Genomic DNA, 113,978 nt, shown 5'->3' with positions numbered 1-113,978 from the left:
TGGGCAGGAACACCAATGCGGCCAGCATGGTCGAGAAGCGGTTGCGCACATACCAGAGCCCGAGCCCGAACATCACCGCGAGGATGGTGGAGATGGCGGCGCTCGCCACCGCGATGCCAAGGCTGAGCTTGATGCTGTCGAGCCAGATCGGATTGGTCAGCAGCGCCTCATAGTGGCGCAGCGACCAGTTGCCCCTGGGCATGGACAGGTAGCGCGTGCCTGTGAAGGATACCGGGATGATCGCCAGAAGCGGCATCAGCAGGAAGACGATCGTGAGATAGACGATCGCGGCGCTGACGCGGCCCGGCTTGTCCGTGCTGTTGGGGTTGGCGCTCATTGTTGTCACCCTACGAGCTTGTCGAGGCGCGCGACCTTGTGGAGCAGCGTTCCGAGTGCGGCCACGATGACCAGAAGGACCACGCTGATTGCGGCGGCCAACCCCCAGTTCACGGTCTGGAAGAGTTGCAGATAAATGAACTCCGCCACCATCACGCTGCGGCCGCCCGACAGGATCGCCGGAGTGATGAAGAAGCCGAGCGCGAAGACGAAGACGATGATGCCGGCGCCCAGCACGCCGGGCATGGTCATTGGCAGCGTAACCGTCCAGAAGATGCGCATGCGTCCCGCGCCCAGCCCGCTGGCGGCCTGCAGCACGCGCGGATCGACCTGGCGCAACGCCGAGGCGAGCGGGAAGACCGCGAACGGAATGAGGAAATGCGTCATGCCGATGATGCTGCCGAGCTCGTTGCGCACCAGCGCCAGCGGCTCCTTAATGATGCCGATGCCCATCAGGCTCTCATTGATAATGCCGTTGTTGCGCAACAGGATCAGCCAGCCGAAGGCGCGGATCAGCACCGAGATCCAGAACGGGATCAGCACGCAATATTCGATCAGTCGCTGGCGCCTTGGCGGGCCGAACACCCAGTTATAGGCGATGGCGTAGGCGAGCGTCACCGACACCAGAGTGACGATGACGCAGATGCGCAGCGTGCGGATCAGCACCGCCTGCACGGTGGGATCGGTAAAGATGCGGATATATTGCCCGAAGCCGGGCTCGGGATCGGTCACGCTCCACTTGGCCACCATCAGGAAGGGCAGCACATAGGAGACGACCAGGAACAGCGGCAGGGGAGCCAGCAGGATCGCGTATCGCATCCAGGATCGTGTCATGATCAAGGCCCTCCCGCCGTGTCGATTTCTGGAGGGGCGGTCCGAGCCGCCCGCAGCTTACTTGGAAACCAGCGCCAGGAATTTTTCCAGCGCCGCCGAATAATTGTCGGCGTACCACTCGGCGTTGAGCGTGACCTGCTTGGCTTCCGCCTCCGGCGACACGCAGTTCAGGGCCTTCCTGTCGTCCGGGATCAGCGCGTCGGCCTCCGGGTTGGCCGGGCCGTTGCCGAGCAGGTCGAACAGCATCACCTGGCTCTGAGCGTCCTGGGAGGTTGCGATGAAGCGCATGGCATTGTCGCGGCCTGCGGGGTTGCCCTTCGGCGTGATCCAGGTGGAGGAGTTGAGGAAACCGCCGTCATAGCCCCACTTGATCTGGTCGTCCGTGTCGCGGCCGAGCAGGATGGCGCGGGTGTTCCAGATATAGCCCATCGCGGCTTCGCCTTCGGTGAGAAGCTGCTGGCTTTCCGCGCCAGAACCCCAGAAGGAGATGATGTGCGGCTTCAGCGCCTCGATCTTGGCCAGCGCGCGGTCGATATCGAGCGGATAGAGCTCTTCCGGCTTCACGCCGTCGGCCAGCAGCGCTGCCTCCAGCATGCCGTTCATCCACTTGTACATGGTGCGCTTGCCGGGGAACTTCTCGACATTCCAGAAGTCGGCCGGCGACGTCGGCGCTTCGTCGGAGAACCTGGCGGAATCGTAGGCGAGCACATAGGAAAAGAAATAGCCCGGTGTGCCGAACTCGTAGTCATAGCCCTTGCGGATTTTGGCGCGGTCGATCGTATTGTAGTCGAGCGCTTCCAGCACGCCTTCCTTGCCGAAGGCGATGCCGAGATTGGCGTCGGCATCGACCACGTCCCAGATGATCTTGCCGGAGGTGATCTGCGCCTTGATGGCGCCCTCGGTCGGGCCGCTGCCGTCGATGCGCACGGCAATGCCGGTTGCCTTGGTGAAGGGTTCGCCAAACGCCTTCTGGAAGGCGTCGATGGCGTCGCCGCCCCAGTTCGCCACCACGAGCTGGTCGGCCGCGAACGCCATCTTGGCGCGCATGGCCATCGGCACGCTGAGCAGCAGGGCGGCAGCCTTGACGAAGCTGCGACGGTCGATTTCGCCGGCGGCGGCGCGGCGGGTGAGGATTTCGAAACAGTCGCGCTTGAAGTGCTCGGACATGTTCGTGCTTGCTCCCATTCGTTCTGGTTCAGATGTTCTTGTCGTCGTGCAGAATGAAGCCGGCTTCGACCGGCCAGCATATCGTGGTCCGCTCGCCGACGGCCATACGGGCCGCCGCCGAGTGGTCGGGCACCGAAAGCTGCAGCCGCTGGCCCGTGGGCAAGCTCACCTGAAGGCTCGTTTCGGCTCCGTTATAGATCTTGTCGGCTACCACGCCGGCGAGGGTATTGTCGTTCGCGCCGGCCGTGCCGATGCGCAGATGTTCCGGGCGCACGGCCAGAAGGGCCTGCTTTCCGGCAGGTGTTGCGGCGGCAGTCGGCGCCGACAGCGCATGTTCGCCGAGACGGCCGGTGGCGCGCCCGTTGCTGGCGCTGCAGCCTTCGAGCGGCAGAAGATTGATGCGGCCGAGGAATTCGGCGACGAAACGACTTGACGGCCGCGTGTAGATCGCGCGCGGCTCGGCCGCCTGCATCAGCTGGCCATGATTGAAGATGGCGATGCGGTCGGAAAGCGCCAGCGCTTCGCTCTGGTCGTGGGTGACGAAGACGAAGGTGGTGCCGGTCTCGCGATGAACGCGCTTCATTTCGGCCTGCAGGCCCTCGCGCAGGTTCTTGTCGAGGGCCGAGAACGGCTCGTCGAGCAGCAGTACGCCCGGCTCGAACACCAGCGCGCGGGCCAATGCCACACGCTGCTGCTGGCCGCCGGAGAGCTGTGCCGGCTTCTTGTGGGCATGCGCGGAAAGACCGACGCGCTCGATCATCTCGCCCACGCGCCTCCTGATTTCGACGGCCGGCACCTTGCGTACCTTGAGCGGGAAGGCGACGTTTTCGGCTACCGAAAGATGCGGGAACAGCGCATATCCCTGGAACACCATGCCGAAATTACGCTTGTCGGCAGGACGGTCGGTGATGTCCACGCCGTCTTCTTCCAGATGCCCGGTCGTCGGTTTCAGGAAGCCGGCGAGCGCCATCAAAAAGGTGGTCTTGCCCGAGCCGGAGGGGCCGAGCAGGGTCAGAAATTCGCCGGCGGCAATGGTCAGGTCAAGGCTGCGCAAGGCCTCGAAATTGCCGAAGGACTTGCCGAGACCGATAGCACTGAGCTGAGAGGCGCGATGTCGTTGAGGGGTCAAACCCACTCCCCCTTATCTCTTTTTCGGAACGATAGGGTGAAAAGCGAATTCACCACAATGGAATAATTTGCGTTGTTCAGGTGAAGATTATTCATGTTGCCGCGAGCGGAGCAATTGCCGGCTCTCGGCAAGGCTTGCTTTCAGCCAGTTGCAGAAGGCACTGACGATCGGCTGATCGAGCTTGTGCCGCTCGCAGACCAGAAAGTAGGACTCCGGCGATTTGATGGTGCTGTCGAAGGGGCGCACGAGGTCGCCGTCTGTCAGCGCCCTGCCGCAGACGATGTCGTCGCCCATGGCAACGCCCTGCCCGGCAATCGCAGCCGCCTGCGCGAGATAGACATCGGAAAAGACAATGCTGTTCTCCGGACCCGGCATCGGCAGGCCGTAGGTACCGAACCACAGCGACCAGTCCTGGAAATCATTGAGATGCAGCAGCGGCAGCCGGGTCAGGTCCTCCGGCGTATGGATATTGTTGGAATTGAGCAGCACAGGGCTGCAGATCGGCGTGAATTCCACCTGCGCCAGCAGTTCCGACCAGTGGTTCGGCCAGCTTCCGGCCCCAAAGGCGATGAAGACGTCCGATTCGGGATCGCTGACATCGTCCAGCCGCCGTGGCGTCACCAGCTTGATGCGCACCAGCGGATAGAGGCTGCGGAATTCGTTGAAATGGTTGCATAGCCAGAAAGTGGCGAAGCCGGGCGTGCAGGAGATCGTCAGCCGGCCGTGAAGCTGCACGTCGTCGGCGATCTCGGCCGCCTGCGCGATCAGTCCCAGCGCGGTGCGCACTTCCTGCGCATAGCGGCGGCCGAACGGCGTGAGTTCGATGCCCTTGCCGTCGCGCTCGGTGAGTTCCAGTCCCAGTTCGCGTTCCAGAAAGCGAAGCTGGTGGCTGATGGCGCTCGGCGTGCGGTGCAATTCCTGCGCCGCCTGCCACAGGCTGCCGTGGCGGGCGACGGCATCGAAGGCCCGCAAGGCGCTCATGGAAGGCAGGTTTCTTGCCGGCCAGGTCATGTTTCCTCCCAAAGATGAAAAACTCTCAAGTCATTCGGCAATATATATCACTTTCTGAAAATCCCATTCATCCCATACGATGAATTTGCGGTGAGCCGGGTTCTGTCGGCTCCGGAGGATCAATCGTGCCGGTGCAACAGCCGGCATTGCGTGCGCACCATGCGGGGAAAATGACGAGCAGCCGATGACCAGCAAAATTGCCGAGGAAACCGCCACACATTGGGTGGATGAAAACGCCGCCGAATTGTCGAAATGGACCAGCGAGATCTGGCACAAGGGCGAGACTGCCTGGCGCGAGTATGAATCCGCCGCCTGGTATGTGCAACGCCTGCGCGCTGAAGGCTTCGAGGTCGAGGAAGGCTCGGGTGGCATGCCGACCGCTTTTGCGGCATCGTGGACGAATGGCGAGGGCGGCCCGGTCATCGCCTCCTATGCCGAATACGACGCCGTGCCGGGCAACTGCCAGGCGGCCAGCACCGTCAAGGCGCCGCGCGCCGGCCTCAACGAACACGCCGGCGGTCACACCGATCCGCATTCGGCGCTTGGCATGAGCGCCTTCGGCGGCCTGCTCGCCGCCAAGGCGGCCATGCAGGCGCACAACATTCCAGGTACGCTGAAATTCTTCGGCGAGCCGGCCGAGAAGGTGCGCGGCTCCAAGCCGATCCATGCGGCCAGGGGCTATTATGACGGCCTCGACGCCATGATCAGCTTCCACCCCTGCTACATGCTGCCGCTGTGCAACACGGTGAACTGGGACACGCATTGCGGCGCGGCCTTTGCGATGGTCTATCGCTTCGTCTGCGACGAGCCGGAAACCTGGCTGAAGCGCGCCGATGGCCTGCCCATCCCACAGGCGCACAGCGCCGTGCGCGCGCCCGGCGCCAACGATGCGCTGTTCTATATGTACAACGCCTCCAAGGCGCTGCGCGATTCCATGCTGCCGCATATGGGCGGCTGGTCGATCAGCGAGGCGATCCTGACGGCGGGGCAGGCCACCGCCGACAACCTGCCGGCGCGGCTGGCCGAAATCCAGTACATCATCCGCGTCCCGACCGTGGAGATGGCCGAGCAGGCGACGTTGATCCTCGACCGCAACGCGGAAGCGGCTGCCAGGCTCGCGCACTGCCGCGTGGAAAAGATCTGGGTGTCGAAGTCGAGGCCCGGCCTTGCCAACCATGCCATGGCGCAGCTCGTCTATGACAAGCTCGCCGCCGTCGGCGCGCCGAAGTGGAGCGACCGCGCCAAGGAGATCGCCCGCGAAATCCAGACCAATGTCGGCCTTGAGCCGATGGCGGAGCCCTTCCTGCCCGATTGCGAAAAGCTGATCGCGCCGCAGGAGGCCGAGCGCATCCTGCGCCAGGACCTGCCGCCGTCGCAGATCAACTACACCTCGGACGACTACACCGACATGTGCTGGCACGCGCCGACCGCGCGCCTCTACATTGCCCGTCCGATGCTCACCGGTCCGGCCGGTTTTGCCTATCCGGACTGGGTGATGAACGCTCTGGGCGGCATTCCCGAAACCATCGACCCGATGGTCATCTGCGCCTCCAAGACCATCGCTCACTCGATGCTCGAACTGATGCAGAATGCCGAGTTGCGTGCGGCTGCCCGCAAGGAGTTCGAGCAGCGCACCGGCGGCGGCGTCGGCGGCACGAACTGGATTCCGCCGCTCGCCGACTACGAAGCGCCGATCGGCTTGCGCTGGCCCGAATATGTCGCCACCGTGCGTGGCCGCGAATGGTGGATTCCGAGCGCCGGCTACTGAGGCCGGAAATCGAGGCTCTTTCCAAAAGGTAGACTGCCGATATGCGCGTTCTCTATGACCACCGCCCGAGCCACGCAGCCCGCAGTGCCCATGCGGACCTCGTGCTTGTCAATGGCCGCATCTACACCGGCGATCCGGGTCTGCCATGGTGCTCGGCGCTGGCGGTGGCGCGCGGTCGCATCGTCGCGCGCGGCGAGCGTGCCGATGTCGAGCACCTGATCGGTGCGCAGACGAAGGTGACCGACCTCGGCGGGCGCTTCGCCATGCCGGGCCTTTACGACATGCATACCCATCCCGATCTTGCGCTGGCGCCACGCTATGCCGAGGATCTGGATATCGGCATCGTCGATCCGACGCCGGATCAGGTGCGTGATGCCATCCTGGCCTATGCCGCCAGGCACCCGGATCGGGAGTGGATCTACGGCCAGTATTTCGTCCGCTACACCTTCCGTCAGGCCGGGCTCGTTCCGGGCAAGGACTGGCTGGACACGGTGATGCCTGACCGCCCGGTGGCGCTGCTCGACCGCATGTGGGGCACCATGATGGTCAACAGCGAGGCGCTGCGCCGCGCCGGCATCGAGACGAACACGCCCGATCCGGCCAACGGCTATCTGGAGCGCGATCCTGTGAGCGGCGAGCCCACGGGTCTGCTGATCGACGGCGCCTATGCGTTGATCCACGCGGCGATGCCGCCCACGCCTGTGCCGGTGCTGCGCGCCGCCTATCGCGACGGTGTGCGCTATCAGTCCGCGCGCGGCGTGGTGTCGACGAAATATGTTCATGTCTGCGAAAGTCGCCTGAACGCGCTGCAGTCGCTCGATCAGGCCGGTGAACTGACCCTGCGTGTCGAGGCCGCGATAAGCTGGCAGGACGACATCTTCCCGGTGCGCCGTCGCTGGGAACTGTTGGCCGGCGAGCGTCACTATTACCGTTCAGCCCGGCTCAACGCCAATGCGGTGAAGTTCCATTTCGACGGCACGGTCGAGCCGCGCTCGTCCTATCTCATCACGCCATGGGACGGCGGCAATTCCGGCTGGAGCGGCAAGCTCAACCTGACGCCAGAGCACCTTGCCGACATGATCTGGGACATGGACAGGCAGGGTATTCGCGTGATTGCCCACTGCACGGGCGACGCGGCCTCCGACACATTCCTCGACGCGGTCGAGGAAGCGCGCCGGCGTCCCGGCGGGCTCGGCGTGCGCCATCAGTGCGCGCACTCGACCATCCTGCATGGCGGCAACCTCAAGCGCTTCCGCGATCTCAACGTCACGGCCGAGTTCTCGCCGGTGTCGTGGTATCCGTCGAAATTCGTCTCAGGCGCACGCTCGGGCTATGGCCCGGAGCGCCTGTCGCGCGCCTACAATATCAAGGGCGTGCTGGAGGCCGGCGGCGTTGCCGTCATCGGCACCGACTGGCCGGTCAGCCCGCTCGATCCGTGGATCGCACTCGAAACCATGGTCACCCGCGCCAATCCGTGGGGCGAGGGTGAAGGCCGCTTCGGCGAGCCGATTTCGCTCTCGCAGGCCATCGACGTGATGACGAAGAACGGCGCCTGGTCGATGGGCATCGAGCATGAGGCGGGGTCGCTCGAGGTCGGCAAGTCGGCCGACATCATCGTGCTCGACCGCAACCTGTTCGAGGTCGAGCCGCAGGGTAACATCCACTCCACGAAAGTGGACCTGACCTTCATGCAGGGCCAGCTCGTGCACGACCGGCTGAACGAGAACTCCGATGCCGTGTGGCACGGCGAGGCGCCGCGGCTATGGTGACGAAGGGCGCCGCGCCCACACCTGTTACCGTCATCGGCGGCTTCCTCGGCGCGGGCAAGACGACGCTCGTCAATCACATTCTGAGCGGCGACCATGGGCTGAAGGTCGCCGTGCTGGTCAATGATTTCGGCGCGATCAACATCGACGCCGCGCTGATCACGTCTACCGAAGGCGGCCTCTACAGCCTGTCCAACGGCTGCGTGTGCTGCGGCCTCAACCAGGGGTTTGTCGAGCAGCTCGAGGAGCTTCTGGCCGCTCGCGCCGACATCGACCATATCGTGATCGAGGCGAGCGGCGTGGCCGATCCCGCCCGCATCATGGACACGGTGCGCTATTCGCGCTTCGCCGCGCGCCTGCGGGCCGATGCGATCGTCGTCGTGGTCGATGCCGCCGGCTTTGACGATGCGATTGCAGCGGCACCCGGCCTCGCGGAAGCTCAGATCGGCTCTGCCGACCTTCTGCTCCTCAACAAGACCGACCTTGTCGGACGCGAAAAACTCGATGAATGGCGCGCGCGCTGGACGTTTCCGGACACCCGCGCCGTCGAAACAACGAATGCAAGCGTGCCCTTCGACATCCTCTTCGCCGGCGAGATTTCGCCACGCGGGCTCGCTTCGCCTTTCACGGCACAACCCGTTCACGAACAGGCGGTCAGCGCGATCTGGCGGCATGACGGCGCGGTCGATCTGAAACGCCTGCAGAAGGTTCTCGTCGGCCTGCCTACGGCGGTCTATCGCGCCAAGGGCTTTTTGCGCGCCAATGACGGCCGATGCTTTGCGGTGCATCTCGTCGGCGCGCGGCTTTCCCTCGAACCGTTGGCGAAAGCGCCCGAAAGCCTCGATGCAGACAATATTCTTGTGCTCATCGGCTTCGGTGAACGCCCACCCTTCGAATCCATCCTGGCGCAGCTCGATGGCTGCGCCGAACCTGCTGCGCCTGCCGCGAAAGGAACTGCCTGAATGAAGACGGTCGGAACCTATCTGGTCGAACTGTTAGCCGCCTATGGCGTCGACACGGTGTTCGGCATTCCCGGCGTACATACGGTGGAAATGTATCGCGGCCTGCCCGGCAGCGGCATCCGCCACATCACGCCCCGCCACGAGCAGGGCGCCGGCTTCATGGCCGACGGCTATGCCCGCGCCACCGGCAAGCCGGGCGTGTGCTTCATCATTTCCGGCCCCGGCCTCACCAACATCGCCACTGCCATGGCGCAGGCCTATGGCGACTCGGTGCCCATGCTGGTCATCACCAGCGTCAATGCGCCGGGCCGCATGGGTTCGGGCGAGGGGCACCTGCACGAACTGCCCGACCAGCGTCAGGTGGGCCGCCAGTTCACCGCCTTCAGCCACACGGTGCTGCGCGCCGAAGAGCTGCCGCAGGTGATGGCGCGGGCCTTTGCCGTCTTCGCGTCGGCGCGCCCGCGCCCGGTACATATCGAGCTACCCATCGACCTCCTGACGCTCGACGCCTCGGCGCTGCCGCCGGCCGTGAAGCGGCCTGCCCCGACCCGCCCGGCGCCCGAACAGAACGCCATAGCCGAGGTTGCCTCCCTGTGCGCGGCGGCCAAGCGCCCGGTCTTCATCGCCGGCGGTGGCGCGGCCGATGCCGGTACGCCATTGCGTGCGCTGGCTGAGGCGCTCGACGCTCCCGTGATCATGACGGTCAACGGTCGCGGCGCCCTGCCTGCCGGCCATCCGCTTGGCGTGCCGTGCAGTCCGTCCGCCGAAGCGACGACCGCACTCATCGAGGCGGCAGATCTGGTGATTGCAGCGGGCACCGAATTCGGCCCGACCGATTTCGATTTCTATGACACCGGCGGCGCGCGCATCAACGGCAAGCTGGTTCGCATCGACATCGATCCGGAGCAGGTCATGCGCGGCCGTACGGCCGATCTGGCGCTGATTTCGGACACCGGGCTCGCGCTGAAGGCTTTGGCAGCTTCCGTGTCGCCCCGCCCGGCCGGCGATGGCGCTGAGCGCGCCAAGGCCGCGCGCGACGGCACGCGCGCCGAGCTCAGTCCCGTCCTGCGCGCCGGTGCGGTATTGATGGAGGTCGTGCGCGACACGCTGCCGGACGTGGTGATCGCGGGCGACTCGGCCCAGCCGGTCTATGCCGGCTGCACCGACTATGCGGCCAACCACCCACGCTCCTGGTTCTGCTCCGCGACCGGTTACGGCACGCTCGGCTATGCGCTGCCGGCGGCGGCCGGCGCGCTGATCGGCACTGGCCGTCCCACGGTCTGCCTTGCCGGCGATGGCGGCATCCAGTTCACATTGCCCGAGTTGGGCGCGGCCCGCGAGGCCGGATTGCCGCTGATCGTTCTGCTCTGGAACAACAACGGCTATGGCGAGATCAAGGCCTATATGGAGGCGCGGGACATCGAGCCGATCGGCGTCGACATCTACACGCCGGATTTCTTGATCATCGCGCGCGGCTTCGGCTGCGAGGCGGAAAAACTGGAAGACCCGCGCGATTTGCCGGCGAAACTGAAGGCTGCCACCCAGCGCAACCGGCCGACCGTGATCGAAATCGACGAAAGGATTTACGTCGACTTCGTCGCCAATGAGGCCTGAATTCCCGTTTGAACAGAAAGCACCGGACCGAGTGACCGGTGCTTTGGTTTCTTGTCGAGCGCAATGCCGCTCAGTCTGGACCCTGACCTAAGCCAACTGCTGAAGCGGCAATGACCGATCGCCGACGTCGTGCCGGTTCATCCACCCCGCCGCGGGAGAAGCTTGGAGCGTTCATGCCAAAGCGCGCCTAAGCAAGCAGCTCTTCGACCGCTGCGTAGGGGTCGACTTCGCGATCTGCGACGCGCGCGGCTGCACGATCGAGATGGTCGTCTGTCACTCTCTCGGCCAGTTCGCGCAATATGCGCTCGCGCAGCAGCGTTTCGACCTCTTTCCGCATCGCATCAAGGCTGCGGCGGCGTGCATCGCCGCTTGCGCGGGCCCATTTGCCGTGGCTTTCGATGGCCGCGACGAGATCGTCGATGCCGGTACCTTCCGTCGCGGACGTCTTAACGATGGGAATCTTCCAGTCGAGCCGAGGCGTTCCGAGCGTCATCATCTGGGCGAAGTCTTTCACCGCCCGGTCGGCACCCGGCCGGTCGGCCTTGTTGACCACCAGCACGTCGGCGATTTCCATGATGCCCGATTTGATGGCTTGTATGTCATCGCCCATGCCGGGGATGGTCAGCAGGCAGACGGTTTCGACCACCCGCACGACCTCGATTTCCTCCTGTCCCACACCCACCGTCTCGACCAGGATGATGTCGAAGCCGAGCGCATCGAGCAGGTTCACCACGCGTTTCGTCGTGCGGGCGAGGCCGCCGGAATTGCCGCGATTGGCCATGCTGCGGATGAATACGCCTTCGTCCAGAAAGCGCTCGCGCATGCGGATGCGGTCGCCCAGTATGGCGCCGCCGGTAAAGGGGCTTGACGGATCGACCGCCACAACGGCGACGCGCGGATAGCGAGCGCGGAAGGCTGCGGTCAGCGTCGAGACAAGGGAGCTTTTGCCTGCTCCCGGAGGGCCGGTGATGCCCACGACCGTGGCGTGGCCCGTGTCGGGATGGGTGGCGCGCACGATCTCGGCCGCTTCGGGTTCCTCGTTCTCGACGATGGACAGGAGGCGTGCGACGGCCGCGATCTGCCCTTCGCGGGCGCGCGCCAGAAGGTCGATATTGCCGGTCATCGCGCCGCCGCCCTCTGCTTTTCGAGGGGCACGACGGCAATTGCCTGTGCCCTGGCCACGAGTTGTGGCGCGGCAAGCAGGCGCGCGGCAGATTCCTCCGACTGTTCCAGCTCGATGATCTTGTGGGCCGTGCATTCCAGGGTCCGCGAGGTGTTGCCCGTCCGGGAAAGCGTGGCGCGGATTTCGAGATAATCGCCGGCCCAGACCGGGGCGAGGAATTCGGCGTTCATCGCCCGCATCAATCCCTCGTCGCCGTCATGGCGGACGAGGATTTCGGTCACTGCGTCGCCGAAAAGCTGCAACACGCGGGCGCCGTCCACAAGCCCCCCGCCATAGTGGCCGTCCGCGCTCGCCATGCGCAGGCGGATAAGACTTTCGCTCATGGGATCACCTCTTCGGTTCGGGCTCTCAGGAAATCCTCGCGCACAGCGCGGCGCGCGATCTTGCCGATGCCGGTGCGCGGAAGCTCTTCCACGACATGCACCGCCTTGGGGCTCTTGTAGCCGGCCAACTGGCCGCGGCAGAACGTCTTCAAATCGTCCTCGAGCGCGCCGGCACCGGCATGCAGGGTCACGAAAGCGTGCACGGCCTCGCCCCAGTTTTCGTCGGGAATGCCCACCACTGCCGCCTCCCGCACATGCGGATGGCGAAGCAGCGTGGCCTCGACCTCGCCCGGGATGACGGAAACGCCGCCGGTCTTGATGACTTCCTTGAGGCGTCCCGACAGCACCAGAAATCCGTCCTCGTCGAACGCGCCAAGATCGCCCGTACGCATCCAGCCGTCATGCATGACCTTTGCCGTGGCTTCCGGGTCCTGCCAATAGCCGACAAACATGCTCGGGCTGCGCGCGAGAATCTCCCCCACGGGGGCAGCCGGGCCGTCGTCGGTTTCCAGCAGCCGAAGCTCGGCGCCGACCATCGGCAGGCCGACGCTCCCCTTCTTTTCTATCTGCTCGGGCGGGCGTTGCACGGTCAGGCAAAGATGTTCGATCATGCCGTAGAACTGGACGAAATCGACCTGCGGCATCTTCTCGGCCAGAGCTGAGATCAACGGACCGGGCATCGGCTCGGATGCATAGGAAACGAGCCTGAGTGAAAGCGGAATGGTGGAAGGCGCGGCCTCCAGCATGCGGCGTAGCGTGGTCGGAACGGCATCGATGTGGGTGATACCGTGCGTTGCGATTGCCTGCCAGACCTGGGCTGCATCGAATTGCGGCATGATCACATGGGTGGCGCGCATCAGCGTGAGCGGGATGAGATGTTCGAGACAGGACGAAAACAGCGGCAGGAAATGCAGCGTGCGCTCGCCGTCGCGCAGGCCGAGTTCGAGGCTCATCACCATTGCGGTGGCGATCAGGCTGCGATGCGTGTGCACGGCCCCCTTGGAACGCCCGGTCGAGCCGGACGTAAAGAGGATCAGCGCGGGATCGTCCGAAGCCACGGGCACCGAATGGTGGAGCGGCTGCGCATCGGCCAGCAGCCGTTCATAGGGCAGGGGTGCCGTTGCGGCTGGCGCGTCGAGCGACACCACATGCGCCACGCCGGCAGCATCCAGATCGAATCCGCATCCTTCGAGCAGGCCTGCCTGCGCTGTGCCGACGATAAGCACCTTCGGGCGAACCTGGCTGATTGCGGCCATGGCATCCTTATTCGTCCACCACTGATCGAGCGGAACCGCAATGGCGCCCAGCAGCGGGATTCCGAAGAGGATTTCGACGAACTCCGCTCTGTTGGATGCCCAGAGTGCGACGCGATCACCGCGTTCCACGCCCAGTGCGGCAAGACTTGCCGCAAGCCGCCTTGCGCGGTCGCCAACCCGCGCATAGGTCCATGAAACGTCGCCGAAGATAACCGCTTCGCGTTGCGGGTCTGTCGCCGCCGCACGAGACAGGAGCTCATCCAGCCTCAATGCACCGCCATGGACGGGGGAACTCATCAGGCTGCCCCTTGCCATTCACGCACATATTCCACGATCCTGGCAGTGGGTGTGCCCGGTCCGAACACTTCGGCCACCCCTGCTTCCTTTACCTTGGGGATATCCCTCGGCGGCAGGATGCCTCCCATGATCACCAGCACCTCCCTGGCCGCCTGCTCGCGCAGCGCACCGCAGATTTCTTCGGCAAAGTGCATATGCGAGCCAGACAGGATGCTCAGACCCAATATGTCGGCATCTTCCTCCAGCACGGTGCGCACGATCATCTCGCTGGTCTGGAAGATCCCGGTGTAGATCACTTCGAAACCGGCGTCGCGGAATGCGCGCGCGATGATCTTGGCCCCACGGTCGTGCCCGTCGAGGCCGGGCTTGGCAACGACAACGCGCAGCGGTCGCTTCATGTTCTTGCTCCTTGGCGATTGTTCAGTAGACGAGCGGGGGGCTGTATTCGCCGTAGACTTCCCGCATCACATCGCAGATTTCCCCTACGGTCGCGTCCGCGCGTATGGCGCGCGAAACGGCGGGCATGGTGTTCTCCTTGTTGACGGCGGCCGCGCGAACCTCCTTGAGCGCGGCGGCTGTCTCGGCCTGATTGCGCATGCGCCGGATAGACCGGGTCCGCTTGATCTGGCGCTCGGCCATGCCGGGGTCGAGTTCGAAATGCTCGAAGGGCAGTTCCTCATCCTCGTCCACATGGACATTGACCCCCACCATGAATTCGCGCTTTTCGTCGAGCGCCTGCTGGTAAGCGGCCGAAGAGTCCGCGATCTGGCGCTGGATGAACCCGTCTTCGATGGATTCCACCATGCCGCCGCGGTCGAGCACCTGACGCAGCAGCGCCTCGGCCTCCTCTTCCAGACGGGTGGTGAGGTTCTCCACGTAGTACGAACCGGCCAGCGGATCGATGATGTCGGCAACCCTGTTTTCGAGCGCCAGAATCTGCTGAGTGCGCACCGCGATCTTGATCGCGCCCTCGGACGGAATCTGGTAGGCTTCGTCCTTGGAATTGGTGTGCAGCGACTGCGTGCCGCCAAGGATTGCCGCAAGCGCCTGGATTGCCGTGCGGGCGATGTTGTTGTCGGGTTGCTGGGCGGTCAGGCTAACACCGGCCGTTTGGGAGTGCGCGCGCATCAGCCATGAGCGCGGGTCCCTGGCGCCCACCCAGTCGCGCATCATGCGCGCCCACAGGCGGCGCGCCGCGCGCAGTTTGCAGATCTCCTCGAAAAAGTCGTTGTGGATGTCCCAGAAGAACGATACACGCGGCGCCACCTGGTCGGCCGGGATGCCGCGCTTCATCGCTTCGGTGACGTAGCAGTGTCCGGCTCCCAGCGTGAACGCCAGTTCCTGAACGGCCGTCGCACCGGCTTCGCGGATGTGGTAGCCGGAGACGCTGACCGGGTTGTAGCGCGGCATGGTCTTTGCCGCATATTCCATCGTGTCCACGACCAGGCGCACGGCATCCCGCGGCGGATAGATGTATTCGTTCTGCGCGGTATATTCTTTCAGGATGTCGTTCTGGCAGGTGCCGGTGATCAGGTTGTCGGCAACGCCCTGATCCTTCGCGACCGCCTCATACATGCCGATCAGCACGAATGCGGAGGCGTTGATCGTATAGGAGGTCGAGACCTGATCGAGCGGGATGTCGGCCATCAGCCGGCGCACGTCCTCCAGCGTGTCCACGGCCACGCCGATGCGGCCGATCTCGGGCAATCCCATGGGATGGTCGGAATCGCGGCCCAGCAGCGTCGGCAGGTCGAAATCCGTCGACAGGCCGGTCTCGCCATGATCGAGCAGGTATTTGTAGCGCCCGTTGGTGTCCTCAGCCGTGCCGAAGCCCGCAACCTGGCGGATCGTCCACGGCCGTGCCCGGTGCATGGTGGCATGAACGCCGCGTGTGTAGGGGTATTCGCCAGGGAAGCCGATATCCTTCAGCGGGTCGATCCCCTTGACGTCGTCGGGGGTGTAGAGATCGGCAATCGGCAGCCCCGAAAGCGTGGTGAAGCTCTCCTGCCGCCTGGGCAATCTGTCGAGGCTGGAAGCCAGCGTCGTGCGCTCCCATGCGGCACGATCGGTCGATTGCGGGCTCACCGGATCCGACTGATCCTGATCTGCCTGCAAGACCGCATTGGGCATGCGTGTCGCTGCCATGATTAGATCTCCTCCCTGTTCACACAGAGAACTGTATGCACGGGTTGTTGGAATCGGATTGCGAATTGCTTGCTCAGATCGAAAGAAACATCTTATATATTGCGCCATAGTTCTGAAATGAGATCAGAAATGGCGCAGAACGATGCTGGATCGCATTGATCGGAAAATCCTGGCCATCCTCCAGCAGGACGCCCGCATCACCAATCTGGAACTGGCCGAACGGGTCGGGCTGTCGCCTGCCCCCTGCCTGCGCCGGGTTCGCGCTCTCGAAGAAAGCGGCATCATTCGCCAATACGCCGCATTGCTCGACCCGGCACGGATCGGAATGGGGCTGTACGTCATCGTCGAGTTGCGATTGAAGGAGCAGACGCGGGAATTTTTCGAGCGCTTTGAAAAACGCGTGCTCAAATTCCCGGAAGTCACCGAATGCTTTCTGATCGCAGGCGAGTGGGACTATTCCTTGCGCGTGATCGCCGCCGATCTTGCCAGCTATCAGTCATTTCTGCTGGACAGGCTGATGTTCGGGGATAGCGACGTCGCCAGCTTCCGCACCACTGTCATCATGAAGAAGGTGAAGTCGACGACAAGCCTGGACGTACAGGCCATTCAGGTTAAAGCATCCTGACAGCCCCGGCGGCCGCGGCGTGAGCCGGAACACACCGACCGGCAGCGCGTTGCAAGCTCAGTTCTGGCTGAAGAACTTCAATGTCTTCTGGGTGTATTCCGCCGCGTAGTCGACGATCCGATCGGAGCCTGCGCGGGCGCCTTCCTCGTCATTGGCGGCGATGCAGCGCGCGACAGCCGCGTGAAGCTGGCAGACATGCTGCAGGTCGCCGAACTGCCTGAAGTAGAGATACCAGAAGCGGCGCGTTTCCGCTTCGATCGGTGCAATGGCGTGTGCCGCATATTTGTTGCGGGCCGTCGCTACCACCAGCGAGTTGAACTCGCGGTCCACTTCGACAAAGGCGTGGCCGTCATTTGTCGCGGCGACATTCTCGAACTTTATGGCGAGTTCGCGGAAATGCTGCCGTTCCGGATCATGCGCAAAGCGTGCCGCGCGGCCCATCAATACATTCTCTATGCCCTTGCGCACCTCGATCATCGCCAACTGATCGACAAGGTCGATCTGCGAGACATAAGCGCCCGAGCGGGGAACGATTTTTACCGTTCCCTCGAAAGACAGGCGTTGCAGTGCTTCGCGGATGGGAGTGCGGCCAATACCCAGCTTGTTGCTCAGCGACACTTCCGAGATGCGGGTGCCGGGCGGCAACTCATGCGTGACGATCATCGCCTCGATCATTCGATAGGCGATGCGCGATTGAGGTTCATCCGGGTCGGAAACGGGAATTTGAGTGACCACCTTTGTGTGCAGCATAACGATACGTGAAATGCCCCCTTTATACCCAGCGTGATGCCTGGCGTGCAATTCGTAACTCAGGTCCGGCCGCTTCTTATTCTCCCCGATGCTCAAATCAAAAGAGTTGCGGGTGAGTAATCGCGAAGCCGGATTGCTGCACTGCAATAACGCTCTGTGCCGGACTTGTCACTGACCTGAATCAACGTCCACGATATGAACAAGCGGGCGCAAAAATCAGAAAGAGACCTCGCAAACGGAACGAAAGTCTGTCGTTCCACACCCGATCACCGCAAAAATCGTGATGGCTTGAACGGCCGTAGCAGGAGCGTCACGGGCCTTGGGAGCGTGTCGCGCCGCTTCCGTGCGGAAATCTGGAAAAGATTGAAAAGTAAAGGGAATTTCCCTTGGGTAAGCTTTTTGTTTCAAGCAAATATCTCGCGTGATCATCGTAGCAGACGGCAAGTCCAAACGGCCTCAAGCATGCTTTCTTATTGACCGATGACGATTTCGGGTTGCGCAGTTGTCGGTTTTCGGCAATCCTAATCTGACATGTCAGAGACATGGCAGATAATCGAAGACCAACTTCGTCGCTTATTGTCTATGCATTGGGAGGACTACTCATGGCTGTTGCGCATTCAGCGCGGCCCAAGGCCGCCTCTTCTACCTCTACGCGTTGGATTCAGTTGGGATTGGGCATGATCGCCATGATGGCGATCTCCAGTCCGCAATATGTCTGGGCCTTGTTTACCGGCCCGCTTACTGAAAAACTCGATGTTCCGCTTGCCGAAATCCAGGTCACCTTTTCGCTCCTGATCATCCTGCAGACGTTCCTGGCGCCGGCGCAGGGCTACCTCGTGGACCGCTTCGGACCGCGTCTTCTCCTGTCCTGCGGCGCTGCCCTCACCGGTCTGAGCTGGATTCTGGCCTCGCAAGCGACGGGTCTGATGGGCCTCTACGTCACCTACGGCATACTCGGCGGCATCGGCACCGGCATCATCTATGTCGGCGTCGTCGGCATGATGGTGCAGTGGTTTCCCGACAAGCGTGGTCTTGCGACGGGCCTCGTTGCGGCGGGCTACGGCTTTGGCGCCATCCTCACCACCTTCCCGATCTCGCGCTCGCTGCATTCGGAAGCAGGTCTGTCCGGCACGCTGATGACCTATGGCATCATCATCGGCGTCGTCGGCATAATCGCCGCCATCGGTATGCGTCGGCCTGATGAAGACCAATTGCCCCAGTCGACGCTGGACACGCCAAGCAACGATGCAGTGCTCGAGGAGGGCGGCTACGAGCCGCGGCAGATGCTGCGCAGCCCGATCTTTTGGCTGATGTTCGTGATGATGACGATGATGTCGACCTCCGGCTTGATGGTCATCTCGCAGATGGGGGCCTTTGCCCATGATTTCGGCGTCGCTGATGCGATGGTCTTCGGCCTTGCGGCGCTACCGCTGGCGCTGTCGATCGACCGTTTCACCAACGGCCTCACCCGCCCGTTCTTCGGCTGGGTGTCGGATCGTATCGGTCGCGAATACACCATGACAATCGCCTTCGGCGTTGAAGGGATAGCCATGACCATCTGGCTGTTGTGGGCCCATAATCCGGTCGCCTTCGTACTGTTGTCAGGCGTCGTTTTCTTCGGCTGGGGCGAGATCTTCTCGCTGTTCCCCTCTACCTTGACCGACACCTTCGGCACCAAGCACGCAACCACCAACTATGGCTTCCTCTATATCGCGCAGGGCGTCGGTTCGGTGCTCGGCGGCCCGCTGGCAGCCGTGCTTCACGACATGACCGACTCTTGGAATGTGGTTTTCGGCGTGGTTATCGCCATGAACTTCCTGACCGCGTTCCTTGCGCTCGTCGTGCTCAAGCCGATGCGCGACCGGCATCGCGAACAGAGCTACGCGGATGGCGACCTGTATCTCGCCGCCCGGCAGGACGCCTAGCAGCGTCTCACCGAACTGCCGCGGCGGTTCCGTGCCGCCGCGGACCTTCTCCGAAACTGTCGAGACGAGTTCAGGAAAATGCTTCAGACAATCCGTTCAACGCGCGGCATGGCCGTCGCTCCTCATTCCCTCGCTGCGCAGTCTGCGGTGGATGTTCTTCGTGACGGCGGCAACGCCATCGAGGCCATGATCGCCGCAGCCTCCACCATCGCGATCGTCTATCCGCACATGAACAGCATAGGCGGCGACGGCTTCTGGACCATATCATGCCCCGACCGTCCCGTGGTGAGCATCGAGGCGTGTGGCGGGGCAGCCGCTTCCGTCTCCAGCGCCTACTACACCGACAAGGGGTACAACCGCATTCCCAGTCGTGGGGCGGATGCCGCAAATACCGTCGCCGGCACCATCGGCGGCTGGCAGGAGGCGCTGGCGATCAGCGAGAGCTGGGGCGGACGCTTGCCGCTCGGGCGCCTGCTTGAAAGCGCGATATCCTATGCGGCAGACGGCATTGCCGTCACCGCATCGCAGGCCAGGACGACGGACAAGAAGCTGGAAGAACTCAAGGGCATTCCCGGTTTTGCCGATACGTTCCTGATGGACGGTCTCGCGCCGCAAACGGGTAGCCGCATGCGGCTCGATCGTCTCGGCCGCACCTTGAAAATGCTTGCCGACGATGGGCTGGACAGTTTTTACCGTGGCCGCGTCGGCGCGATCATGGCCAGGGAGCTGAAGGCGCTCGGCAGTCCCGTCAGCGCGGACGATCTTGCCTCCTATCGCGCCCGCGTGCGCACGCCGCTGGAACTCGAGCACAGCCTTGGCAAGATCTACAACACGGCGCCGCCCACCCAGGGCGTGGTCTCGCTGATCATACTGGGCCTTCTCGACCGGCTCGACATTGGCGGCTTCGACCCCGAAAGCCCGGAATATATCCATCTCGTCGTGGAGGCGACCAAGCAGGCATTCGCGGTGCGCGACAGCCATATTACCGACTCCGATCACATGGGTCTCGACCCGCAGCGTTTTCTCGACAAGGATCATCTCGACGCGCTTGCCGGCAGGATCAGCCTCGACAGGGCGGGTTCCTGGGGGCAGGGCCTCGGCCCCGGCGATACCGTGTGGATGGGGGTGATCGACGGCGAGGGGCGCGCGGTGTCGTTTATCCAGAGCACCTATCACGAATATGGAAGCGGCATGGTGCTGCCAGAAACAGGTGTGAACTGGCAAAATCGCGGCTGCTCGTTCTCACTTGATCCGCAGCACATCAATGCGCTGCATCCGAAGAAAAAGCCTTTCCATACGTTGAACCCGGCTCTGGCCCGTCTGAACGACGGCCGCGCCATCGTCTATGGTACGATGGGAGGCGATGGGCAGCCGCAGACCCAGGCAGCGGTGTTCACGCGCTATGCGCATCATGGCTATCCGATGCAGAAGGCCATCACCGCGCCGCGCTGGCTGCTCGGCCGCACCTGGGGCGAGGATTCCGACAGCCTGAAGCTCGAGGCGAGGTTCCCGCAGGCCACCCGCCAGAAGCTTGAAGCGCTTGGCCATCAGGTCGAGATGCTGGACGATTTCGATGAGCTCGTGGGCCATGCCGCCGGGGTCGTGCATCACCCCAACGGCGTCTTCGAGGGAGGTTGCGATCCGCGCAGTGATGGCGGCGTGGCAGCCTTCTGACTTGCTGGACTCCTTTCCCACCAACTTCTGGTGCCGCCCCGGCACCAGTTTTTTTGTGCGGTGGTCAAAGCACAGGTGACGGCGGGCAGTGGACTATTGTCCGGCGGCTTCCCTGGCAACCTCATCCAGCAATTCGTTGACGGTGTCGCGCGCTTCGCCCTGCGGCAAGCGGCGAAAGCCGACGACGACCTTGCCGGGCGAAGCTTCCGCTTCATAGGCAAACAGGACATAAGGACAGAATGCGATGTTGCCGATGTCTGCCTCCATCGCCGCGCGCGACACGACTGCGGAGCAGAATTGAAGGAACTCAGCTTCACGGTAAAGCGGCTTTGCCGCTCCGACATCCTGGGCGGTCCGCTTCAGCATTTCCGCGATATAGCCGTGATGGTCCACCACGAAGCCGCGATTGACGATTGCATCTTCAAGATCGGACATGACGTCGGAAAAGGCGGCATCGGTCTCGTAGGTGGTGACGGCTTCGTTCGTCTCTGCGCGCGCTATGCTGCCGGCCCACACAAGGCCTGCCACCGCAAGACCGGTCGTGATCGACGACGTTCGTTTCATATCCAACCTCCGATTGGTGTGCGGCTTCTCGAGGGATAACCTTCCGGGCCTCCGGCGGGCTCACCTTCCCACTGGCCACTCACGCATAAACATGCAAAAATTACAATGTTTATCTGATTTGGGAAGGTTCAGGACCATGCAACACAATGGGCGACATTTCGGACGCCGGGCATTTCTACAGGCCGGCCTGGGCGTGGCTGCTGCGCTCGCCTTGCCGGAGTTTGTAAGGCCAGGTCATTCGTCCGGCCGGCTGGAGATCGGGGATGGCGAAATCCTGACCTTCACCGATGGCACGCTTACGCTGCCCGTGGCTTCCACCTTCCCGGATGTCGCAAAGCAGGAGCTTGACGAGTTGCTGGCGGCAAACGGAATGGCAGCCGACATGCTGACGCCGGATTGCAACGTGACGATACTGCGCCGGGGCGACAAGCTGGTGATCTTCGACGTCGGCGCCGGGTCCAATTTCCTGTCCACCACAGGCAAGCTTCTCGAAAATCTGGCGGCGGCGGATATCGATCCGGCCGATGTCACCGATGTCGTCCTTACGCACGCGCATCCGGATCATCTCTGGGGAGTGACGGATGATTTCGACGAGCTGGTGTTTTCCAATGCCAGCTATCACATCGGGCAGGTCGAATGGGATTTCTGGTCGTCATCGGACGCCTTGTCTGCCATGCCCGAGGATCGCCAGACCTTTGTTGTCGGCGCGCAGAACCGCTTTGAGGCAATCGGGGACCGTATTGCCTTCATGAAGCCCGGTGACGAGGTTCTGCCCGGCGTGGAAGCCGTGGACACGGCGGGCCACACGCCCGGTCATCTGTCGTTCCTCATTCATGGCGCTGGCGAAAAGGTGCTCGTTGCCGGTGATGCGATCAGCAATGCGGTGGTTTCGTTTGCCCGGCCGGACTGGCCGACCGCGAGCGACCAGGATCCGCAGCTTGGCGCCAAGACCCGTTCCATACTGCTTGACCGTCTGGTGGGCGAAGAGGCACGTCTGATCGGCTATCACCTGCCGCATCCGGGTGCGGGCAGGGTGGAACGCAAGGACAGCGCCTATCGCTTCGTGCCCGTCTGAGCGGTCTTACGCGCGAAGGGCGAGTGAACGGAACGCGGCCAGGGGCGAGCCTTCGATGAGATAGGCAAGCCCCATGCGGGCGCCGATCGCGATCGAGATCATCACGATCGGGGCGGAAGCGGCGAGTGCTGAAACCGCCGTCACTCCTTGCCCGATCGTGCAGCCCATGGCGAAGACGCCGCCCACGCCCATGAGGAAGCCGCCGAAAAGATGCCTGCTGAGCTCGCGAGCATCGTCGCAGGCCTCCCAGCGTACGTCGCGTCGGTGCATTGCGCAGACGGCCGCGCCGATGACGACGCCGACCACGAGGCCCACGCCATAATCAGGCAGGATGCCCGTGAAGGTGATGATCTGCATCAGCGTGTCCGCCACGGGCACGACAAAGGAGCCAGCCTCGATCTGAACCGGATCGAAGGAGTGCTGCGCGGCCAGCGTGGTGGCGATCCAGCCGAACGCGATCACACATCCGATTGTCGCAGCCGTTGCAATGGCCGGCGCGTTGCGGCGGTAGGCGGGATCGCGAAACACCCACCACGACAAGCCCGCAGCGATGATGAGAGCGACCGCGGCCCTGACATCGACGCCCACCGCGGCCGAGGCTATCGACCCGAGCGACTGGTCGCTTGCAAAAGAGAGGTCGAGCGCCAGCTTGTCGACGATTTCCACCCGAAGCTGGGCAATCAGGCCCTTCTGGGCAGTCAGCGCCGAAAGGGCGAGAATCACGAGCACCACCAGAGAGCGCAGGCTGCCGCCGCCGAGCCGGACCAGGGCGCCAAGGCCGCAGGTCCCCACCAGCGCCATGCCGAAGCCGAAGGAAAGCCCGCCGATAATCGAGCCCGTCCAGGCAAGATTGGAAGAAAGATAAAAGCTGGAGCGGGTGTCGGCATAGCCGGCAAACTGCGCCAGTTGCGTCAGGACAAGCGCGACGGTGGCCGCCAGAACCCAGGTTCGCAGCCCCCTGCTGTCGCCGGCATACCAATGCCGTTCGAGCGCGGACATGGTGCAGAAATGCTGCCGTCTGGCCGCAAAGCCCAGCACGCACCCGGCAAGGAGGCCGGCGAGCGCGGGAAACCAGGATGATGATGCCAGTTCCATTGTGTCCTCCCCCTTGGCGGATTGTTATTCTTTTTTCCGCACGGGCGCGCAGAAGAGTCCGTAAAGCGTGGAAATGACCGAGGAGACTTCCGAGCTGGCGATCGAATAGTAGATCACCCGGCCCTCACGCCTCGTATTGACCAGCCTGTCGAAGCGGAGGCGTGCAAGCTGCTGCGAAACCGCCGCCTGCGGCATATGCATGATCGATTCCAGTTCGGAAACCGACTTTTCGCCCTCGGCCAGAAGACACAATATCAGAAGGCGCCCCTCATGCGACAGCGCCTTGAGAAGATCACTTGCCTTGCGCGCCTGCTCAAGGAGCTTTTCAAACTCCTCCGGCGATTGGTCTGCGCTCAGTTTCGGCAAGTTCATTTGCGGGTTCCCATGCATCGCGTCGACGTCCGCCGGCCGAATGATGGTCGGTCAGCTGTCGTCAGCAGGCAATTTAGACAGCAACTCCCCAATACGGAACCAGAAAAACTCGTCACCGACATAACCTATCAACCTGCCGACCTCCTTCCCGTCCTCCATCAGCACGAAGGTCGGGGTGAAGCGTTCCTTGCGGACGTCCACCAGATCTTCAGGCCAGGGCATCGTAATGTCCACCCTGCGCAACGGCGCGCGCCGGCCCTCGTCGGTCTTGGGCCATGCAGGCGCAATCTCGGCGTTGAAACGCGCGCACCAGGCGCAGCCTGGTTGCTCCAGCATCAACAACTCTGCGGCCGTTGCCAGAGCCGGAGAGAAAGCGGTCGCCGCCATTACCAGTGCGGGAAGTAGTTTCCTGTGCATTGCCTTGCTCGATTGTCGTTTGCAACACATAGCATTTTCTGCATACATAGCCAGTAGCAAGTCGAATGGAATCGGGGAGGCAAGGGGACGATGCTTGATATAGGTTTGGGGGGCGCTTTGCTTGCGGGGCTTCTTTCATTCGTCTCGCCCTGCGTGCTGCCCATCGTGCCGCCCTATCTGGCCTGGCTTGCAGGCGTCAGCTTCGAGGATCTGAGTGCGGACGCACCGGGCGCGGCACAGCGCAGGCGCGTCGTTTCGTCGGCGGTCGTCTTCGTTCTGGGGTTCACCACCGTTTTTGTCGCGCTGGGTGCGACGGCCAGCATGATCGGCCAGACGATCGCGCAGTATTTCGGTGTCCTGTCGGTGATTGCCGGCATCGTCATCATCATCATGGGGCTTCATTTCCTTGGGGTCTTCCGCATCGGTCTGTTCTACCGCGAAGCGCGGGTGACGGTGGAGCGCAAGCCGGCCGGGCTTGTCGGCGCTTATGTCATGGGGCTGGCCTTCGCGTTTGGCTGGACGCCGTGCGTGGGGCCGGTGCTGGCGGCAATCCTCTTCATCGCCGGCAGTGAGGATACGGTCGTCCGCGGCGTGTCGCTGCTTGCCGCCTATTCGGTGGGGATCGGGCTTCCGTTCATCCTGGCGGCGGCGTTTGCCGCCCGGTTTCTCGGCTGGGCCGCCCGCTTCCGCCGTCATATGCACAAGGTCGAAAAAGCGATGGGCGCTCTGCTGGTGATCACAGGTTGCCTGTTCGTCACCGGCCAGATGTCGGTAATCTCATATTGGCTGCTGGAAACATTCCCAGTCTTTCAACGCATCGGATAGGAGACGAGATGTCCAAGCTTTTTTTTGCCGTCCTCGCGGTTCTCGGTGTCCTGCTTCTGCCCGCCAGCGCGAGCGTCGGGGAAGATGGCCTGCACAAGGAACCGTGGTTCAACATGACCTTCCGCGACATCGGCGAGGACATCGCCACCGCAAAAGCGGAAGGCAAGCGCCTTGCGATCATTTTCGAGCAGCGCGGCTGCATTTATTGCAGGGAGATGCATGAGAAACTGCTCTCCGATCCTGAAGTGCGCGACTACATCCAGGCCAACTTCATGGTCGTGCAATACAATATGTTCGGCGACGAGGAGGTCACCGATCTCGATGGTGAGAAGCTGACCGAGAAGACCGCCGCGCGCAAATGGGGCTATGTCTTCACGCCGACCATCGTGTTTCTGCCGGAGGAGGCCACGGACGCCCCGGTGAACAGGGCGGCGGTTGCGACGATGCCAGGCGCGTTCGGCAAATGGACCTTCCTCAACATGTTCCGCTGGGTGCATGAAAAAGGCTATGAGGGCGACGAGCATTTCCAGGTCTATCATGCGCGCATCATCAAGGAGCTTCGTGACGCGGGTCGCCTCGACGCCGAGGAGTAGTTCACAGGGTTTCCGCGGTGTTCGGATGACATATGCAGAAATTCATATTTTTTAATTGATTGAATCTGCAAGTACGGCTACCGTCCGGAATCGAAGGTGGACTGTTACGCTGTTGCCGATTGGAGGGGCAGAGATATGAAGCCGGGCGTATGGGGTTCGGCAGCGGTTGCGCTGCTGGTTGCGAATATGGCTTATGCCGCGGAAGTGGCGCCCAATGACGTAAAGGTCGAGGACGGCACGGTCGCGCAGTCTCTCACCGGAAATCCGGGCGATCCTGAAATGGGCGCGAAGGCGCTGGCCAATCGTGGCCTTGGCAATTGCCTTGCCTGCCATGCGGTTTCTGCCCTTGAGAGCGAGCAGTTCCATGGCGACGTCGCGCCCCCGCTGGACGGAGTGGCCGATCGCTGGCAGCCCGAACAGCTGCGGGCGATCGTCGTGGACGCCAAGAAAGTGTTTGGTCCGGAATCGGTGATGCCGGGCTTCTACAGCCTCGAAGTGGGCATCAATGTCCGCAAGGACCTCGTTGGAAAACCCATCCTGACAGCGCAGCAGGTTGAAGATGTCGTCGCTTATCTGTCGACCCTCAAGGAAGGCGACTAGGACGGCCAAGGAAGGAGTAGCAAATGAATTTCAACAGACGGCAGGCTTTGGCGCTATCGGCGGCGGCCGTGGCGTTCGCGGCGACCGGATTGCGTGCGCGTACCGCGCTGGCCGGTACGGAAGAAACCGAAAAGCGGATCCTCGACTTTGCCGGCAAGGCGCCTGAGTCGGGCAAGATCACGCTGACGGCTCCGGAGATCGCCGAAAACGGCAATACCGTGCCGGTTTCGGTCAAGGTCGACAGCGCGATGAGCGATGACGACCGGGTGGTATCGGTGATGATCGTCGCCGATGGCAATCCGAATCCGGAAGTCGCCACGTTCCATTTCACGGCGCTCAGCGGCGCGGCCGCGGCGACCACGCGTATCCGGCTTGCCCAGACCCAGAACGTGATTGCCGTGGCCAAGATGGCCGACGGGTCCGTGTTCATGGACAAGAAGGAAGTCAAGGTCACGATCGGCGGCTGCGGCGGCTGATCGGAGCAGGGAGTATAGAAAAATGGCAGCAGCACCGAAGCCGCGCGTAAAGGTTCCGAAGACGGCAAAGGCAGGAGAGGTCGTTCTTCTCAAGACCCTCATCAGCCACGAGATGGAGTCCGGTCAGCGCAAGGACAAGGATGGCAACACCATTCCGCGCAAGATCATCAACAAGTTCTCGTGCGAGTTCAACGGCGAGCAGGTCTTCTCCTGCGACATCGACCCGGCGATCTCGGCCAATCCTTATTTTGAATTCAGCGCCAAGGTGAACGAGAGCGGCGCGTTCAAGTTCTCGTGGGTCGATGATGACGGCTCCGTCTACACCGACGAGCAGAAAATCGAAGTCAAATGACGATGGGCCTCGGCGGTCGCAATGCGCCGCCGAGGACGCCGCTTGGGGAGGGATGACGGTGAGCAAAAGGTTTTTGGCGCCTGTTTTCGCCATGGTCGGGGGACTCGTTCTGGCTTTCTCGGCAAATGCCGATCCGGTCGACGAGGAACTCGTGATCGACGACATTCCCATGGTCACGCGCGCCGCGGCGCCAGAGGGACATCCGTTCGACGAGGTTCTTTCAGGTTGGCTGTTCCGCGAAGCGGAAACGCGTGAGACAGAGGCGGACTCATTCGCCAATCCCGGCATGCTGGCTGTCGAACGCGGAGCCGATATCTGGAATACGGTTGAAGGTTCCGCCGGCAAATCCTGCGCGTCCTGCCATGACGATGCCGCGACCAGCATGAAGAGTGTCGGTGCGCAGTATCCGAAATGGGATGCCGAGGCGAAGCGACCGATTAATATCGAGTTGCAGATCGACAAGTGCCGCGTCGAAAACATGGGCGCGGAACCGTACAAATTCGATGCCGAAGGGCAGGTTGCGCTGACGAGCTATATCAAGCACCAGTCGCTCGGCACTCCGGTGAAGATGGACCTCTCGGATGGCGAGTTGCAGGACTGGTGGGAGAAGGGCAAGGAGCTCTACTACACCCGTACCGGCCAGCTGAATTTTGCGTGCGCATCCTGTCACGAGGACAGCATGGGCAAATATATCCGCGCCGACCATCTCAGTCAGGGGCAGGCCAACGGCTTCCCGACCTATCGGTTCAACACCGGCGGCATGGTTTCGCTGCATAACCGCTTCCGTGGCTGCATTCGCGACACGCGGGCGGAAATGCCGAAAGCATTTTCGGACGAACTTATGGCGCTCGAGGTCTATGTGACCTGGCGTGGCACCGGCCTGTCGGTCGAAACGCCGGCTGTCCGCCAGTAGGGTAGCCCGCCTAATAATGTGAGAAACGGGAGGGTGGCCGGCTTTTGCCGGATCACCATCCCATTGCCTGCATATGGAGAGGCAGAACAATGATTTCACGGCGTGAATTCCTTATGGCGACGGCGGCTCTTTCGGCCATTGCCGGCCCCAGCCTGGTCGGCAACTGGGCGCGCGCGGCCGCACAGCAGTCGCTCACCGAAAGCGACCTGCTCGATTTCCAGTCCTTCGGAAATGTCACGCTGGTGCACGTCACGGACATCCATGCGCAACTCGTGCCGATCTATTTCCGCGAGCCGTCGGTCAATCTCGGCATCGGCGCGGTCGCCGGCCTGCCGCCGCATGTCACGGGCGCTGACTTGCTCAAGCTCTACAATATCGAGCCGGGCTCCGCACATGCCTATGCGCTGACCTCCGTCGATTTCGACGCACTCGCCAAGACCTATGGCAGGATGGGCGGCTTCGACCGCATCGCCACGATCGTGAAGCGTATTCGCGCGGAGCGTGGCGACAACATGCTGCTGCTGGACGGCGGCGATACCTGGCAGGGCAGCTATACCTCGCTGCAGACCAAGGGCCAGGACATGGTTGACGCGATGAACGTCCTGCAGCCCGACGCAATGACCGGCCATTGGGAGTTCACCTATGGAACGGACCGCGTCAAGGAGCTGGTCGAATCGCTGCCGTTCTCGTTCCTTGGCGGCAATATTTTCGACACGGAATGGGACGAGCCGGCCTTCGACGCCTACAAGATGTTCGACAGGGGCGGGGTGAAGGTCGCCGTCATCGGCCAGGCGTTCCCCTATACGCCGATTGCAAATCCGCGCTGGATGTTCCCCGAATGGTCCTTCGGGATCAGGGAAGAGGAGGTCGCGAAGAACGTAGAGGCCGCGCGCGCGGAAGGGGCCGATCTGGTGGTCCTGCTCTCGCACAACGGTTTCGACGTCGATCGCGCGCTTGCAAGCCGGGTGAAGGGCATCGACGTGATCCTGAGCGGTCACACGCACGATGCGCTGCCGGAACCGCTGCTGGTCGACAAGACCCTTCTGGTCGCCTCCGGCTCGCACGGAAAGTTCGTGGCCCGTCTGGACCTCGACGTGCAGGGCGGCGAGCTGAAGGGTTTCCGCCATCGGCTGATCCCGGTGTTCTCGGATGTCATCACGCCCGATGCCGACATGGCGAAGCTGGTTTCCGACCTGCGTGCCCCCTATGAGGCCGAATTGAAGCGCGAACTGGCCACGACGGAGAGCCTCCTTTACCGCCGCGGCAATTTCAATGGCACGTTTGATGACATGATCTGCCAAGCGCTTCTGGAAGTGCGCGAAGCCGACATTGCCCTTTCGCCCGGCTTCCGCTGGGGGACATCTGTGCTTCCGGGCCAGAAGATCACCGTCGAAGACGTGCATTCGGCATGCGCCATGACCTATCCGGCCGTCTACCGCTCCAGCATGAGCGGCCAGACCATCAAGGATATTCTCGAGGACGTCGCCGACAATCTCTTCAACAAGGATCCCTACTATCAGCAGGGTGGTGACATGGTGCGCGTCGGCGGCATGGGCTACACGATCAATCCGGATGGCGCCATGGGCAGCCGAATCTCGGACATGACACTGCTCAAGACCGGCGAATCGATAGACGCGTCCAGGGACTATGTCGTTGCCGGTTGGGCCTCGGTCAACGAGGGCACGGAAGGCCCGGCCATCTGGGACGTCGTGGAAGAATACCTGACGCAAAATCCCGTTGTGCGGCTTGAGGAAAACCGGTCCGTCAAGGTTGTCTCCTGAGGACTGGTGGCCCGATCGCTCTCCAATCGGCCTTTGCCGATTGGCAGATCGGCAACGATCTGATATATAGAAAAAATCATATGTATTAATGGATCGAAGTTCGGGAGGTTCCGATGGATGATCTGAAAGCGGCCGCGACCGCTGCAACAAGACGCGGTTTTCTCAAGACGGGCTTGCTCGGTGGCGCGGCCCTGGCGGGCAGCCTGGCCAGCGGCCGGGCCATGGCCGAGGGCGACCCGGTCATCACCGAGATTCAGGACTGGAACCGCTATCCCGGTGACGGTGTCGATGCGCGGCCTTATGGTCAGCCGTCCCAGTTCGAAAGCCATGTGGTGCGCAAGAATGTGCCATGGCTGACCTCCGACACGATTTCGTCGATCAATTTCACGCCGCTGCATGAGCTGGAAGGCATCATCACGCCGAACGGGCTGTGCTTCGAGCGTCATCATGCCGGCATTGCCGAGATCGACCCGGCCAATCACCGGCTGATGATCAACGGACTGGTGGACAAGCCGCTGGTCTTCACCATGGCCGACCTCAAGCGCTTCCCGCGCGAGAATCGCGTCTACTTCCTGGAATGTGCGGCGAATACCGGCATGGAATGGCGCGGTTCGCAACTTAACGGCTGCCAGTACACGCACGGCATGATCCATTGCGTGATGTATACCGGCGTCCGGCTGAAGCACATACTGGAAGAGGCGGGTGTGAAGGCCGCCGGTTCGTGGGTGCTGGCGGAGGGTGCGGATGCATCCGCCATGACCCGCTCGATTCCGATGGAAAAGGCGCTGGACGACTGCATGGTCGCCTTTGCCATGAACGGTGAAGCTCTGCGTCCGGAGCAGGGGTACCCGATTCGCCTGGTTGTGCCCGGCTGGGAAGGCAATATGTGGGTGAAGTGGCTGCGCCGGCTGGAAGTCGGAGACCAGCCCTGGCAGCAGCGTGAAGAGACGTCGAAATACACCGATCTTCTGGCGAACGGCAAGGCACGTCGCTTCACCTGGAAGATGGACGTGAAGTCGGTCATCACCAGCCCCAGCCCGCAAGTGCCGATCGTCCATGGCAAGGGCCGCACGTTGGTGTCGGGGCTTGCGTGGTCGGGCAGCGGTACCATCAAGCGCGTCGACGTGTCGATCGATGGCGGCCGTAACTGGCACGCCGCGCGTATCGACGGGCCCAGCCTGCCGATGGCGCTGCATCGCTTCTATTACGAATTCGACTGGGACGGCTCCGAAATCTTCCTGCAATCGCGCGCGATAGATGAAAGCGGTTTCGTGCAGCCGACCAAGGATCAACTGCGCGCCGTGCGCGGCGAGAATTCCATCTACCACAACAACGGTATCCAGACCTGGCATGTAAACAAGGACGGAGGCGTCGAGAATGTCGAGATTTCCTGAGTTGCTGCTCGGCGGCATCGCCGCGCTCCTGCTCGCCTCGTCTTCCGTGTCGGCTGCCGATGTCGCCGCCGGCGAGAAGGCATTCGGCAGGTGCAAGGCCTGCCATGCGGTGGGGGAAGGGGCGTCCAACAGGGTTGGTCCGCATCTCAACGAACTGATCGGCCGCGAGGCCGGCACTGTTGATGGCTACAGCTATTCCGCCGCCATGACGCAGGCAGGCGAAGGCGGGCTCGTGTGGGACGAGGCCAGCCTCAAGGATTTCCTTGCGAATCCCAAGGGCCTGGTGAAGGGCACCAAAATGGCTTTCGCCGGTCTGAAGAAGGATAAGGACGTCGAAAACGTCATCGCCTATCTGGCGACCTTCTCCGCCGAGGCGGAAAAGAAAGCCGATGGCGAGCCGAAACAGGAAGAGCCGGAGAAGAAGGCGGAGGCTGCGCCTGCTGGCCAGGCTCCCGAGCCAACCGCGACGGCGTCGGCTGCAAGCCCGGCCCAGGAGCCGGGTGCCGGTGCGCATTTCAAGCTTGGACGTGAGGCGACGGAAGCCGAAGTCGCTGCCTGGGACATCGACGTTCGTCCCGATGGATTGGGTCTGCCCGAGGGGCGCGGAACCGTGGCGCAGGGACAGGAGCTGTATGACGAGAACTGCGCCTCCTGCCATGGCGATTTCGGCGAGGCGATCGGCCGCTGGCCGGTGCTGGCCGGAGGGCAGGGCACCCTGACAGATGAGCGGCCGGAAAAGACGGTCGGCTCCTACTGGCCTTATCTGTCCACCGTCTACGATTATGTCCGTCGCGCCATGCCGTTCGGCAATGCGCGTTCGCTCAGCGATGACGATGTCTACGCGTTGACGGCCTATATTCTCTATCTCAACGATGTCGTCGACGACGAGGATTTCGAGCTTTCGAAAGACAATTTCGCGTCGATCAAGTTGTCCAACGAGGATAATTTCATCGACGATGACCGGGACTCCGAGCCGCATTACGCGCGCGATATCGAGCCTTGCATGACCGACTGCATTCCCGGCAAGGCCGAGATCAAGATGCATGCGGCCGTGCTCGACGTTACGCCGGAAAATGCCGGCGATGACGATGCTCCCGCGGGAGGAATTGACTAGAGGATGATCCTCAAAGAGGCGCTTTCCCGTTCGGGTCAGCGCCTCTTTGCTTTATGCCTGTTTGCTGACGCCCGAGGGAGGAACCTATGCGATTTGTCAAACTCCTGCTGCTTGTAGCGGCCTTTTTCGTGGGAGGCTTTGTGTCGTCCACCACCACAGCCAGCGCGGAGGAGCGCTATGGCGAGCAGAAAGTGGTCTACCACATCAACTATGGCGGTGGTGAAGAGGACAAGGCCTATCGCGCGGCCCTGACCAATGTCCAGAACCACATCAATGCGGTGGGCAAGGACCACATCACGGTTAAGGTCCTGCTGCATGGCGATGGCGTAAACCTGCTGCGCGACGCGATGAAGAACCAGACGCTGCAGTCGGATGTCACCAGCCTCAAGACGCAGAATGTACAGTTCCTCGTTTGCAACAACACGCTGACGGGCCGGCATATCGACTATGAGAACGATCTGTTCGAAGTATTCGAGGACGACATCGTGCCTTCCGGTGTCGCCGAACTCAGCCGTCTGCAGCAGCAGGGCTATACCTACATTAAGCCCTGATTGTTGAGCCGCCTTGCACAACCGAGGCAGGTGATACGACAGCACTATTGCTGAGATAATGATGACGGCGAGGCATGTTCCTCACCGCTTTCATGAGGGGCGGCCATTGCCGGTCCTCACAAGATTGCCGACTGGCGCGCCTCGGTCTTTCAAAGCAGTATGGTCACCCAGCTGAACGTGTCTTCGGCGTGACGGATCATCGCTTCACGCGCACCCGCGCCATTGCTTGCGGCAAGCGCACGCAAAATCGGATCGTGGGTGTAAGAGGTCAGATGCCGGGTTCCGAACGGCTTTGCGATCGACAGGATAACATCGGTCAGCGCAATCTGGATTTCCGTCTCGGCCCGGACGAGATGAGCTGACCCCGACGCTTCTGCGATCAGGGTGTGAAACCGTGCATCGGCAAACCGCAAATCCGGGAACTGGTGCAGAAGTTTATCGAAATTTGCCCCGGCTTCCCTGATCTGGGTCATCTGCTCGGGGCTGGCCCGTTCCGCCGCCAGAAAACAGGCTTCGCCGGAGATGGCTCGGCGCCAGTCGGTCAGATCGCGCAGCTCTGCCCGGTTGAATGGCGTGCGCCGGGCCGCCTCAGCCAGGCGTTTGCCGACGTCCTCGGCGACGAAATTGCCGCCATTGCGCCCTCGCATCGTGATCAACAGTCCCATGTCGCGTAGCGCCGACAAGGCCACGCGCACCGTCATCAGCGCGATGCCGAAGCGCTGGGCCAGCTCGCTCTCCGGCGGCAGCCTGTCGCCTGGCCGCAATTCACCGGTGGCGATTGCCTCATGCAGGCGTTGCGCGACCAGGTCGGGGGTCGACTTCGACGCTGTACTGAGGGAGGAAAGGAATTTCATTTGACCTCTAGAATATAGATGATATGTGTTTTAGCAGATACCCATCTGGAAGACCATGCCCAATTCATCTTTCCCTGCCAATTCGTCCCTGTCGAACAGCGTCAAAGTGCTTATTGCCGGTTCCCTCTCGGCCCCCAATGTCAGCGATTATCTGACGGGCGTCCTGCGGCAACTCGCCGACAGTGCGATGACCTCGGTCCGCAGCGGCGGCGCTGATTTCCGTTTCGTCGAGGCCTCCGCCCCCGACCGCGATGCCGGTGCGGCGCTCGAGGGCATGGATGCGCTTCTGGTTCTTGGCGGGGCGGATGCCGACCCCACCTGCTATGGCCAGCAGCCCGAGACCGACACGATGTATGGCATCGACCCCGAAGCGGACCGTTTCGAGCTGGCACTCATGCGCGAAGCCAGCGCGCGCGGGATGCCCGTTCTGGGCATCTGCCGCGGCATGCAGCTTATGAACATTTTGCATGGCGGTGATCTGGTTCAGGAGATCGGTCCCGGCACGATGCACAACAGCAGCGTCGACAATTCCATCATGACGACGCATCCCGTCACGCTCGCGCCGGCCTCGCGATTGGGCGCTATCTATGACGGCCGCACGCTTTCGGTCCGCTCCGGTCACCATCAGGCCGTTGACCGGGTGGGCGAGGGGCTGGTGGTCACTGCCCGCTCCGCCGACGGTATCGTCGAGGCGCTGGAGGCCGAAGGGCCGCAATGGATGGTCGGGGTGCAATGGCACCCGGAGGATCCGGAAGCGCCGCGTGAGGATCTCGATCTTCTGATCGCGGATTTCGTCGCAGCAGCGCGCGTCCGTCAAAGCGCCTGAGGCCATACGCCTTGCCGACATCTTCAGACACAGGGAGAAACCAAATGAAGCACACAATCCTTGGCGCTGTCGCCGTTGCCGCACTTCTGGCAAGTCCGGCTATGGCCGATGGCGTCGCGCCCAACTACGGCAATTGCGCGCCGACCGGCACGGCAGGCTCGATCAGCCTGACCACGGTCGAGCCCGACACGCTGACCGTGGCGACCGTTCTGCCCAATCCGGGCTGGTACAACGGCGTTTCGCCAACGGCCGTGCAGGACGGATACGAATATTGCATGGCGGCCGAGATCGCGCATCGGGCCGGCCTGAAGAATCTGAAGCTGATGAACCTCGCCTGGGACCAGTATATCTCGGGCACCGCGAAGGATTACGACGTCGCCATCGCTTCGACCACCATCACCGAGGCCCGCAAGCAGGTCTTCGATTTCAGCCAGCCCTATTTCGGCTCGAATCTCGGAGTGGCGGTGAAGGCTGGTGCCGATGTGACGGCCGAGACCCTGCGCAGCAAGCGCATCGGGGTGCTGCAGGGCAATATGGGTTCGGACTGGGTGGTGAACACCCTCAAACCCGAAATTCAGCCCGCGCTCTACCAGTCGCAGCCTGACATGGTGACGGCGCTGATGGCCGGCCAGGTGGACGCGATTGTCTCCGACACCACGCTGGTTTTGTCGGCCACGTCCGGCACCAAGGGCGCGATCGCCGTCATCGGCCAGTTCGCCCTCGATCAGGGTTATGGCGTGATCACACCGAAGGGATCGGCCAATACGGTGACCGTCGATGCGGTCGTGGGCGATATGATCAAGGACGGCACGCTGACGACCCTGTCGGCCAACTATCTGACGCCGCTCTTCGGGGCCGACCCCAACAGCGTCCCGCTCTGGCAGAAGCCGTAATCAGGACACCGAAGGAAAGCGCATGACCACGCTGAGCCCTGCTCCGCGCAGTATGGAACCTGCCGTCGCCGCACTGGCCACGGCGGTTCTGCTGCTGTTTTTCATCGGCACACTGGGCGGAACGGTGCGTAGCGGCATCACCTCCGCAGAGCTGAACACGTTCAGCCTGTGGGTCATCGTGCTTGCCCTCGCCGCCGGGGCGCTGGCGCTGCTTTCGGCGCTCTCGGCATTCCTGCTTGCCTTGCGCGCCCGCAAGGAAACGGCCGGAGGCAACGTGCTTGCCGCTCGCGCCTCTGCCGCGCAGTCGCGTCAGAACACTTTTGTCACCTGGGGCTTCTCGGTGGCCGTCGTTCTCGCTTTCGCGTTCACACAGCTTCTGCTCATGAACGATGGCAATATCCAGCGCACCTTCCTGCAATGGGACCTCATGCGCGCCAGCGCCTTTGACGTCGCCAGGGCCTTCCTTGTGAATATCAAGCTCGCCGTCATCTCGCAGGTGATCGTTCTGGCATTCGGGCTCGTTCTGGCAGTGGCACGGATGGCGCCGGGCAGGGCCGGCGCGCCGCTGCGCTTCATGGCGGTGGCCTATATCGACCTGATGCGGGCCGTTCCTGCGGTGATTGTGCTTTACCTGATCGGTTTCGGCCTGCCGCTGACCAACCTGCCGGTGATTTCGCGGCTGTCGCCCGACTGGTTCGCCATTCTGGCCCTGTCGCTGACCTATAGCGCCTATGTGGCGGAGATCTACCGGTCGGGCATCGCTTCGATCCACCCTTCGCAATGGTCGGCCGCCCGGTCGCTTGGCTTCAGCTACGTGCAGACGCTGCGCTATTTCATCCTGCCGCAGGCAATCCGTATTGTGATCCCGCCGCTGCTGAGCACCTTCATCGCGCTGCAGAAGGACACGTCGCTGGTGAACGTGATCGGCACGCTCGACGCCTTCAATCAGGCCAAGTTCTACGCCTCGTCCAGCTTCAACCTGTCATCGGTCACCGTGGTCGCGATCCTGTTCGTGGTGATTACCATCCCGCAGACCAGATATGTCGACTGGATGCTGGCGCGGGCCGCCAAGCGTACGAGGGGCTGACATGGCATTCATCGAAGTTGAGGGCCTGCAAAAGAACTATGGCCCACATGAGGTGCTGAAAGGCGTCGACCTGCAGGTCGACCGCCATCAGGTGGTGACATTGATCGGGGCTTCGGGATCGGGCAAGTCAACGCTCCTGCGTTGCCTGAACGCGCTGGAAACCATCGACGGCGGCACGATCCGCGTGAACGATGACGTGGTCTCCGGTCCCGGCGTGAACCTCAACCGGCTGCGGCGCAAGGTGGGAATGGTGTTTCAGTCCTTCAACCTTTTCCCGCATATGACGGTCGAGGAAAACATCGCGGTCGGTCCGGTGAAGCTTCTGGGCGAGCCGCGCGACGCGGCGCTGCAACGCGCACGCGAATTGCTGAAGCGGGTGAACCTGGATCATCGCGCCAGCTACTATCCCGATCAGCTTTCAGGCGGCCAGCAGCAGCGTGTCGCCATTGTCCGTGCCATCGCCATGCGGCCCGAGGCGCTGCTTCTGGACGAGATCACGTCGGCGCTGGACCCGGAACTGGTGGCCGAGGTGCTGAACATCGTGCGCGATCTGGCCCGCGACGGCATGACCATGATCCTTGCCACGCATGAGATGCAGTTTGCGCGTGAGGTTTCGGATCTCGTGGTCTTCCTGGAACGCGGCCGCTTGCTCGAAGCGGGGCCACCCGAACAGATCTTCGGCAATCCGAAGGAGGAGCGGACGAGGGAATTCCTGCGCCAGATCATCGAGGCCGGGCGTTTGTAGGCCGCAGCGACCGGCCGTTCGCGACTATCGCGCCGGCCGACTGCTTCACCTCATTGCAGGAAGGGCCGGGCTTTCATCGAGCCGGGTACCTCCACGCCGAGCCGGTCAAGCACTGTCGGCGCGAGCTGGAGCTGGTCAAGCAGAACCTCGTTTTCCGGACCCTCAGCCCCGCCGAAATAATAGAGCGCGAAATCCTGCTGATCGTCCTCGCGTCCGCCATGGTGGCCGCGGTCGGTCTGGCCATGGTCGGCTGTGACCATCACCTCATAGCCGGCCTCGATCCATTTCGGCAGGAAGGCGGCGAGCATGCCGTCCATCGCGTAGCAGGCGTGGTCCATCTCGATGCAGTCATGGCCGTAGCGATGACCCATGGAGTCCAGCGTGCAGGTATGCAGGATGCCATAGTCGATGCCGTGACGCTTCGTCAGCATGGTAAGCGTGGCGAACAGGTCCACGTCGCTCGGCGTCATCTGGTTCTTGTGGTTGTAGCCGGTCATGGTGTGGAAGCGGCCATGGCTGATCGGTCCGCCCGGCTCGTCATATTCCATGTCGTCGACGAGATCGAAGGGGTAACGGTTGAAGAATTCCGACCAGTAGGAATGCGTCACCGCGCCGGTCTTGCCGCCGGCCCTGGAAATCTCGGAAAACAGGTCGGGCTGCTCGATGCGGAACCGGTTCTCGTTGGAGAGAATACCGTGCACCTGCGGTGGCGTGCCGGTATGGATCGAGGCGTAGCAGCAGGCCGAGGTGGACGGCAGCACCGAGCGCATCTTCCACACGCGCGCTTCGCCCGAATGTACCCAACCTTCAAGATTGCCGAACAGGCGGCGCCAGTTGCGATAGGGCACGCCGTCGAGAATGATGAGCAACAGTTTGTTCTTCAGCGCCATGGGCCGCTCTCCGCCTGAAATCCCGGGAACCGTAGCCGATTTCCGGGGAGGATTTTACGCAGAATGAAGTCGCCACAAACTGCGCGCCGCACATGGGCAGGTGTTAGAGTCTGGTGACGTTTTCTCGAATTATCATCAGACTCTCTCTGTTTGTTTGAGCATGATCTTTTCCGAAACCGGTTTCACTTTTCGGGATCATGCTCTGGTCCGGCGCGATCAGTTCCCCGCGCTTTCCATGCGGCGGCCGGCGATGGCCTTTTCCAGCCAGCCCACTTCCATTTCCGGAACGGAAGACAGGAGCAGATCGGTATAGGCGTCGAAGGGCGGCTTGAGCACCTGGCTCTTGGGGCCATAGCGCACGATCTCGCCGCGATACATGACCGCGATCGAATCCGCGATCGACTTCACCGTGGCGAGGTCGTGGGTGATGAACAGGTAGGCAACCTGTTCCTCCTTCTGCAGCCCCAGCAGCAACTCCAGAATGCCATGCGCGACCAGAGGGTCGAGGGCGCTGGTGACTTCGTCGCAGATGATGAGGCTGGGCTTTGCCGCCAGCGCCCGCGCAATGCAGACGCGTTGCTTCTGGCCGCCGGAAAGTTCGGCCGGGTAGCGATCGACGAAACCTTTTCCCATTTCGATCTTGTCGAGCAATTCGGCCACGCGCTTGTCGCGCTCACGCCCGCGCAGGCCGAAATAGAACTCCAGCGGCCGGCCGATGATGGTGCCCACGGTCTGGCGCGGGTTCATCGCCACGTCGGCCATCTGGTAGATCATCTGCAGTTGGCGCAGGTCTTCCTTGCTGCGGTCGGACAATCGACCGGGCAAGGCGCGCCCACCGAAGGTGATGCTGCCTTCGAGCGGTGGCAAAAGACCGGTTATGGCACGTCCCAGCGTGGACTTGCCCGAGCCGGATTCGCCCACCACGGCAAGTGTCTGGCCCGCGCAGATATCGACCGAGACGTTCTTCAGCACCTTGATCATGCCACCGCCATAGGCTGCGGTGACGTTCTTCACCGACAGCACCGGCGTTTCGTGGGGAGCGTTCTCCTCATGTTCGATCTGGTGAACCGAAACGAGTTCGCTGGTGTATTCCTGCTTTGGCTGGGTGATGATCTGCCGGGTATCGCCCCATTCCACCAGCTTGCCATGCCGCAGCACGGCGATGTCGTCGGCAACCTGCGCCACCACGGCGAGGTCGTGGGTGATGTAGAGCGCCGCCACGCCGGTATCGCGGATCGCCTCCTTGATCGCGGCCAGAACGTCGATCTGGGTGGTGACGTCGAGAGCCGTCGTCGGCTCGTCGAAAACGATCAGGTCGGGCTCGGAACACAGCGCCATCGCGGTCATGACGCGCTGCAACTGGCCGCCGGAAACCTGGTGGGGGAAGCGGTTGCCGATGTTTTCGGGGTCCGGCAGGCTGAGTTTGCGGAACAGGTTCACCGCCCGCCTCTCCGCCTCTGCGCGGCTGGCGACGCCGTGCTTGAGCGAGGCTTCCACCACCTGCTTCATCAGGCGGTGCGCGGGGTTGAACGCGGCGGCGGCCGACTGCGCGACATAGCAGACCTCGCGGCCGCGCAATGCGCGAAGTCCGCCCTTGCGGAGTTTCAGGATATCGCGACCGTTGAGCACGACCTCGCCGCCGGTGATGCGTACGCCGCCGCGGCCATAGGCCATGGAGGAGAGGCCGATGGTGGACTTGCCAGCACCGGATTCGCCGATGAGGCCGAGCACCTTGCCGCGTTCGAGCGCGAGCGAGACGCCATCGACGATGACGATGTTGCGCGGTGTCTCGCCCGGCGGGTAGACGGCGGCTTCGATCTTGAGGTTGCGGATGTCGAGCAGCTTGCCGGATGCGCCATCGCGCCGGGGTGCGAGCTTATCCATTGCCGCGGCCTCCCTTCAGGTCGGTGGTGCGGTTGAGAATCCAGTCGGCCACAAGGTTGACCGAGATGGCCAGCACCGCGATGCCGGCGGCGGGAATGAGGGCTGCCGGAATGCCGAACACGATGCCCTCCTTGTTTTCCTTGACCATGCCGCCCCAGTCGGCTTCCGGCGGCTGAACGCCGAGGCCGAGGAAGGACAGCGCTGACAGGAACAGCACCGCAAAGATGAAGCGCAGGCCAAGCTCCGCCACCAGCGGCGACAGCGCATTGGGCAGGATCTCACGGAAAATGATCCAGATGCGGCCTTCGCCGCGCAGCTTGGCGGCCTCGACGAAATCCATGACGTTGATGTCGACGGCCACGGCACGGGCGAGACGATAGACGCGGGTGGAGTCGAGAACGCCCATGACCACGATCAGCGTCACGATATTGCCGGGCAGTACCGACAGCACGACCAGCGCGAAAATGAGCGTCGGGATCGACATCAGAAGATCAATGCCGCGCGACATGGTCTGGTCGATCCAGCCGCCGATAACCGCCGCGGTGAAGCCGAGTACCGACCCCATGGTGAAGGACAGCGCGGTGGCGAGCGCGGCGATCAGGATCGTGGTGCGCGCACCGTAGATCATGCGCGAGAGCAGGTCGCGACCGAGATTGTCGGTGCCGAGCAAGTGGGCGGAAGACATCGGCTCCCACACATCGCCGACGATCGCGGCATTGGGGAAGGGCGCCACCCAGGGCGCGAAGACAGCCGCAAAGACGAACAGGCCGGTGACGATGAGGCCAAGCCAGGCGCTCAGCGGAATGTTTTTCAGCATGAACCCGTCCCCCTTACTTCGGATGCCTGAGGCGCGGATTGGACACGATGGCTGTGATGTCGGCGATGATGTTGAGCGCGATATAGACGGCGGCGAAGATCAGGCCGCAGGCCTGCACCACCGGCACGTCGCGCTTGGCAACATGGTCCACCAGATATTGCCCCATGCCGGGATAGACGAAGATGACCTCCACCACGACCACGCCGACCACGAGATAGGCCAGGTTCAGCATGACCACGTTGACGATGGGTGCGATGGCGTTGGGGAATGCGTGGCGACGGATGATCTCCGAGGGCGTCAGTCCCTTGAGTTCGGCTGTTTCGATATAGGCCGACTGCATGACGTTGAGGATGGCGGCCCGCGTCATGCGCATCATATGCGCCAGCACCACCAGTGTCAGCGTGGCGGCGGGCAGCGCAATCGCCTTCATGCGGTCGAGGAAGGGCATGCTGTCATACACGGTCGAGACGCTCGGCAGCCATTGAAGCTCGACGGCGACGAAATAGATCAGCAGGTAGCCGATGAAGAACTCCGGAAGCGAAATCGACGCCAGCGTGAAGCCGGAAATGAACTTGTCGACGAGGCCGTTCCGGTGTCGTACGGCGATGAGGCCGAGAATGATGGCCAGCGGCACCGAAATCACGGCAGCCCAGAAGGCCAGAAACAGCGTGTTCTTCAGCCGGCCGCCGAGCGAGGCGGCGATGTCCTGCCCGTTCGACAGGGCGGTGCCCATGTCGCCGTGCAGCATGCCCCAGAACCAGCGGAAGTAACGCACATAGGCGGGGTCGTTGAGCCCGAGCTGCTCGCGCAGATTCGCCAGCGCCTGTGGGGTCGCGGACTGGCCAAGGATGGACTGCGCCACGTCGCCGGGCAGGATCTGCGTTCCCACGAAGATCAGGACCGAGACGGCGAAGAGGAGAAGCAGGCCCAGCGCAATGCGCTGGGCGATCAGTTTCACAATGGGTAAGCTCATGAAGCTGGCCTGTATCAGCCTGCCAGCCAGCAGATTGCCAATGCGTAGCCGCCGCACATTTCCTGTGCGGGGTTCGACATCCAGCCTTCGACGCCTTGACCGGTGGCATCGATATACTGGTTGAAGAATGGCACGATCAGCCCACCCTCGTCGCGCATCACCATGGCGATGTCGCGATACATCTTCTTGCGCTTGTCCTGGTCGAGTTCGCCGCGCGCGGCAAGCACCATCTTGTCGAAGTCGGGCCGCTTGAAGCGCGTATCGTTCCAGTCCGCGCTTGAAATATAGGCGGTGGAATACATCTGATCCTGCGTTGCGCGGCCGCCCCAGTAGGAAAGCGAGAAGGGCTGCTTGTTCCAGACTTCAGACCAGTAGCCGTCGCCCGGCTCGCGCTTGACCTCGATCTTGATACCGGCCTGGGCGCAGGTCTGCTGATAGAGCTGTGCCGCATCCACCGCGCCGGGGAATGCCACGTCGGAAGTGCGCAGCAGGATCGAGCCGGAATGACCGGACTTCTTGTAGAGTTCAGCGGCTTTTTCAGGGTCGAACTTGCGCGGCTCGAGATCGTCGGAGAACAGCGGATAGGCCTCGTTGACGGGAATGTCGTTACCGACTGTGCCGTAGCCGCGCAGGATCTTCTCCAGCATCTCCTCGCGGTTCATGGCGAGCTTGAGCGCCATGCGCAGATCGTTGTTGTCGAAGGGCGCCGTGTCGCAGAACATGTTGAACGGGTAGAAGCCACGGCCCGAAACGGTCTGGATGGTCACGCCCGGCACGCGCTTGACCAGATCGACGATCTTGGGCTCGACGCGGTTGATCATATGGACCTGGCCGCCCTGAAGCGCCGAGGTGCGCGCTGTCGCGTCGTTGATGACGACGATTTCCACCTGGGCGGCATGGCCGATCTTGTCGCCCTGCCAGTAGTTGGCGAATTTTTCGCCGCCATAGCGAACGCCCGGCTCGTTGACGCTGACCTTGTACGGACCGGCGCTGATGCCGGCATTGGGATCATCCTTGCCGCCGTTCGGCTGGATGACGAGATGGTAGTCCGCCATCAGATAGGGGAAGTCGGCATTCGGGTCCTTGAGGGTGATGACGACCTCGTCGCCGCTGGCCTTCATCGAAGCGATGCCTTCAAGGATGCCCAGGGCGGCCGATTTCGACGCCTCGTCGCCGTGACGCTCAAGCGTGGCCACGACGTCTTCCGGCGTCACCGTCTTGCCGTTGTGGAACTCGATCCCCTTGCGGATCTTCATGGTCCAGGTCTTGGCATCGGCCGACGATCCGATGGATTCAGCGATGCGGTTATCGAGGCTGCCGTCGGGGTTCAGCTCCACCAGCAATTCGCCCCAGCACTTGCCGAAGCTGAAGTTCACCTGGCTGAGATTGAGCGCCGGGTCGAGGACGTTGGAGGACTCGCCACCCTGCAGGCCGGCCTTGAGCAGGCCGCCCTTGACCGGGCCTGCCGCGCGTGCGGCGTCCGACAGCAACGAGTTGGCGAAGGTCGCGGTGACGCCCAGGGCAGCGGCGCGGCCAAGAAAGTCGCGGCGGTTGAGCTTGCCGGCGGCAACACTGCGGCTAAGAAATTCAAGTTCATTCGACATATTATGGGTTCCTCACTCCGGTTAGGTGACTGTGGTCAGTCTTGTCATCTTTTTGTCAGGAGATATTGCGCGGAAGACTTCGACTTCGGCAAGCGGAATTGCGACATTACGTAGCGTAAATAAATCAAATGCCGCGGCATGGCGCCGGGATTTCCGGCACCTTGCCGCGGCATTCGCAAGCGTCAGGCGGTAAGCCAGCAGCGGGCGAGCGCCAGGCCGCCCATCAACTCTCCCGACGGATACGGGACGTAGCCACCGACCTTGTCGGACACCGCATCCACCCAGTCGTTGTACATGGGGATGATGGCGCCGCCTTCGTCGCGCACCAGAAGCGCGATGTCGCGATACATGGACCGGCGCTTGTCCTCGTTGAGTTCGGCGCGGGCAGCGGCGACCATCTTGTCGAAATCGTCGCGCATGAAGCGGGTTTCGTTCCAGTCCGCGCCGGACAGATAGGCCGTGGAATATTGCTGGTCCTGCGTCGGGCGGCCCACCCAGTAGGAGGCGGAGAAAGGCTTCTTGTTCCACACCTCCGCCCAGTAACCGTCTCCCGGCGAACGCTGCACGTCGATGGCGATGCCGGCCTTGGCCGCGCTCTGCTGGAAGAGCTGGGCGGCATCGACGGCGCCGGGGAAGGCAACATCGGAGGTGATGAAATGGATCGGGCCGGAATGGCCGGATTTCTTGTAGTGGAAGGCGGCTTTCTCCGGGTCGAAAACACGCTGCTCGATGTCGTCGGAGAACAGCGGATAGGATTTGTTGACCGGAATATCATTGCCGACAGAGCCATAGCCGCCGACGATCTTGTCCACCAGTTCCTGCCGATCGACGGCATATTTCAGTGCAAGCCGCAGATCGTTGTTGTCGAAGGGCGCGGTGTTGCACTGCATGGCGAACACATAATGCGCGCCGCCGGCGATGTTCTTGATGGTGATGCCGGGAATGCGTTTGACCAGGCTGACGATCTTGGGCTCGACCCGGTTCATCATATGAACCTGGCCGCCGCGCAGCGCCGCCATGCGCGCCGTCGAATCGTTGATGACGACGATCTCGACCTGATCGGCGAAGCCGCCATTGCCGGCGTCCCAGTAATCTTCATGACGCGTGCCGAGTTCGCGCACGCCGGGCTCGTGCGAAGCGATCTTAAAGGGACCGGCGCCGATGCCTGCCTGCGGATTGTCCTTGCCGCCATTGGGCTGGATGATGAGGTGGTAGTCCGACATCAGGAAGGGCAGGTCGGCATTGGCCTCCTTCAGCGTGATGACGAAGTCATTGCCGTCCACCTTCATCTGGTCGATGCCGCGCAGCACGCCGAGCGCGCCCGACTTGGTCTCGGGGCCGGCGTGGCGCTCGATGGTCGCCAGCACGTCGTTGGCGTCCAGTTCCTTGCCGTTGTGGAAGGTCACGCCCTTGCGGATCTTGAAGGTCCAGGTCTTGGCGTCGGCCGAGGAGCCGTATTCCTCTGCGACCCGGTGGACGATCTTTCCGTTCTCGTCGATGTCGATCAGCTTTTCGCCCCAGCAGCGGGCAAAGGCGCCGGTCACCTGGTTGTTGATGGCCGCGGGATCGAGTCCGTCGGTCGATTCGCCGCCCTGCAGGCCGGCTTTGAGGGTGCCACCCTTGACGGGGCCGGCGGCGCGTACGGTGCCGCTCAAGAGCGAATTGGCGAGTGTGGCGGTCACGCCGAGTGCGGCAGCGCGGCCAAGAAAGTCACGACGGTTGAGCTTGCCGGCGGCGACGCGGCGGCCCAGAAATTCGAGTTCAGCCGACAATCAATTCTCCTCCTGATGGCTGGCTTGACGGTCGATGCTCCTCCACCGTCCCGGTCGGGGATAGTGGAGGTCCGGCACTCCTTGCGTAAGGCAGATTGCGACATACAGAGACGCAATAAGGACGTGTCGCTTTTAGGATACTGATCCGCTCGCGTCAAACGCGATTGCGAGAAATTTTCTCCTTAAAACCCCGTTCGAACACCAGATTATTTCCTTCGTAAGCCTCAATTCTGGCTTCCAGGTAGAAATTTTTGGCGTCAGAATATATGGGTGAGCGGATTTCCGCTCGCAGCGAAAGCGCGTTTCGCGACATGAAGTCGGACCAGTGCGTCTCCCCGCGTGCCGACAATGGATCGTCCGGATGGATGGTCCGGATTTCGTGCCCGATACTGGCGCTGGCGAGCCCGTGATCGAGGTCGCGCACCTCACCGGAATCGTCCAGAACGGCCAGCGTGACCGTGCCGGTTTTCTCGTCGCGGTCGAAGCGGCGTTCCGAACTGCCTTCGTGCAGGGTTTCCACCGCCCATGGGATCGCCGCTTCGGGTTCCGGAAACGTCGTTTCGTCGCCTGCGATGAGCGGCCGCACCGGCGCCGAGACTAGGCTGGCGGGTGCCGCAATGCTTACCGGAGTTCGATTTCGTGGGATTCGATTCGCGGCAGAGGTCCTTCGGCCTCCGCGCTCCAGCGACCGGGCTGCCATCGTGCCAGCAGGCGGGCGCATGCTATCCATGACCCAGGCGCGACAGGCCGGCGATTCCCGACGCCGGCGTCGCTCAGGGGCCAGTCAACGGAATCGACTGGTCAATCCTTGTCAGTTCAAAGGAATGTCGTTTTCGGCCTTGCCGGACTGGTAAGATGCGGACAGGTCGTCATAGCGCTTCGCGATGTTCCCGATGCGTGTCTCCAGCGTTTTGCGCTCTGCTTCCGGCAATTCACGCACGAGGCGGCGCAGCCCATAGCTCTTCCAGTAGGCGTTTTCGGCATTGTAGCCGCCGGGATCGAGCGTGAAGACTTCCTTCAGGATCTTCAGGTCGTGCGGGATCGCAAAGCTGTCGCGCGAATCTTCGTGACTGAACAGATAGTAGAAATTGTCGAACCCGGCCCACGTGATAGCTGACAGGCACAGCGAGCAAGGCTCGTGTGTGGAGAGGAAGATGCAGTCCTTCGTATCCGGCCGGTCGGCCTTCGGCATCTCGTAGAAGCGTTTCAGGCAATGGGTCTCGCCATGCCAGAGCGGATTTTCCATCTCGTTGTTGGTTTCGGCCAGCACCAGCGACAGGTCGGATTTGCGCAGGATCGCCGCGCCGAACAGCTTGTTGCCATGGGCCACGCCCTCGGCTGTCTTCGGCGCGATGTCGTCTTCGATAACGTCGAAAAGGCGATTGATGAGTGCGGATGTGCTCATGGCTGGAATCCTTCCGGCAGGGCTATCTCATAGGGCTCGGGGAAATAGAATTCCTCGAGATTGTTGCCATCGCCGGCGCGGTCGACCACCACGAAATCCTGCGGCTCGCCGATTGGGGTCAGCACGCCGTGCCAAAGGTTGCGCGGATAGTTCACGCCCTGGCCGGGCTGCGTGACGAAGGCGTGCGGCGTACCGGGGCCATCTTTCGTGTCATGGCAGACCACCACCACGAACGGGCGCGGTGAGAGTGGCACGAAAGCCTGGCTACCGAAGGGATGGCGTTCCACCATTGTCAGCTTCAGCGGGAAGGCATAGGGCGTTGCCTTGAAGAGGTTGAGGATCACGCGGCCGTTCGGGCCAGCCGCTTCGGCGGTGGCGAGCGCGTGATAGCGTTCGCACTTGCCGGCATTGATTGGATAATGATGCGCACCTTCGGTCTCGATGACTTCACCGAATTCGGCGAAGTTTTCGCGGGTGAGCGGCTGGGCGATGATGGTGCGACTGGTCATATCCGCTTAGAATCCGCCCAGCTTGGCATGACGATTGACGTCCTTGTAGAGCAGGTAGCGGAAGTCTCCGGGGCCGCCTGAATAGCAGGCCTGCGGGCAGAAGGCGCGCAGCCACATATAGTCGCCGGCCTGCACCTCCACCCAGTCCTGGTTGAGGCGGTAGACGGCTTGGCCTTCCAGCACGTAGAGCCCGTGCTCCATCACATGCGTCTCGGGGAAGGGGATGATGCCGCCCGGCTTGAAGGTGACGATGGTCACATGCATGTCGTGGCGCAGGTCGGACGGATCGACGAAGCGGGTCGTTGCCCATTTGCCGTCCGTGTCGGGCATGGGTGTCGGGGCGATGTCGTTCTCGTTGGCGAATATCGGATCCGGAACGTCGATGCCCTCGACATATTCATAGGCCTTGCGGACCCAGTGGAAGCGCGCGGCCGCAGTGCTGTCGTTGCGCAGGGTCCAGCCGCTGGCCGGCGGCAGGAAGGCGTAGCCGCCCGGTGTCAGGCGGTGCGCGGCGCCATCCACGGTCACGGTGATCTCGCCTTCGACTACGAACAGCACGCCCTCGGCGTCCGCATCGGGCTCCGGCTGGTCGCTGCCGCCGCCCGGTTGAACTTCCATGACATATTGCGAGAAGGTCTCGGCAAAGCCCGATAGCGGGCGTGCGATGACCCAGCACCGGGTCTTGTCCCAGAACGGCAGGTAGCTGGCGACGATGTCGCTGAACTCGCGCCGTGGGATCACCGCATAGGCTTCGGTGAAGACGGCGCGGTCAGTGATCAGGTCGGTCTGCGGCGGCAGACCACCGGTTGGGGCATAGTAGGTGCGGCCGGCCATTTCTGTTTTCCTTTAGAGCGGCAGGATATCTCTGAGCCTCAGGAGAGCGATGCGCTCGACCTGGGCGCAGGCGGTGTCGAACTCGGTTTCGCGGTCGTTGTTTATACGGGTCTGGAAGGCGGCAAGGATCTCGTCCTTGCTGCGGCCCTTGACGGCGATGATGAAGGGAAAGCTGAACTTTTCTACATAGGCGCTGTTCAACTGCGTGAACTTTTCACGCTCGGCGTCGGTCAGGGCATCCAGCCCGGCGGAGGCCTGTTCCCTGGTCGATTCCGCCGTCAGGCGCCTGGCCTGCGCCAGCTTGCCGGCAAGGTCCGGGTGCGCTGTCAGCACGCCGAGGCGTTCGGCCTCGGTGGCCGAGCGGAAGGCGCGGCAGAGCGCATTGTGCAGGCCGCCGGCGCTGTCATGCGCGGCGCCAAGCTCCAGCCGGAAGGCGCGCTCGGCGATCCAGGGCGAGTGTTCGAAGATACCGCCGAATTTCTCGACGAACTCCTGCTCGCCCATGCGCGAGGGGCGAAGTACGGCGGGCTTGTAGGGGTGATGCTCGCGCCAGTGATTGGCGATGTCGATGCGTCGCGGCAGCCACACCTTGTCGTGGCTCTTCACATAATCGATGAAGCGCTGGAGCGCCGCGGCGCGGCCCGGCCGGCCGATCAGGCGGCAATGCAGGCCGATGCTCATCATGCCGCCGCGCCCGGCCTCGCCCTCGGCATAGAGCGTGTCGAAGGCGTCCTTCAGATAGGCAAAGAACTGGTCGCCCGAGTTGAAGCCTTGCGCGGTGGCGAAGCGCATGTCGTTGGCGTCGAGCGTGTAGGGGATGACGAGCTGCGGTGCAATCGCGTTGCCGTGGCCGTCATGGTCCAGCCAGTAGGGCAGGTCGTCGTCATAGGTATCGGAAATCCAGGCGAAGCCGCCTTCGGCGGCGGCGATGCGCACCGAATAGACCGAGGTTCGGCCGAGATAGAGGCCGGTGGGGCGTTCGCCGACGACCTCCTTGTGCAGCCGGACAGCCTCGATAAGGTCGGCGCGCTCGGTTTCTTCCTTGTGGTCGCGATAGTCGATCCAGCGCAGGCCATGCGATGCGATTTCCCAGTCCGCTTCTTGCATTGCCGCGACCTGATCGGGCGAGCGGGCGAGCGCACTGGCGACGCCATAGACCGTGACGGGCACATCGGCCTTGGTGAACATGCGGTGCAGCCGCCAGAAGCCGGCGCGCGCGCCATATTCGTAGATCGACTCCATGTTCCAATGGCGCTTGCCAGGCCAGGGCGCTGCGCCGACCACCTCCGACAGAAAGGCCTCGGAGGCCGCATCGCCGTGCAGGATGCAGTTTTCGCCGCCTTCTTCGTAATTGACCACGAACTGCACCGCGACACGGGCGCCGCCCGGCCATTTCGGGTCCGGTGGATTGGCGCCATAGCCACGCATATCTCTGACGTAACGCATGAATGTCCTGCCCTGGTCGCTGTGACCTGTCTTTACACAATATCAAAGGGGTTGAATGATATTCCCCTCAAAAAAATTGAAAGTCTTTTTGTGGCGTTCCACTTCACGCCGTCTTATGCATGCCGTTTAATCGAGGCACAACAGAACAATCGCGTTCGAATGTACCGGAGGAAGGGAGGCCGAATGTCGACAGCTCAGGGCGGGCGCCTCACAACCCATGTTCTCGACACGGCTACGGGCCGCCCGGCGGATGGCCTGGCGCTGTCGCTCTATCGCCTTGAAGGCGATACGCGCACATTGCTCAAGACCGTGAACACCAATCTGGATGGCCGCTGCGATGCGCCGTTGCTGGAAGGCGACGATTTCCGCATCGGCCACTATGAGATCGTCTTCAGGGCCGGCGACTATCTGCGTTCGCGCGGGACCAGTCTGGCGGAGCCGCCCTTCCTCGACGAGGTGCCGATCCGCTTTGGCATTGCCGAGCACAGGCATTATCATGTGCCGCTGCTTCTCTCGCCTTACGGCTATTCGACCTATCGTGGGAGCTGAGGACAATGGCTGTCCGTAACGAAATCCGCTTCCTGCTCAACGGCCAGGATGTGTCCGTTCGCGACGTGGCGCCCGATGCCACGCTCCTCGACTGGCTGCGGCTGAACCGTTCGCTGCGCGGCACCAAGGAAGGCTGCGCCGAGGGCGACTGTGGCGCCTGCACGGTGCTGGTGGGCAAGCTGGCGGCCGGTGGGCTCGTTTATGAGAGCGTCAATGCCTGCATCCGCTTCCTCGGCTCGCTCGACGGCTGCCACGTGGTGACGATCGAGCATGTGCAACCGGCCGGCGGCACGCTGCACCCGGTGCAGCAGGCGATGGTCGATTTCCATGGTTCGCAATGCGGCTTCTGCACGCCGGGCTTCGTGATGTCACTCTACGGCCTGTGGATGAAGGACGCCAACCCGTCCGACGCGGTGATCGAAAAGGCGCTGCAGGGCAATCTGTGCCGCTGCACCGGCTATGAGGCGATCATGCGCGCCGCGCGCGCCATTTCCGACTATGGCAAGGCGGCCAGTGATCCGCTGGCGGTGGAGCGAGCGGCGGTGATTGAAAAGCTGTCCGCGCTGCGCGACGGCGCGCGCGTCGAGGTCGGCTCGGACAAGACGCGGCTGATCGTGCCCGCCGATGTCGATGACCTCGCCGCCGTGCTCGAAGCCGAGCCCAGGGCGACCATCGTCGCCGGTTCGACCGATGTGGGCCTTTGGATCACGAAGCATATGCGCGACATTTCGCCGGCCGTCTTCATCGGCCATCTCGAAGGCTTGCGCGGCATTTCCGAAAACGATGGGGTCATCACCATTGGCGCTGGTGTCACCTATACCGAGGCTTTCGGCCTGCTTGCAGAGCGCATCCCGGCACTGGGTGGGCTCATCGACCGTATCGGCGGCGAGCAGGTGCGTAACATGGGCACCATCGGCGGCAACATCGCCAACGGTTCGCCCATCGGCGACACGCCGCCGCCCTTCATCGCGCTGGGCGCGAAACTCACGCTGCGCAAGGGTGCTGAGCGTCGCACCATTCCGCTGGAAGAGTTCTTCATCGCCTATGGCAAGCAGGATCGCCAGCCGGGCGAATTCGTCGAGGCGGTGCATGTGCCGGTGCCGTCGGCGGGCAGCCATTTTGCCGTCTACAAGATTTCCAAGCGCCGCGACGAGGACATTACCGCCGCCCTTGGCGCCTTCCATCTGACGCTGGCGGCTGACGGTACGGCGGCTGAAATCCGTATCGCCTATGGCGGTATGGCGGCGACGCCCAGGCGGGCCACGACTGTCGAAGCTGCGCTGGTCGGTAAGCCGTGGACCGAAACGACGGTGGAAACGGCACTCGGGGCCTATGCGCAGGACTTCACGCCGTTGACGGACATGCGCGCCAGCGCGGAATATCGTATGCTGGCGGCACGCAACCTGCTGCGGCGCTTCTTTGCCGAAACCCGGGGCGGCGGCGAGCCGATCCAGGTTTCCCGGCATCAGGCTGCGTGAGGAGACGGCAATGAACAAGCATTCCGCATCCGACATCAGGGCCGCGAAGATCGTCGGCGGTGTCCATAGCGAGCAGCGTCACGATTCCGCGCACAAGCATGTGGCGGGTTCGGCGGTCTATATCGATGACATGCCCGAACCCGCGGGCACGCTCCATGCCGGCCTCGGTCTGGCGACGGTGGCGCATGGCCTGCTGAAGAGCGTCGACCTGTCGGCGGTGCGGGCCGCGCCCGGCGTGGTCGATGTGCTGACCTGTGAAGACGTGCCCGGCGAGAACGACATTTCGCCGAGCGGCATGCATGACGACCCGGTTCTGGCCGAAGGCAAGGTGCAGTTCCACGGCCAGCCGATCTTCTGCGTGATCGCCGAGACGCGCGAACAGGCCCGCCGCGCGGCACGCCTGGCGAAGATCGAATATGACGAGCTTGAACCAATCGTCCACATCTGGGACCTCGATCCCGAAAAGGACAGGCAGGTGACGACTCCGCTGACGCTCAAGCGTGGCGATGCCGTCGCCGCGATCGCGGCTTCCCCGCGCCGCGCCAAGGGCAGCATGAAGCTTGGCGGGCAGGACCATTTCTATCTCGAGGGTCAGGTCGCGCTGGCGGTACCGGGTGAGGACGACGAAGTGGTCGTCTACAGTTCCACCCAGGGGCCGAGCGAAACGCAGCATCTGGTTGCGCATGTGCTGGGCGTGCCGAGCAATGCCGTAACAGTCGAGGTTCGTCGTATGGGCGGCGGGTTCGGCGGTAAGGAAACGCAGGCCAACCAGTGCGCGGCCATTGCTGCCATCGCTGCCAAGAAGCACAAGCGGGCGGTGAAGATCCGGCTCGACCGCGACGAGGACATGACCGCCACCGGCAAGCGGCACGACTTCGTCATCGACTACGAGGTGGGCTTCGATGATGAAGGCCGCATCCTCGGCGTCGATTATATGTTCGCGCTCAATGCCGGGTTCTCGGCCGATCTGTCCGGCCCGGTGGGCGACCGCGCTTTGTTCCACTGCGACAACGCCTATTTCTATCCGGCCGTGCACGCCAGGTCGGCGCCGCTCTACACCAACACCGTGTCGAACACCGCCTTCCGCGGTTTCGGCGGCCCGCAGGGCATGGTCGGCTGCGAGCGCGTTATCGAGGAAGTGGCCTTTGCCGTGGGCAAGGACCCGCTCGAAATCCGCAAGCTGAATTTCTATGACCCGATGGGTGTTGCCGGCGAGCGCAACCTCACGCCCTATCACCAGAAGGTCGAGGACTGTATCATCCAGCGCATCGTGGCCGAGCTGGAGGAGAGCGCCGATTACGCGTCTCGCCGTCGTGCCATCGCCGAGTTCAATGCCAAAAGCCGGTTCATCAGGCGCGGCATCGCGCTGACGCCGGTGAAGTTCGGCATTTCCTTCACCAAGACCGAGTCCAACCAGGCCGGCGCGCTGGTGCATGTCTATGCCGACGGCTCGGTGCACATGAACCATGGCGGCACGGAGATGGGGCAGGGCCTGCACCTGAAGGTGGCGCAGGTGGTGGCGGAAGAATTCCAGATCGATCTCGATCGGGTCAAGATTACCGCCACGACGACGGCCAAGGTGCCCAACACCGCGCCCACCGCCGCCTCTTCCGGCGCCGACCTCAACGGCATGGCGGCGCAGAATGCGGCGCGGCAGATCCGCAAGCGGCTCACCGATTTCGCGGCCGACCACTACCAGGTGCCCGCCGACCAGGTCGTGTTCCTGCCCAACCGTGTGCGCGTCGGCAATCAGGAGATCAGCTTCAACGATCTGGTCAGGCAGGCTTACATTGCTCGCGTCCAGCTTTCGGCTGCCGGCTTCTACAAGACGCCGAAGATCCACTGGGATCGCAGTAAGGGCCGGGGCCACGCTTTCTACTACTACGCCTACGGCGCGGCCTGCTCGGAAGTGTCGGTCGATACGCTGACCGGCGAATATGTGGTCGAGCGCACCGACATTCTGCACGATGTCGGCCGCTCGCTGAACCGGGCTATCGATATGGGCCAGGTCGAGGGCGGCTTCATTCAGGGCATGGGCTGGTTGACCACGGAAGAGCTGGTGTGGGACGACAAGGGCCGGCTGCGCACACATGCGCCCTCGACCTACAAGATTCCGCTCGCCTCCGACCGGCCGAAGGTCTTCAATGTGGCGCTGACCGATTGGTCCGAGGCTTATGAGCCGACGATCCATCGCTCCAAGGCGGTCGGCGAGCCGCCGCTGCCGCTCGGCATATCGGTGCTGCATGCATTGTCGGATGCGGTGGCAAGCGTCGCCGGCCACAAGATTTGCCCGCGTCTTGACGCGCCCGCGACGCCCGAGCGCGTGCTGATGGCAATCGAACGATTAAGGGCTGAAACGGCAGACAAGTGACACGCAACAGTGAGCGTCTCCGCTCTTTCCTCGACAGCGCGCCGCAAGCGGCACTTGTCGAGGTGACGGAGGCAAGAGGCTCGACGCCCCGCGAGACCGGGGCACATATGCTGGTTTCGCCGCAGGCCATCTTCGGTACGATCGGCGGTGGTCATCTTGAATTCATGGCGATCGACCGGGCGCGGAAGATGGTCGCGGGGGCTCGTGACGCCGGAGCCGGGCATGTCGAGCTTGACATTGCGCTCGGGCCTGAGATCGGGCAGTGCTGCGGCGGTCGCGTGGGCCTGACCATCCGGTTGGTGGACGAGGCCCTGCGCGCTGAATTGATCGCGCAGGCCGAAGCCGAGGATGCAGCCAGTCCACATATCTATGTCTTCGGCGGTGGTCATGTCGGCCATGCGCTCGCGGCTGCCTTCGCGCTGCTGCCGGTACAGGCCGTGGTGGTGGAAACCCGTGCCGACATGCTGGAGGGCATTTCGGACGGCGTCGAAACGCGATTGACGCCGGTGCCCGAGGAGATGGTGCGCGATGCGCCCGCCGGCTCCGCATTCGTGGTGCTGACGCATGACCACGCGCTGGATTTCCTGATCGTCGCCGAGGCGCTGAAGCGCGACGACGCGGCCTATGTCGGCATGATCGGTTCCAGGACCAAGAAGGCCACCTTCAAAAGCTGGTTCCTGAAGACGGCCGACGGCACGGAAGAAGCTTTTTCCCGCCTCATATCGCCGATCGGCGGCGACGGTGCGAAGGACAAGCGCCCGTCCGTGATTGCAGCACTTGCGGCCGCTGAGATCATGATCGCACTGGCGAAAGCGTCCGGCTGATAGCAAAACCGTCCCGGACCGTCGGCTTTCACTTCACTACAAGTCTCTCACGGATCAGGCGCTGGCAGCGCTCGGCCATAAAATCGAGCAGCAGCCTCACTTTGGGGTCCTGCAGGTTCTTGTGCGGGTAGACCGCAGCAAGCTGGACCGGCATGGGCGGGGTGTCGGGCAGGACGACCTTCAGCCGTCCGTCGCGGATGAAGGGTTCGACCTCGAAGCGCGGTTTGTTGAGGATGCCGCGCCCGGCCAATGCCCAGTCAGTCAGCACGTCGCCATCATCCGAATCGAAAGGTCCCCGCACTTCGAATTTGACCGGCCCGGTGGGCATGCTCAGCATCCAGAAGAATTCGCGCATGCCGGGAAATCGCAACAGCAGGCAATCGTGACGCTTTTCGATCAACTCCTGAGCCGTCTTGGGTTCGCCGCGTCGCTCCAGATAATCGGGGGCCGCGACCAGCACGCGCTCGCATTCCATGATGCCGCGCATGCGCAGGCTCGAATCCTCAAGCAGACCGAGCCGGAAGGCGACGTCGATGCCTTCCTTCATGATGTCCACATTGTGGTCCGAGAGCCGAAGTCGCACTTCGATGTCGGGATATTTGTCATGGAATTCCGGGATGCCGGAAGCGATCAGCCGGCGGCCGAGGCCGAGCGGTGCAGTGATCCTGATGGTGCCGCGCGGCTGGCCTGACAACGCGCTGACAGCCGCTTCCGCTTCGGTGATGGCCTCCAGCACCCGCCTGGCGCCGTCATAGAACACACTTCCGTGCTCGGTCGGCATGAGATGTCGGGTCGTGCGGTTGAACAGCCTGACCCCCAGATGCTTCTCCAGTTCCTTGATGCGATTGGAAGCGACCGCAGGCGAAATGCGCATGTCGCGCCCTGCGGCCGAGAGGTTGCCGAGCTCCACGACCCGGACGAAGACGGCAATGTTATCGAGATAGGCCATGGATGGCGGAGAATCCGTATGCTGAAAAATACAGAATGAGCCTAGTATTTTTTATTTTTTTTTGAAAGTCATCGTATGGCACGGCTCTTTCGATTTGCGGGCGAGGTCGTAAAGTCGATTGCCTGCTCTGGGGAACATCGATGAACGACTATGCGCTTTTGTGGGACTGGTTGAGCTTTGGCGTGCGCTGGCTGCACGTCATCACAGCGATCGCGTGGATCGGCTCATCCTTCTATTTCGTGGCGTTGGATCTTGGCCTGCGCCAGCGGCCGGGCTTGCCCAAGGGCGCCTTCGGCGAAGAATGGCAGGTGCATGGCGGCGGCTTCTACCATATCCAGAAATATCTGGTGGCACCCGAACAGATGCCCGAGCATCTGACCTGGTTCAAATGGGAGTCCTACGCCACCTGGATGAGCGGCTTCGCGCTTCTGGCAATCGTCTACTATGCGGGCGCGGACCTGTTCCTGATCGACCGCAACGTGCTGGACGTTTCCGTGCCGGTGGGCATCCTGATTTCGCTTGCCTGCCTGGCAGCGGGGTGGATCGTCTACGATCTGCTGTGCCGCTGGCTGATCGGCAAGGCCGATACCGGGCTGATGATCCTGCTCTACGTCATCGTTGTGTTCATGGCGTGGGGGCTGACGCATCTGTTTACCGGCCGCGCGGCCTTCCTGCATCTGGGCGCCATCACCGCCACGATCATGTCGGCCAATGTCTTCATGGTCATCATACCCAACCAGAAGATCGTGGTGGCCGACCTGATCGCCGGCCGCAAGCCCGACCCGAAATACGGCAAGATTGCCAAGCAGCGCTCCCTGCACAACAACTATCTGACGCTGCCGGTGTTGTTCCTTATGCTGTCGAACCACTACCCGCTGGCTTTCGGCACCGAGTTCAACTGGATCATCGCCTCGCTGGTGTTCATGATCGGCGTGGTCGTCCGGCACTATTTCAACACGGTGCATGCCGGCAAGGGCAAGCCCACCTGGACATGGCTGGTGGCGACAGTCCTGTTCATCATCATTATGTGGCTGTCGACCGTGCCGAAAGTGCTGACGGGCGAGCCGAAGATGTCCTCGGCCGGGCAGGCGCTGGTTGCCTCGGCGCATTTCCCGGCGGTGCGTGATACGGTGCTTGGCCGCTGCTCCATGTGCCATATGCCCGAACCGGTCTACGAGGGCGTCTATCAAATGCCCAAGGGGGTGGCGCTCGACACCGACGAGGCGATTGCCGCCCATGCGCGCGAAATCTATCTACAGGCGGGGCGCAGCCATGCGATGCCGCCCGGAAACGTCACCGAGATCACGCCGCAGGAGCGGCAGTTGCTGGTGACATGGTTCGAGGAAGCGGGAAAGAAGACGCAGCAATGACAGATACACTCCTTCGCGGACGCACATTGAGCTTCCTGCGCTGGCCGGATTCGGTCGACGACCAAGGCGCCTATGCTTATGAGGAAGACGGCGGCGTGCTGATCCGTGACGGCAAGATCGTGGCGACCGGTGCCTATGCGGATATGGCTGTACGGGCCGGTGCCGATGCGAAGACGATCGACCATCGGCCGCACCTCATCCTGCCCGGCTTCGTCGATACCCATGTGCATTATCCGCAGCTTCAGGTGATTGCTTCTTATGGGGCGGAACTGCTGGGCTGGCTCAACACCTATACATTCCCGGAGGAAAGCAAGTTTCGCGACGCGCAATATGGCCGCCGGGTCGCGCGGCTGTTCCTTGACGAGATGGTGCGTCACGGCACCACCACGGTCGCCGCCTATTGCTCGGTGCACAAACAGTCTGCCGAAGCCTTTTTCGAGGAGAGCCACTCGCGCGACATGCTAAACATCGCCGGTAAGGTAATGATGGATCGCAATGCGCCCGAAAGCGTTCTCGACACACCGCAATCCAGCTATGACGATACCAGGGCGCTGATCGGCGACTGGCACGGCAAGGGCCGCCAGCACTATGCGATCACGCCGCGCTTCGCCATCACCTCCTCGCCCGAGCAGATGGAGATGGCCAAGACGCTGGCGACCGAATTCCCGCATCTGCATATCCAGACGCACCTGTCGGAAAACCACGACGAAATCGCCTTCACGCAGGAGCTTTATCCTCAGGCGAAGGACTACACCGATATTTACGAGCACTACGGTCTGATGGGGCCGAAGACGCTGCTGGGCCATTGCATTCATCTGTCGGAGCGCGAGGCAGACGCTTTGTCGGACACAGGCGCGGTGGCCGTATTCTGCCCGACCTCCAATCTGTTCCTCGGCTCCGGCCTGTTCGACTATCAGCGCTATCGCACGCGAGCCAAGCCGTTGCGCATCGCAACCGCCACGGATGTGGGCGGCGGCACCAACTATTCCATGTTGCGCACCATGGATGAGGGCTACAAGGTGATCGCGCTCAATGGCGAAAAGCTGAACCCCTTCGCTTCCTTCTGGCAAATGACGCTGGGCAATGCGCAGGCGCTGTCGCTGGAAGACAGGATAGGCACGCTGGACGCCGGCACGGATGCCGACATCGTGGTGCTCGATTCGCGCGCCACGCCCATCATGAACCTGCGCATGGATACGATCGCAACACTGGCGGAAGAACTGTTCCTGCTGCAGACCGTGGGCGACGACCGCGCCGTGCGCGAGGTCTATGTCGCCGGCAAGCCGGCAAAGAGCCCGATACTGACTGACGCAGCGTGAAGTCCGGTTGCCTTGCGGGGCAGGCTGGCTAAAGTTGCGCCTGCCGCGCGGGCATCTGGAACCGGATGGCGCGCATTCATCTTGCCTGTGATCCGCCGGAGCTGCGCATTCATGAATTTTGACGCCCAACCCTTCCTTACCTCCATCTTCGAGGCGGCCGTTGCGGCGGCCGACCCCGAACTGACCATCCGCGCACATCTTCCGGAAAAACCGAAAGGACGGACGGTCGTCATCGGCGCCGGCAAGGGTGCGGCCCAGATGGCGGCGGCGCTGGAAAAAGTGTGGGACGGGCCACTGGAAGGGGTGGTGGTGACGCGCTACGGCTATGGCGCGCCTTGCGAGCGTCTGCGCGTGCTGGAAGCATCGCACCCGGTGCCGGACGCTGCAGGGCTCGAGGCGACAAGCGCGCTGGTCAAACAGGTGTCCGGTCTTACGGCTGACGATCTCGTCATTGCACTGGTCTGTGGCGGCGGGTCGGCACTGTTGCCCGCACCGCCTGCCGGCCTGACGCTTGCCGACGAAATAGCTGTGAATGAGGCCCTGCTTGCTTCCGGCGCGCCGATCTCGGCCATGAATGCCGTGCGTAAGCATGTTTCGAATATCAAGGGCGGACGGCTCGCGGCCGCCGCCTATCCGGCCAGGGTGGTGTCGTTGATCGTGTCGGACATTCCCGGCGACAATCCCGCACTGGTCGCCTCGGGGCCGACCGTGCCGGATGCCGCGACGCGCGCGCAGGCGCTGGAGGTCGTCTCTACTTACGGCATGAAGCTGCCGGATGCGGTGATGGCGCATCTCAACTCGCCGGAAGCCGATGCGCCAACCCCCGGTGACGAATGTTTCGCGCGCAACGAGGTGCGGCTGATCGCGTCGGCCGCCGTTTCATTGGAAGCGGCCGCCGCCGAAGCCGGGCGGCAGGGTATCGAGGCGGTCATCCTGTCCGATTCCATCGAGGGCGAGGCGCGCGATGTCGGCTCGGTTCATGCAGCGATCGCGCGCGAGGTGGCAACCCGCGATCGCCCGTTCCGCAAACCGGTGCTGATCCTGTCGGGTGGCGAAACGACGGTGACGTTGCGGGCAAAAGGCAAGGGCGGCCGCAACAGCGAATTCCTGCTTGCCTTCGCGTTGGGCATCGAGGGACTTGCCGGCATCCACGCCCTTGCCGCCGACACTGATGGCATCGACGGCTCGGAGGACAATGCAGGCGCCTTCGCTGACGGCACGTCCGTTGCCCGCATGCGCGCCGCGGGCGTCGATGCCAAGGCATTGCTTGCGGGAAATAATGCCTGGACGGCATTCAATTCCATCGGCGACCTTTTCGTGCCCGGCCCGACCGGCACGAATGTGAATGATCTCAGGGCGATACTGGTCCGATAGAATATCGGACCAGTGCGTCTCCGGTTATCGCCCCCAGGTCGGGCGATAGAGCGAGGTGGCCCCGAAGCGGTATTGCGGCACGACGTCAATATTGACGCCGAGCGTCTCGGCTGCCTGCCAGGGCCAGTGCGGATTGTTGAGGAAGCCACGCCCGATGGAAACCATGTCGGCCTGACCGCCGGCTACGATGGCTTCGGCATGTTGGGGAGTTCTGATGAGGCCCACCGCCATGGTGGCTACTCCCACTTCCTGCCTGATGCGGGCAGCGAACGGCACCTGATAACCGGGACCGACCGGGATTTTGGCAAATGCGTTTCCGCCGCTCGAAACATCCACGAAATCGCAGCCGCGATCCGCAAGTGCGCGGGCGAAAGCGACCGCTTCGTCGCCGTTGATCGCGTCGTCCACCCAGTCCGTACCGTTGAAGCGCACACCGACCGGCATGGCGGCAGGGGCTGCGGCACGGACGGCCTCGAACACCTGAAGGGGAAGCCGCATGCGGTTTTCCAGCGAGCCGCCATAGGCGTCCGTGCGGTGATTGGCGATGGGCGACAGGAAGCTCGACAGCAGATAGCCATGCGCGGCATGGATTTCGATGCAGTCCAGTCCGAGGCGGGCGGCGCGGCGCGTGGCGTCGGCGAAATTCTGCAGCAGGTCGTCGATGTCGCTTTCGGTCATCGCCTGCGGCACAGGCCAGTCTGGCGCGAAGGGGACGGCGGAGGGGCCAAGCACCTGCCAGCCGCCATCATCTTGGGCATAGTGCCCATTGCCTTCCCAGGGACGCAGCGCCGATGCCTTGCGGCCGGCATGGCCAAGCTGCAGGCCAACCGGCATGTCGGAATAGCTGCGCGCGATCTTGAGGGCGTGCGCGAAGGCCGCCTCGTTCTCGTCGCTCCACAGGCCCAGACAGCCCGGCGTGATGCGCCCGCGTGGTTCCACGCCGGTGGCCTCGATCATGAACAGGCCCGCGCCGGAAAGCAGGAACTGCCCCCAATGCATGACGTGCCAGTCACTCGCATTGCCATCATTGGCGCTGTACTGGCACATGGGGGCCACCACGATGCGGTTGGGCAGGGTCAGGGCGCGCAGGGGGAATGGCTCGAAGAGCTGGACAGTCATCGACGGCTCCGTTGATGAGGACGATCAGGGGGTCACTTTGATGCGCGTGGCGCTCCAGCCGCCATCGACGCTGAATATCTGTCCGCTGACGAAGGATGCCTGCGGCGAGGCGAGGAAGGCTGCAACGGCCGCCACCTCTTCCGGCTCCCCCATGCGGCCGAGAGGCGTGCCGTTCAGCATCAGGTCGCGATAGGTGGCGTCCTGCAACAACTTCTCGGTCATGGCGGTGCGGATCAGGCCGGGCGCCACGGCGTTGACGCGAATGCCCTTTGGGCCGTAGTCGGCCGCCATCTGTCGGGTCAGGCCGACGAGCGCTGCCTTGGAGGCTGCATAGGCGGCCGTGCCGCGATAGCCGACGATCCCGAATATGGAGGTGGTGTGGACGATTGAGCCTCCCCCGCGCTGCATCATCTGCGGCAGCACCGCACGCGAAAGCCGAAAGACGGAGGAGAGATTGACGTCAAGGATCGTGTTCCAATTGTCGTCGTCGCTGTCATGCACCGGGCGCGAGCCGCCGATGCCGGCATTGTTGATCAGCACGTCGATGGGGCCGAAGCGGCTGTTGGCTTCCGCAATGATGGCTTCGGCTGCCTTCGGTGCGGCAAGGTCGGCGACCATGTCATGGCGAACATCCGACGACCTTCTGCCGGTGTCGGCGCGATCGACGCCAAGTACCTTGTAGTCTTCCTCGACCAGACGCGCGGCAATCGCAGCACCTATGCCGGCGGCTGAACCGGTGACGATGGCGACGCGGCCGCTCATGCCAGTCTCCCGCCATCCACGGGCAGCAGCGCGCCGGTGATGTAGGCGGCGGCAGGCGAGGCGAGGAATACGGCGGCCTCGGCGACCTCCACCGGCTTGCCGAGACGGCGCAGCGGATGCAGATCGATCATGAAACGGCGCTCCGCGTCCGGGTCGCCCGAGGCGAGCGTGCGGTCGAACATCTCGCTGTCGATGGATCCGGGACACACGGCGTTGACCCGGATGTCCTCACCGGCAACGCTGACGGCCAGCGAGCGCGTCATGGAAATGACGGCGGCCTTCGACAATGCATAGATACCGAGGCGGCGTGAGCCGATCATTCCGGCCGTCGAGGCAATGTTGACGATCGAGCCGCCATTGCCGCCAGCTTTCATCAGGCGGATGGCGGCCTGCGCGCAGGCAAGCGTGCCGCGCACATTGATCGCCATCACCTGATCGAGCTCGTCCAGATCGCAGTCTTCCAGCGGGCCGGCTGGCCCTTCCACGCCCGCGCTGTTGACCAGTACGTCGCAGCGGCCGATGCGTTCAAAACCGCTTGTCACCGCCGCCAGGTCGGTGACGTCGAGCGCATGTGCCTGAACATCCGTGCCGCCGGCCGCGATTTCGTCCGCCGCCTGGGCAAGCCTGTCCTGGGAACGGTCGACCAATCTCAGCCGGGCGCCGCGCTCCGCAAGAAGCCGGGCCGTGGACAATCCAAGACCCGAGGCTGCACCCGTCACGACGGCCGTCAAACCCGCAAAATCCTGTGTGCTCATTTGGCTTGCTCGGCCTCCGACCAGGCCGTTGCCACATCATGCCCAGTGGCGATCCAGACATCTGGCTTGCTCAGAACATGCTCGATCATGCGGCGCAGCAGCAGCGTGCGCGAGGGCCTGCCGGTGAACTGCGGGTGCATGACCAGGTTGAACAGCCCGCCCCATTCGTAGATCGCGTCGAACTCGTCGCGCCAGACCTGGAAGATGTGATCATTGGTGAACATCGGGCGCGGCGTCTGCACGGCAAACAGCATGTAGGGCGCGTCGTCGGTTGACCAGTGCCAGGGCAGCTCGACCGGCCCGGCGCTGCCATCCGCCAGCGTGTGCCGGTAGGGCATGACGTCGGTCATCAGCGAGGAATCGTAGAGCAGGCCATGCTCCCTGAGCAGACCCATCAAGGTCGGGCTGGTCTCGCCCGCCGGTGAGCGGTAGCCGCTAGGGCGGATGCCCGCGACGCGGTCGAGCGCTTCCAGTCCGCGCTCGAAAGTGGCGCGCTCTTCGTCCGGCTTGTCGGGGTCGATCCACTCGTGAAGATAGCCGTGATGGCCGATCTCATGCCCCCCGGCAAGAATCTCCTCGATGCGCGAGACATATTTTTCGGCTGTCCAGCCGGGCACGAAGAAGGTGGCAGGCAGGTCGTAGCTCTTCAGCACCTTGAGGATTTCCGGCACGCCGCGCACCGCGCCATAGATGCCTTGCGAAAGCGTACCTGGCTTTTTTGCGTTGGACGGGTCGCGCGAGAGCCACAGCGTCTCGGCGTCGAAGTCGAAAGTCAGCATCACCGCGCAGCGGGCGTTGTTCGGCCATTTCATCATCGTCACCCTGAAATCGGTTGCGCCCCGGCTTCATTGCCGGGGCGCTGAGTTCGCGGCTCAGGCCTTGCGGGCCTTGCGATAGGTCTCGTTGACGCCGATTGCTGACACGACGACGTCCTCATAGCCCTTGTCGAGCAGGGTCGGGAAATCGACCTCGACGAGCCATGCCATCGGCACGTCTTCGACCAGGATCTTCTGTGCCGCGCTATAGGCCGCCTGCCGGTCGGCATCGCTGGTGGCGGTTGCGCCCTTTTCGAACAGCGCGTCCACTTCCGGGTTCTCGTAGCCGGTACAGTTGGAATAGGCGACGCCCTTGCGGATGTTGCTGGAAACGAAGAAGCGCGACACGCCGAGCGCCGGATCGCCGAACTGATAGGGGTAGTTCGAGGTCATCTCGAATTCCCAGTTGGCGTATTTGGAGGTCCAGGATGCCGGGTCGGCCGGCTCGATCTCGACCTTGATGCCGATGAGCGCGAGCTGCTGCTGCACCAGTTCGGCAAAGCGCGCCCAGGTCTCCCCCCACGGCAGACGCAGGAACTTCACGGTGCGGCGCACGCCGTTGGCATCTGGCTTCAGGCCCATTTCGTCGAGCAGGGCTGCCGCCTTTTCGAGGTCGTAGTCGTAAGGTTTCACATCCGCATCGTAGAAGCGGGTGCGGTTGCTGATCGGGCCGGTCGCCGGCTTGCCGAGGCCGAAGAAGATGGCGTCGGCGAAGAGCTGCTTGTCCAGCGCATGGCAGATCGCCTGACGGAAGCGTTTGTCGTTGAAAGGCTCGACGCGGGTGTTGAACTCGATGCGCGCAACCGGCGCGTAGAACTCGTAGCCCTTGGTGATGAGCTGGATGTTCCCAAGCTCGGACAGCCGCTGGATGTCGAACATCTCGATGTCGAAGAACTGCGCCTGCTGCACCTGTCCCTGCTCGATGGCGACGGCGCGAGCGCCTGCGTCCGGCAGTATCTGGAAGATGATCTCGTCCAGATGCGGCTCGCCTTCGCCGTGATAGTCGGGGTTCTTCTCAAGACGGATGTAGGAGCCGCGATTCCACTCGGCCAGCTTGAACGGGCCGGTGCCGATCGGCTTGTTGTTGTTCGGGTTGGTGCGGAAATCCGTGCCGCGATAGAGATGCGCGGGGATCATCGGCGCGGTGGACATTTCGAAGCCCATCAGGAAGGGCGCGAAAGGCTGCTTGAGCGTGAAGCGGACGGTGTGTTCGTCCACGGCTTCGATGGTTTCGCAGTTCTGGAAGATGCCGCGGGCGCGCGGATGCACTTCCATCAGGAATTCCTTGGTGGTGAACACCACGTCGTCGGCCGTGAACGGTTCACCGTCGTGCCACTTGGCGGTCTTCACCAGATGGAAGGTGTAGGTCAGTCCGTCCTCGGACACATCCCAGGATTCGGCGAGGCCGGGCTTGGGCGTGAAGTCGAAGTCGTAGCTCAGCAGGCTTTCATAGATCTTGCCGGACACGGTCTGCGTGGAGCCGTTCTGGTCAAGGCCGATGAACAGCGTCGGCGGCTCCGGGAACGCGATGACGTTCATGCGCGCGGCGTTGTTAGACTGCGCAAGCGTCATCTGCGGCATGAGGCCGGCAAGCAGGCTGGCCGAGCCGGCAAGCAGCACCGTGCGGCGGTTCATTGTCAGGTCGTTCATCTGGTCACTCCTCCGGTGAAGCGTCTTTGTAAATTCAGGCGGGCAAGGCTTGCTGTTCGCCCCGATGCCATTTCTGTCCCGGCACGGCGGCCAGGAGATTGCGGGTGTAGGAATCCTGCGGGTCGCCGAAGACGTTCGTGACTTCGCCTTCCTCGACGATGCGTCCTCGATGCAGCACGATCACGCGGTCGCAGATCTGTGAGGCCACGCGCAGATCGTGCGTGATGAAGAGCATGGCGAGGTGGAACTCGTCGCGAATTTCCCGCAGGAGATCGAGCACCTGCGCCTGCACCGACACGTCGAGCGCGGATACGGCCTCGTCGGCCACCAGCAGGTCCGGCTCCACGGCGAGCGCGCGGGCAATGCCGATGCGCTGTCGCTGGCCGCCAGAGAATTCATGCGGGTAGCGGTCCGCCGCCGAGGCATCGAGGCCGACGCGCTTCAGGAGCTGTTCCATGCGGCTGCGCGCCGTGGCGGTGTCTACGCCATGCGCCAGCGGCCCGGCCATGATGGACCGGCCAACCTTGTGTCGTGGGTTGAGCGAGGCAAACGGATCCTGAAATACCATCTGTGCCTGGGCCCGATAGGCCTTCAGGGCGGCGCCGGAAGCATTGACGATATCGCTGCCATTGAACTCGACCTTGCCGCCGTCGATGCCGTTTATGCGCATGACGCATTGGCCGATGGTGGACTTGCCCGAGCCGCTCTCTCCTACCAGCCCCAGCGTTTCGCCGCGCGCGATGGAGAAGGAGACGTCGTTGACGGCGACGAATTCCTTCGGCACGGCAAACAGCCCGCCGCCGGTGCGATAGACCTTTCGCAATCCCGAAACCTTCAGCACCGGGGCCTCGGTGCTGCCTGCCGATGCCTGCTCGCGAAAGCCCGGAACGGCGTCGATCAGCGATTTCGTATAGGGATGGCCGGGCGATACCAGCACTTCCGAGGCCGGACCGACCTCGACCACGACGCCCTTCTGCATCACCGCTACGCGGTCGGCGATGTCGGCCACGACGCCGAAATCATGCGTGATGAACAGCACGCCCATGCCGCGCTCGCGCTGCAGGTCGCGGATGAGCTTGAGAATTTGCGCCTGTGTGGTGACGTCGAGCGCGGTGGTCGGCTCGTCGGCGATCAGCATGTCCGGTTCGAGCGCAAGCGCCATGGCGATCATGACACGCTGGCGCTGGCCTCCGGAGAGGCGGAAGGGGTAGCGCTCGGCAATGGCCTCGGGTTCGGGCAGGCCGACCGCCTGCAAAAGCTCGATGGCACGGGCCTGGCGTTTTTCGCGCGCAATGCCATGCGCTTCCATGACTTCCTCGATCTGCCGCCCGATCTTCATGACCGGGTTGAGCGACGTCATCGGCTCCTGGAAGATCATGCCGATACGCGCGCCGCGCACCTTGCGCATGCCGTTTTCGTCCAGCGCCAGAAGGTCGATGCCGTCGAAGGTCACGCTCCCGCCGGTGATCTTGAGCTGGTCGCTCGGCAACAGGCCCATGACGGTGGAGGCGGTGATCGATTTGCCGGAGCCGGACTCGCCGACAATGCAGAGGATCTCGCCCTTGTCGAGCGTCAGGCTGACATCGCTGACGGCATTCACCCGGTCGCCGGCCGAGGGCAGGGCGACCGTCAGCTTTTCTATCTTCAGAAGCGGGTCGCTCATTGCCGGCCCTTTCGTGCAAGACGCGGATTGAGCACGTCGTTCAGCGCCTCGCCCACGAGGTTGAGCGCCAGCACGACAAGCAGGATGACGATGCCGGGGAAGAAGCTCATCCACCAGGCTTGCCGGATAACAGTGCGGGCAGCGCCCACCATGTAGCCCCAGCTCATCATGTTGGGGTCGCCAAGGCCGAGAAAGCTGATGGCCGCTTCGGTGAGGATCGCGGAGGCGACCATCAGCGATGCCATGGCGATCACCGGCGACATGGTGTTGGGCAGGATCTGGGAAAAGATGATTTGCCGATTGGACTGGCCGAGCACGACCGCCGCCTTGACGAAATCGCGGCTGCGCAGGCTGGCGAACTCGGAACGCACCAGCCGCGCCACGGGCGGCCAGCTCACCACGCCGATGGCGATGATGATCGACATCACCGACGGCGACAGGATCGCCACGAGCAACAGAGCAAAGACGAAGGTCGGGATCGTCTGGAAGAATTCGGTCACGCGCATGAGGGCGTCGTCGACGAAGCCGCCATAGTAGCCGGCCATTGCACCGAAGAGCACGCCCACGACCACCGCGACAACCGTCGAGGCGACGCCGACGATGAGCGAAATCTGCGCGCCGTAAGCAAGGCCAGCGAGAATGTCGCGGCCCAGCATGTCGGTGCCCAGCCAGAATTTCGCGTCCTGAAATGGCGGCAGGAAGGGCCGCGAGGCCATCTGCCAGGGATTGCGCGGGAAGATCACCGGCGCGAAGATCGCGGCGAGCACGACCAGCATCAGGATGACGAGCCCGACCACGGCTTTGGGATTGGTCAGGAAACGGCGCAGGCTCGCATTCATGCCGACGCTCCCATTCTCGGATCGACGACCCGGTAGATGAGGTCGGTGATGATGTTGAAGATCACGACCATGACCGAGGTGATGAGGAACACGCCCAGCAGCACCTGATAGTCGCGCTGTAGCAGCGCGTCGAAGGCAAGTCGTCCGATGCCCGGCCAGCCGAACACGGTTTCGGTGAGGATCGCGCCGCCGACGAGCTGGCCCGCCTGAATGCCCGCCAGCGTGATGATGGGCAGGATGGCGTTGCGCAGGATGTGGCGGCGCACGATCGGGCCGCTCTTCAGGCCCTTGGCGCGGGCGGTGCGGACGAAATCCATGTCGCGCACTTCCAGCATCGAAGCCCGCGTCATGCGTGCATAGACGGCCATATAGAACAGGCCGAGGGTGGTGGCCGGCAGCACGAGATGACGCGCAACGTCGAGCACATGATCCCAACCTGTGTAACCCGCGCCAACGGTCATCATGCCGAAAGCCGGCAGCCAGCCGAGATAGACCGAAAACAGCAGGATCGACATCAGGCCGATCCAGAACAGCGGCGTGGCATAAAACACCAGCGACACGACGGAGATGATGAAATCCAGGCTGCGGCCCGCATTCATCGCCGCGATAGCGCCCATCACAACGCCGGCGATGAGGGCAAAGATGAAGGCCGAAACGGTGAGCAGCAGCGTGGCCGGCAGTCTTTCGGCGATCAGCTGCCACACTGCCGTGTTCTGGCGGTAGGAGAAGCCGAGATCGCCCTGCGCGATGCCCTTCAGGTAAATCCAGGCCTGTTCATAGATCGACTTGTCGAGGCCGAACTGTTCACGCAACTGGTCCATGAACTGCTGGTCGGCCGCACCGGCCTGGCCAGCCATGACCGACGCCGGATCGCCGGGCGCGAGGCGGATCAGCAGGAAATTGAGGAGAACGATTGCCAGCACTACGGCAACCGACTTCACCAGACGCGAAAGCACTGCACGCAAGGGAGAACTCATGGCTGCGCTTCCCCGCAGTCGGGACGGTTATGGCCGCAGCCCGGCTGTTGCAACGCAACCTTGTCGTGTGCAAGACGATGCAGAAAGATCATATCTTCGCGGGGGAGGCCATGATTGACATGACATCGTCGGAAATTTTGATCGCTGGCAGCCATTTCCTCACTCTTCGTATTGACTAACGATACGATCGTTTCGATAAGTAACATAAGACGCGGCGAAACCCGCGTCAATCGCCGGATATTCAGTTGAAGCCATCGGAGGGATGGGCATGAAGGAACAAGACGAACGGGACACGGTCGACGAACGGCTGTTCCTGCGTTCGGTAGCGCGGGCTTTTCAGGTTCTGGAGGTCTTCGGCAGCCAGCCGTATCCGCTTTCGCTGCGGGAGATTGCGCAGGCCGCCGGCATCGACAAGAGCGCCGCACAGCGAATCTCCCAGACCTTGCTCAGCCTCGGCTATCTGGAAAAGGCGCCCAACGACGCCGGCCTTTTGCCGGGCAAGCGGCTGCTCGACCGTTCCTTCGATTATCTGCGCACCAACCCGGTCATCGAGCGCGCCACGCCGATCCTGCTGTCGCTGCGTGAAACGGCCAAGGAACGGGTCGACTTCAGCCTCTTCGACCGCGCGACGATCATCTATGCGCTGCGTCTGCAGAGCAAGCGCGAGACGTTCTTTGCCACGCTGGCGGGCCGGCGCATCCCCACCTTCAGCTCTTCGGGCGGACGCGCCTGCCTGTCCTATCTCGACGAGACGATAGCAAGGCACATCATCGACAGTTCGGAGCGTCGGCCGCAGACCCCCAAGACCATCACCGATCCCGAGATCATCATGGGCAAGGTACGGGAAGCGGCGCGGGACGGCTACGCCTGCGCGCTCGAGGAAAGCCTGATCGGCGAGATTGTCATCGCGGCCGCTGTCACACGCGGCGGAATCCCGCTCGGCGCGGTTCACATCGCCGGATCGCTCAGCGAATGGGAGGAACAGGAGTTCCGCCGCCGCTTCGCGCCGCTGGCCATCGAGGCGGCGCGCGCCCTGTCTGACTGACGTCTGCATCTTCACCGCGCAGGGGTCAGCAGGATGCGATGCTCTGTCACCGCATCCACCGCCTCGCGCGAATAGGCGAGCTGGTGATAACGGCCGGCGAGCCAGTCCTGCGCCAGATCCTGATAATGCGGCGAACGCGCGTCGCCAGACTGGCCGGGCAGGTTGATGAAAAGACTGTTGTCCCATGCCCCGACATCGATGACCATGCGGACGGAGGGGCCGGTGATGGCGGCGAAGTCGCCGGGCCGATAGGCGGCATACATGGGCGTCGAACCCGATCCGCCAAGCTCAATGGGCGCGATGGAGAAGGACGACGCAACCTGCGGGAAGGCGCCTGCGACCGCATGGTCGAGGATCAGGCGATGCACCTTGCCCCACTGCCAGCCAGCGGGATCAACACCCAGCCGCATCTCGCAATCCTGCCAGGCTGCGTCGAGCGTTTCTTGCAGAATGCGCTGGCGCTGCGAAATGCCGTCTTCCTCGAACCATGCAGCCGGTTGCTCCATGACTTCGAGCACGGACTGGATGTCGCCGGGCTGGAGCAGGGCGTGGAGTTTTTCGTCCGCGCCGAACGCGGTGTAGAGCGCCGGCTTGAGGTGCCGCGTCACCCAGATTTCAAACAGTGCAGCGGGCGACGAGGTCGATGCTGCGACGCAATCCCAGTCAAGCAAATGCCTGGCCGCATGAGTGGCCGTTTCGCCGGCCAGTGCAACGTCCCGCAAAACCTTCTGCATGCGCGAGGCGGCTTCCGAATGAAGATCGTTTTGCAGCGCGCAGGAATCCGACAGCCGATGCCGCGGCTGTTCGCCGAGAACGCGATGGATACGCTGCGACCTGCTCTTGTCCACCCATTCGAAGCCGATGGCGGCCCTGGACGAATCCCAGCCCTGCGGCAGGTTCATCTCATTGGCGGTGGCCAGAAAGCCCTTTTCCGGATTGACCGACGAAGGCAGCTGGTCGAGCGAAAGATGCCCCTGCCATTCGTAGCGGCCGTCGCCCGGCACGGGGGCAAGCCCGTTCCAGTTGGGGCGGATGGGCGTCTTGCCGACCGTCTGCCAGGCGATGGTGCCTGTCACATCGGCGTAGAGATGGTTGATGGAGGGCGTGCCCCAGGTGCGCAGCGCATCGCGGTAAGTGTCGAGCGATCTGGCGCGCATCACCGACAGGCTGGCCATATAGGGGGCCGAGCCCGGTTCGGTCCATACGGTGCGCAAGGCATAGGCGCGGCCCGCGGCGCGGTCCTCATGCATGACCGGCCCGTGACGCGTGAAACGCAGCGCAAGCTTCTGGTCGGGGTGATGCCTGACCTCGAATACTTCCTCGACCTCGACCATCTCTTCCCAGCCATCGCCATAGCGATAATTTCCTGGGTTGGCGGGATCGGTCTCGTAGACATAGACGTCTTCCTGATCCGCACCGAAGATGGTGAGCGAAAAAGCGCTATGGCCATTGTGGCCGAGCGAGATGCCTGGAACTGCCGGCTCTCCGGCGCCGATGGCATCGAAACCCGGCATGGTCAAATGCACCATGTAGCGCAGCGAGGGCACGGCATGGGTGCGGTGCGGGTCGGTTGCCATGAGCGGCCGCCCCGTCTCGGTGCGGGCGCCGGAAATCACCCAGTTGTTGGAGCCCTGCGTTTCGCTTTCGCGCACGATTTCGCCAAGCGTGTTGATGCGTTTCCAGCGCGATGCATCGTCCAGTTTCGCGTCCAGCCGCTCCGGGCTGAAGGTGACGCTTGCCGTCGCCAGCTTGAAAACGTCGATTGCGGCAACCGGCACGATGCCAAGTGCATCATCGATATGCGGTTCCACCGCCGGCTCGATCTGCTTGCGCAGCGCATCGGCCTTGGCGCCGGCCTGGGCCGTGACGTTGGCACGCAGGATTTCCGAGATCGCGTTGCGCGTCAGGCAGTGGCTGCGGATCCGCACCACGTCCTGCGCCTGCCAGCGCGCCGGCTTCGTGCCGAACAACTGGAATTCCTGCGGAAGTTCCAGCTCACCAGCATTGACCGCGTCCACATAAGTGTTGATGCCGCAGACGAAGGCTTCGCAGATTTCCTGCGCGTCGGAAGCGTAGGCGGCCCACTCGGCCTCCATGTCACCGCGATAAAGGAACAGCCGCGAGGCGTGGTCCTGTGCCAGATAGCCCGGACCGAAATCCGCGGCCAGCAGGCCGAGCCCGCGCTTGCGCCACAGGTCGATCTGCCATAGCCGGTCACGCGCGGCGTTGTAGCCCTGCGCGAAGAAGAGGTCGTCGCGATCCTCGGCCCGGATATGCGCGATGCCCCAACGGTCTACCGCGATCTCGACCGGATGTGCGAGACCGCGCACGGAACGCACATCGCCTGCCGATGGTGCCTTGTCGGGAGAATCCATGATCAACCTGCCATTGGGAAATGAACCGGGAAACACTGCGTGCGAACGCAGAGGCTGGTGCGGACTGCCGTCACCTCGTCCTCCAAGCTTTGGTAGCCAAGCAGTGTGGAGGTGATTTTATAAACTGATCGAATTGATATGCAATACGATAGGATCGAATTTATACAGATTTCCCCGCTGCATATCCGTCTGCAAGAGCAAGCCGAAGCCAACTCTGTCTCGCCCGGCGGCTTGCAAGCACTTGAACCGAGCATGATCTGCGCTCATATTGAGCGTCAGGTGATCATTTCATGATCGGAGAATGACCCATGACCGCGCGTAGCCTTGGAATCGAAGCCGCCAATTTCAGCGCGCCGCATTCAGCCTTCCTGTCGGCGCGGCGCGTGTCGGAACAGCTCGGCGTCACGCTGAGCGAATTGGCGCGGCTGGTCGGCGTTGCCCGCAACACGCTCACCGCCAAGGCGGCCACGCGCAAGGTCGATCTGGCGCTGAGCCCTGTGGTGCGCATTCTCGCCATGGCAACCGAAATGGCGGGCGATGAAAGCCGCGCCGTGATCTGGTTCAAGCACCAGCCGATACCGGGCTGGGCAGGCAAGACCGCCTACGATCTGGTCGCGGAAGGCAAGGCCGACAAGGTTCTGGCCTATCTGGAGGCAGTGCGCTCGGGCGTGTATGCCTGAGCCCTCGACACCGCCGGCGCTTTTGCTGTGGCGGGCCTATGTGCCGAGATGGGCGCACGCCCCGCTGTCGGGAGAGGGGGCCGCGCGCTTCGGCGGCCGCTGGAACCCGCTCGGCACGCCGACCATCTATGCCGCTCGCGAGCTTTCCACCGCGTGGGCCGAGTATAATCAGGGTTTTGTTCAGCATCCCGCCCTGATCGCGCAGCTTGAACTGAGCAACGCCAATCTTGCCGACCTGACCGATGGGCAGGTCCTGCGCGACCTTGGGTTCGGCCTCGAAATCCACCGCTGCGAATGGCGCGCGGATCTCGACCGGGGCAAACTGCCTGCAACCCACGAACTCCATGTGAAATTGCTGGAGCGGGGCGTCGATGGCGTGATCTTTCCCTCCTTCATGTCGCCCGGCGGTACTTGCGTTGCGCTGTGGCGCTGGAATGGCGCCGATGACGGGCCGTCGCTCAGGGTAATCGATCCCGAGGGGCGCTTGCCGCGCAGCGCGGCATCCTGGCTCTGACCATCATTGCCGCATTTATCTATTTGTTGAGTATGATCTTTTCCGAAAACGGGGCCCTGCTTTGCGGGGTCAGGCTTGAATACCCCTGACAAATGGCCGGGTTGCAAATGCAGAAAAAGTCTGAAACAGCCCCGGAGACGAAATTTTCCGGAAGGATGACGCTATGCTGAAATTCCCGTTGAACCGCAGGCAGGCTCTCATCGGTCTCGGTGCTGCCGGCACCATGCTGTCGTTCGGCCTGCCCGCGCGCGCGGCTGCCAAGGTCAATCTCGGCGTGATCCGGCTTGCCAGCCATGCCCCCAGCTTCATCGCTTTCGAGCGCGGTTACTACAAGGATGAGGGCCTGGACGTCGATCTGAAGTTCTTCGAGGCTGCCCAGCCGATGGCGGTGGCAATCGCTTCCGGCGATGCGGACTATGGCGTGACCGCGATGAGCGGCGGTCTTATCAGCCTGGCGGGGAAGGGAGCCGTCAAGGTCATCGGCGGTGCGCTGACGGAAGAAAAGGGTATTGTCGGCGCCATCATCCTTGCCTCCAACAAGGCGTATGAAGCCGGCCTCACCAGCCCGAAGGAACTTGCGGGCAGGAGCTTCGGCATCACCACCACCGGTTCTTCGTTCCACTTCATGGTGTACAAAATTGCCCAAGCCAATGGCATACCGCTGGATCAGATCACGTTGCGCCCGCTGCAGAAGGTCGGTGCCGTGGTCGGTGCGCTGTCGTCGGGTCAGATCGACGCCTGGGCCATTCAACCTTCGATCGGCAAGATGATGATCGCGGAAGGTCACGCCAGGCAGATCGGCCTGTTCTCCGATTACGCGCCGGACTATCAGGTCACCACGGTATTCACCTCGACAAGGAATGCCGCTGACGAGCGCGAAAAGACGCAAGCCTTTATCCGCGCCTATTCCAAGGCCGTGGACGACTACAATGCCGCGTTCGTCGACAAGACGGCTGATGCCGCCGAGGTCGATGATGTTGCCAAGATCGTCCATAAATATGTCGAGGCCGACCTGCCGTTCGAAACCGCGCGGAACAATCTCCTCGAGGGGTCGCAGCGCATCAACAAGGGACTGGCCCTGTCGCTCAATTCGGTAACCGAGCAACTCGAATGGTTCAAGTCCGAGGGCATGGTGAAGGAGGACATCACGCCGGAGATGCTTTTCGACACATCCTACGTCAAAACCATCTAGAGCGCCGGTCATCCTGGTGGATGGCCTTGTCCCGCTCCATCTCGTTGTTTTAACCGCATTTACGTGACGCCAGGCGATTCCGCCTGGCTGCAAAATGCTCTAGCCTTTTCAGGCAATTGTTCTGGTACCGGAGGCCACCAGGCCTCCGCTGGAGTGTTCCATGGATTTGCTGATCGACAATGTCAGCCACACCTATGGCTCCGTCGAGGTGTTGCGCGACATCTCGCTCGAAATCCCGCAAGGGCAGATCGTCTGCCTGATCGGGCCATCGGGCTGCGGCAAGTCCACCCTGCTGCGCTTCCTGGGCGGGCTGGAGGTTCCCTCCAGGGGGGCGGTCCTGCAGGTCGGCACGCCGGCCGGCGACTCGCTCAATCCGCTCACCTATGTGTTCCAGCATTTCGCCCTGCTGCCATGGCGCACCGTGGAAGGCAATATCCGGCTGGTGCTTGAAGACCACCGGCTCGGCAATGCCGAGATGGACCAGATCGTCACCGACGTGCTGGCGCGCACGCGCCTTTCTGATTTCCGCACCGCGCTGCCCAAGCAGCTTTCCGGAGGCATGAAGCAGCGCGTGGCGATCGCCCGCGCGCTCGCCGTGCGCCCGGCGGTGATGCTGATGGACGAGCCGCTGTCGGCGCTCGACAGTCAGACCCGTGAATTGCTGATGGACGATCTGGTCTCGTTGTGGACCCGCCAGCCGTTCACTGCCGTTTATGTGACCCACAATCTGGCTGAGGCCGTGCGGCTCGGCCATCGCATCGTGGTGCTATCGCGCCGGCCGGGACGCATCCGCGAGATCGTCGAGATCGATGTGCCGCTCGACCAGCGCGCGCTGGCCAATCCTGAACTGGAAGCCAGGCAGAAGCAGCTATGGGAGCTGATGCGCGAGGAGGCGGCTGCCGCCGACCAGGAGTTGCTCGATGTCTGATCTTCCGGCTCGCCGCCCGGTCGAATTTCGCGGTCGCGGTTTTGCGCCGCGCCATGTGCACGGCGTCGGGCTCATCGTCTTCGTCGTCCTGATCGCGCTTGCCGAGATCGGCACGCGCACCGGCTTCATCACCAGCCTTACGCTGCCGCGTCCGTCGGCCGTGCTGCAGACTTTCGTGCAGCTCTACGACACGGGACTTTTGTGGAAGCATTTGTTGCCTTCGCTAAAGCGCCTGTTTGTCGGCGCTTCCCTCGGCATATTGGTGGGCGTGTCGCTCGGCGTGCTGATCGGCCTGTTCAGCCTTGTCAGGGCAGGTCTGGTGCCGTTGATCGCGGCGTTGTTCCCGATCCCGAAGATCGCGCTGCTGCCGCTCTTCGTCATCTGGTTCGGTATCGACGAGATGTCGAAATATGCGCTGATTGCCTTCGGCACTTTCACCCCGACCGTGGTCGCCACCTATGGCGCGGTGGACAATGTCGACCGTAGCCTGATCCGCATGGGGCAGAGTTTCGGGCTTTCCTGGTGGTCGATCGTGCGCAAGATCGTACTGCCCGGCGCGTTTCCCGGCATCCTGTCGGGCCTGCGCGTCTCGATCTCGATCGCGATTATCCTTCTCGTCGCAGCCGAAATGCTCGGCGCGGAATATGGCGTCGGATCCTACATTCTGGAAGCCGGCGCGCTTTACGATCTGGAGCGGCTGTTTGCCGGTGTCACGATCCTGTCCGTCATGGGCCTGATCGTGAGCTGGATCATCGGCCTGATCGAAAAGCGCTTCCTGAGCTGGCGCGGATAAAGGACGGGCAGGCGCGTCTGGCGGGGCACGCCTGCGTCAATGTCGTGATCGTCAGGGATGGTCGCTGGTGCAAGCTGCTAGAACTTCCGTCAGCTTTGCCGAAGCGGCTGCCTGCAACGGCCAAACCTTTGATTATACGCTCAGGATGCGCGCCGAACGTTTCCGGTGAAGCCAAAAGGGCAACGGAACTGTCGCGGCAGGTGCGTTAGCCGTGAATCGGCTTGCCCTTGCGAGCGAGTACGTTATAAGCGAACAAAGTTCGCATTATGGCGGGAAAGACCTTGGCGCGCGATCATCAGTTTCAGAATATTCCGAACACACCCTATTGGTGGCAGTCTCGCGAGACGGTAAGGCCCGAAGACGCGGCAAGCGTCGATGGGAGCTATGACGTCGCCGTCATCGGCTCCGGCTATACCGGGCTGTCCGCGGCGTACCGGCTGGCTTCGGGCGGTCTCTCCGTTCTGGTGATCGACGCCGAGGATCTCGGCTTCGGCGCCAGCACACGCAACGGTGGCATGGTGTCTGGCACATTGAAGCTGTCGCACAAGGAGCTTTGCGCTGCCTATGATCGCGATACCGCCAATGCGCTTTTCCAGGAGGCGCAGGATTCGGTCCTGTTTCTTGAACGGTCGATCGCGGAAAAGGGCATCGCCTGCGATTACCAGCGCATGGGCATGTATTTTGCCGCCTATGCGCCCAAGCATTACGATGCGCTGGCGCATGAGGCCGAAGAACTGGCCGCGCTTGGAGTTGAAACGCAGATGGTGCCGCAGGGCGCGCAGCGCGGCGAGCTTGCCTCCGACATCTATTATGGCGGCCGCACCACGGTAATGGCCGGCGGCCTGCATCCGGCCAAATATCACGCCGGGCTCGTGGCCGCCTGCCGTGCCGCTGGCGTGGAATTCCGCAGCCGTTGCCGCGTGCAGCGCACCGCGCGGCAGGGGGGGGGCTATGTGCTCTCGACCGATCGCGGCAGCGTGCGTGCCGATCAGGTGATCGTCGCGACCAACGCCTACACCGATCCCGGCATGCCCTGGTTCCGGCGCCGGGTCATTCCGATCGGCAGCTATATCATTGCCACCGAGCAAATGGATCCGATGGACCTGCGCGCGCTGATCCCGGCTGCGCGCATGATCCAGGATACGAAGCGCAATCTCTTCTACTACCGCTTGTCGCCGGACGGCACCCGCATGATCTTCGGCGGGCGCACCAGCTTTCGGCCGATCAGTTCCGATGAAAGTGCTGCGCGGCTGCATGCGGCGATGTCCACGGTTTTCCCATCGCTCGGCAAGGCGCGTGTGGAGCATAGCTGGACCGGCAACGTCGCCTTCACCTTCCAGAAGCTGCCGCATGTCGGCCAGCATGAGGGTATCCATTTCGCGCTCGGTTGCTGCGGTCAGGGCGTCGCCCTGATGAGCTATTTCGGTGATTGCATTGGCGGCCGCATTCTTGGCCGCGGCGCCGAGACCGCCTTTGCCCGCACCCGCTTTACCACCATGCCGGGTTATGCCGGGCATCCGTGGTTCCTGCCGGTGGTGGGTGAATTCTACCGCCTGCTCGACTGGTTGGAGCGTCCCAAATCCTGATCAATGCGGAGGGGGCACGGGCCGCAGGGGCGGCCTCATGCCTGCCTGGCCGCTAGCGCGGTTTTGGCGTCATCACGAAAATCGCCGTTGTGGGCTCACTGTCGGAGGGATTGTAGAAGGTGTGCAGGCGGCGCGGATCGAAGGTCAAGGCGTCACCCTTGCTGAGGATGAAGGTTTCGTCTTCGAGCTGCAGGGCCAGTTCTCCCGACAGCACGATGATGAACTCTTCCTCCGAGCGCAGTGCGTAGAGTTGCTCGCCGCCCGTGCCTCTGGGCGCAATCTCCGTCCAGATGGCCTGGAGGCGCAGGCTGCCGCTGGGGGTAAGCAGATGGTCGGAAACGCCGGTTCCGCCGAATTTGATCGGTGCACGCTCATTGGCTTTCACCACCGCCGATTCGGAGGAGGAGAAAAGATCGCCGACCGGCATGCCGAGCACGTCGCACAGCTTCACCAGCGAAGCGACCGATGGGGAGGTCTTGTCGCGCTCGATGTCGCTCAGGAAGCCCTTGGTCAGCGATGTGGCGCTCGCAACGGCGTCGAGCGTGAGGTCAAGCTGCCGGCGCCTCTCGCGCAGAAGGTGGCCAATGCGGGGCGACGCCTTGCCGCCGTTTCGTTGGGTGGGTGTATCTGCCATGCGCCTACCTTACGTGAGTCTTTCCCGGCATCGAAGATGCCAGCGACCGGTAGCTTAGCTTAACAGATGTTCGCTTTAACAGAACTTTGTTGACTTATAACGAAAATAATGGGAACGGTTAGGTCAGCCCGAAACGGTCGGGCCGAAGGTTTTGCCAGGGAGGAAACCAGTGGCTTTCCGAAACAGAGTTTCACTTATTGCGCTTGCTGCATTCGCCGCGGCTGCATCCGCTGTCGTTCCGGCGGCTGCCGAAGATGTCAGGCCGAGCTTTGCCGGCAAGGGCGAGTTCGTCGTCTGCACCGACGCAACGTTCCCGCCGATGGAGTTCTTCGAGGCCGCCGGCGACCAGAAGCCGGTCGGTTATGACATTGATCTCGCCGAGGCGCTGGCAGCGCATTGGGGCTTGAAGTCGCGTTTGGTGGTGTCGGACTTCTCCGGCCTTCTGCCGGGTCTCGAATCGCAGCGCTGCGATGCCGTCATCAGCGGCATCCTCATCACGCCGGAGCGGACCAAGACCTATGATGCCACGCCCTATCTGGGCACTGCGCTGGTCGTTTTCACTTCGGCCAAGAGCGATCTGGCGATCAGCGATCCGGCCGGTCTCAGCGGCAAGGTGGTCGCCGTCCAGGCCGGCACACATTATGTCGAGGAACTGGAGAAGGTCAGCGCCGCGCTGAAGGCGGACGGCAAGGACGGAATCAGCATCCAGACCTATCCTAAGCAGACCGACGTGATCCAGCAGGTGCTTGTGGGGCGTGCCGCTGCCGCGGTCTCGCAGGATACCGAACTGGCCTATCGCGATCTCCAGCATCCGGGTCAGCTCAAGACCATCTATGCCTTCCCCGGACAGGACACGTTCGGCGTCTATCTGCGTCGCGTCGGCGATGACAAGCAGGCTGTTGCCGATGCGCTGTCCGCGCTCGCGCAGGATGGCACTTTGAAGTCCATTACCGAAAAATGGCGTCTGTCGCCCGAGGCGATCACCGCCGGCAAGTGAACCGCTGCTGCGGCGGCGCGTAACGCGCGTCGCCGCAGATAACGGTGTCGGTCCATAAAACAATCCAGGCTGTTGTCATGAGTTTCGACTTTTCCGCCTTCTGGGGCGCTCTCACGTCCGAGGCGTTCTTCAGGGGCGCCTGCATCACCATCATCCTGTCGCTGCTGTCGCATGGCGTCGGCATTCTGGTGTCGATCCCTGTGGCGGTCATCATCAACCGCGGTGGTGGCTTCCTGCCGGGCGCATTAAAAGGGATTGTTGGAATTCTGCGCGGCGCGCCGACATTGCTGCAACTGCTCTTCGTCTGGAACGCGCTGCCGCAATTCTTCCCGATCTTCCGCGAGCCATGGTTCACGCCCTTCCTGGCCGCATGGATCGCGCTCAGCCTCAACGAGGCCGCCTATCAGGTGGAGATCAATCGCGCGGCGCTGAAGGCTGTCGATCCGGGGCAGGAGGCTGCCGGCGAGGCGCTTGGCCTCAGTCGCTTCCAGATCTTCCGCTACATCACGCTTCCGCAGGCGATGCGCGTCGCCATACCGCCCACGGTCAATGAATTCATCACATTGTTGAAGATCACGTCGCTGGCGTCGGTGATCTCGCTGCAGGAGCTGATGAGCACGGCCTCGCGCGCGGTTTCGACCACCTTCCAGTTCTCGGAATATTATGCCGCCGCGCTAATCTACTACCTGATCATGGTTTATGCGCTGGTGTATGTGCAGGGCAAGCTCGAGCGCAAGTACAGCTGGGATCGCTCCAGGGCCGAGACCTCAAACGATCCGGGCGTCGTCCAGAGAGCCATGGCGCTGATGCGCCGCGCCTGATGCCGTTCCAGAAATAGGGATACCGCCATGAGCGAGATCATTCGGCTTGCCAATGTCGGCAAGAACTATGGGGATTTCCAGGTTCTCCAGAACATCAACCTGTCGATTGCCAAGGGCGAGAAGATTGTCATCTGCGGCCCGTCCGGTTCGGGGAAGTCGACGCTGATCCGGTGCATCAACCATCTGTCGCCGCATGATGTCGGCACCATTCACGTCAACAATGTCGAGCTCGACGGCAAGAACAGGAATGTCGGCGCCATACGCTGCGAGGTCGGCATGGTGTTCCAGAACTTCAACCTGTTCCCGCATCTTTCCGTTCTGGAAAACTGCCTGCTGGCGCCGATGAAGGTTCGGGGCAAGTCGCGTGCGGAGGCCGAGGAAACGGCGATCCGCCTGCTCGGACGTGTTCACATTGCAGAGCAGGCGCACAAGATGCCGAGCCAGCTTTCGGGCGGCCAGCAACAGCGCGTTGCAATCGCGCGGGCGCTGTGTATGGAGCCCGAGGTGATGCTGTTCGATGAACCGACTTCCGCGCTGGATCCGGAAATGGTGGGCGAGGTGCTGGACGTCATGGTGGAACTCGCGCGCGGCGGCATGACCATGCTGTGCGTGACGCATGAGATGGGTTTTGCCCGCAAGGTGGCAGATCGTGTCATCTTCATGGATGCCGGGCAGGTGGTCGAAATCGCGTCGCCTGACGAGTTCTTTGACGCGCCCAAGACCGAGCGGGCGCGCAACTTCCTCTCGCAGATCATGCACTGAGGCGCGAGCCGCCGAACAGTCCGGGACCAAGCCATGTCGACTTGCGCAGAAATCATCATCAGGCTGTTGGAGGCCTATGGCGTCGAGGTGATCTTCGGCATTCCCGGAGTGCACAATGTCGAACTCTATCGGGGGCTCGATGTTTCGCCCATCCGCCACGTCACGCCGCGCCACGAGCAGGGCGCGGGGTTCATGGCCGACGGCTATGCGCGCGCAACGGGCAAGGTCGGCGTCTGCTTCACCGTCACCGGGCCGGGCCTCACCAATATCCTCACCGCCATGGGGCAGGCCTATGCCGATTCCGTGCCGATGTTGGTGATTTCCACCGCCAACCCGATCGAGCAGCTGGGCGCGCCGGTGGGCGCGCTGCATGAGCTGCGCGCGCAGCGCAATCTTGCTGCGGAAGTTTCCGCCTTCAGCCAGACCGTGCTGCATCCCGGCCAGTTGCCCGAGGCATTGGCGCGGGCCATGGCGGTGTTCTCGAGCGCGCGGCCCCGGCCGGTCTATCTGGAAATCCCGGTAGATGTGCTCGCCGCGACCGTGGATGAGATGCCGGTCCGCACCTGCCCGCTGCCGGAGCGACCCGCACCGTCTCGTGCCTCGCTCGATGGTGCGGCGGAGCTTTTGGCGCAGGCCCGCAACCCGGTTGTCGTGCTTGGCGGGGGCGCGGTGTCGGCTGCCGCGGAAGCGCGGCAATTGATCGAGTTGCTGGATGCCCCGACGATCCTCACCGTCAATGGGCGGGGGCTGCTGGCGCCCGAGCATCCGCTGCTCGCGGGTGAGAATCTTGGCGCTGCGCCCATACGTCAGGCTTTTCACGATGCCGATGTGGTGTTGGCGATCGGAACCGAACTCGGCGAGACGGAGATGTATCCTCTGCCGGTCGAACTCACCGCATCCGGCAAGCTGATCCGCATCGACATCGATGCTGAACAGCTCACGCGCAAACCTTTTGCCGATGTATCTCTGCTGGGCGATGCTGCGGCCGCCCTTTCCGGTCTGGCCCTGCGGCTCAAGCGCCGCGCAGGAGGCGACGGCGTTGCGCGTGCCGCTGCCTTGCGCAAGGCCAACCAGGCCGCCTTGCCGGAAAGCATCGAGCCTTACCGCAACCTCATGGAAGCACTGGATGCGGCGTTGCCGGGTGCGGTCTATGTGGGGGATTCTGCGCAGACGGTCTATGCGGCGAACCAATTTTTCCGGCCGCGCCAGCCGCGCTCATTCTTCAATTCCAGCACGGGCTACGGCACGCTCGGCTATGGCCTGCCGGCTGCCATGGGCGCCAAGGTCGGCGTCGGAACCGCACGGCCGGTCGTGGCGCTGATGGGCGACGGCGGCATTCTGTTCACGATCGGAGAGCTTGCCAGCGCGGTCGAGGCGCAACTGCCCGTCATCGTGCTTCTGTGGAACAATGACGGCTATGGCGAAATCCGCAACTACATGATCGACAAGGGCATTGCGCCGCTCGGCGTTGATCTCGTCGTGCCCGATTTCATTACGATCGCGCGCGGTTTCGGCTGCTATGCAGAGCGTATCGGCAGTTTCGAGCAACTTGCCGCCGAACTGGCCGATGCCGGTAACCGCACTGTGCCGACGATTCTTGAGATCCGGCAGGACGCAGCATTCCTGACCGGGCAGCAGAACACCTGCACGGCAGAGTTCCCTGAAGCTGTTCTCATGCCCGCGGCTCCCTGAAGCAGCGGGCACGCAGCCATCAGACACCTATCGCCACCCATTCATCTGAATGGGTGAACGGAATTCTCATGCCCGTACGGGCCGCCGAAATAGCAAGAAGGAGCACGACGCGATGTCGGAATTCGATGTAGAAGCCGCCAAGAAGGAAGTGGAGCGCTGGTATTGGTGGGGCATCCCGACCTTCTTCCGCAGCCCCTGGCAGGAAGACCCGGCGCAGAGCGACATCGCATTGATCGGCGTGCCGCACTCCTCCGGCAACGGCTCGACCGAGCGTGATCAGCATCTGGGGCCGCGCGCGGTGCGTAACGTTTCGGCGCAGTATCGTCGAGGCCATGGCCGCTTCAATATGATCCCCTGGGATGTCTGCCGCATCAACGACGCAGGCGACGTGCCACTGCCGGAAGCCATGGTCAACGACATTTGCGTGGAGCATATCGAGGCCTTCGCCAAGCGCTTCGATCAGGCCGGCACACGTCTTGTCTCCATGGGAGGCGACCATGCCGTCACCGGCCCGCTGGTGAAGGCGGTGGCGGGCAAGCATTCCCGCCTGACCAGGGGTGAGAAGGTGGCGCTGGTGCATTTCGACTCCCACACCGACAGCTACAACCACCTGCCGCACTGGCTGGGCAATCGCCGTTCCGCCGCCCATTGGGCGAGCTATCTGGTCGAGGAAGGCCATGTCGATCCGCATCGCTCGACGCAGGTCGGAATCCGTCCGAATGTCGGCACGCCCGGCTCGCGCAACACCAGCGAGGAACTCGGCTACCGCATTATCGGCATGGATGAATATGAAGAGATCGGCCCCAGGGGCGTGATCGAGGCGCTGCGCCAGCGCATCGGCGATGCGCCGATCTACATTACCTTCGATCTGGATTCGCTCGATCCCGTCGATGCACCGGGCGTGTCGAATCTGGAGCCCGGCTATCCCGGCATCCGCATCGGCGATGCCGTGCGCATGTTGCAGGGGCTTCGCGGGTTGAACGTGGTCGGAGCCGACGTCGTCTGCCTCATGCCGACCAAGGACAATCCGAACAACATTACATCCATGAATGCCATGGTGGTGATGTTCGAATTGCTCTCGCTGATGGCTGATTACATCGCCGCCAACGGCAAGTAACATCCTGTCGCGCCGCGGTCCGAACGGGGCGCGGCGCTTCGCTTTCCGTCACTTCAGCTCTTTCATGATGCGCGCAAGCACACTCTGGAAGACGGCGGCATCTTCGCCGATGCCGTCGAGAAGCCGCGCCTGAAAATCCTGTGCAAGCGGAATCAGCCTGCTCATCAAATCCCTGCCGGCCGGGGTGAGCTCCAGTTCGACCAGGCGGCGGTCCTGGGCGCTGATCGTCTTGCGCAGCAATCCTTCCGCTTCCAGCCGGTCGCATGCGCGGCTGACCTTCGATTTGTCGAGATCGGTGCGCTGGTGGATTTCCCGCACGCTTACGGCTTGCGTGCTCATCAGATGCGCCATGATGCGCCATTCCGGCATGCTCAGTCCGGATTCGGCGGCATAGACGTCCGTCAGCGCGCGGCTCATGCGGCTGGCGACGACCGCAAGCTGGTAAGGCAAAAAATCATCGAGATCAAAATCTTCGGCCATCCTGCCTGCTTCCCCTCATTATTAAAAAACATCGTCTGGCGGCAATATACACGCTCACCTTCTGCCTGAATCTTCCTTTGCCAACAAGCACTTGCTCGAAATGCGCATATTCGGGTTCCGACCCGCTTGACATCGTTGCATTTGCAACGATATTGGGCGACATGAAGATCCAGCCGCCGAATTCCGTGCGGCCCAGCTTTCGGGAGGTGTGCAATGACGATTAGATCCCTGCCGCAAGGCATGATTTCCAGCAGCGAAACCATGGGCACGGCACCCGGCTATATGCCCGGTTTCGGCAATGATTTCGAGACGGAGGCGTTGCCGGGCGCGCTGCCCCAGGGCCAGAACAGCCCGCAGAAATGTGCCTATGGGCTCTACGCCGAACAGCTTTCTGGTACGGCCTTCACCGCGCCGCGCGGCAAGAACGAGCGCACCTGGTGCTATCGCATCCGGCCTTCGGTCAAGCATGTCGCGCGCTTCTCAAAAATCGACGTGCCGATGTGGAAATCCGCGCCGCATGTGCTGCCTGACGTCATCAGCCTTGGCCAGTATCGCTGGGATCCGGTGCCGCATAGCGACCAGCCGCTCACCTGGGTCACCGGCATGCACACGGTCACCACCGCAGGCGACGTCAACACGCAGGTGGGCATGGCCAGCCATATCTATCTGGTCACCGCCTCGATGCAGGACGAGTATTTCTATTCGGCCGACAGCGAACTGCTGGTGGTTCCACAGGAGGGGCGCCTGCGCTTTGCAACCGAACTTGGCGTCATCGATCTGGAGCCGAAGGAGATCGCCATTCTGCCGCGTGGTCTCGTCTATCGCGTCGAGGTTCTGGAAGGGCCGGCACGCGGCTTCGTTTGCGAGAATTACGGCCAGAAATTCGATCTGCCCAATCGCGGGCCGATCGGCGCCAACTGCCTTGCCAATCCGCGCGATTTCAAGACGCCGGTTGCGGCTTTCGAGGACCGCGCCGCCCGCTCGCGCGTCATCATCAAATGGTGCGGCCAGTTCCATGAGACCTTCATCGACCATTCGCCGCTCGACGTGGTGGCCTGGCATGGCAATTACGCACCGGTCAAATATGATCTGCGCACCTATTCGCCGGTCGGTGCGATCCTGTTTGATCATCCCGATCCGTCGATCTTCACGGTGCTGACGGCGCCATCAGGCGTCGAGGGCACCGCCAATATCGACTTCGTGCTGTTCCGCGAGCGCTGGATGGTGGCGGAACATTCCTTCCGTCCGCCCTGGTATCACAAGAACATTATGTCGGAGCTTATGGGGAATATCTATGGTGTCTACGACGCCAAGCCCAAGGGCTTTGTACCGGGCGGCATGAGCCTGCACAATATGATGCTGCCGCACGGCCCGGACCGCAACGCCTTCGAGGGTGCGTCCAACGCCGAGCTGAAGCCGGAAAAGCTCGACCAGACCATGTCCTTCATGTTCGAGACGCGCTTCCCCCAGCATCTCACCGAGTTCGCCGCAAACATAGCGCCGCTGCAAGACGACTATGTGGATTGCTGGGCGGATCTTGAAAAGAAATTCGACGGCACACCGTCGGTAAAGTGAACACGCCTGCAAATGGCGAACGGGCGGGGGGCGATGCCTCCGCCCGAATATTATTCATCGGGGATTTTTTTGCATGACACTTTCCAGAAGCTGGGTCGAAAGCGCCAACTCCGCCTCGGCCGACTTCCCGCTCAACAACCTGCCATGCGGCGTTTTTGCGCCGGGTGACGACGATCCGCGCTGCGGCGTGGCCATCGGCGACTTTATCGTCGATGTGCGGGCGCTGGAGGAGGCGGGGCTCATCCATGTTGCGGACGAGCCTGTGTTCAAGGTTCCGTTCTGGAACGAGTTCATGGAACTGGGGCCGGATGTCTGGAATCTCTTCCGCGAGCGTCTGACCGAATTGCTGCACGAGGACGCAGCCGAACGGGAACTGGTCGAGCCGCACCTTTATCCTGCCGGCGAAGCCGAGTTCTTCATGCCCTTCATCGTTTCCGGCTACACAGATTTCTACGCTGGCCGGCACCATGCCACGAATGTCGGCACAATGTTCCGAGGGGCCGAGAATGCGCTGCCGCCCAACTGGTTGCATATTCCGATCGGCTATAATGGCCGCGCTTCATCGGTGGTGGTGTCGGGCACGGAGGTTCGCCGTCCCCATGGGCAGCTCAAGGGGCCGAACGATGCCGCGCCGCGCTTCGCGCCTTGCGAACGCTTCGATTTCGAGCTGGAAATGGGCGCGGTGGTCGGAATGCCGTCCGAAGGCATGGTTTCGGTGGCGCAAGCCGACGAGATGATCTTCGGCTATGTGCTGCTCAACGACTGGTCGGCACGTGATATCCAGGCGTGGGAATACCAGCCGCTCGGGCCTTTCCAGGCCAAGGCGACGGCCACCACGATCAGCCCGTGGATCGTGATGCGCGCCGCCCTTGAGCCGTTCCGCACCCCGACCCCGCCGCGTGAAAAGGAGCTGCTGCCCTATCTCGCCGAGCCGGGGCCGATGCTCTACGACATCGGTCTTGAGATCGAGCTTGAGCCGGAAGGCAGGGCGGCAACGGTGATCAGCCGCACGAATTATTCGGAAATGTACTATTCGGCCGCGCAGCAGCTTTGCCACCACACCACATCGGGCTGCCCGATGGACGCCGGCGACCTGCTCGGTTCAGGCACGATTTCCGGTGCGGTCAAGGAATCGCGCGGCTCCATGCTGGAACTGAGCTGGGGCGGCAAGGAACCCCTGACGCTGGACAGCGGCGAGAGCCGGTCTTTCCTGCAGGACGGCGATACGGTTCGTTTCAGAGGGCATGCGCAGGGCGACGGCTATCGCATCGGCTTCGGCCCCTGTGAAGGCAAGGTGTTGCCGGCCAGGGCTTTGTAAGCGGATGTCCTGCTCCCGCCATTATCGTTGAACGATACAAAGAAGGCCCCGCTTCCGGGGCCTTCAGACTGCTGACAAACCTCCAGCCCGTCGAAATGCTGCGAGATTCACGGAACGTCTCGGATTCAGATCGAGAACAAACCAGAATCAAAAACCCCTCGATTTTGACTGCTGCCAAAAACCGAGGGGTTTGTAATCAATCTGAAGGCCCCGTTTCCGGGGCCTTCGTTTTTGTGGATCAGCCCTTCGGGAAAGTCTTTTCCATGGAGGGGCGCCCGGAGACTTCGGCAAACCATGCCGCCAGTTTCGGATGACTCAAGCGCCAGTCCTTGTCGCCGAACCGGAAGTCGAGATAACCGAGCGTACAGGCCGCGGCGATCGACCCGGCATGGAATTCGCCGACGATGTCATCGAACCAGCGGCTTTCCAGGTCGTCCAGGCCTGAATCGATCTTCTCCATCTGGCCGTTGTACCAGTCGTCCCACTGCAGTTCCGCGGGGCGCATCACCCGCTCGTAGCGGCACAGCAGGCAGGCGTCGAGGATGGAATCGGCGAGCGCTTCCAGCATCAGCACCTTGAAGCGGCGCTGGTCCTGCGGATAGACCGAAGCGCCGGACGATGCGAGGCTGTCGACATAAGCGCAGATGACGCGGCTGTCGAAAAGCGGCTGGTCGTTTTCCAGAAGCGCGCTCGGCACCTTGCCGGAAGGGTTATGGCGCACGATGGTCTGGTCACGCTTCACCGGGCCGGCGGCCGAAGGAAGCAGTTCGATGCGGTCTTCCACGCCGCGCTCGATTGCCGTCACCATGACCTTGCGCACATAAGGCGAGGCTGGGGAATGGAATAGTCTCAAGGTCACGATTGCTTTTTCCTCCGTGTTTTTGAGCGGGGTTTGGGGTCGATGTCGTCTACGTCGCCTACGGGGACGCGGATGAAATCTTCCGGGCTTCGCTTCAGGTGCTCGACCAGGTGGTCGGCGGCGAACGAGATGTGCTCGTACATGATGCCCGCCGCGCGATCGCCATCGCGCGCCGCCAGTTGAGTGGCTATGCGACGATGGTCGTCATGCGATCGCCTGATCACACCGTAGTCGTGCCACATGATCAGGCGGTCCGAGGCGAGCGGGACATTGTGCAACTGGTCGATGAAATTCTCGATCCATTTGTTGCCGGAGGCCTGCAGCACCGTGGTGTGGAAATCCACATTCATCTGGCGATAGGCCGGCAGTCGTTCCGTCTGCAACGTGCCGTCCTCAATCAGCCTGTCGCCTAGCGCAACCATCTCATGGAGACAGGCGATGTCGGCCTCGGAAATGCGCGGCGCGGCGAGCTTGCAGGCCAGCGCCTCCATTTCCGCACGCACGCGAAAGGCGGCCAGCACATCCACGAAGGAGAATTCGCGAACGCGAAACCCGCGATTGGCCTCATAGACGACAAGCCCGGACTGCGTCAGTGCGGTGAGCGCGGTGCGCAGAGGCGTGCGCGATACGCCGAGCATCTCGGCCAGCCTGTCCTGATGCAGCTTTTCTCCGGGGCGCAATTCTCCGCTCAGGATCACTTCACGCAAGCGCGCGAGCACCTGCTCGGAACTGGTGTGGGAGTTTTGCTCTTCCGCCATGGATGTTGCGCGCCCTGTTCCCCGGATGTTGAGCTGACTGGTCGCTCTTGCACATAATTTATCCAATAACATCTATATACAAAAAAATATGTTTACGAAAGCGCCATAATGTGTTCATTGTTTATGCAATGAACGTGGAGGAATTGCGTTTCATGAATGGTGTGTGTCTTGTCACGGGTGCGGCCGGCGGCATTGGTAGGGCAGTGGTGAAGCGTCTGGCGAGCGACGGATTCCGTGTTCTCGCAGCCGACCTGAAACTGGAGGCGGCCGAGGCATCGCTGGCCGATGTGGCGGGCGAGGGGCATCGCGCTATTGCTCTCGATGTATCGAATGAAGCCCAGGTGATAGCCGGCTTTGCCGAAGCTGAAAATCTCGGTGCACCGATCGACGCCGTGGTTGCGGCTGCCGGCATTTTGTTGTTTGCACCCGATGGCAATCGCCCGCTCATCACGGACATGGAATTGAAGGACTGGGATCTCACTCAGCGTGTCAACAGCACGGGTACGTTCCTGCTGCTGCGTGAATATCTGCGTGGCGCCAACAGGCGCGACATCGCTAATGGCAGGTTCATCGGTTTTGCATCGGTGGCGGCCCAGCTGGGCGGCTATCGCTCCAGTTCGGCTTACATCGCCTCGAAAAGCGCGGTTATGGGCCTCGTCAAGGCCGGTGCGCGCGAGGCGGCCCATCGCGGCGTGACGGTCAATGCGGTGGCACCCGGCCTGATCGACGCGCCGATGTTGCGGCAGTCGCTCTCGCCTGAAGATGACTGCGCCGTCACCGGCAACATTCCGCTTCAGCGGATCGGTACGTCGGAGGATGTGGCGGGAGCCGTGTCGTTCCTGATGGGGCCGGATGCGGCCTACATCACCGGCGCTGTCATCGACGTGAATGGCGGTTATCGGATGCAGTGATGCATCGAGCGGCTTGAGGCGGTTTTCGAACCGGCGCAGGCCTGGAAGGGAGGATCAATGGTCAGGCTCATCAGCTATCTGACGCAGGCTTTGGCATGGCTCGCCGGTTTTGCGATGCTCTTGATGATGTTTCACGTCATGGCGGACGTCATCGGCAAGTATCTTTTTCATGCGCCGGTGCCGAGCACGGCCGAGGTCGTGGCCAACTACTACATGATTGCCGGCGTTTTCCTGACGCTGGCATGGGTCGAAGCGACCAATTCGGCGATTGCCGTCGATCTGTTTTTCGAAATGGCATCCAAAAAGGTGCAGCATGTGATGCGGGTGTTCGCGCACCTGGTGACGCTGGCCTTCTATCTCGGTCTCGGGTGGTTTTCGTGGGACATCGCGGTTCGCGCCTGGCAGATTTCCGAAACCGTTGACGGCATCTGGCGCGTCGTCGTGTGGCCGGCAAAGTTCATGCTGCCCATCGGTCTGGCGCTCGCCGTCCTGGTTCTCCTGCTGAAAATCTTCTCCGGCGACCGTGTCAGGATCGTCGACTCTTCCGCCGCTGCCGAGCAGATCTGAGGTCGGATCATGGAACGTATTGAAATTGGCTTCATGGGCCTGTTCGCAGTGCTTGCGCTGATCGGCATCAGGGTGCCGATCGGGGCTGCAATGGGCGGCGTGGCATTCGTCGGCATTTGGGGCATGATGGGGTGGAGGCCTGCCGTTGGTATCGCGAAGGCGGTTCCTTTCCATCTGATCGGCGACTGGAATCTTTCCGCGATCCCGATGTTCCTACTGATGGGCTTCATCGCGGTCGAAGCGGGTCTGACCCGCGGCCTGTTCGGCGCGGCCCGCATCCTGCTCGCGCGTATTCCCGGCGGGCTTGCGTCCTCCACGGTTGTTGCAAGTGCGCTGTTCGCTTCTGCTTCCGGCTCTTCGGTTGCGACTGCCGCCGCCTTCTCGCGCATTGCGGTGCCCGAGATGCTGGACGCGAAATACAATCCGGGTCTGGCGACCGGCTCCGTTGCCGCGGCTGGAACGCTCGGCGCCCTCATTCCGCCCAGCGTGCTGATGATCGTCTTCGGCCTGCTCATGGATACGTCCATCAGCACCCTGTTCGTCGCTGGCATCGTGCCGGGCATCCTGACGGCCATCATGTTCATCCTGTTGATCACGGTGCGCTGTTATTTCAACCCGAACCTTGCTCCGGCCACGAAGGTGGACGTGACGCGGGAGGAAAAACGCGCACTCATCGCCGATGCGTGGCCTTTGCCCGTGCTCATCGCCGGCGTCATGGGCGGTATCTTCACCGGCGTTTTCACAGCAACCGAGGCCGGAGCCGCCGGCGCGTTTCTCGCCTTCATGATTGCGCTGGTGCGCGGTCGCCTGTCGTTCCCGATTGTCCGCAAGGCTCTGGTCGACACGGCTGCCGGCAGTTCTACGATCTTCATCATCGTACTGGGCGCTGCGCTGTTCGCCCGTTTCGTGGCGCTGGCTACCATTCCCACCTGGGTCATGGGCTTCTTCGATGGCTACAGCACGCTGACGGTCATACTGCTCGTGTGCCTTCTGTTCCTTGCGCTGGGGGCATTCCTGGAAAGCATCTCGATCATGCTCCTGACGCTGCCGGTGCTCGGTCCGCTGCTGCTGTCCCATGACGTCAACATGATCTGGTTCGGCGTCCTGACCATCAAGCTTCTGGAGCTCGGTCTGGTATCGCCGCCGGTGGGAATGAATGTGTTTGTCATCAAATCTTCCATGGGATCGCGGGTCTCGCTCGGGACGATCTTCAAGGGCGTATCGTGGTTCGTGCTGGCCGATCTGGTCACGCTCGGCCTCCTGATCGCGTTCCCATTCATCTCGCTCTGGCTGCCCAGCCTCATGGAAATGCGCTGAGCGCTAGGAAGCTTCACCAATTGAAACCTCATTCGACGGGAGAGAGACAATGAAAAGATTGCTTATGACTGCCGTGGCATCGGTGGCACTGACCAGCGGAATGGCTCAGGCCGAAACGTTCCAGGCAACGAACTGGATGACGCCGGCCCATATCCTCAACGAATTTCCCTATCAGAAGTTCGCTGCCGACGTGAAGGAAGCGTCGAAAGGCAGCGTGGATTTCGAAATCTATTCGAGCGGTTCGCTGGTTCCGGCACCCACCACCATGCAGGGCATCGGTGATGGCGTGGCGCAACTCGGCATCGTTTATCCGCCTTACAACCCATCAGAACTGCCGCTCAACAACGTCGTCAACGATCTGGTCTTCGTTTCCGATGATGACTTCGCGGCAGCCTTTGCCTGGACCGAACTTGGACTGACGAATGAAAAGGTCCGGGCCGAGTGGAACAAGAACGGCGGCGTCTTCGTCGGCGGATATGCGACCCCGGTCTACAACTTCGTCTGCATGAAAGAGATCACCGATCCCGCTTCGGCGGAAGGTTTGAAAATCCGCACGGCCGGGACCGCCCAGACAGCCTGGGTGCAGTCGCTGAAGGCCGTTCCGGTTTCGGTGCCGATCGCCGACGTCTATTCAGGCCTTGAGCGCGGCTCGCTCGACTGCACGATGACCGACCCGACCAACCTCGACAAGGGCAACAAGTTCTGGGAAGTGGCCAAGACCGTAAATCTGCTGCCGATGGGCGTGGTCGTCGGCGCGACCTATGTCTACAACAAGGATTTCTGGTCCGGCCTGTCCCCTGAAAACCGCCGCATCCTGCTTGATGAGACCGCGATCGGCCTCGCCCGTTCGCAGGTGGCCTACCATGTTGGCGTGGCAAACGCGCTCAAGGGGTCGGAAGAGCGCGGCCTGAAGATCACCGAGGCCAATCCCGACATGGTCGCGGCGCTGGACAAGTTCAAGACGAGCATGATCGCCGAACTGCCCAAGCGTTCGATGGCCGAGCGCAAGATCGAGGACCCGAGCGATGTCATTGCCAACTTCCTTGAACTGCAGAAGAAGTGGTCGGGACTGATGGCCGATGTCGATCGCACTGATCCCGATGCGGTGGCCAGGATCGTCAAGGAAAATCTCTATTCAAAGCTTGATGAAAACACGTTCGGCCTGAACTGAGATGCCGGGCGCGGGGGCTGTGGCTCCTGCGCCCGTTCCCCATGCCGGCAAAGCCGGCTTCTTTCCAGCAAAACCGAAATAGCAGTGAGCGACCGGCCATGCCAGTCGCCCGAGGAAATCTACGCATGTCCGAGCTTCAATCTCCCTCTGCAATCGTCACCGGCGCGGGCTCGGGGATCGGGCGGGCTATTGCGCACCGTCTGGCGTCCGAAGGGTATCTGGTGATCGTGGCCGACCGCGACGAGGCGCAAGCACAAGAGACTGCAAGGCAGATCACGCAAAGGGGTTTGGCGGCGCGTGTCGAGGTGCTCGACATCACCGATGAAGCCGCCACCCAGGCGATAATCGACAAGGCCGAAAACCTGGAGGTTCTGGTCAACAACGCGGGTATCTTCAACGTGATCGCGTTCGATGAACTGAAGGCCGACGATTTCCGACGCATGTACGAGGTGAACCTGGTCGCCATGTTCACGCTGTGCCAGCAGGCGGCCCGCAAGATGGCGGATGGTGCGCGCATCGTGAATCTGGCCTCGCGTGCGGCGCTCGGCGCGCGGCATTATGCGCATTACGTGTCGTCCAAGGCCGCTGTTGCCGGCTTCACCCGAGCGCTGGCGCTGGAACTTGCGCCGCGCCGGATCGCCGTCAATGCGATCGCGCCGGGCGTGATCGAAACGGAAATGCTGCGTGCCCGTTCGGACGCCGGCCTTGATGCATTGCGCGCGCAGCAGCCGACGGGTCTCCTTGGAAAGCCGGAGGACATTGCCCACGCGGCCGCTTTCTTCGCCAGCCCGCTGGCTGGCTTCATCACCGGGCAGGTTTTGTTGGTCGATGGCGGTCGCTCCGTTGGCGGCACGGCTGCGTTCTGAAGGAGAATGAAATGAATCTGACACCGGCCAATTTCGAAGGACTCACGGTTGTGGTGACCGGCGCGGGTCAGGGGATCGGTCTTGCCACGGCCGAGGCATTGCTCGCCGTAGGTGCAACGGTGGTGGCAGTGGATGTGTCGTCCGAGGGCGTGACGGCATTGGCCGGGCGCTACGAGGCCGTGGTGCCCCTGGCCGGTGACGTCACCGATGCGCGCCTCATTGATGCACTCGATCAGCTCTTCGACGCACGCGGCCTCACGCTCAACGTGCTGATCAACAATGCCGGCATCGCTCGGGGGAAATCCGCGCTCGACACGTCGGATGAGGAGTTCAGCGCCTATTTCGATGTCAATGTGCTCGGTCTGTTTCGCCTGTCCAGGTGGGCGGTCGGCCGCATGCGTCAGACCGGCGGTGGCGCGATCGTCAACACGGCTTCGATCTTCGCCGAGATCGGCGCGCAAAACAGCTCGGGTTATTCGGCCAGCAAGGCAGCCGTGGCGGGCCTGACGCGACAGATGGCGACCGACTATGGGCCTGAGGGAATCCGTGTCAACGCCGTGGCGCCCGGTCTTATCGAAACACCTCTGACCGCCGAGCGCATTCGCACAGAAACATGGCGCCGGGCGATTATGATTGACCAGTGCCCGCTTCGTCGCGTGGGCAAGCCCGAAGACATTGCGCGGGCGATCCGTTTCCTCGCCAGCGACGAGGCGAGCTTCATTTCCGGTCAGGTGCTGGCCGTCGATGGCGGTTGGGCGATGGGCCGCTACCCGCGCCCGGAGGCATGATATGACGATGGTTCCCGATCAATGCGATCTTCTCGTGGTCGGTTCCGGTGCCGCCGGCATGGCGGCCGCAATCACCGCCGCGCATTCTGGCCTGAAGCCTGTCATCATCGAGAAGTCATCCTATTTCGGCGGCTCCACCGCGGTTTCGGGCGGAGCTATCTGGATCCCCGACAATCCCATCATGCGGGCGGGCGGCATGAAGGACGACCGCGCGGAAGCCCGGCGCTACATCGAAGGCGAGACCGGAAACCGGTTCAATGCCGAGGTCGTCGATGCATTTCTGGAAAACGGCCCCGAAGCCATCGGCTTCTTCCATGACAACACCGCGCTGAAGTTCACCCACCGTCCCTATTCGCCGGACTATCATTCCGATCAGCCGGGCGCGGCAATGGGCGGCCGTGTCATCGATGCGGAAGATTACGACGGGTCCAGGCTGGGTGCCAATCTGGCCCGCCTGCGGCCGCCGATCGCCGATTTCACGCTGCTTGGCGGCATGATGCTCAACCGCTTCGACATCGGCCATTTTCTCAGGATGTCGCGGTCTTTCAATTCGGCCGTCTACGCCACCCGCGTGGTGATGCGCTATGCCAAGGACCGGCTGGTCCACGGTCGCACGACGCGTCTGGTTCTGGGCGCAGCCATTGCCGGCCGGCTTGCCGAGACGGTGTTTTCGCTGAAGATCCCTCTGCTTCTGGACACCGAACTGGTGGGGCTGGAGCAGGATGCTGAAGGCCGCATCACCGGAGCGCGGGTGAAGGGGCCGGGCGGCTTCAGGGATATCGCGGCTGCAAAGGGGGTTGTGCTGGCTTCCGGCGGTTTTCCGCACGATACGAAGCGCCGTGCGCGCAGCTTCCATCATGTCGCGAAAGGGCTTCCGCACTATTCCATGTCCCCGACGGCCGGAACCGGCGGCTCGATTGAAGCGGCCGAAGCCATCGGCGCGGAATTCGTGACCAGCAACAACAATGGCGGTTTCTGGACGCCGGTTTCGCTATTGCCCAATGCGGATGGGAGCAAGCGTCCTTTCCCGCATCTGTTCCTCGATCGGGCCAAGCCCGGCGTGATTGCCGTGGGACATGACGGAAAGCGCTTCACCAATGAGGCGCGCTCCTATCACGATTTCGTCCAGGGCCTCATTGGCAAGCTGGAATCGGAAAACAGGAAGTCCGCCTGGCTGGTGTGCGATCACCGCGCGCTGCGTCGCTATGGCCTGGGTGCGGTCCCGGCGTTTCCGGGTCGGGTCGGGCCATATCTCAAGTCTGGTTATCTGAAGCGGGGACGCAGCGTCGCTGAGTTGGCATCCGTCACGGGTATCGTTGCCGATCAGCTTGAAGCCACGATCCGCGCCTTCAATGCGGATGCCGCGCAGGGACATGATACGGCCTTCGGCAAGGGCTCGACCGCTTACCAGACCTACCTGGGCGACGCGGAGCAGAAGCCCAATGCGTGCCTGCGGCCGCTCGATAATCCGCCCTATTATGCGATCGAGATTTATCCGGGCGATATCGGGACCTCGATGGGCCTTGCGGTAAATGGCAGGGGTCAGGTTCGTGACGGGGAGGGCAATGTGATCGCGGGGCTCTATGCCTGCGGCAACGATATGAATTCCATCATGGCAGGCGCCTATCCGGGCGCCGGAATCACGCTGGGGCCGGCACTGACATTCGGCTATGTCGTGGGCAGGACTGCCGCCGGGGAAGCTTAAAACAAATTCGGGACCGACCCGTGATTTGGAGCGGTCCCGAAATTTTGATCGATGCAGACCGCCGCGAGTCTATGCTTCGCGGGGGCTTTCCGGTCAGTCGATATCGAAGGAGACGCCCTGGGCGAGCGGCAGGGCGTTGGAATAGTTGATGGTGTTGGTGGCGCGGCGCATATAGGCCTTCCAGGCGTCGGAGCCGCTCTCGCGGCCGCCGCCGGTCTCCTTCTCGCCGCCGAAGGCACCGCCGATCTCGGCACCCGAAGTGCCGATGTTGACATTGGCGATGCCGCAGTCGGAACCGTCGGCGCCGAGGAAGCGTTCGGCTTCTTGCAGGTCGCGCGTGAAGATCGACGACGACAGGCCGGCCCCCACCGCATTGTGCAGCGCCAGCACCGCGTCGAAGTCGGAATATCTCATGACATAGAGGATCGGCGCGAAGGTCTCTTCCGTCACCGGCGCGACCTGCGCGGGCATCTCGACGATCGCCGGGTGCACATACCAGGCATCCTGGTGGCCGCTGTCGAAGCGGGTGCCGCCGGTCACCGTGCCGCCATTGGCCCGGGCCTGTTCCAGCGCCTTTTGCATGTTGTCGAAGGCAGCCTTGTCGATCAGCGGCCCGACCAGCGCGCCGGTCTCCAGTGGATTGCCGACCGACACGCTCTCATAGGCCCGTTTCAGCCGCGGCACGATCTGGTCGTAGACGCTATCATGCACGAACAGGCGGCGCAGCGTCGTGCAGCGCTGGCCGGCGGTGCCCATGGCGCCGAAGGCGATCGCTCTCAGCGCCATGTCGAGATCGGCCGACGGGCAGACGATGCCGGCATTGTTGCCGCCCAGCTCCAGCACCGCGCGGGCGAAGCGTTTGGCCAGCCGCGGGCCGACCTCGCGGCCCATGCGCGTCGAGCCGGTGGCCGAGACCAGCGGCACCTTCGGATGATCGACCAGCACCTCGCCGACGGCGCGGTCGCCGATCAGCACGGTGAGCAGGCCGTCGGGCGCATCGGCACCGAAGCGCTTGACCGCGCGGGCAAAAATGGCGGCGCAGGCAAGCGCGGTCAGCGGCGTCTTCTCCGACGGCTTCCACACCACCGCATCGCCGCAGACCAGCGCCAGCGCGGCATTCCACGACCACACCGCGACCGGGAAGTTGAAGGCCGAGATGACGCCGACGACGCCGAGCGGGTGCCAGGTTTCCATCATGCGGTGGCCGGGACGCTCGGTGGCGATGGTGAGGCCGTAGAGCTGGCGCGACAGGCCGACGGCGAAGTCGCAGATGTCGATCATCTCCTGCACCTCGCCGAGCCCTTCGGAGGGGATCTTGCCGACCTCGATCGAGACCAGCCGGCCAAGCTCGGCCTTGGCGGCGCGCAGTTCCTCGCCCAGCAGCCGCACCAGCTCGCCGCGGCGCGGGCCAGGCACCAGCCGCCAGGCGCGGAAGGCGGCGTCGGCCTTGTCGATCGCGCTTGCCGCGGCCGCTGGCGAAACCTGCCTCAAAGCCGCGATCTGCTCGCGCGTCACAGGACTGTGAACCGAAAGCTCCCCGCCGGAAAGCGTGTTGCCCGCGACGCCAAGCTTGGCAAGCAGATCGGCCGTCTCTTTTGCAATGGGGGTAATTGCAATGGTCATGATGTTCCTTCCCTGATTCATGCTCCGGGTCTGGCGCGACCGGACCTTTCCGGTTCTTGCTGAATTGGGCGCGCTGTGCCTGGAGCTTCTGTCATCGCGGTTTCGCAGGACATTGGCGGAAAAGCAAGCCGCCTGCCTCAACGTGCTGCCTCAGCATATATGGTACGTAGCAGCTTGCGGTTGGAGGCGCTCGGGCGATATTTGCAGGCTGCGTCCGCCGTCAGGCGGCCTGTGTCTGTTCCTGCATGGCGTTCAGATTGATCCGGGCCTTGATGGGCAGGTGGTCGGAGGCGACCCTCGCCAGCGGCGTGTCGTGGATTTCAACGCTGGAAACCAGATGATGCGGATTGGCCAGCACCCGGTCGAGCGCCCACACCGGAAAGCGCGACGGAAAACTCGGCACCGAGGCGTGAAGCGGTCCGAACACGGGATGCAGGCCGAGCAGCGATGAGCGCCGGCCCAACCGCCATTCGTTGAGGTCGCCCATCAGGAGGGTTGGGCGGGTATCCTTGGCCTGGGCGGCCGAGAGCAGCGCTTCCACCTGCTGCGCGCGCGAGCGGCGCAAAAGGCCGAGATGAGCGGCGATGACGCGCAGCGGTCCGGCCGGCAGCGTCAGATCAACCATCAGCGCGCCACGCGGTTCCACTCCGGGCAAGGCGATCTGGTGCGTTGCTGTCACCTCGGCGTCGCGCGCCAGAACCACGTTGCCATGCCAGCCATGCCCCTTGCGCGGTACCGGCAGGCGAACGGCGGCAAGGCCGCTTTGTCTTTTCAGGGATTCGAGATCGAGAAGAGCCGCACGTTCGCCAAAGCGCTCGTCCGCCTCCTGAAGCGCGATCACATCGGCATTGATCTCGCGGATGACGGACAGGATACGTCCCGGATCAAACCTGCCGTCGGTGCCGACGCATTTATGGACATTGTAGGAGGCAATGAGCAGGCCTTCCCCGTGCGGTACGGCCGTCTCGGCGCGATAGGACTTGCGTTCCTGTCGAAGGGTGGAAACCATCAGTGGTCCGAATTTCCCCATTCTGTCGACAGTACGTTGTTTCGGCTGATGCATTGAACGGCTTTCTGCTGCGATCTGGCGGGCGGAACCTGCCACCGGAAATTGTCCTAAATGCGTATTTCGCGATCAATATGGTTATCGATCGGTTTAGGTTCCAAGACGATCACCTGATTTGACCGTCATGGATGTTGCCTGCAGGAAGCGAAGCAACCCGCAGCATGGCATATCATCTCAGGCTCGCCGTAAAAATCAGGCCTGAATGCGACGCCAGGATGCAATTGCGATTCTTACAAAATATTACGCGCGGTGATCAGCCGCCGCAAACGGATGGCTCTGCTACCTTCGTATCGTGGAGGAGCATCGGGGTTCCGCCATGCAAAGTGCACCAGATGGTGAAAAGGCCCGGTTGCAATCGAGCAGCCAGGCCTCGTTTCAGTGGTTGAAGTCGCTGGCTCAGTCGAGGCCGAGCTTGCCGCGCAGGGTCGAGAGGTCTTCGGCCAGCGTGTTGACGGCGGCGGCCAGAACCTTGCGGTCGTCTTCGCTCAGCTTGTCGTAGGTTTCATAGCCATCGCCGGCCTTGTACTTTGCCAGCGTTGTCTCGACCGTATCGAAATTGCCGGACACCTTGGTGACGAACTCGCCTTCCTTCTCCTCGATCAGCGGACGCATCAGATCGAAGATCTTGCGCGAACCATCGAAATTGCCCTTGAAGTCCCATAGATCGGTGTGGCTGTAGCGGTCTTCCTCGCCCGAGATCTTGGTTGCCGCCACTTCTTCCATCAATACGGCCGCGCCGCCCACCACCGTTTCGGGCGGCAGCGTCAGGTCGGCGATGCGCTTGTCCAGATCCTTCACGTCGGCCAGCAGCTTGTCGGCGATGGGAGCGAGCCCCTCGGTCGAATTCTGCTCCCACAGGCCGTATTCGATGCGATGGAAGCCGGGGAAGGCCGGGTCTTTTTCGCCTTGCTCATAGTCGTCGGCGCGCGAGTCGATGGAAGCGTCGAGGTCGCTGAACAGCTCGGCGATCGGTTCGATGGCTTCGTAGCTCATGCGGGTCGGGGCGAAAAGCGCCTTGGCCTTGTCGATGTCGCCTGCCTTGACGGCATCGGTGAAAGCAGTGGTGTCGGCCACCAGCTTCTGAAGCTTCTCCGAAACATAAATTTTGTAGTCGGCGATCGGCTCGACCAGATCGAGGCTCGGTTCGCCAGCCGCTTGTGCCGGCCCGGCAAGCAGGACGGCGAGCGCGCCGGCCGCGAAAAGATGTCTCATGTGCATTTCCCTACTCCTGATTGCTGCTGCGCATGGAAGCGTTTTCGGCGATGGCTTGCACGAGCTGGCTGCCGAGATAGTCGTTTTTGTCGATGATGCCGGGAAGGGTGTAGAAATAGCCACCGCCGACCGGCTTCAGATATTCTTCGAGCGGTTCGCCATCGAGCCGCCGTTGTACGGCGATGAAGCCTTTTTCCAGATCGGCCTGGTAGCAGATGAAGAGCAGTCCCTGGTCGAGCTGCCCGGACTTCGTCACCCCGTTGGAATAGTTGAACGGCCGGCGCAGGATCAGGTTTTCCTCGCTGCCGGGCGTGCGCGGATTGGCAAGCCGGATATGCGCGTCCAGAGGCGTGATCCCGCCATCCGGGTCTTGCGCATAATCCGGCACATCGAATTCGCTCTCGCCACCGCCCAGGGGGGCGCCGGTGGTCTTCACCCGTCCGAAGATGCGCTCCTGCTCGCCCAGTGGCGTACGGTCCCAGCGCTCGACGAAGTTGCGGATGATGCGCACCGCCTGATAGGTGCCGCCAGTCGCCCAGTTCGGTTCCCGGTTGTCTGCGCCGACCCAGACAATCCGTTTCATCAGCCCGTGGTCTTCCGAATCGGGATTGGCCGATCCGTCGCGGAAACCCAGGAAATTGCGTGCGCTCTGCACCGTGCCGTCAGCCGAGGGCTGGATGGCGGGCACATTGCCCTCCTGCTTCCAGCGCAGCACCATCTGGTCCGACATGGTTTTAACGATGTCGCGCAGGGCATGGATGGTGGTGTCCTGCGTGTTGGCGCAAAGCTGTAGCGTGATGTCGCCGTGGCAGATCGACCGGTCCAGCGCGTCGTTGGGAAACCTGGTCATGCGCACGAGCTTGCGCGGCTTGAGAGGAGCAAGCCATGGCCGGTCGTCGAAGAAGGATGCGCCGAGCGACACGGTGATGGTCAGATTGTCCGGCTTGACCTCGGGGCCGAGAATGCCGGAATCGGACGGCGGCAGCTTGGGGTCCAGTTCCGGTGTCCGGCCGCCCTGGGTCAGGAAAGCGATGCGCTCGGTCAGTTTGCGCAGCAACCGCTCGAGGTCTTCCGGTTGGGGCGCGAGCACATCGAAGGCCGCGATCATTCCGCAACTCGGGCGCGGCGTCACGATGCCCGCCTGATGGATCCCGAGATATGGCTGGCGCTGATCGAAGTCGCCATCCCCCACGGGCGCGTCGGTGACGTGCCGATGTGATGGGGTTTCCGCCGCGAATGCGTGGTCCTGTGTGAAGCCGGCAGCGAGGCCGCCACCGGCCGCGAGGCCAAGCCCCTTCAGCAGGTCACGCCTGCTGGCCTGAAACGGGCAACCGCCGGGTTTGCTGCTCATCGTCTTCACCCTAATCCGACAGCCTGATTGATACGCGAGAGCGCCGCGGCCAGATCCTCGAAGGATTTGGCGAGCGCCTTGCGTGCGGCCTCGTCGACCTTGTCGAAGGTCGGGAAGCCATTGGCCCCCTTGAACGTGTCGAGCGCCGTTCGCGTGGCGCTAAGCTTTTCGTCGACATCCCTGGCCACGTCTGGCGCGGCTTCCGACAGGACCGGCTTGAGCAAACCGGCCATCTTGGCCAGCCCGTCGAGATTGTCGCTGAGTTCGGCAAGGTCGGTGCCGGCATAACGGCTTGCACCATGGCTTGCCGGTCCTTCGGCCAGCCGGGTCGCCAGGTTGGCGGCACTGTTGGCAAGGTCTTCCGGCCCCAGCTTCATTTCGCGCAGCCGCTGCTTCAGCGCCGTCACGTCGGCAACCAGCTTTTCAGCGACCGGTGCGAGGCCATCTGTGCTGCCCGCTGAAAACAAACCGTATTCGATGCGGTGGAAGCCGGTGAAAGCGGGGTCTTCTTCGCGCTTTTCGAGATAGTCGGCGACCGGATCAATGGCGTTCTTGAGGTCGGAGATACGGTCGGTCACCGCCTCGATACGGTTGTAAGGCGTGCGGGCCGCCTGATAGAGGCTGCGCGCCTGTTCCAGGTCTCCAGCCTCGATCGCTTCGGCAAGCGCGGTGACGGAACTCACCAGCGCCGACCCCTGCATGGCGAGATAGACCTTGTATTCCGACAGCGGACCAATGAAGGCTTTCAGCGTCGGGCGTGCGGCTGCCGCCGCATAGGCTTCGGAAGGCGTGACCGTCAGCGTACCGCGTGGATTGGAGAGCAGGCCGCAGGTGATCTCGTAGCTGCCGGGCGCGAGATTTGCCGTCAGCGTCTGTCTGAAGCCTGGTGCGATGTTCTCACGCTCAGCCACGACCATGACACCCGACAGGATTTCCCATTCGACCGGGCGGTCGGAAGCATTGTGGATCTCGAAGGTGTTGCGGCCGGCGGCGACGGTGATCGCATTGGGCTCGCAGGCGCGCGCGCCGACCTCCACGCGGTAGACTTCGCCCACCGTCTGCGGCTGCGTCATCCGGCTCGCATGATAGAAGGCGCCCGCTGCCGCGATCATCAGCACGCCCGCTCCGGCGGCGGCAAGGCGCATGAGAGCAGAGGAGGGGGCCTTGTGCGTGCTCTTTTCGGATGCCGACATGTTTCAGCCTAACCTTGCATGTTTCCGGCCGTCCGCACGGTCACGGCGGGGCGTTGCGGCAGCGGCCGCAGGAACAGCACCAGCGTGACCGCCAGGAATACGACATAGACAATGACTTCGCCGACCGTCGGCGAATCCTGATAGTTGAGGATGCCAGACAGGACGGTGCCGATCGGGCTCGACACCGGCAATATCTCGCTGAGGTCGTAGACGCGCGCCTGAAGGCCGTTCCAGAGCCCGGCCTCATGCAGGTTGCGCAGCGCGCTGGACAGGATGCCCGCGGCGACGATGAGGATGAAGATGCCGGTCCAGCGGAAGAAACGGCGCAGATTGATCCTCACGCCGCCCAGATAGATGGCATAGCCCAGCGCCACCGCCACCAGCACGCCGGCCAGCGCGCCGAGTGGCGCCTGCGGGCCGGTGCTCTGCTGGAAGATGGCCAGCAGGAAGAAAACCGATTCCAGACCCTCGCGTGCCACGGCGATGAAAACCATTCCGATCAGTGCCCACGTCGCGCCTGCGGGGGTGGCAAGCGCTGCGTCGATGGAGCCATGCAGCTCGGACTTGATGGACGCGGATGCCTTGCGCATCCAGAACACCATGGAGACAAGCACGAAAACGGCGACGATGCCGACGCCCGCTTCGAACAGTTCCTGCGCGCGCTGCGGAAATTCCGCGCTGATGAGCAAAAGTCCGGTGCCGGCGAAAAGCGACAGGGCGACGGCCAGGAAAATGCCGATCCACACCGCCGGCATCCATTCATAGCGCCCGGTCTGACGCAGATAGCTGGCGACGATGCTGGTAATAAGCGCTGCCTCGAGGCCTTCGCGCAGCATGATAAGGAATGGAGCCAGCATGGCCGCCTCGGGAGTTTGATTTCGCTTCCGGGAAAAGCTTCCGGATGCGGTCAGGATTTAACTCCATAAGGCCGGCTCCACAAGAACGATCTTTTGGAACGATTCCAAAGTAAATCGGTCACTTACGTGTGTGAACTGATACCGTTTTCCAAGTTGTCGGGTGTATCGGGGCGGTCGATTACTGTGCCAGGGCGACCGCATGTGCGGCGATGGCGAGGCAGGAGGTCAGGCCGGGGCTTTCGATGCCGAACAGGTTCACGAGGCCGGCAACGCCATGAGTTTCGCCGCCCTCTATGACGAAATCGGCATTGGGTTGGCCCGGCCCGGCGAGCTTGGGGCGAATGCCGCTATAGGCAGGCTGAAGGCCGCCATCGGCAAGGTCGGGCCAATATTTGCGGATTTCACCATAGAAATGGTCGGCGCGGCGCGGGTCCACGCGATAATCTATGGTGTCAACCCATTCGACATCGGGGCCGAAGCGCATGCCGCCATTGAGATCGAGAGTCAGGTGGACGCCGAGCCCGCCCGGTTCCGGAACCGGATAGATAAGGTGTGAGAACACCGGCCGGTGTGCAAGCGAGAAATAATTGCCGCGCGCATAATTGAGCGGTGGAATATGCCGGGGGTCGAGACCGTCAATGGAGCGCGCGAGACGATTTGCCCCGAGACCGGCGGCATTGAAGAGGCGCGTTGCCGCGATTTCCATCTCTTCTCCGGTTGTGGTGTCGCGCGCCTGGACCACGATGGCTTGCGCTTCGGCGCGCGCTGAGACGACGGATGTGTTCAGGGCAAGTGCTGCGCCGTTCTCCTCGGCTTCGCCAAGCAGCGAAAGCATCAGCCCGTGGCTGTCGATGATGCCGGTGGAAGGCGAGAGCAGGGCGCTGGTGCAACTGAGTGCCGGCTCCATCTCGCGTGCCTTTTCACCGCTCAGCATTTCAAGGTCGGTGACGCCGCACGCCTTGGCCTTGCTGGCGATTTCGGCCAGCGTGGCCTGCTGGCCTTCCTGCGTCGCCACGATCAGCTTGCCGCAGCGGCGATGCGCGATGCCGCGTTCGCGCGCATAGGTATAGAGCTTGTCGCGGCCCTCAACGCACAGCTTCGCCTTGAGACTGCCGGCCGGATAATAAATGCCTGCGTGGATGACCTCGGAATTGCGCGAACTGGTTTCCGTGCCGATCGCGTCGGCGGCTTCGAGGATCAGCGTTTCCCAGCCGCGCCGTGCGGCTTCGCGGGCGATTGCCAGCCCCACGACGCCGGCGCCGGCAACGATGCAGTCGACCTTTTCCATGAGCTATTCCGCCGCTGCTTCAGGCTCGCGTTGTTCCATGCGCTCCAGAATGATCCTGCCCGCGTCGCCGATGTCCTGCGCAATGGCCTGTTCGGCGGCGTCGGGATCGCGCCGTGCGATTGCATCCAGCACCGCGTAGTGATGGTCGATCATGATGCGGCCGCCAGCCTGATAGGATTCGGCGATCAGAGGTCCCATCTGCAGCCAAAGGCGGTAGAGTATGCCGCGCAGTACCGGCATGCCGGCGATTTCGGCGAGCGCGAAATGAAAGGTCTGGTTGAGGTCGAGCGCCGCCAGCCAATCCTTGCCGGCGATTGCCGCCTCGTTGCGCGCGATAAGGTCGCGCAGGCGTGCGATTGCGGCAGGATCGGCTTTCAGCGCACTTTCGCGCGCCGCCAGTCCTTCAAGCTCCAGGCGAATTTGCCGGATTTCCTTGTAGCGCCGGATGGTGATCCTCGGCACGCGGACGTCGCGCGCGGATTTCTGCACCAGAGCCCCATCCTGGATCAGACGCAATATCGCATCGCGCACCGGCGTCACGCTCGTGCCGAGAGATTGCGCCAGATCGCGGATGGTCAGCCGCGCATCGGGCGCAAGTCGGCCCTTTATCAGGGCGTCGGCAATCCGCCCGTAAACGGTATTGCCGAGATTTTCGTGCTCCAGTGCCTCTAGGGCGAAGTTCGGGTCCATGCTCTATGCCGTTCGCGTGCGCACTGGCTTGACGCGCCAATGGCTAAAATACATGATGCATCAAACAGCAAAGCTTTTTGCCTCGCAAGCGTCATCCAGTCCCGAAACGTGGGAAGCCGGCACGCTCGTGTGGTGACGATGTGGATCAACAGGAACCGATCATGGACACCCAGCCCAATTCCCCCGAAGCGCGCGACATTCGCTACAATCTCCACGCCTACACCAATGCGCGCCGGCATCAGGAAGCCGGGCCGCTCATTATTGAAAAGGGCGAAGGCATCTATGTCGAGGACAATAGCGGCAAGCGTTACATCGAGGCGATGGCCGGCCTGTGGAGCGTGGCTGTCGGCTTTTCCGAGCAGCGCCTTGTCGACGCGGCCACGAAGCAGATGTCGAAGCTGCCCTATTATCATAGCTTCACCCACAAATCGCACTCGCCGCTGATCGATCTGGCGGAGAAGCTGGTGCAGATGGCGCCCGTGCCGATGAGCAAGGCGTTCTTCACCAATTCCGGTTCCGAGGCCAATGACACGGCCATGAAGATGATCTGGTATCGTTCCAATGCGCTGGGCCAGCCGCAGCGCAAGAAGATCATCAGCCGCCAGCGCGGCTATCACGGCGTCACCATCGCTTCGGCCAGCCTGACCGGCCTGCCCAACAACCAGATTTCCTTCGACCTGCCGATCGCCAATGTGCTTCACACGGCAAGCCCGCATTACTGGCGCGAGGCGCGGCCGGGTGAAACGGAGGAGCAGTTCTCCACCCGGCTGGCGGAAGAGCTGGAGAAGCTGATCCTGGCCGAAGGCCCTGAAACCGTCGCCGCCTTCATCGGCGAGCCGGTCATGGGTGCCGGTGGCGTCGTCGTGCCGCCGGCCGGCTACTGGGAAAAGATCCAGGCAGTTCTGAAGAAGTACGACATCCTGCTGATCGCGGACGAAGTGATCTGCGGTTTCGGCCGCACCGGCGAGATGTTCGGCTCGCAGACCTATGGATTGCAGCCCGACATCATGGTGATGTCCAAGCAGCTTTCGTCGTCCTACCTGCCGATCTCGGCCTTGCTCATCAACGACAAGGTGTTCGAGCCGCTGGCGGACGAAAGCAACCGCATCGGTACTTTCGGCCATGGCTTCACCGCCGGTGGCCATCCGGTGGCGGCAGCGGTGGCGTTGGAAAACCTGCGCCTCATCGAAGAGCGCGACCTTGTCGGCAATGCGCGCGAGGTGGGTGCCTATATGCAGCAGCGTTTGCGCGAGCTTTCCTCGCACGAACTGGTTGGCGAAGTGCGCGGCATTGGTCTCATCGCGGCGATCGAGCTGGTGGCCGACAAGGCGACGAAGGCGCCGTGGGGACAGCCCGGCGCACTCGGCGCGCTGACCAACGGACTGCTGCAGCAGAACGGCGTGATCTCCCGCAATATGGGTGATGCACTTGCCTTCTGCCCGCCGCTCATCATCACCAGGGCGCAGGTCGATGAAATCATCTCGGCGCTGAAGACCTCGCTCGACGAGGCGCTGAAGCAGGTCAAGGCCTGACACGAAAGTCGCCGGAGCGCCCCACATGGCGCTCCGGTAATCCCTTTACGGCCAGGCGGCGAAGGTTTCGCGATCCTTCCTCGCCTCGCGTAGTCCGGCCCGGTAGCGGCGAGGCGACAGGCCTACCGCCTTGCCGAAGAAGCGCGTGAAATGCGCCGGGTCGCGAAAGCCCAGACCATAGGCGATCTGCGCGACCGGCAGCGAGGATTCGGCCAGCCGCGCCCGAGCCTCCTCCAGAAGCCGGGCATGGACCAGCGCCAGCGGGCTGCGTCCGGTGGCCTTGACCACTGTGTCGTGCAGACGCCGCTCGGTCACGCCAAGCTCGTCGGCATAGCGACGGATCGTATACTGCTCGCGAAAGTGCACCTCCACCATCTGCATGAAACGCTGCAGGAGTTGCGGAGCTGGCCAGCCGTCTGCCTGGGCCAATGCCGGCTGCGGCGACAGCCGCTGGGCAATGACCAGCATGATCGTCACGCAGGCCGATAGCAACTCGACGCCGCTTTCCTTCGGGGCGCGCAATTCCCGGTGAATGGTCTCGGCCGTTGCGGCGAGCGTGGCAACCTGTCCGGCATCGCCCGGCCGTATTTCGCCCAGGATCAGGCGGTCGGCGGTGGCGCGCAGCGCGGACGGCTGGCCACCCGAGATCGCCATGGAGACGAGGTTTTCCGAACAGGAAACGATGAAGCCGGCGCTTCCGGCATCCAGGGCCACGGTCAGCGCTGCTCCCGGCGGCATCCACACCAGACAGGGGGCGATTGCGCGCAATTGGCCCTTGGAAAGCTGTACTGTGGCTTTGCCTTCCGTAAGCACCAATGCGTGGCTGTGCCCGCCATAGCGCGGTGCGTTGAGCCGCCATTCGGTAGCTGCCACGGTCGGCGTCGCACGGTCTGCCTGAGCCAGCAGCGGCAGAGGTGTGGTCTGGAACATGACGGAAATGCCCAATTATCCGAAATGGGCAAGAAAATATCTGAAAGCGTCAATTCGGGCAACTTTACTCCTGCCGGGCAGGGGGTTAGCGTTCAGTCATGGAAGCGCGCGGAACAGGTCCGCGCGGGCTGAGAGGAACGGCCGAAGGCAGGCATGGCCTGCACGCTTCCGGGATGGAGAGACTACCGAGAATTTGCAGTCACGCTTGCGTGCGCCCAGTCGCGCGCGGGTACCGTCGCATCATGTCTGCGGCGAAGCCAGGGAGGAAAGAATGAGGCAGATGTTGCGAAAGCATCTTGGTTCGATGATCTGTGCGGCATCGCTTGCAGCGTTCTCGCTGTCGGCGGCCTATGCGCAGGACGCGGTTCGCATCGGCTACGCTGTGTCCAAGACCGGTGCCAATGCCGGCGGAGCGACCACCACCACCATCCCCAACTACGAACTGTGGGTGAAGGAGATCAACGATGCCGGCGGCCTGAAGGTTGGCGACAGGCAGATGACGATCGAGGTTGTCGAATATGACGACCGCTCCAGCTCCGAAGAGGCGGTGCGCTCGGTGGAACGGCTTGCCACACAGGACAAGGTCGATTTCATCCTGACCCCGTGGGGCACGGCCAACAATCTGGCGGTTGGCCCGATCTTCGACAAATACGGCTATCCGCAGATCGCCGGCACGTCGGTCACCGACATGGCGCCGAAGCTTGCTGCCCGCTGGCCGAATTCCTACTGGCTTCTGGGCACCGGCGGCTCCTACGCCGAAGGGCTGGTCGACCTGCTGGTCAAGCTGCGCGAAGAAGGCAGGATCGGCGATAGCGTCGCGATGGCTTCCATCGCCGACGGTTTCGGTATCGAGCTGGCCAAAGCCGGTCGCACTGCATTGCAGGGACATGATTTCAAGCTGGTCTACGACAAGACCTATCCGCTCGGCACGCAGGACCTCGCTCCGATCGTCAACGAGGTGAAGGCGTTGAATCCGGATGTTTTCATCGCCTTCTCCTATCCGCCGGATACGCTGGGTCTCACCGATCAGGCGCGCGTGCTGAACTTCAACCCGAAGCTCTTCTATACCGGCGTGGCCACAGCCTTCCCTCTATATAAAGACAAGTTTGGCGCGGCTGCCGAAGGCGTGGTCAGCCTCGGCGGTATCGATCCCAACGACGAGAAGGTCAGAGCCTATATCGCCAGGCACAAGGAAGTCGTCGGCAAGGAGCCGGACCGTTGGGCGAGCTTCATGACCTATGCCGGACTACAGGCGTTGCAGCAGGCAATCGAAAAGGCCGGGACGCTCGACAAGGAAAAAGTCAACGAGGTGCTGCGTACCGGGACCTTTGACACGGTGCTCGGCCAGATTTCCTTCGACAATAAAAGCCGGCAGGTGCCAAACATCTTCACCGTTGGCCAGTGGCAGGATGGCGAGTTCGTCGGCCTCGAGCCAGCCGATCATCCGGGGGCGGGCAAGCTTGTCTTCCCCAAGCCAGCCTGGCCCGCGCAGTAAGGCGGTGGACGGCGCGGTGGAGTTGACCATCGTCCCGCCGCGCCGGCATCGCCTCGGATCATAGAAAATGCTGACCAACGCAATTCTCTCCGGGCTGACCATGGGCGGCACATATGCGCTCGTCGCCATGGGCCTGACGTTGCAATATGGCGTCTCCCGGATCATGAACCTCGCCTATGGCGAGTTCGTCATCGCGGCCTGTTTTGCAGCACTTGTCCTGTTTGCATCCGCCGGCATTTCACCGTTGGTGGCGCTGCTTGTCGTGGCGCCTGCCGGCTTCCTGCTGTCCTGGGCGATCTACCGCCTGCTTCTGATGCCGCTGGTGCGGCGCGCGCCCTCGCGCGGGGCGCTGGAGGTGGACAGCATTCTGGCGACCTTCGGCATGCTGTTCATCGTGCAGGGCATCATGCTCGCGCTCTTCGGCGGCGATTATTCGAGCTACTCCTATTACAATACGCCGGTCGACCTGTTCGGCACGACGATTGCCGCCAACCGGCTGATCGTGCTGGCGGTCGCGCTTGCCGTAGCGCTGGCGGCCTGGGCCTTCCTCATGCATACCCGCAGCGGCACGGCCATGCGTGCCGTCGCCGTCGATCCGGTTGCGGCCGGGCTGGTGGCCATCGACGTGCGCCGGGTCGCCGCGGCCGCATTTGCGCTTGGCGGTGCGATCGCCGCAACCGGCGGCGTACTGATCTCCATGTTTCTCACGTTCAACGCCAATATCGGCGTGGTCTTCACCATGAAGGCGCTCATCGTCGTCATAATGGGCGGTGTGGGCAATGTCGTCGGCGCGCTGGTGGCCGGGCTGATCCTCGGACTTGCTGAATCCTTCGTCGCCACCTTCGTCGATCCGGGCCTGACCATCGCTGTCACCTACGCAATCTTCCTGGCGGTACTGATCGTGCGCCCACAGGGTCTGTTCGGAGCGCGTGCCCGATGACCGACCGACCCGTAATTGCAATCGGCCTGGGCGCGCTGGTGTTCGCTGCGCTGGCCTTCGTTCCCTACATGGTCGATGGTTATGGCATGTCGCTGGCCATCGCGATCGCCAACTACACGATCCTCGCCACCGCCTGGGCGCTGTTTTCAGGCCCCACGCGCTACATCTCGCTCGCCACCGTCGCTTTCTTCGGCGTCGGCGCCTACACGGTGGCGGTGCTGGGCGAGGTGCTGCCCTGGCCGGTCGTCATGCTGGTGGCCGCAATCAACGGCTGCCTGCTCGCGCTTCTGGTCGGCCTTTCCACGCTGCGGCTTGCGGGCATCTACTTCGTCATCTTCACCTTCGGCCTCACCGAACTCATCCGCCAGGTGGTGACATGGTACGAGGTCAAAGTTACCAGCACGGTCGGCCGCTATGTGTTCCTCGACATCGATCAGCAGGCCATCTACTGGCAGCTTCTCGGGGTTGCCGCATTGCTCTTCCTGTCGGGCTATCTCATCGGCCGCTCGCGGCTTGGCTTTGCGCTGCGCGTCATCGGTGGCGATGAGATGGTGGCGCGTCATGTCGGCATCGACACCACCCGCGCCAAGCTTCTGCTCTTCGTGCTCAGCGCACTTTTCATGACGCTAACCGGCGCGATCATGGCTCCGCGCTGGACCTATATTGATCCGGCTATCGCCTTCAATCCGCAGGTTTCGTTCCAGACCGTCATCATGGCGCTGCTGGGCGGTGTGCAGCGGCTGTGGGGGCCGCTGCTCGGGGTCATTCCGCTTACCTTGTTGTTCGATTGGCTGAACGCCCATTTCCCCAACCACTATCTGCTTATCCTGGGCATCGTCTTCATGCTCATCGTTTATCTGCTGCCGCAGGGCGTGGCGGGTGCGCTTGCCAGGCTGCGCGGCCTGCGTAGCAGGAAAGAGCGGGCATCGGCTGCGATGAAGGAGGCCCGTCAATGACGGCGCTGCTCGAAGTCTCGGGCCTCACCAAGCGCTTTGGTGGGCTGGTTGCGGTGCGCGAAGCCGCCTTCAGCGTCAACGAAGGCGAGGTCATGGGGCTGCTGGGGCCGAATGGTTCGGGCAAAACCACTACGATGAACCTCATCTCCGGTAGTCTGAAGCCGGACACCGGATCGGTGCGGCTGGAAGGGCGCGACATCGCGGGGCGTCGCCCGCATGCGATCGCCCGCGGCGGCATTGCCCGAACTTTCCAGCTGGTACGCGTCATCGACGACATGAGCGTACGTGAAAACGTCATCTCCGGGCTTGCCTTCCGCGAGAACCCGCTTTGGGGTGTTTCCGCGAATGTCGAGGCCGAGAAGCTGCTTGCGCGTGTCGGCCTTGGTGGCAGGGGAGGGGTGTTCGCGGCCGAACTCACCTATGTCGACCAGAAGCGGCTGGAGCTTGCCCGCGCGCTGGCTCTGTCGCCGCGGCTCCTTCTGCTGGACGAATGGCTTGCGGGGCTCAACGCCACAGAACTCGATGGCGGCATCGACCTGATCCACTCGCTTGCCAACGAAGGCGTCACCATTCTGATGGTCGAGCATGTCATGTCGGCCATCCGGCGCCTGTGCAGCCGCTGCGTGGTCATGAATGCCGGTGCCGTCATCGCCGCAGGCGAGACCGCGGCCGTTATGGCCGAGCCCGCCGTGATCTCCGCCTATCTGGGAGACGAGGATGACTGAGACCGTTCTGTCTGTCGCCGGCCTTACCGTTTCCTACGGCAGCCATGTCGCTTTGCGCGGCATCGACATGGAAGCGCGCCGGGGCGAGATCGTCGCCATCCTCGGCTCCAACGGTGCGGGCAAGTCCAGCCTGCTCAAGGCCATTGCCGGGCTGGTGGGCAAGGGCATGGAGGCGCAGGTAGCGGTTGGCGGCAAAGACCTGTCGTTGCTCGATCCGCACGAGATCGTGGAGGCGGGGATTTCGCTGGTGCCGGAAGGGCGCGGGCTGTTCGGCGACCTGACCGTTGCGGAAAACCTGCGCCTTGGCGCCTTCGCCCGCCGCGCCCGCGCTGGCGAGCCTGAGCGTCTGGCCAAAGTTTTTTCCATGTTTCCGCGGCTGGGCGAACGGCACGTCCAGCTTTCCCGCACCATGAGCGGCGGCGAGCAGCAGATGCTGGCAATCGGCCGTGCGCTGATGGCCGCGCCCGATTTCGTGCTGCTGGACGAGCCTTCGCTCGGCCTTGCGCCCGTGGTCACGCAGCAGCTTTTCATGACGCTGCGGCGGATCGCCGACGAGGGAACGGGCATCGTGCTGGTGGAACAGAACACGCGCGCGAGTCTGAAAATCGCGGATCGTGCCTATCTGATGGAGAACGGCCACATCGTCGGCGGCGGCAGTGCCGCCGATCTGGGGGCCGACCCCGCGGTGCAACGCGCCTATCTCGGCCTTGCCGGCGATGGTGCCGCCGCGCGGCAAATGTGAAGAAAGGAAGAAAGAATGTTCAACGTCCAGCTGATGATCGACAATCAGTATCGCGACGCCAGCGACGGCCGCGTCTTCAAGCGCGCCGATCCGATCAGCAAGGGCGAGGCAAGCCGTGCCGCTGCCGCTTCGCTGGCCGATGCGCGCGCAGCGGTGTCCGCCGCCGCCGCCGCTTTCCCGGCCTGGTCGAAGACCGGCCCCGGCGAACGCCGCAAATATCTCCTGAAGGCTGCCGAGATCATGGAAGCCCGCACGCCGGAATTCATCGCGCGCATGGCCGCCGAAACAGGCGCTACGCCCGGTTGGGCCGGTTTCAATGCCGCCCTTGCCGCAAACATGTTGCGTGAGGCAGGTGCCATGACCACACAGATCAGCGGCGAGATCATTCCTTCCGACGTTCCCGGCTCTTTTGCCATGGGCGTACGCCAGCCGGTCGGCGTGGTGCTTGCCATTGCGCCGTGGAACGCGCCCGTCATCCTGGGGGTGCGGTCCATTGCCATGCCGCTCGCCTGCGGCAACACCGTCGTGCTCAAGGCCTCCGAGCTATGCCCGGCTACGCACCAACTTATCGCAGATGTACTGAAGGAGGCCGGTCTTCCGGCAGGCGTCGTGTCTTTCATCACCAATGCGCCGGATGATGCGCCCGAAATTGTCAATGAGCTGATCGCGCATCCTGCAGTGCGCCGGGTGAACTTCACCGGCTCCACCCGTGTCGGACGCATCATCGCCGAAACGGCGGCTCGCCATCTGAAGCCGGCGCTGCTGGAGCTTGGCGGCAAGGCGCCGTTCCTGGTGCTCGACGATGCCGACATCGATGCGGCCGTTGATGCCGCTGCCTTCGGCGCCTTCATGAATCAGGGCCAGATCTGCATGTCCACTGAACGCCTGATCGTGGACGAAAAGGTGGCCGAGGAATTCGTCGGTAAGCTTGCGGCCAAGGCAGGGTCGCTGAAGGCGGGCGATCCGAAAGCCGAAGGCACCATTCTGGGGTCGGTCGTCAATATAGAGGCGGTCAAGCGCATCAGTGAACTGGTCGAGGATGCCACGGCCAAGGGTGCGCGCGTGGTCGCCGGCGGCGAATCGCAGGAAACCGTGATGCAGGCCACCGTTCTCGACAACGTCACTTCGGCCATGCGCATCTATTCGGAAGAATCCTTCGGGCCGGTCGTGTCGGTCATTCGCGTGTCCGGCGTCGACGAGGCGGTGCGTGTGGCCAATGACAGCGAGTATGGTCTGTCCTCGGCGGTCTTCAGCCGCGATATCTCGCGGGCCATGGACGTGGCGGGCCGGATCGAGAGCGGCATCTGCCATATCAACGGCCCGACCGTGCATGACGAGGCCCAGATGCCCTTCGGCGGCGTGAAGGCCTCCGGCTATGGCCGCTTCGGCGGTAAGGCTGCAATTGCGGAGTTTACCGAACTGCGCTGGATCACGATCCAGAACGGGCCGCGGCACTATCCATTCTGACTCTGTCGCCTCATTCATTAAGAGAGAAGGGGTGCGGTCCGTCCGCGCCCCTTTTTGTTTTCGCTGCAGCCGTTCGGAGTTTGCCGCGGAACCTCTCACAGCCTTCTGTGCGTCGAATCTTTGGCTTGGTGGTGGGATTGGTTGTGATTCTGCGTTTGGGTTTGGGTATGTTTTGTCTAATATGTTGTAATTGCTTGCATTTTTGATGTTTCCGGGGTTT

At 62.7% G+C, this 113,978-nt stretch carries 107 protein-coding genes (1 of these 107 running past the window's edge); 57 read left to right on the top strand and 50 right to left on the bottom strand.

Annotated features, from left to right (window positions below; translation table 11 throughout):
• From C7441_RS08805 to C7441_RS08785, 5 genes are all read right to left on the bottom strand, one after another.
• Positions 1–337, bottom strand: the beginning of a protein-coding gene (locus tag C7441_RS08805) for an ABC transporter permease (protein ID WP_109612549.1). It extends 497 nt beyond the left edge of the window; the window shows 337 of its 834 coding nt (coding positions 1–337); the start codon lies at positions 335–337; its stop codon lies beyond the left edge, outside the window.
• A gap of 5 nt (positions 338–342) precedes the next feature.
• Positions 343–1,170: an ABC transporter permease gene (locus tag C7441_RS08800; RefSeq protein ID WP_244916089.1), complete on the bottom strand. Its 828-nt coding sequence runs from the start codon at positions 1,168–1,170 to the stop codon at positions 343–345.
• A gap of 57 nt (positions 1,171–1,227) precedes the next feature.
• Complete coding sequence (locus C7441_RS08795; RefSeq protein WP_109612698.1) at positions 1,228–2,337, bottom strand: ABC transporter substrate-binding protein; 1,110 nt, start codon at positions 2,335–2,337, stop codon at positions 1,228–1,230.
• A 28-nt stretch (positions 2,338–2,365) separates the two neighbouring features.
• Positions 2,366–3,466, bottom strand: a complete 1,101-nt coding sequence (locus C7441_RS08790; protein WP_170125056.1) for an ABC transporter ATP-binding protein — start codon at positions 3,464–3,466, stop codon at positions 2,366–2,368.
• A gap of 87 nt (positions 3,467–3,553) precedes the next feature.
• Positions 3,554–4,477, bottom strand: coding sequence for a LysR substrate-binding domain-containing protein (locus C7441_RS08785; protein ID WP_109612547.1), 924 nt, complete (start codon positions 4,475–4,477; stop codon positions 3,554–3,556).
• Between the two features lie 184 nt (positions 4,478–4,661).
• Here C7441_RS08785 and C7441_RS08780 point away from each other — a divergent pair, with 184 nt between their 5' ends.
• Genes C7441_RS08780 through C7441_RS08765 form a run of 4 tightly spaced genes read left to right on the top strand, consistent with a single transcriptional unit; the run spans position 4,662 to position 10,587 of the window.
• Complete coding sequence (locus C7441_RS08780; RefSeq protein WP_109612546.1) at positions 4,662–6,245, top strand: zinc-binding metallopeptidase family protein; 1,584 nt, start codon at positions 4,662–4,664, stop codon at positions 6,243–6,245.
• Between the two features lie 41 nt (positions 6,246–6,286).
• The gene (locus tag C7441_RS08775) at positions 6,287–8,014 is read left to right on the top strand and encodes an amidohydrolase (RefSeq protein ID WP_109612545.1); all 1,728 of its coding nucleotides are present in this window, start codon (positions 6,287–6,289) and stop codon (positions 8,012–8,014) included.
• The gene (locus tag C7441_RS08770) at positions 8,008–8,973 is read left to right on the top strand and encodes a CobW family GTP-binding protein (RefSeq protein WP_109612544.1); all 966 of its coding nucleotides are present in this window, start codon (positions 8,008–8,010) and stop codon (positions 8,971–8,973) included. The genes C7441_RS08775 and C7441_RS08770 overlap by 7 nt, the downstream gene beginning before the upstream one ends.
• The gene (locus C7441_RS08765; RefSeq protein WP_109612543.1) at positions 8,974–10,587 is read left to right on the top strand and encodes a 5-guanidino-2-oxopentanoate decarboxylase; all 1,614 of its coding nucleotides are present in this window, start codon (positions 8,974–8,976) and stop codon (positions 10,585–10,587) included.
• 187 nt (positions 10,588–10,774) lie between these two features.
• Here the strand turns inward: C7441_RS08765 and meaB are convergent, their stop codons facing one another.
• From meaB to C7441_RS08740, 5 genes are read right to left on the bottom strand one after another with little or no spacing between them, the layout of a single operon-like run.
• A complete protein-coding gene (gene meaB / locus C7441_RS08760; RefSeq protein ID WP_109612542.1) occupies positions 10,775–11,710 on the bottom strand; it encodes a methylmalonyl Co-A mutase-associated GTPase MeaB in 936 nt (311 codons plus the stop codon).
• On the bottom strand, positions 11,707–12,093 hold the full coding sequence (locus C7441_RS08755; protein WP_109612541.1) for a hotdog domain-containing protein: 387 nt from the start codon (positions 12,091–12,093) through the stop codon (positions 11,707–11,709). Before C7441_RS08755 ends, meaB begins: the two co-directional genes overlap by 4 nt.
• Positions 12,090–13,646 carry a class I adenylate-forming enzyme family protein gene (locus tag C7441_RS08750; protein WP_170125055.1) on the bottom strand — a complete coding sequence of 519 codons (1,557 nt, stop codon included), beginning with the start codon at positions 13,644–13,646 and terminating at the stop codon, positions 12,090–12,092. Before C7441_RS08750 ends, C7441_RS08755 begins: the two co-directional genes overlap by 4 nt.
• Entirely contained in the window at positions 13,646–14,044 is a 399-nt protein-coding gene (locus tag C7441_RS08745; RefSeq protein ID WP_109612539.1) for a cobalamin B12-binding domain-containing protein, read from the bottom strand. The genes C7441_RS08750 and C7441_RS08745 overlap by 1 nt, the downstream gene beginning before the upstream one ends.
• Positions 14,045–14,066: 22 nt before the next feature.
• Positions 14,067–15,791 carry an acyl-CoA mutase large subunit family protein gene (locus C7441_RS08740; protein ID WP_109612538.1) on the bottom strand — a complete coding sequence of 575 codons (1,725 nt, stop codon included), beginning with the start codon at positions 15,789–15,791 and terminating at the stop codon, positions 14,067–14,069.
• Between the two features lie 142 nt (positions 15,792–15,933).
• Between C7441_RS08740 and C7441_RS08735 the strand changes: the two genes are divergently transcribed.
• Complete coding sequence (locus C7441_RS08735) at positions 15,934–16,416, top strand: Lrp/AsnC family transcriptional regulator (protein WP_019171665.1); 483 nt, start codon at positions 15,934–15,936, stop codon at positions 16,414–16,416.
• 57 nt (positions 16,417–16,473) lie between these two features.
• Here C7441_RS08735 and C7441_RS08730 read toward each other — a convergent pair whose 3' ends face one another.
• Positions 16,474–17,166: a GntR family transcriptional regulator gene (locus C7441_RS08730; protein ID WP_109612537.1), complete on the bottom strand. Its 693-nt coding sequence runs from the start codon at positions 17,164–17,166 to the stop codon at positions 16,474–16,476.
• A 602-nt stretch (positions 17,167–17,768) separates the two neighbouring features.
• Here C7441_RS08730 and oxlT point away from each other — a divergent pair.
• Complete coding sequence (gene oxlT, locus C7441_RS08725; protein WP_109612536.1) at positions 17,769–19,091, top strand: oxalate/formate MFS antiporter; 1,323 nt, start codon at positions 17,769–17,771, stop codon at positions 19,089–19,091.
• A gap of 78 nt (positions 19,092–19,169) precedes the next feature.
• Positions 19,170–20,765, top strand: a complete 1,596-nt coding sequence (locus C7441_RS08720) for a gamma-glutamyltransferase family protein (protein ID WP_109612535.1) — start codon at positions 19,170–19,172, stop codon at positions 20,763–20,765.
• A 93-nt stretch (positions 20,766–20,858) separates the two neighbouring features.
• Here the strand turns inward: C7441_RS08720 and C7441_RS08715 are convergent, their stop codons facing one another.
• Positions 20,859–21,329, bottom strand: a complete 471-nt coding sequence (locus C7441_RS08715; RefSeq protein WP_019171661.1) for a hypothetical protein — start codon at positions 21,327–21,329, stop codon at positions 20,859–20,861.
• A 136-nt stretch (positions 21,330–21,465) separates the two neighbouring features.
• On the opposite strand from C7441_RS08715, the gene C7441_RS08710 reads away from it, so the two are divergent.
• Complete coding sequence (locus C7441_RS08710; RefSeq protein WP_109612534.1) at positions 21,466–22,404, top strand: MBL fold metallo-hydrolase; 939 nt, start codon at positions 21,466–21,468, stop codon at positions 22,402–22,404.
• Between the two features lie 6 nt (positions 22,405–22,410).
• Here C7441_RS08710 and C7441_RS08705 read toward each other — a convergent pair whose 3' ends face one another.
• Genes C7441_RS08705 through C7441_RS08695 form a run of 3 tightly spaced genes read right to left on the bottom strand, consistent with a single transcriptional unit; the run spans position 22,411 to position 24,258 of the window.
• A complete protein-coding gene (locus C7441_RS08705; protein WP_109612533.1) occupies positions 22,411–23,499 on the bottom strand; it encodes a YeeE/YedE family protein in 1,089 nt (362 codons plus the stop codon).
• Positions 23,500–23,523: 24 nt separating this feature from the next.
• Positions 23,524–23,871 carry an ArsR/SmtB family transcription factor gene (locus C7441_RS08700; RefSeq protein ID WP_019171658.1) on the bottom strand — a complete coding sequence of 116 codons (348 nt, stop codon included), beginning with the start codon at positions 23,869–23,871 and terminating at the stop codon, positions 23,524–23,526.
• A gap of 51 nt (positions 23,872–23,922) precedes the next feature.
• Positions 23,923–24,258, bottom strand: a complete 336-nt coding sequence (locus tag C7441_RS08695; RefSeq protein WP_109612697.1) for a thioredoxin domain-containing protein — start codon at positions 24,256–24,258, stop codon at positions 23,923–23,925.
• A gap of 120 nt (positions 24,259–24,378) precedes the next feature.
• On the opposite strand from C7441_RS08695, the gene C7441_RS08690 reads away from it, so the two are divergent.
• The 10 genes from C7441_RS08690 (at position 24,379) to C7441_RS08645 (ending at position 32,887) form a co-directional block, all read left to right on the top strand.
• The gene (locus C7441_RS08690; protein WP_109612532.1) at positions 24,379–25,113 is read left to right on the top strand and encodes a cytochrome c biogenesis CcdA family protein; all 735 of its coding nucleotides are present in this window, start codon (positions 24,379–24,381) and stop codon (positions 25,111–25,113) included.
• A gap of 8 nt (positions 25,114–25,121) precedes the next feature.
• Positions 25,122–25,706 carry a SoxW family protein gene (locus tag C7441_RS08685; RefSeq protein ID WP_019171655.1) on the top strand — a complete coding sequence of 195 codons (585 nt, stop codon included), beginning with the start codon at positions 25,122–25,124 and terminating at the stop codon, positions 25,704–25,706.
• Between the two features lie 135 nt (positions 25,707–25,841).
• Positions 25,842–26,306 (top strand): sulfur oxidation c-type cytochrome SoxX, encoded by a 465-nt coding sequence (soxX, locus tag C7441_RS08680; RefSeq protein WP_019171654.1) that lies wholly within the window; start codon positions 25,842–25,844, stop codon positions 26,304–26,306.
• Between the two features lie 23 nt (positions 26,307–26,329).
• Complete coding sequence (gene soxY / locus C7441_RS08675; protein WP_109612531.1) at positions 26,330–26,782, top strand: thiosulfate oxidation carrier protein SoxY; 453 nt, start codon at positions 26,330–26,332, stop codon at positions 26,780–26,782.
• A gap of 22 nt (positions 26,783–26,804) precedes the next feature.
• Entirely contained in the window at positions 26,805–27,134 is a 330-nt protein-coding gene (gene soxZ, locus C7441_RS08670; protein ID WP_109612530.1) for a thiosulfate oxidation carrier complex protein SoxZ, read from the top strand.
• Positions 27,135–27,186: 52 nt separating this feature from the next.
• Positions 27,187–28,047 (top strand): sulfur oxidation c-type cytochrome SoxA, encoded by an 861-nt coding sequence (soxA, locus tag C7441_RS08665; protein ID WP_109612529.1) that lies wholly within the window; start codon positions 27,187–27,189, stop codon positions 28,045–28,047.
• 89 nt (positions 28,048–28,136) lie between these two features.
• Complete coding sequence (soxB, locus tag C7441_RS08660; RefSeq protein WP_109612528.1) at positions 28,137–29,828, top strand: thiosulfohydrolase SoxB; 1,692 nt, start codon at positions 28,137–28,139, stop codon at positions 29,826–29,828.
• A 113-nt stretch (positions 29,829–29,941) separates the two neighbouring features.
• Entirely contained in the window at positions 29,942–31,222 is a 1,281-nt protein-coding gene (gene soxC, locus C7441_RS08655) for a sulfite dehydrogenase (protein WP_019171650.1), read from the top strand.
• The gene (locus tag C7441_RS08650; protein WP_170125054.1) at positions 31,206–32,336 is read left to right on the top strand and encodes a c-type cytochrome; all 1,131 of its coding nucleotides are present in this window, start codon (positions 31,206–31,208) and stop codon (positions 32,334–32,336) included. The genes soxC and C7441_RS08650 overlap by 17 nt, the downstream gene beginning before the upstream one ends.
• Before the next feature lie 86 nt (positions 32,337–32,422).
• On the top strand, positions 32,423–32,887 hold the full coding sequence (locus tag C7441_RS08645; RefSeq protein WP_019171648.1) for a DsrE family protein: 465 nt from the start codon (positions 32,423–32,425) through the stop codon (positions 32,885–32,887).
• Between the two features lie 149 nt (positions 32,888–33,036).
• Here C7441_RS08645 and C7441_RS08640 read toward each other — a convergent pair whose 3' ends face one another.
• Positions 33,037–33,741, bottom strand: a complete 705-nt coding sequence (locus C7441_RS08640; protein ID WP_109612526.1) for a FadR/GntR family transcriptional regulator — start codon at positions 33,739–33,741, stop codon at positions 33,037–33,039.
• A gap of 55 nt (positions 33,742–33,796) precedes the next feature.
• Here C7441_RS08640 and C7441_RS08635 point away from each other — a divergent pair, with 55 nt between their 5' ends.
• The 4 genes from C7441_RS08635 to C7441_RS08620 are packed head-to-tail and all read left to right on the top strand — an operon-like array spanning position 33,797 to position 37,292.
• The gene (locus tag C7441_RS08635; protein WP_109612525.1) at positions 33,797–34,567 is read left to right on the top strand and encodes a gamma-glutamyl-gamma-aminobutyrate hydrolase family protein; all 771 of its coding nucleotides are present in this window, start codon (positions 33,797–33,799) and stop codon (positions 34,565–34,567) included.
• Positions 34,568–34,611: 44 nt separating this feature from the next.
• On the top strand, positions 34,612–35,460 hold the full coding sequence (locus C7441_RS08630) for an ABC transporter substrate-binding protein (protein ID WP_109612524.1): 849 nt from the start codon (positions 34,612–34,614) through the stop codon (positions 35,458–35,460).
• Positions 35,461–35,482: 22 nt separating this feature from the next.
• Complete coding sequence (locus C7441_RS08625; RefSeq protein WP_244916087.1) at positions 35,483–36,547, top strand: amino acid ABC transporter permease; 1,065 nt, start codon at positions 35,483–35,485, stop codon at positions 36,545–36,547.
• A 1-nt stretch (position 36,548) separates the two neighbouring features.
• Positions 36,549–37,292, top strand: coding sequence for an amino acid ABC transporter ATP-binding protein (locus C7441_RS08620; RefSeq protein WP_109612522.1), 744 nt, complete (start codon positions 36,549–36,551; stop codon positions 37,290–37,292).
• A gap of 50 nt (positions 37,293–37,342) precedes the next feature.
• Here the strand turns inward: C7441_RS08620 and C7441_RS08615 are convergent, their stop codons facing one another.
• The 11 genes from C7441_RS08615 to puuE all read right to left on the bottom strand — a co-directional run bounded on the left by C7441_RS08615 (position 37,343) and on the right by puuE (position 49,426).
• Positions 37,343–38,182: an alkaline phosphatase family protein gene (locus C7441_RS08615; protein WP_109612521.1), complete on the bottom strand. Its 840-nt coding sequence runs from the start codon at positions 38,180–38,182 to the stop codon at positions 37,343–37,345.
• 216 nt (positions 38,183–38,398) lie between these two features.
• Complete coding sequence (locus tag C7441_RS08610) at positions 38,399–40,066, bottom strand: ABC transporter ATP-binding protein (protein WP_109612520.1); 1,668 nt, start codon at positions 40,064–40,066, stop codon at positions 38,399–38,401.
• Positions 40,059–40,883, bottom strand: coding sequence for an ABC transporter permease (locus C7441_RS08605; protein ID WP_109612519.1), 825 nt, complete (start codon positions 40,881–40,883; stop codon positions 40,059–40,061). The genes C7441_RS08610 and C7441_RS08605 overlap by 8 nt, the downstream gene beginning before the upstream one ends.
• Positions 40,884–40,896: 13 nt before the next feature.
• Positions 40,897–41,856, bottom strand: coding sequence for an ABC transporter permease (locus tag C7441_RS08600; protein WP_109612518.1), 960 nt, complete (start codon positions 41,854–41,856; stop codon positions 40,897–40,899).
• Between the two features lie 14 nt (positions 41,857–41,870).
• On the bottom strand, positions 41,871–43,460 hold the full coding sequence (locus tag C7441_RS08595; RefSeq protein WP_109612517.1) for an ABC transporter substrate-binding protein: 1,590 nt from the start codon (positions 43,458–43,460) through the stop codon (positions 41,871–41,873).
• A gap of 182 nt (positions 43,461–43,642) precedes the next feature.
• Positions 43,643–45,232: an ABC transporter substrate-binding protein gene (locus tag C7441_RS08590; RefSeq protein WP_109612516.1), complete on the bottom strand. Its 1,590-nt coding sequence runs from the start codon at positions 45,230–45,232 to the stop codon at positions 43,643–43,645.
• A gap of 154 nt (positions 45,233–45,386) precedes the next feature.
• Positions 45,387–45,752: a hypothetical protein gene (locus C7441_RS08585; RefSeq protein ID WP_210205616.1), complete on the bottom strand. Its 366-nt coding sequence runs from the start codon at positions 45,750–45,752 to the stop codon at positions 45,387–45,389.
• A 291-nt stretch (positions 45,753–46,043) separates the two neighbouring features.
• Positions 46,044–46,637, bottom strand: a complete 594-nt coding sequence (locus tag C7441_RS08580) for a nucleoside deaminase (RefSeq protein WP_109612514.1) — start codon at positions 46,635–46,637, stop codon at positions 46,044–46,046.
• Positions 46,634–47,146 carry an ureidoglycolate lyase gene (locus C7441_RS08575; protein WP_109612513.1) on the bottom strand — a complete coding sequence of 171 codons (513 nt, stop codon included), beginning with the start codon at positions 47,144–47,146 and terminating at the stop codon, positions 46,634–46,636. The genes C7441_RS08580 and C7441_RS08575 overlap by 4 nt, the downstream gene beginning before the upstream one ends.
• A 6-nt stretch (positions 47,147–47,152) precedes the next feature.
• Positions 47,153–47,980, bottom strand: a complete 828-nt coding sequence (locus tag C7441_RS08570) for a bifunctional allantoicase/(S)-ureidoglycine aminohydrolase (RefSeq protein ID WP_109612512.1) — start codon at positions 47,978–47,980, stop codon at positions 47,153–47,155.
• 12 nt (positions 47,981–47,992) lie between these two features.
• Positions 47,993–49,426, bottom strand: coding sequence for an allantoinase PuuE (gene puuE / locus C7441_RS08565; protein WP_109612511.1), 1,434 nt, complete (start codon positions 49,424–49,426; stop codon positions 47,993–47,995).
• A 183-nt stretch (positions 49,427–49,609) separates the two neighbouring features.
• On the opposite strand from puuE, the gene uraH reads away from it, so the two are divergent.
• Genes uraH through xdhC form a run of 4 tightly spaced genes read left to right on the top strand, consistent with a single transcriptional unit; the run spans position 49,610 to position 54,648 of the window.
• Positions 49,610–49,975, top strand: coding sequence for a hydroxyisourate hydrolase (gene uraH, locus C7441_RS08560; protein WP_019171633.1), 366 nt, complete (start codon positions 49,610–49,612; stop codon positions 49,973–49,975).
• 5 nt (positions 49,976–49,980) lie between these two features.
• A complete protein-coding gene (gene xdhA / locus C7441_RS08555; protein WP_170125053.1) occupies positions 49,981–51,453 on the top strand; it encodes a xanthine dehydrogenase small subunit in 1,473 nt (490 codons plus the stop codon).
• Positions 51,454–51,463: 10 nt separating this feature from the next.
• A complete protein-coding gene (gene xdhB, locus C7441_RS08550) occupies positions 51,464–53,824 on the top strand; it encodes a xanthine dehydrogenase molybdopterin binding subunit (RefSeq protein WP_109612509.1) in 2,361 nt (786 codons plus the stop codon).
• On the top strand, positions 53,821–54,648 hold the full coding sequence (xdhC, locus tag C7441_RS08545; RefSeq protein WP_109612508.1) for a xanthine dehydrogenase accessory protein XdhC: 828 nt from the start codon (positions 53,821–53,823) through the stop codon (positions 54,646–54,648). The genes xdhB and xdhC overlap by 4 nt, the downstream gene beginning before the upstream one ends.
• Before the next feature lie 28 nt (positions 54,649–54,676).
• Here xdhC and C7441_RS08540 read toward each other — a convergent pair whose 3' ends face one another.
• The gene (locus C7441_RS08540; protein ID WP_109612507.1) at positions 54,677–55,597 is read right to left on the bottom strand and encodes a LysR family transcriptional regulator; all 921 of its coding nucleotides are present in this window, start codon (positions 55,595–55,597) and stop codon (positions 54,677–54,679) included.
• A 140-nt stretch (positions 55,598–55,737) separates the two neighbouring features.
• Here C7441_RS08540 and C7441_RS08535 point away from each other — a divergent pair, with 140 nt between their 5' ends.
• The 3 genes from C7441_RS08535 (at position 55,738) to C7441_RS08525 (ending at position 59,660) form a co-directional block, all read left to right on the top strand.
• The gene (locus tag C7441_RS08535) at positions 55,738–56,967 is read left to right on the top strand and encodes a urate hydroxylase PuuD (protein WP_109612506.1); all 1,230 of its coding nucleotides are present in this window, start codon (positions 55,738–55,740) and stop codon (positions 56,965–56,967) included.
• The gene (gene guaD, locus C7441_RS08530; protein ID WP_109612505.1) at positions 56,964–58,286 is read left to right on the top strand and encodes a guanine deaminase; all 1,323 of its coding nucleotides are present in this window, start codon (positions 56,964–56,966) and stop codon (positions 58,284–58,286) included. The genes C7441_RS08535 and guaD overlap by 4 nt, the downstream gene beginning before the upstream one ends.
• Positions 58,287–58,397: 111 nt before the next feature.
• Positions 58,398–59,660 carry a glycerate kinase type-2 family protein gene (locus C7441_RS08525; RefSeq protein ID WP_109612504.1) on the top strand — a complete coding sequence of 421 codons (1,263 nt, stop codon included), beginning with the start codon at positions 58,398–58,400 and terminating at the stop codon, positions 59,658–59,660.
• Between the two features lie 24 nt (positions 59,661–59,684).
• Here the strand turns inward: C7441_RS08525 and C7441_RS08520 are convergent, their stop codons facing one another.
• Genes C7441_RS08520 through C7441_RS08485 form a run of 8 tightly spaced genes read right to left on the bottom strand, consistent with a single transcriptional unit; the run spans position 59,685 to position 68,240 of the window.
• On the bottom strand, positions 59,685–60,779 hold the full coding sequence (locus tag C7441_RS08520) for an NADH:flavin oxidoreductase/NADH oxidase (protein ID WP_109612503.1): 1,095 nt from the start codon (positions 60,777–60,779) through the stop codon (positions 59,685–59,687).
• 24 nt (positions 60,780–60,803) lie between these two features.
• On the bottom strand, positions 60,804–61,541 hold the full coding sequence (locus C7441_RS08515) for an SDR family NAD(P)-dependent oxidoreductase (RefSeq protein WP_109612502.1): 738 nt from the start codon (positions 61,539–61,541) through the stop codon (positions 60,804–60,806).
• A complete protein-coding gene (locus C7441_RS08510; protein ID WP_109612501.1) occupies positions 61,538–62,296 on the bottom strand; it encodes an SDR family NAD(P)-dependent oxidoreductase in 759 nt (252 codons plus the stop codon). Before C7441_RS08510 ends, C7441_RS08515 begins: the two co-directional genes overlap by 4 nt.
• The gene (locus tag C7441_RS08505) at positions 62,293–63,108 is read right to left on the bottom strand and encodes a polysaccharide deacetylase family protein (RefSeq protein WP_170125052.1); all 816 of its coding nucleotides are present in this window, start codon (positions 63,106–63,108) and stop codon (positions 62,293–62,295) included. Before C7441_RS08505 ends, C7441_RS08510 begins: the two co-directional genes overlap by 4 nt.
• A 60-nt stretch (positions 63,109–63,168) precedes the next feature.
• The gene (locus C7441_RS08500; protein ID WP_244916086.1) at positions 63,169–64,761 is read right to left on the bottom strand and encodes an ABC transporter substrate-binding protein; all 1,593 of its coding nucleotides are present in this window, start codon (positions 64,759–64,761) and stop codon (positions 63,169–63,171) included.
• 34 nt (positions 64,762–64,795) lie between these two features.
• Positions 64,796–66,424: an ABC transporter ATP-binding protein gene (locus tag C7441_RS08495; RefSeq protein ID WP_109612499.1), complete on the bottom strand. Its 1,629-nt coding sequence runs from the start codon at positions 66,422–66,424 to the stop codon at positions 64,796–64,798.
• Positions 66,421–67,263, bottom strand: coding sequence for an ABC transporter permease (locus C7441_RS08490; protein ID WP_109612498.1), 843 nt, complete (start codon positions 67,261–67,263; stop codon positions 66,421–66,423). Before C7441_RS08490 ends, C7441_RS08495 begins: the two co-directional genes overlap by 4 nt.
• On the bottom strand, positions 67,260–68,240 hold the full coding sequence (locus tag C7441_RS08485) for an ABC transporter permease (RefSeq protein WP_109612497.1): 981 nt from the start codon (positions 68,238–68,240) through the stop codon (positions 67,260–67,262). Before C7441_RS08485 ends, C7441_RS08490 begins: the two co-directional genes overlap by 4 nt.
• A gap of 268 nt (positions 68,241–68,508) precedes the next feature.
• Here C7441_RS08485 and C7441_RS08480 point away from each other — a divergent pair, with 268 nt between their 5' ends.
• Positions 68,509–69,285 (top strand): IclR family transcriptional regulator, encoded by a 777-nt coding sequence (locus C7441_RS08480; protein WP_244916085.1) that lies wholly within the window; start codon positions 68,509–68,511, stop codon positions 69,283–69,285.
• Between the two features lie 11 nt (positions 69,286–69,296).
• Here C7441_RS08480 and C7441_RS08475 read toward each other — a convergent pair whose 3' ends face one another.
• Entirely contained in the window at positions 69,297–71,660 is a 2,364-nt protein-coding gene (locus tag C7441_RS08475; RefSeq protein WP_109612495.1) for a penicillin acylase family protein, read from the bottom strand.
• 308 nt (positions 71,661–71,968) lie between these two features.
• Between C7441_RS08475 and C7441_RS08470 the strand changes: the two genes are divergently transcribed.
• From C7441_RS08470 to C7441_RS08445, 6 genes are all read left to right on the top strand, one after another.
• Positions 71,969–72,340: an antitoxin Xre/MbcA/ParS toxin-binding domain-containing protein gene (locus C7441_RS08470; protein ID WP_109612494.1), complete on the top strand. Its 372-nt coding sequence runs from the start codon at positions 71,969–71,971 to the stop codon at positions 72,338–72,340.
• Positions 72,333–72,854 carry an RES family NAD+ phosphorylase gene (locus C7441_RS08465; RefSeq protein ID WP_109612493.1) on the top strand — a complete coding sequence of 174 codons (522 nt, stop codon included), beginning with the start codon at positions 72,333–72,335 and terminating at the stop codon, positions 72,852–72,854. The genes C7441_RS08470 and C7441_RS08465 overlap by 8 nt, the downstream gene beginning before the upstream one ends.
• Positions 72,855–73,017: 163 nt before the next feature.
• A complete protein-coding gene (locus C7441_RS08460) occupies positions 73,018–74,046 on the top strand; it encodes an ABC transporter substrate-binding protein (RefSeq protein ID WP_425326568.1) in 1,029 nt (342 codons plus the stop codon).
• A gap of 160 nt (positions 74,047–74,206) precedes the next feature.
• Entirely contained in the window at positions 74,207–74,974 is a 768-nt protein-coding gene (locus tag C7441_RS08455; protein WP_109612492.1) for an ABC transporter ATP-binding protein, read from the top strand.
• On the top strand, positions 74,967–75,767 hold the full coding sequence (locus tag C7441_RS08450) for an ABC transporter permease (RefSeq protein ID WP_019171611.1): 801 nt from the start codon (positions 74,967–74,969) through the stop codon (positions 75,765–75,767). The genes C7441_RS08455 and C7441_RS08450 overlap by 8 nt, the downstream gene beginning before the upstream one ends.
• Before the next feature lie 281 nt (positions 75,768–76,048).
• Positions 76,049–77,353: an NAD(P)/FAD-dependent oxidoreductase gene (locus C7441_RS08445; protein WP_109612694.1), complete on the top strand. Its 1,305-nt coding sequence runs from the start codon at positions 76,049–76,051 to the stop codon at positions 77,351–77,353.
• A 52-nt stretch (positions 77,354–77,405) separates the two neighbouring features.
• On the opposite strand, the gene C7441_RS08440 is transcribed toward C7441_RS08445, so the two are convergent.
• Positions 77,406–77,987 (bottom strand): helix-turn-helix domain-containing protein, encoded by a 582-nt coding sequence (locus tag C7441_RS08440; protein WP_019171609.1) that lies wholly within the window; start codon positions 77,985–77,987, stop codon positions 77,406–77,408.
• Between the two features lie 169 nt (positions 77,988–78,156).
• Here C7441_RS08440 and C7441_RS08435 point away from each other — a divergent pair, with 169 nt between their 5' ends.
• The 5 genes from C7441_RS08435 to C7441_RS08415 all read left to right on the top strand — a co-directional run bounded on the left by C7441_RS08435 (position 78,157) and on the right by C7441_RS08415 (position 83,376).
• Entirely contained in the window at positions 78,157–78,984 is an 828-nt protein-coding gene (locus tag C7441_RS08435; RefSeq protein WP_109612491.1) for an ABC transporter substrate-binding protein, read from the top strand.
• 77 nt (positions 78,985–79,061) lie between these two features.
• Complete coding sequence (locus tag C7441_RS08430) at positions 79,062–79,805, top strand: amino acid ABC transporter permease (RefSeq protein ID WP_109612490.1); 744 nt, start codon at positions 79,062–79,064, stop codon at positions 79,803–79,805.
• A gap of 27 nt (positions 79,806–79,832) precedes the next feature.
• A complete protein-coding gene (locus C7441_RS08425) occupies positions 79,833–80,567 on the top strand; it encodes an amino acid ABC transporter ATP-binding protein (protein ID WP_019171608.1) in 735 nt (244 codons plus the stop codon).
• 33 nt (positions 80,568–80,600) lie between these two features.
• The gene (locus tag C7441_RS08420) at positions 80,601–82,259 is read left to right on the top strand and encodes a 5-guanidino-2-oxopentanoate decarboxylase (protein WP_109612489.1); all 1,659 of its coding nucleotides are present in this window, start codon (positions 80,601–80,603) and stop codon (positions 82,257–82,259) included.
• 112 nt (positions 82,260–82,371) lie between these two features.
• Complete coding sequence (locus C7441_RS08415; protein ID WP_109612488.1) at positions 82,372–83,376, top strand: arginase family protein; 1,005 nt, start codon at positions 82,372–82,374, stop codon at positions 83,374–83,376.
• 48 nt (positions 83,377–83,424) lie between these two features.
• Here the strand turns inward: C7441_RS08415 and C7441_RS08410 are convergent, their stop codons facing one another.
• Entirely contained in the window at positions 83,425–83,856 is a 432-nt protein-coding gene (locus tag C7441_RS08410) for a MarR family winged helix-turn-helix transcriptional regulator (protein ID WP_109612487.1), read from the bottom strand.
• A gap of 213 nt (positions 83,857–84,069) precedes the next feature.
• Between C7441_RS08410 and hmgA the strand changes: the two genes are divergently transcribed.
• Complete coding sequence (gene hmgA / locus C7441_RS08405; protein ID WP_026060258.1) at positions 84,070–85,431, top strand: homogentisate 1,2-dioxygenase; 1,362 nt, start codon at positions 84,070–84,072, stop codon at positions 85,429–85,431.
• A 73-nt stretch (positions 85,432–85,504) separates the two neighbouring features.
• Positions 85,505–86,749, top strand: a complete 1,245-nt coding sequence (gene fahA, locus C7441_RS08400) for a fumarylacetoacetase (RefSeq protein ID WP_109612486.1) — start codon at positions 85,505–85,507, stop codon at positions 86,747–86,749.
• A 238-nt stretch (positions 86,750–86,987) separates the two neighbouring features.
• Here fahA and C7441_RS08395 read toward each other — a convergent pair whose 3' ends face one another.
• Together C7441_RS08395 and C7441_RS08390 are read right to left on the bottom strand one after the other, a co-directional pair.
• Positions 86,988–87,608 (bottom strand): glutathione S-transferase, encoded by a 621-nt coding sequence (locus tag C7441_RS08395; protein WP_244916084.1) that lies wholly within the window; start codon positions 87,606–87,608, stop codon positions 86,988–86,990.
• Complete coding sequence (locus C7441_RS08390) at positions 87,605–88,366, bottom strand: GntR family transcriptional regulator (RefSeq protein ID WP_109612484.1); 762 nt, start codon at positions 88,364–88,366, stop codon at positions 87,605–87,607. The genes C7441_RS08395 and C7441_RS08390 overlap by 4 nt, the downstream gene beginning before the upstream one ends.
• Positions 88,367–88,518: 152 nt before the next feature.
• On the opposite strand from C7441_RS08390, the gene C7441_RS08385 reads away from it, so the two are divergent.
• The 7 genes from C7441_RS08385 to C7441_RS08355 all read left to right on the top strand — a co-directional run bounded on the left by C7441_RS08385 (position 88,519) and on the right by C7441_RS08355 (position 95,691).
• Positions 88,519–89,277, top strand: a complete 759-nt coding sequence (locus C7441_RS08385) for an SDR family NAD(P)-dependent oxidoreductase (RefSeq protein ID WP_109612693.1) — start codon at positions 88,519–88,521, stop codon at positions 89,275–89,277.
• Between the two features lie 57 nt (positions 89,278–89,334).
• Positions 89,335–89,844, top strand: coding sequence for a TRAP transporter small permease subunit (locus tag C7441_RS08380; protein ID WP_109612483.1), 510 nt, complete (start codon positions 89,335–89,337; stop codon positions 89,842–89,844).
• A 9-nt stretch (positions 89,845–89,853) separates the two neighbouring features.
• Entirely contained in the window at positions 89,854–91,161 is a 1,308-nt protein-coding gene (locus tag C7441_RS08375) for a TRAP transporter large permease (protein ID WP_019171599.1), read from the top strand.
• A gap of 49 nt (positions 91,162–91,210) precedes the next feature.
• Positions 91,211–92,332, top strand: a complete 1,122-nt coding sequence (locus C7441_RS08370; RefSeq protein ID WP_170125051.1) for a C4-dicarboxylate TRAP transporter substrate-binding protein — start codon at positions 91,211–91,213, stop codon at positions 92,330–92,332.
• Between the two features lie 125 nt (positions 92,333–92,457).
• Positions 92,458–93,198, top strand: a complete 741-nt coding sequence (locus tag C7441_RS08365; protein WP_109612482.1) for an SDR family NAD(P)-dependent oxidoreductase — start codon at positions 92,458–92,460, stop codon at positions 93,196–93,198.
• 11 nt (positions 93,199–93,209) lie between these two features.
• Positions 93,210–93,986: an SDR family NAD(P)-dependent oxidoreductase gene (locus C7441_RS08360; RefSeq protein ID WP_109612481.1), complete on the top strand. Its 777-nt coding sequence runs from the start codon at positions 93,210–93,212 to the stop codon at positions 93,984–93,986.
• Between the two features lies 1 nt (position 93,987).
• Positions 93,988–95,691 carry an FAD-binding protein gene (locus C7441_RS08355; protein WP_109612480.1) on the top strand — a complete coding sequence of 568 codons (1,704 nt, stop codon included), beginning with the start codon at positions 93,988–93,990 and terminating at the stop codon, positions 95,689–95,691.
• Between the two features lie 93 nt (positions 95,692–95,784).
• Here the strand turns inward: C7441_RS08355 and amaB are convergent, their stop codons facing one another.
• The 8 genes from amaB to C7441_RS08315 all read right to left on the bottom strand — a co-directional run bounded on the left by amaB (position 95,785) and on the right by C7441_RS08315 (position 104,971).
• On the bottom strand, positions 95,785–97,314 hold the full coding sequence (gene amaB / locus C7441_RS08350) for an L-piperidine-6-carboxylate dehydrogenase (RefSeq protein ID WP_109612479.1): 1,530 nt from the start codon (positions 97,312–97,314) through the stop codon (positions 95,785–95,787).
• A gap of 220 nt (positions 97,315–97,534) precedes the next feature.
• Entirely contained in the window at positions 97,535–98,323 is a 789-nt protein-coding gene (locus C7441_RS08345; protein ID WP_019171592.1) for an endonuclease/exonuclease/phosphatase family protein, read from the bottom strand.
• Positions 98,324–98,776: 453 nt separating this feature from the next.
• Entirely contained in the window at positions 98,777–99,598 is an 822-nt protein-coding gene (gene efeO / locus C7441_RS08340) for an iron uptake system protein EfeO (protein ID WP_109612477.1), read from the bottom strand.
• A 4-nt stretch (positions 99,599–99,602) separates the two neighbouring features.
• A complete protein-coding gene (efeB, locus tag C7441_RS08335; RefSeq protein WP_109612691.1) occupies positions 99,603–100,943 on the bottom strand; it encodes an iron uptake transporter deferrochelatase/peroxidase subunit in 1,341 nt (446 codons plus the stop codon).
• Positions 100,944–100,948: 5 nt separating this feature from the next.
• Positions 100,949–102,136: an iron uptake system protein EfeO gene (efeO, locus tag C7441_RS08330; protein WP_109612476.1), complete on the bottom strand. Its 1,188-nt coding sequence runs from the start codon at positions 102,134–102,136 to the stop codon at positions 100,949–100,951.
• Positions 102,137–102,144: 8 nt separating this feature from the next.
• Positions 102,145–102,993 (bottom strand): iron uptake transporter permease EfeU, encoded by an 849-nt coding sequence (efeU, locus tag C7441_RS08325; protein ID WP_109612475.1) that lies wholly within the window; start codon positions 102,991–102,993, stop codon positions 102,145–102,147.
• A gap of 178 nt (positions 102,994–103,171) precedes the next feature.
• Positions 103,172–104,281, bottom strand: a complete 1,110-nt coding sequence (locus tag C7441_RS08320) for an NAD(P)/FAD-dependent oxidoreductase (RefSeq protein WP_109612474.1) — start codon at positions 104,279–104,281, stop codon at positions 103,172–103,174.
• A 3-nt stretch (positions 104,282–104,284) separates the two neighbouring features.
• Complete coding sequence (locus C7441_RS08315; RefSeq protein WP_109612473.1) at positions 104,285–104,971, bottom strand: GntR family transcriptional regulator; 687 nt, start codon at positions 104,969–104,971, stop codon at positions 104,285–104,287.
• A gap of 161 nt (positions 104,972–105,132) precedes the next feature.
• Here C7441_RS08315 and C7441_RS08310 point away from each other — a divergent pair, with 161 nt between their 5' ends.
• A complete protein-coding gene (locus tag C7441_RS08310; RefSeq protein ID WP_109612472.1) occupies positions 105,133–106,503 on the top strand; it encodes an aspartate aminotransferase family protein in 1,371 nt (456 codons plus the stop codon).
• A 45-nt stretch (positions 106,504–106,548) separates the two neighbouring features.
• On the opposite strand, the gene C7441_RS08305 is transcribed toward C7441_RS08310, so the two are convergent.
• A complete protein-coding gene (locus tag C7441_RS08305) occupies positions 106,549–107,433 on the bottom strand; it encodes a helix-turn-helix domain-containing protein (protein ID WP_146201440.1) in 885 nt (294 codons plus the stop codon).
• 271 nt (positions 107,434–107,704) lie between these two features.
• On the opposite strand from C7441_RS08305, the gene C7441_RS08300 reads away from it, so the two are divergent.
• From C7441_RS08300 to C7441_RS08275, 6 genes are all read left to right on the top strand, one after another.
• On the top strand, positions 107,705–108,928 hold the full coding sequence (locus tag C7441_RS08300; protein WP_109612470.1) for an amino acid ABC transporter substrate-binding protein: 1,224 nt from the start codon (positions 107,705–107,707) through the stop codon (positions 108,926–108,928).
• A 67-nt stretch (positions 108,929–108,995) separates the two neighbouring features.
• Entirely contained in the window at positions 108,996–109,868 is an 873-nt protein-coding gene (locus tag C7441_RS08295; protein WP_109612469.1) for a branched-chain amino acid ABC transporter permease, read from the top strand.
• A complete protein-coding gene (locus tag C7441_RS08290; RefSeq protein ID WP_109612468.1) occupies positions 109,865–110,824 on the top strand; it encodes a branched-chain amino acid ABC transporter permease in 960 nt (319 codons plus the stop codon). The genes C7441_RS08295 and C7441_RS08290 overlap by 4 nt, the downstream gene beginning before the upstream one ends.
• The gene (locus tag C7441_RS08285; protein WP_109612467.1) at positions 110,821–111,549 is read left to right on the top strand and encodes an ABC transporter ATP-binding protein; all 729 of its coding nucleotides are present in this window, start codon (positions 110,821–110,823) and stop codon (positions 111,547–111,549) included. The genes C7441_RS08290 and C7441_RS08285 overlap by 4 nt, the downstream gene beginning before the upstream one ends.
• Positions 111,542–112,291, top strand: a complete 750-nt coding sequence (locus C7441_RS08280; protein WP_109612466.1) for an ABC transporter ATP-binding protein — start codon at positions 111,542–111,544, stop codon at positions 112,289–112,291. Before C7441_RS08285 ends, C7441_RS08280 begins: the two co-directional genes overlap by 8 nt.
• A 15-nt stretch (positions 112,292–112,306) precedes the next feature.
• Complete coding sequence (locus C7441_RS08275; RefSeq protein WP_109612465.1) at positions 112,307–113,758, top strand: aldehyde dehydrogenase; 1,452 nt, start codon at positions 112,307–112,309, stop codon at positions 113,756–113,758.
• Positions 113,759–113,978 lie beyond the last annotated feature (220 nt).

Origin of the sequence: Pseudaminobacter salicylatoxidans, assembly GCF_003148475.1 — a bacterium.
Lineage (GTDB): Bacteria > Pseudomonadota > Alphaproteobacteria > Rhizobiales > Rhizobiaceae > Pseudaminobacter > Pseudaminobacter salicylatoxidans.
This window is presented reverse-complemented; position numbering and strand designations above follow the sequence as displayed.

Bases quoted from the DNA above. Each gene is read 5' to 3' on its own strand.
- C7441_RS08800 (WP_244916089.1), bottom strand. From the start codon at position 1,170: ATGACACGATCCTGGATGCGATACGCGATCCTGCTGGCTCCCCTGCCG.
- C7441_RS08795 (WP_109612698.1), bottom strand. From the start codon at position 2,337: ATGTCCGAGCACTTCAAGCGCGACTGTTTCGAAATCCTCACCCGCCGC.
- C7441_RS08785 (WP_109612547.1), bottom strand. From the start codon at position 4,477: ATGACCTGGCCGGCAAGAAACCTGCCTTCCATGAGCGCCTTGCGGGCC.
- C7441_RS08780 (WP_109612546.1), top strand. From the start codon at position 4,662: ATGACCAGCAAAATTGCCGAGGAAACCGCCACACATTGGGTGGATGAA.
- C7441_RS08775 (WP_109612545.1), top strand. From the start codon at position 6,287: ATGCGCGTTCTCTATGACCACCGCCCGAGCCACGCAGCCCGCAGTGCC.
- C7441_RS08770 (WP_109612544.1), top strand. From the start codon at position 8,008: ATGGTGACGAAGGGCGCCGCGCCCACACCTGTTACCGTCATCGGCGGC.
- C7441_RS08765 (WP_109612543.1), top strand. From the start codon at position 8,974: ATGAAGACGGTCGGAACCTATCTGGTCGAACTGTTAGCCGCCTATGGC.
- meaB (WP_109612542.1), bottom strand. From the start codon at position 11,710: ATGACCGGCAATATCGACCTTCTGGCGCGCGCCCGCGAAGGGCAGATC.
- C7441_RS08755 (WP_109612541.1), bottom strand. From the start codon at position 12,093: ATGAGCGAAAGTCTTATCCGCCTGCGCATGGCGAGCGCGGACGGCCAC.
- C7441_RS08750 (WP_170125055.1), bottom strand. From the start codon at position 13,646: ATGAGTTCCCCCGTCCATGGCGGTGCATTGAGGCTGGATGAGCTCCTG.
- C7441_RS08745 (WP_109612539.1), bottom strand. From the start codon at position 14,044: ATGAAGCGACCGCTGCGCGTTGTCGTTGCCAAGCCCGGCCTCGACGGG.
- C7441_RS08740 (WP_109612538.1), bottom strand. From the start codon at position 15,791: ATGGCAGCGACACGCATGCCCAATGCGGTCTTGCAGGCAGATCAGGAT.
- C7441_RS08735 (WP_019171665.1), top strand. From the start codon at position 15,934: ATGCTGGATCGCATTGATCGGAAAATCCTGGCCATCCTCCAGCAGGAC.
- C7441_RS08730 (WP_109612537.1), bottom strand. From the start codon at position 17,166: ATGCTGCACACAAAGGTGGTCACTCAAATTCCCGTTTCCGACCCGGAT.
- oxlT (WP_109612536.1), top strand. From the start codon at position 17,769: ATGGCTGTTGCGCATTCAGCGCGGCCCAAGGCCGCCTCTTCTACCTCT.
- C7441_RS08720 (WP_109612535.1), top strand. From the start codon at position 19,170: ATGCTTCAGACAATCCGTTCAACGCGCGGCATGGCCGTCGCTCCTCAT.
- C7441_RS08715 (WP_019171661.1), bottom strand. From the start codon at position 21,329: ATGAAACGAACGTCGTCGATCACGACCGGTCTTGCGGTGGCAGGCCTT.
- C7441_RS08710 (WP_109612534.1), top strand. From the start codon at position 21,466: ATGCAACACAATGGGCGACATTTCGGACGCCGGGCATTTCTACAGGCC.
- C7441_RS08705 (WP_109612533.1), bottom strand. From the start codon at position 23,499: ATGGAACTGGCATCATCATCCTGGTTTCCCGCGCTCGCCGGCCTCCTT.
- C7441_RS08700 (WP_019171658.1), bottom strand. From the start codon at position 23,871: ATGAACTTGCCGAAACTGAGCGCAGACCAATCGCCGGAGGAGTTTGAA.
- C7441_RS08695 (WP_109612697.1), bottom strand. From the start codon at position 24,258: ATGGCGGCGACCGCTTTCTCTCCGGCTCTGGCAACGGCCGCAGAGTTG.
- C7441_RS08690 (WP_109612532.1), top strand. From the start codon at position 24,379: ATGCTTGATATAGGTTTGGGGGGCGCTTTGCTTGCGGGGCTTCTTTCA.
- C7441_RS08685 (WP_019171655.1), top strand. From the start codon at position 25,122: ATGTCCAAGCTTTTTTTTGCCGTCCTCGCGGTTCTCGGTGTCCTGCTT.
- soxX (WP_019171654.1), top strand. From the start codon at position 25,842: ATGAAGCCGGGCGTATGGGGTTCGGCAGCGGTTGCGCTGCTGGTTGCG.
- soxY (WP_109612531.1), top strand. From the start codon at position 26,330: ATGAATTTCAACAGACGGCAGGCTTTGGCGCTATCGGCGGCGGCCGTG.
- soxZ (WP_109612530.1), top strand. From the start codon at position 26,805: ATGGCAGCAGCACCGAAGCCGCGCGTAAAGGTTCCGAAGACGGCAAAG.
- soxA (WP_109612529.1), top strand. From the start codon at position 27,187: ATGACGGTGAGCAAAAGGTTTTTGGCGCCTGTTTTCGCCATGGTCGGG.
- soxB (WP_109612528.1), top strand. From the start codon at position 28,137: ATGATTTCACGGCGTGAATTCCTTATGGCGACGGCGGCTCTTTCGGCC.
- soxC (WP_019171650.1), top strand. From the start codon at position 29,942: ATGGATGATCTGAAAGCGGCCGCGACCGCTGCAACAAGACGCGGTTTT.
- C7441_RS08650 (WP_170125054.1), top strand. From the start codon at position 31,206: ATGTCGAGATTTCCTGAGTTGCTGCTCGGCGGCATCGCCGCGCTCCTG.
- C7441_RS08645 (WP_019171648.1), top strand. From the start codon at position 32,423: ATGCGATTTGTCAAACTCCTGCTGCTTGTAGCGGCCTTTTTCGTGGGA.
- C7441_RS08640 (WP_109612526.1), bottom strand. From the start codon at position 33,741: ATGAAATTCCTTTCCTCCCTCAGTACAGCGTCGAAGTCGACCCCCGAC.
- C7441_RS08635 (WP_109612525.1), top strand. From the start codon at position 33,797: ATGCCCAATTCATCTTTCCCTGCCAATTCGTCCCTGTCGAACAGCGTC.
- C7441_RS08630 (WP_109612524.1), top strand. From the start codon at position 34,612: ATGAAGCACACAATCCTTGGCGCTGTCGCCGTTGCCGCACTTCTGGCA.
- C7441_RS08625 (WP_244916087.1), top strand. From the start codon at position 35,483: ATGACCACGCTGAGCCCTGCTCCGCGCAGTATGGAACCTGCCGTCGCC.
- C7441_RS08620 (WP_109612522.1), top strand. From the start codon at position 36,549: ATGGCATTCATCGAAGTTGAGGGCCTGCAAAAGAACTATGGCCCACAT.
- C7441_RS08615 (WP_109612521.1), bottom strand. From the start codon at position 38,182: ATGGCGCTGAAGAACAAACTGTTGCTCATCATTCTCGACGGCGTGCCC.
- C7441_RS08610 (WP_109612520.1), bottom strand. From the start codon at position 40,066: ATGGATAAGCTCGCACCCCGGCGCGATGGCGCATCCGGCAAGCTGCTC.
- C7441_RS08605 (WP_109612519.1), bottom strand. From the start codon at position 40,883: ATGCTGAAAAACATTCCGCTGAGCGCCTGGCTTGGCCTCATCGTCACC.
- C7441_RS08600 (WP_109612518.1), bottom strand. From the start codon at position 41,856: ATGAGCTTACCCATTGTGAAACTGATCGCCCAGCGCATTGCGCTGGGC.
- C7441_RS08595 (WP_109612517.1), bottom strand. From the start codon at position 43,460: ATGTCGAATGAACTTGAATTTCTTAGCCGCAGTGTTGCCGCCGGCAAG.
- C7441_RS08580 (WP_109612514.1), bottom strand. From the start codon at position 46,637: ATGAGCACATCCGCACTCATCAATCGCCTTTTCGACGTTATCGAAGAC.
- C7441_RS08575 (WP_109612513.1), bottom strand. From the start codon at position 47,146: ATGACCAGTCGCACCATCATCGCCCAGCCGCTCACCCGCGAAAACTTC.
- C7441_RS08570 (WP_109612512.1), bottom strand. From the start codon at position 47,980: ATGGCCGGCCGCACCTACTATGCCCCAACCGGTGGTCTGCCGCCGCAG.
- puuE (WP_109612511.1), bottom strand. From the start codon at position 49,426: ATGCGTTACGTCAGAGATATGCGTGGCTATGGCGCCAATCCACCGGAC.
- uraH (WP_019171633.1), top strand. From the start codon at position 49,610: ATGTCGACAGCTCAGGGCGGGCGCCTCACAACCCATGTTCTCGACACG.
- xdhA (WP_170125053.1), top strand. From the start codon at position 49,981: ATGGCTGTCCGTAACGAAATCCGCTTCCTGCTCAACGGCCAGGATGTG.
- xdhB (WP_109612509.1), top strand. From the start codon at position 51,464: ATGAACAAGCATTCCGCATCCGACATCAGGGCCGCGAAGATCGTCGGC.
- C7441_RS08540 (WP_109612507.1), bottom strand. From the start codon at position 55,597: ATGGCCTATCTCGATAACATTGCCGTCTTCGTCCGGGTCGTGGAGCTC.
- C7441_RS08535 (WP_109612506.1), top strand. From the start codon at position 55,738: ATGAACGACTATGCGCTTTTGTGGGACTGGTTGAGCTTTGGCGTGCGC.
- guaD (WP_109612505.1), top strand. From the start codon at position 56,964: ATGACAGATACACTCCTTCGCGGACGCACATTGAGCTTCCTGCGCTGG.
- C7441_RS08525 (WP_109612504.1), top strand. From the start codon at position 58,398: ATGAATTTTGACGCCCAACCCTTCCTTACCTCCATCTTCGAGGCGGCC.
- C7441_RS08520 (WP_109612503.1), bottom strand. From the start codon at position 60,779: ATGACTGTCCAGCTCTTCGAGCCATTCCCCCTGCGCGCCCTGACCCTG.
- C7441_RS08515 (WP_109612502.1), bottom strand. From the start codon at position 61,541: ATGAGCGGCCGCGTCGCCATCGTCACCGGTTCAGCCGCCGGCATAGGT.
- C7441_RS08510 (WP_109612501.1), bottom strand. From the start codon at position 62,296: ATGAGCACACAGGATTTTGCGGGTTTGACGGCCGTCGTGACGGGTGCA.
- C7441_RS08505 (WP_170125052.1), bottom strand. From the start codon at position 63,108: ATGAAATGGCCGAACAACGCCCGCTGCGCGGTGATGCTGACTTTCGAC.
- C7441_RS08500 (WP_244916086.1), bottom strand. From the start codon at position 64,761: ATGAACGACCTGACAATGAACCGCCGCACGGTGCTGCTTGCCGGCTCG.
- C7441_RS08495 (WP_109612499.1), bottom strand. From the start codon at position 66,424: ATGAGCGACCCGCTTCTGAAGATAGAAAAGCTGACGGTCGCCCTGCCC.
- C7441_RS08490 (WP_109612498.1), bottom strand. From the start codon at position 67,263: ATGAATGCGAGCCTGCGCCGTTTCCTGACCAATCCCAAAGCCGTGGTC.
- C7441_RS08485 (WP_109612497.1), bottom strand. From the start codon at position 68,240: ATGAGTTCTCCCTTGCGTGCAGTGCTTTCGCGTCTGGTGAAGTCGGTT.
- C7441_RS08480 (WP_244916085.1), top strand. From the start codon at position 68,509: ATGAAGGAACAAGACGAACGGGACACGGTCGACGAACGGCTGTTCCTG.
- C7441_RS08475 (WP_109612495.1), bottom strand. From the start codon at position 71,660: ATGGATTCTCCCGACAAGGCACCATCGGCAGGCGATGTGCGTTCCGTG.
- C7441_RS08470 (WP_109612494.1), top strand. From the start codon at position 71,969: ATGACCGCGCGTAGCCTTGGAATCGAAGCCGCCAATTTCAGCGCGCCG.
- C7441_RS08465 (WP_109612493.1), top strand. From the start codon at position 72,333: ATGCCTGAGCCCTCGACACCGCCGGCGCTTTTGCTGTGGCGGGCCTAT.
- C7441_RS08460 (WP_425326568.1), top strand. From the start codon at position 73,018: ATGCTGAAATTCCCGTTGAACCGCAGGCAGGCTCTCATCGGTCTCGGT.
- C7441_RS08455 (WP_109612492.1), top strand. From the start codon at position 74,207: ATGGATTTGCTGATCGACAATGTCAGCCACACCTATGGCTCCGTCGAG.
- C7441_RS08450 (WP_019171611.1), top strand. From the start codon at position 74,967: ATGTCTGATCTTCCGGCTCGCCGCCCGGTCGAATTTCGCGGTCGCGGT.
- C7441_RS08440 (WP_019171609.1), bottom strand. From the start codon at position 77,987: ATGGCAGATACACCCACCCAACGAAACGGCGGCAAGGCGTCGCCCCGC.
- C7441_RS08430 (WP_109612490.1), top strand. From the start codon at position 79,062: ATGAGTTTCGACTTTTCCGCCTTCTGGGGCGCTCTCACGTCCGAGGCG.
- C7441_RS08425 (WP_019171608.1), top strand. From the start codon at position 79,833: ATGAGCGAGATCATTCGGCTTGCCAATGTCGGCAAGAACTATGGGGAT.
- C7441_RS08420 (WP_109612489.1), top strand. From the start codon at position 80,601: ATGTCGACTTGCGCAGAAATCATCATCAGGCTGTTGGAGGCCTATGGC.
- C7441_RS08415 (WP_109612488.1), top strand. From the start codon at position 82,372: ATGTCGGAATTCGATGTAGAAGCCGCCAAGAAGGAAGTGGAGCGCTGG.
- C7441_RS08410 (WP_109612487.1), bottom strand. From the start codon at position 83,856: ATGGCCGAAGATTTTGATCTCGATGATTTTTTGCCTTACCAGCTTGCG.
- hmgA (WP_026060258.1), top strand. From the start codon at position 84,070: ATGACGATTAGATCCCTGCCGCAAGGCATGATTTCCAGCAGCGAAACC.
- fahA (WP_109612486.1), top strand. From the start codon at position 85,505: ATGACACTTTCCAGAAGCTGGGTCGAAAGCGCCAACTCCGCCTCGGCC.
- C7441_RS08390 (WP_109612484.1), bottom strand. From the start codon at position 88,366: ATGGCGGAAGAGCAAAACTCCCACACCAGTTCCGAGCAGGTGCTCGCG.
- C7441_RS08385 (WP_109612693.1), top strand. From the start codon at position 88,519: ATGAATGGTGTGTGTCTTGTCACGGGTGCGGCCGGCGGCATTGGTAGG.
- C7441_RS08380 (WP_109612483.1), top strand. From the start codon at position 89,335: ATGGTCAGGCTCATCAGCTATCTGACGCAGGCTTTGGCATGGCTCGCC.
- C7441_RS08375 (WP_019171599.1), top strand. From the start codon at position 89,854: ATGGAACGTATTGAAATTGGCTTCATGGGCCTGTTCGCAGTGCTTGCG.
- C7441_RS08370 (WP_170125051.1), top strand. From the start codon at position 91,211: ATGAAAAGATTGCTTATGACTGCCGTGGCATCGGTGGCACTGACCAGC.
- C7441_RS08365 (WP_109612482.1), top strand. From the start codon at position 92,458: ATGTCCGAGCTTCAATCTCCCTCTGCAATCGTCACCGGCGCGGGCTCG.
- C7441_RS08360 (WP_109612481.1), top strand. From the start codon at position 93,210: ATGAATCTGACACCGGCCAATTTCGAAGGACTCACGGTTGTGGTGACC.
- C7441_RS08355 (WP_109612480.1), top strand. From the start codon at position 93,988: ATGACGATGGTTCCCGATCAATGCGATCTTCTCGTGGTCGGTTCCGGT.
- amaB (WP_109612479.1), bottom strand. From the start codon at position 97,314: ATGACCATTGCAATTACCCCCATTGCAAAAGAGACGGCCGATCTGCTT.
- C7441_RS08345 (WP_019171592.1), bottom strand. From the start codon at position 98,323: ATGGTTTCCACCCTTCGACAGGAACGCAAGTCCTATCGCGCCGAGACG.
- efeO (WP_109612477.1), bottom strand. From the start codon at position 99,598: ATGCACATGAGACATCTTTTCGCGGCCGGCGCGCTCGCCGTCCTGCTT.
- efeB (WP_109612691.1), bottom strand. From the start codon at position 100,943: ATGAGCAGCAAACCCGGCGGTTGCCCGTTTCAGGCCAGCAGGCGTGAC.
- efeO (WP_109612476.1), bottom strand. From the start codon at position 102,136: ATGTCGGCATCCGAAAAGAGCACGCACAAGGCCCCCTCCTCTGCTCTC.
- efeU (WP_109612475.1), bottom strand. From the start codon at position 102,993: ATGCTGGCTCCATTCCTTATCATGCTGCGCGAAGGCCTCGAGGCAGCG.
- C7441_RS08320 (WP_109612474.1), bottom strand. From the start codon at position 104,281: ATGGAAAAGGTCGACTGCATCGTTGCCGGCGCCGGCGTCGTGGGGCTG.
- C7441_RS08315 (WP_109612473.1), bottom strand. From the start codon at position 104,971: ATGGACCCGAACTTCGCCCTAGAGGCACTGGAGCACGAAAATCTCGGC.
- C7441_RS08310 (WP_109612472.1), top strand. From the start codon at position 105,133: ATGGACACCCAGCCCAATTCCCCCGAAGCGCGCGACATTCGCTACAAT.
- C7441_RS08305 (WP_146201440.1), bottom strand. From the start codon at position 107,433: ATGTTCCAGACCACACCTCTGCCGCTGCTGGCTCAGGCAGACCGTGCG.
- C7441_RS08300 (WP_109612470.1), top strand. From the start codon at position 107,705: ATGAGGCAGATGTTGCGAAAGCATCTTGGTTCGATGATCTGTGCGGCA.
- C7441_RS08295 (WP_109612469.1), top strand. From the start codon at position 108,996: ATGCTGACCAACGCAATTCTCTCCGGGCTGACCATGGGCGGCACATAT.
- C7441_RS08290 (WP_109612468.1), top strand. From the start codon at position 109,865: ATGACCGACCGACCCGTAATTGCAATCGGCCTGGGCGCGCTGGTGTTC.
- C7441_RS08285 (WP_109612467.1), top strand. From the start codon at position 110,821: ATGACGGCGCTGCTCGAAGTCTCGGGCCTCACCAAGCGCTTTGGTGGG.
- C7441_RS08280 (WP_109612466.1), top strand. From the start codon at position 111,542: ATGACTGAGACCGTTCTGTCTGTCGCCGGCCTTACCGTTTCCTACGGC.
- C7441_RS08275 (WP_109612465.1), top strand. From the start codon at position 112,307: ATGTTCAACGTCCAGCTGATGATCGACAATCAGTATCGCGACGCCAGC.